The organism is Vibrio sp. 811 (assembly GCF_033339195.1).
In genome coordinates this window covers 1-113998 of the sequence record NZ_JAWOUB010000015.1, presented here as the reverse complement: position 1 = coordinate 113998, position 113998 = coordinate 1, and the positions used below count along the sequence as shown (strand labels likewise).

General features: G+C 44.6%; 102 protein-coding genes, 1 tRNA gene and 2 pseudogenes. 35 read left to right on the top strand and 70 right to left on the bottom strand.

What is annotated here, in order from left to right; genetic code table 11:
- On the bottom strand, positions 1-4068 hold a 4068-nt coding region (locus R7Q46_RS19170; protein ID WP_318077711.1), incomplete at its 3' end, for a retention module-containing protein.
- 861 nt (positions 4069-4929) lie between these two features.
- Between R7Q46_RS19170 and R7Q46_RS19165 the strand changes: the two genes are divergently transcribed.
- On the top strand, positions 4930-5181 hold the full coding sequence (locus R7Q46_RS19165) for a YgjV family protein (RefSeq protein WP_005376619.1): 252 nt from the start codon (positions 4930-4932) through the stop codon (positions 5179-5181).
- Positions 5182-5269: 88 nt separating this feature from the next.
- On the opposite strand, the gene R7Q46_RS19160 is transcribed toward R7Q46_RS19165, so the two are convergent.
- Both R7Q46_RS19160 and R7Q46_RS19155 read right to left on the bottom strand, forming a co-directional pair.
- Positions 5270-5551, bottom strand: a complete 282-nt coding sequence (locus R7Q46_RS19160) for a DUF2218 domain-containing protein (protein WP_033906471.1) — start codon at positions 5549-5551, stop codon at positions 5270-5272.
- 41 nt (positions 5552-5592) lie between these two features.
- Positions 5593-7599 (bottom strand): TonB-dependent siderophore receptor, encoded by a 2007-nt coding sequence (locus R7Q46_RS19155; protein WP_005382608.1) that lies wholly within the window; start codon positions 7597-7599, stop codon positions 5593-5595.
- 116 nt (positions 7600-7715) lie between these two features.
- On the opposite strand from R7Q46_RS19155, the gene R7Q46_RS19150 reads away from it, so the two are divergent.
- Both R7Q46_RS19150 and cueR read left to right on the top strand, forming a co-directional pair.
- A complete protein-coding gene (locus tag R7Q46_RS19150) occupies positions 7716-8684 on the top strand; it encodes a helix-turn-helix domain-containing protein (RefSeq protein WP_025767867.1) in 969 nt (322 codons plus the stop codon).
- Positions 8685-8771: 87 nt separating this feature from the next.
- Positions 8772-9158 (top strand): Cu(I)-responsive transcriptional regulator, encoded by a 387-nt coding sequence (cueR, locus tag R7Q46_RS19145; protein WP_005376627.1) that lies wholly within the window; start codon positions 8772-8774, stop codon positions 9156-9158.
- 42 nt (positions 9159-9200) lie between these two features.
- Here cueR and vctC read toward each other — a convergent pair whose 3' ends face one another.
- From vctC to rbsD, 14 genes are all read right to left on the bottom strand, one after another.
- Positions 9201-9956, bottom strand: a complete 756-nt coding sequence (vctC, locus tag R7Q46_RS19140) for an iron chelate ABC transporter ATP-binding protein VctC (RefSeq protein ID WP_017635379.1) — start codon at positions 9954-9956, stop codon at positions 9201-9203.
- Positions 9957-9958: 2 nt separating this feature from the next.
- Entirely contained in the window at positions 9959-10909 is a 951-nt protein-coding gene (vctG, locus tag R7Q46_RS19135; RefSeq protein ID WP_005376631.1) for an iron chelate uptake ABC transporter permease subunit VctG, read from the bottom strand.
- Positions 10902-11837: an iron chelate uptake ABC transporter permease subunit VctD gene (gene vctD, locus R7Q46_RS19130; RefSeq protein WP_017820306.1), complete on the bottom strand. Its 936-nt coding sequence runs from the start codon at positions 11835-11837 to the stop codon at positions 10902-10904. Before vctD ends, vctG begins: the two co-directional genes overlap by 8 nt.
- 22 nt (positions 11838-11859) lie before the next feature.
- On the bottom strand, positions 11860-12768 hold the full coding sequence (locus R7Q46_RS19125; protein ID WP_005376635.1) for a siderophore ABC transporter substrate-binding protein: 909 nt from the start codon (positions 12766-12768) through the stop codon (positions 11860-11862).
- Positions 12769-12931: 163 nt separating this feature from the next.
- Positions 12932-13612, bottom strand: coding sequence for a Crp/Fnr family transcriptional regulator (locus tag R7Q46_RS19120; protein WP_213872163.1), 681 nt, complete (start codon positions 13610-13612; stop codon positions 12932-12934).
- 134 nt (positions 13613-13746) lie between these two features.
- Complete coding sequence (locus tag R7Q46_RS19115) at positions 13747-14478, bottom strand: nucleoside phosphorylase (protein WP_154204300.1); 732 nt, start codon at positions 14476-14478, stop codon at positions 13747-13749.
- Positions 14479-14488: 10 nt separating this feature from the next.
- On the bottom strand, positions 14489-15220 hold the full coding sequence (pnuC, locus tag R7Q46_RS19110) for a nicotinamide riboside transporter PnuC (RefSeq protein ID WP_025767870.1): 732 nt from the start codon (positions 15218-15220) through the stop codon (positions 14489-14491).
- Positions 15221-15380: 160 nt separating this feature from the next.
- Positions 15381-15599, bottom strand: a complete 219-nt coding sequence (locus R7Q46_RS19105; RefSeq protein WP_005499106.1) for a hypothetical protein — start codon at positions 15597-15599, stop codon at positions 15381-15383.
- 230 nt (positions 15600-15829) lie between these two features.
- Complete coding sequence (locus R7Q46_RS19100; RefSeq protein ID WP_033906467.1) at positions 15830-16837, bottom strand: substrate-binding domain-containing protein; 1008 nt, start codon at positions 16835-16837, stop codon at positions 15830-15832.
- A 35-nt stretch (positions 16838-16872) separates the two neighbouring features.
- On the bottom strand, positions 16873-17790 hold the full coding sequence (gene rbsK, locus R7Q46_RS19095; protein WP_025767872.1) for a ribokinase: 918 nt from the start codon (positions 17788-17790) through the stop codon (positions 16873-16875).
- Between the two features lie 222 nt (positions 17791-18012).
- On the bottom strand, positions 18013-18891 hold the full coding sequence (gene rbsB / locus R7Q46_RS19090; protein WP_005373143.1) for a ribose ABC transporter substrate-binding protein RbsB: 879 nt from the start codon (positions 18889-18891) through the stop codon (positions 18013-18015).
- 87 nt (positions 18892-18978) lie between these two features.
- Positions 18979-19962, bottom strand: a complete 984-nt coding sequence (gene rbsC, locus R7Q46_RS19085) for a ribose ABC transporter permease (protein ID WP_005382618.1) — start codon at positions 19960-19962, stop codon at positions 18979-18981.
- A complete protein-coding gene (gene rbsA / locus R7Q46_RS19080) occupies positions 19959-21464 on the bottom strand; it encodes a ribose ABC transporter ATP-binding protein RbsA (RefSeq protein ID WP_213866756.1) in 1506 nt (501 codons plus the stop codon). Before rbsA ends, rbsC begins: the two co-directional genes overlap by 4 nt.
- Positions 21465-21487: 23 nt before the next feature.
- Positions 21488-21907, bottom strand: coding sequence for a D-ribose pyranase (rbsD, locus tag R7Q46_RS19075; RefSeq protein WP_005382620.1), 420 nt, complete (start codon positions 21905-21907; stop codon positions 21488-21490).
- A 473-nt stretch (positions 21908-22380) separates the two neighbouring features.
- Here rbsD and R7Q46_RS19070 point away from each other — a divergent pair, with 473 nt between their 5' ends.
- Positions 22381-24741: an EAL domain-containing protein gene (locus R7Q46_RS19070; protein WP_318077710.1), complete on the top strand. Its 2361-nt coding sequence runs from the start codon at positions 22381-22383 to the stop codon at positions 24739-24741.
- Positions 24742-24880: 139 nt separating this feature from the next.
- Here R7Q46_RS19070 and R7Q46_RS19065 read toward each other — a convergent pair whose 3' ends face one another.
- A complete protein-coding gene (locus R7Q46_RS19065) occupies positions 24881-25456 on the bottom strand; it encodes an imm11 family protein (RefSeq protein ID WP_017635389.1) in 576 nt (191 codons plus the stop codon).
- An 858-nt stretch (positions 25457-26314) separates the two neighbouring features.
- On the opposite strand from R7Q46_RS19065, the gene R7Q46_RS19060 reads away from it, so the two are divergent.
- The 3 genes from R7Q46_RS19060 to R7Q46_RS19050 all read left to right on the top strand — a co-directional run bounded on the left by R7Q46_RS19060 (position 26315) and on the right by R7Q46_RS19050 (position 28153).
- Positions 26315-26956 carry a murein L,D-transpeptidase catalytic domain family protein gene (locus R7Q46_RS19060; RefSeq protein ID WP_005373154.1) on the top strand — a complete coding sequence of 214 codons (642 nt, stop codon included), beginning with the start codon at positions 26315-26317 and terminating at the stop codon, positions 26954-26956.
- A 328-nt stretch (positions 26957-27284) separates the two neighbouring features.
- A complete protein-coding gene (locus R7Q46_RS19055) occupies positions 27285-27743 on the top strand; it encodes a hypothetical protein (protein ID WP_017633653.1) in 459 nt (152 codons plus the stop codon).
- Positions 27744-27829: 86 nt separating this feature from the next.
- The gene (locus tag R7Q46_RS19050; RefSeq protein ID WP_042522561.1) at positions 27830-28153 is read left to right on the top strand and encodes a hypothetical protein; all 324 of its coding nucleotides are present in this window, start codon (positions 27830-27832) and stop codon (positions 28151-28153) included.
- 124 nt (positions 28154-28277) lie between these two features.
- Here the strand turns inward: R7Q46_RS19050 and R7Q46_RS19045 are convergent, their stop codons facing one another.
- The 3 genes from R7Q46_RS19045 to R7Q46_RS19035 form a co-directional block, all read right to left on the bottom strand.
- Positions 28278-28958, bottom strand: coding sequence for a DedA family protein (locus R7Q46_RS19045; RefSeq protein ID WP_318077709.1), 681 nt, complete (start codon positions 28956-28958; stop codon positions 28278-28280).
- Between the two features lie 51 nt (positions 28959-29009).
- Positions 29010-29390 (bottom strand): hypothetical protein, encoded by a 381-nt coding sequence (locus R7Q46_RS19040; protein WP_242014579.1) that lies wholly within the window; start codon positions 29388-29390, stop codon positions 29010-29012.
- 144 nt (positions 29391-29534) lie between these two features.
- On the bottom strand, positions 29535-30053 hold the full coding sequence (locus R7Q46_RS19035; RefSeq protein WP_005373165.1) for a DUF4136 domain-containing protein: 519 nt from the start codon (positions 30051-30053) through the stop codon (positions 29535-29537).
- 371 nt (positions 30054-30424) lie between these two features.
- On the opposite strand from R7Q46_RS19035, the gene R7Q46_RS19030 reads away from it, so the two are divergent.
- Positions 30425-30499 (top strand) — tRNA-Gly (locus R7Q46_RS19030).
- Between the two features lie 16 nt (positions 30500-30515).
- On the opposite strand, the gene R7Q46_RS19025 is transcribed toward R7Q46_RS19030, so the two are convergent.
- Together R7Q46_RS19025 and R7Q46_RS19020 are read right to left on the bottom strand one after the other, a co-directional pair.
- On the bottom strand, positions 30516-31373 hold the full coding sequence (locus R7Q46_RS19025) for a sterol desaturase family protein (protein WP_005373167.1): 858 nt from the start codon (positions 31371-31373) through the stop codon (positions 30516-30518).
- Positions 31374-31380: 7 nt separating this feature from the next.
- Positions 31381-32391, bottom strand: a complete 1011-nt coding sequence (locus R7Q46_RS19020; RefSeq protein ID WP_206225659.1) for a DUF2804 domain-containing protein — start codon at positions 32389-32391, stop codon at positions 31381-31383.
- A gap of 305 nt (positions 32392-32696) precedes the next feature.
- Between R7Q46_RS19020 and gdhA the strand changes: the two genes are divergently transcribed.
- Positions 32697-34049, top strand: coding sequence for an NADP-specific glutamate dehydrogenase (gene gdhA, locus R7Q46_RS19015; RefSeq protein WP_318077708.1), 1353 nt, complete (start codon positions 32697-32699; stop codon positions 34047-34049).
- A gap of 76 nt (positions 34050-34125) precedes the next feature.
- On the opposite strand, the gene R7Q46_RS19010 is transcribed toward gdhA, so the two are convergent.
- The 3 genes from R7Q46_RS19010 to R7Q46_RS19000 all read right to left on the bottom strand — a co-directional run bounded on the left by R7Q46_RS19010 (position 34126) and on the right by R7Q46_RS19000 (position 38011).
- The gene (locus R7Q46_RS19010; RefSeq protein WP_025767882.1) at positions 34126-34593 is read right to left on the bottom strand and encodes an OsmC family protein; all 468 of its coding nucleotides are present in this window, start codon (positions 34591-34593) and stop codon (positions 34126-34128) included.
- A gap of 99 nt (positions 34594-34692) precedes the next feature.
- Positions 34693-37050 (bottom strand): ATP-binding protein, encoded by a 2358-nt coding sequence (locus tag R7Q46_RS19005; protein WP_213871374.1) that lies wholly within the window; start codon positions 37048-37050, stop codon positions 34693-34695.
- A complete protein-coding gene (locus R7Q46_RS19000) occupies positions 37043-38011 on the bottom strand; it encodes a cytochrome-c peroxidase (RefSeq protein WP_411978764.1) in 969 nt (322 codons plus the stop codon). Before R7Q46_RS19000 ends, R7Q46_RS19005 begins: the two co-directional genes overlap by 8 nt.
- A gap of 498 nt (positions 38012-38509) precedes the next feature.
- On the opposite strand from R7Q46_RS19000, the gene R7Q46_RS18995 reads away from it, so the two are divergent.
- Both R7Q46_RS18995 and R7Q46_RS18990 read left to right on the top strand, forming a co-directional pair.
- Positions 38510-39886, top strand: a complete 1377-nt coding sequence (locus tag R7Q46_RS18995; RefSeq protein ID WP_213968859.1) for an NfeD family protein — start codon at positions 38510-38512, stop codon at positions 39884-39886.
- Between the two features lie 10 nt (positions 39887-39896).
- The gene (locus R7Q46_RS18990; RefSeq protein WP_213968858.1) at positions 39897-40679 is read left to right on the top strand and encodes a slipin family protein; all 783 of its coding nucleotides are present in this window, start codon (positions 39897-39899) and stop codon (positions 40677-40679) included.
- A 41-nt stretch (positions 40680-40720) separates the two neighbouring features.
- Here R7Q46_RS18990 and R7Q46_RS18985 read toward each other — a convergent pair whose 3' ends face one another.
- Positions 40721-41155: a globin gene (locus R7Q46_RS18985; RefSeq protein WP_149192078.1), complete on the bottom strand. Its 435-nt coding sequence runs from the start codon at positions 41153-41155 to the stop codon at positions 40721-40723.
- Positions 41156-41398: 243 nt separating this feature from the next.
- Between R7Q46_RS18985 and R7Q46_RS18980 the strand changes: the two genes are divergently transcribed.
- Positions 41399-42055, top strand: coding sequence for an NAD(P)H-dependent oxidoreductase (locus R7Q46_RS18980; RefSeq protein WP_064354707.1), 657 nt, complete (start codon positions 41399-41401; stop codon positions 42053-42055).
- Positions 42056-42151: 96 nt separating this feature from the next.
- On the opposite strand, the gene choV is transcribed toward R7Q46_RS18980, so the two are convergent.
- The 14 genes from choV to R7Q46_RS18910 form a co-directional block, all read right to left on the bottom strand.
- Positions 42152-43330 carry a choline ABC transporter ATP-binding protein gene (choV, locus tag R7Q46_RS18975; protein ID WP_115386584.1) on the bottom strand — a complete coding sequence of 393 codons (1179 nt, stop codon included), beginning with the start codon at positions 43328-43330 and terminating at the stop codon, positions 42152-42154.
- Between the two features lie 2 nt (positions 43331-43332).
- Complete coding sequence (gene choW / locus R7Q46_RS18970) at positions 43333-44175, bottom strand: choline ABC transporter permease subunit (protein WP_005392552.1); 843 nt, start codon at positions 44173-44175, stop codon at positions 43333-43335.
- 75 nt (positions 44176-44250) lie between these two features.
- On the bottom strand, positions 44251-45189 hold the full coding sequence (locus tag R7Q46_RS18965) for a choline ABC transporter substrate-binding protein (protein ID WP_005382646.1): 939 nt from the start codon (positions 45187-45189) through the stop codon (positions 44251-44253).
- Positions 45190-45225: 36 nt separating this feature from the next.
- A complete protein-coding gene (gene betA, locus R7Q46_RS18960; protein WP_005373209.1) occupies positions 45226-46941 on the bottom strand; it encodes a choline dehydrogenase in 1716 nt (571 codons plus the stop codon).
- 180 nt (positions 46942-47121) lie between these two features.
- Positions 47122-48582 (bottom strand): betaine-aldehyde dehydrogenase, encoded by a 1461-nt coding sequence (gene betB / locus R7Q46_RS18955; RefSeq protein ID WP_167416100.1) that lies wholly within the window; start codon positions 48580-48582, stop codon positions 47122-47124.
- 18 nt (positions 48583-48600) lie between these two features.
- A complete protein-coding gene (betI, locus tag R7Q46_RS18950) occupies positions 48601-49200 on the bottom strand; it encodes a transcriptional regulator BetI (protein ID WP_017820329.1) in 600 nt (199 codons plus the stop codon).
- Between the two features lie 605 nt (positions 49201-49805).
- Entirely contained in the window at positions 49806-51854 is a 2049-nt protein-coding gene (locus R7Q46_RS18945; protein WP_318077707.1) for a diguanylate cyclase, read from the bottom strand.
- Between the two features lie 379 nt (positions 51855-52233).
- On the bottom strand, positions 52234-52992 hold the full coding sequence (locus tag R7Q46_RS18940) for an SDR family oxidoreductase (protein WP_151515661.1): 759 nt from the start codon (positions 52990-52992) through the stop codon (positions 52234-52236).
- 9 nt (positions 52993-53001) lie between these two features.
- The gene (mmsB, locus tag R7Q46_RS18935) at positions 53002-53898 is read right to left on the bottom strand and encodes a 3-hydroxyisobutyrate dehydrogenase (RefSeq protein WP_213871377.1); all 897 of its coding nucleotides are present in this window, start codon (positions 53896-53898) and stop codon (positions 53002-53004) included.
- A gap of 19 nt (positions 53899-53917) precedes the next feature.
- Positions 53918-55048, bottom strand: a complete 1131-nt coding sequence (locus R7Q46_RS18930; RefSeq protein WP_213871378.1) for an enoyl-CoA hydratase/isomerase family protein — start codon at positions 55046-55048, stop codon at positions 53918-53920.
- Between the two features lie 10 nt (positions 55049-55058).
- Positions 55059-55835: an enoyl-CoA hydratase gene (locus tag R7Q46_RS18925; RefSeq protein WP_017633670.1), complete on the bottom strand. Its 777-nt coding sequence runs from the start codon at positions 55833-55835 to the stop codon at positions 55059-55061.
- Positions 55836-55884: 49 nt separating this feature from the next.
- Positions 55885-57039 carry an acyl-CoA dehydrogenase family protein gene (locus R7Q46_RS18920; protein WP_006741037.1) on the bottom strand — a complete coding sequence of 385 codons (1155 nt, stop codon included), beginning with the start codon at positions 57037-57039 and terminating at the stop codon, positions 55885-55887.
- A 95-nt stretch (positions 57040-57134) separates the two neighbouring features.
- A complete protein-coding gene (locus R7Q46_RS18915) occupies positions 57135-58628 on the bottom strand; it encodes a CoA-acylating methylmalonate-semialdehyde dehydrogenase (protein ID WP_318077705.1) in 1494 nt (497 codons plus the stop codon).
- Between the two features lie 70 nt (positions 58629-58698).
- A complete protein-coding gene (locus R7Q46_RS18910) occupies positions 58699-59877 on the bottom strand; it encodes a thiolase family protein (RefSeq protein ID WP_149192084.1) in 1179 nt (392 codons plus the stop codon).
- A gap of 209 nt (positions 59878-60086) precedes the next feature.
- Here R7Q46_RS18910 and R7Q46_RS18905 point away from each other — a divergent pair, with 209 nt between their 5' ends.
- The 7 genes from R7Q46_RS18905 to R7Q46_RS18875 all read left to right on the top strand — a co-directional run bounded on the left by R7Q46_RS18905 (position 60087) and on the right by R7Q46_RS18875 (position 67744).
- Positions 60087-60473: a MerR family transcriptional regulator gene (locus R7Q46_RS18905; RefSeq protein ID WP_005373242.1), complete on the top strand. Its 387-nt coding sequence runs from the start codon at positions 60087-60089 to the stop codon at positions 60471-60473.
- Between the two features lie 45 nt (positions 60474-60518).
- Positions 60519-61688, top strand: coding sequence for an isovaleryl-CoA dehydrogenase (locus tag R7Q46_RS18900; RefSeq protein WP_042523583.1), 1170 nt, complete (start codon positions 60519-60521; stop codon positions 61686-61688).
- 115 nt (positions 61689-61803) lie between these two features.
- On the top strand, positions 61804-63411 hold the full coding sequence (locus R7Q46_RS18895; protein WP_318077703.1) for a carboxyl transferase domain-containing protein: 1608 nt from the start codon (positions 61804-61806) through the stop codon (positions 63409-63411).
- 105 nt (positions 63412-63516) lie between these two features.
- Positions 63517-64299 carry an enoyl-CoA hydratase-related protein gene (locus tag R7Q46_RS18890; protein WP_169628738.1) on the top strand — a complete coding sequence of 261 codons (783 nt, stop codon included), beginning with the start codon at positions 63517-63519 and terminating at the stop codon, positions 64297-64299.
- Positions 64292-66367, top strand: a complete 2076-nt coding sequence (locus R7Q46_RS18885; protein ID WP_213871379.1) for an acetyl/propionyl/methylcrotonyl-CoA carboxylase subunit alpha — start codon at positions 64292-64294, stop codon at positions 66365-66367. Before R7Q46_RS18890 ends, R7Q46_RS18885 begins: the two co-directional genes overlap by 8 nt.
- A complete protein-coding gene (locus R7Q46_RS18880; protein WP_213871380.1) occupies positions 66348-67250 on the top strand; it encodes a hydroxymethylglutaryl-CoA lyase in 903 nt (300 codons plus the stop codon). Before R7Q46_RS18885 ends, R7Q46_RS18880 begins: the two co-directional genes overlap by 20 nt.
- 173 nt (positions 67251-67423) lie before the next feature.
- The gene (locus R7Q46_RS18875; RefSeq protein WP_085569099.1) at positions 67424-67744 is read left to right on the top strand and encodes a DUF1840 domain-containing protein; all 321 of its coding nucleotides are present in this window, start codon (positions 67424-67426) and stop codon (positions 67742-67744) included.
- Between the two features lie 98 nt (positions 67745-67842).
- Here R7Q46_RS18875 and R7Q46_RS18870 read toward each other — a convergent pair whose 3' ends face one another.
- Positions 67843-68709, bottom strand: a complete 867-nt coding sequence (locus R7Q46_RS18870; RefSeq protein ID WP_318077701.1) for a mechanosensitive ion channel family protein — start codon at positions 68707-68709, stop codon at positions 67843-67845.
- 334 nt (positions 68710-69043) lie between these two features.
- On the opposite strand from R7Q46_RS18870, the gene R7Q46_RS18865 reads away from it, so the two are divergent.
- Positions 69044-69592, top strand: coding sequence for a sugar O-acetyltransferase (locus tag R7Q46_RS18865; protein WP_213871381.1), 549 nt, complete (start codon positions 69044-69046; stop codon positions 69590-69592).
- A 9-nt stretch (positions 69593-69601) separates the two neighbouring features.
- On the opposite strand, the gene R7Q46_RS18860 is transcribed toward R7Q46_RS18865, so the two are convergent.
- The gene (locus R7Q46_RS18860) at positions 69602-71035 is read right to left on the bottom strand and encodes a PLP-dependent aminotransferase family protein (RefSeq protein ID WP_005382689.1); all 1434 of its coding nucleotides are present in this window, start codon (positions 71033-71035) and stop codon (positions 69602-69604) included.
- Between the two features lie 137 nt (positions 71036-71172).
- Between R7Q46_RS18860 and R7Q46_RS18855 the strand changes: the two genes are divergently transcribed.
- Genes R7Q46_RS18855 through R7Q46_RS18845 form a run of 3 tightly spaced genes read left to right on the top strand, consistent with a single transcriptional unit; the run spans position 71173 to position 73722 of the window.
- Entirely contained in the window at positions 71173-72537 is a 1365-nt protein-coding gene (locus R7Q46_RS18855) for a cytochrome ubiquinol oxidase subunit I (RefSeq protein ID WP_318077700.1), read from the top strand.
- Between the two features lie 28 nt (positions 72538-72565).
- The gene (cydB, locus tag R7Q46_RS18850; protein ID WP_017820345.1) at positions 72566-73573 is read left to right on the top strand and encodes a cytochrome d ubiquinol oxidase subunit II; all 1008 of its coding nucleotides are present in this window, start codon (positions 72566-72568) and stop codon (positions 73571-73573) included.
- A 20-nt stretch (positions 73574-73593) separates the two neighbouring features.
- A complete protein-coding gene (locus R7Q46_RS18845; protein ID WP_005373267.1) occupies positions 73594-73722 on the top strand; it encodes a DUF2474 domain-containing protein in 129 nt (42 codons plus the stop codon).
- Positions 73723-73855: 133 nt separating this feature from the next.
- Here the strand turns inward: R7Q46_RS18845 and R7Q46_RS18840 are convergent, their stop codons facing one another.
- From R7Q46_RS18840 to R7Q46_RS18830, 3 genes are all read right to left on the bottom strand, one after another.
- Positions 73856-74278 carry a hypothetical protein gene (locus tag R7Q46_RS18840; protein ID WP_262645440.1) on the bottom strand — a complete coding sequence of 141 codons (423 nt, stop codon included), beginning with the start codon at positions 74276-74278 and terminating at the stop codon, positions 73856-73858.
- 76 nt (positions 74279-74354) lie between these two features.
- Entirely contained in the window at positions 74355-75080 is a 726-nt protein-coding gene (gene hxpB, locus R7Q46_RS18835; protein WP_053304716.1) for a hexitol phosphatase HxpB, read from the bottom strand.
- Between the two features lie 129 nt (positions 75081-75209).
- Positions 75210-76091 carry a LysR family transcriptional regulator gene (locus tag R7Q46_RS18830; RefSeq protein WP_151515670.1) on the bottom strand — a complete coding sequence of 294 codons (882 nt, stop codon included), beginning with the start codon at positions 76089-76091 and terminating at the stop codon, positions 75210-75212.
- Positions 76092-76188: 97 nt separating this feature from the next.
- Here R7Q46_RS18830 and budA point away from each other — a divergent pair, with 97 nt between their 5' ends.
- Genes budA through R7Q46_RS18815 form a run of 3 tightly spaced genes read left to right on the top strand, consistent with a single transcriptional unit; the run spans position 76189 to position 79462 of the window.
- Positions 76189-76974, top strand: a complete 786-nt coding sequence (budA, locus tag R7Q46_RS18825) for an acetolactate decarboxylase (protein WP_242013373.1) — start codon at positions 76189-76191, stop codon at positions 76972-76974.
- Between the two features lie 29 nt (positions 76975-77003).
- Positions 77004-78707, top strand: coding sequence for an acetolactate synthase AlsS (gene alsS / locus R7Q46_RS18820; protein ID WP_137282722.1), 1704 nt, complete (start codon positions 77004-77006; stop codon positions 78705-78707).
- Positions 78704-79462, top strand: a complete 759-nt coding sequence (locus tag R7Q46_RS18815) for an SDR family NAD(P)-dependent oxidoreductase (protein WP_151515672.1) — start codon at positions 78704-78706, stop codon at positions 79460-79462. Before alsS ends, R7Q46_RS18815 begins: the two co-directional genes overlap by 4 nt.
- A 91-nt stretch (positions 79463-79553) precedes the next feature.
- Here the strand turns inward: R7Q46_RS18815 and R7Q46_RS18810 are convergent, their stop codons facing one another.
- Both R7Q46_RS18810 and R7Q46_RS18805 read right to left on the bottom strand, forming a co-directional pair.
- The gene (locus tag R7Q46_RS18810; RefSeq protein WP_151515673.1) at positions 79554-81467 is read right to left on the bottom strand and encodes a BCCT family transporter; all 1914 of its coding nucleotides are present in this window, start codon (positions 81465-81467) and stop codon (positions 79554-79556) included.
- Between the two features lie 131 nt (positions 81468-81598).
- Positions 81599-81907, bottom strand: a complete 309-nt coding sequence (locus R7Q46_RS18805; RefSeq protein WP_226083206.1) for a TPMT family class I SAM-dependent methyltransferase — start codon at positions 81905-81907, stop codon at positions 81599-81601.
- On the opposite strand from R7Q46_RS18805, the pseudogene R7Q46_RS18800 reads away from it, so the two are divergent.
- The 3 genes and pseudogenes from R7Q46_RS18800 to R7Q46_RS18790 all read left to right on the top strand — a co-directional run.
- Positions 81892-82116: pseudogene (locus R7Q46_RS18800) on the top strand (molybdopterin containing oxidoreductase); the annotation flags it as partial. The gene R7Q46_RS18805 and the pseudogene R7Q46_RS18800 sit on opposite strands and share 16 nt — an antisense overlap.
- Before the next feature lie 76 nt (positions 82117-82192).
- Positions 82193-82812: pseudogene (locus R7Q46_RS18795) on the top strand (c-type cytochrome).
- Between the two features lie 117 nt (positions 82813-82929).
- Positions 82930-83406: a hypothetical protein gene (locus tag R7Q46_RS18790; RefSeq protein WP_151515674.1), complete on the top strand. Its 477-nt coding sequence runs from the start codon at positions 82930-82932 to the stop codon at positions 83404-83406.
- 3 nt (positions 83407-83409) lie between these two features.
- On the opposite strand, the gene R7Q46_RS18785 is transcribed toward R7Q46_RS18790, so the two are convergent.
- From R7Q46_RS18785 to R7Q46_RS18745, 9 genes are all read right to left on the bottom strand, one after another.
- On the bottom strand, positions 83410-84006 hold the full coding sequence (locus R7Q46_RS18785) for a methyltransferase domain-containing protein (RefSeq protein ID WP_151515675.1): 597 nt from the start codon (positions 84004-84006) through the stop codon (positions 83410-83412).
- Between the two features lie 136 nt (positions 84007-84142).
- Positions 84143-85345 carry a phenylacetate--CoA ligase family protein gene (locus tag R7Q46_RS18780; protein ID WP_151515676.1) on the bottom strand — a complete coding sequence of 401 codons (1203 nt, stop codon included), beginning with the start codon at positions 85343-85345 and terminating at the stop codon, positions 84143-84145.
- 9 nt (positions 85346-85354) lie between these two features.
- A complete protein-coding gene (locus tag R7Q46_RS18775; protein WP_318077698.1) occupies positions 85355-86176 on the bottom strand; it encodes an ABC transporter ATP-binding protein in 822 nt (273 codons plus the stop codon).
- Positions 86177-86256: 80 nt separating this feature from the next.
- Entirely contained in the window at positions 86257-87501 is a 1245-nt protein-coding gene (locus R7Q46_RS18770; RefSeq protein WP_132937151.1) for an ABC transporter substrate-binding protein, read from the bottom strand.
- Between the two features lie 45 nt (positions 87502-87546).
- On the bottom strand, positions 87547-88614 hold the full coding sequence (locus R7Q46_RS18765) for a branched-chain amino acid ABC transporter permease (protein ID WP_005382737.1): 1068 nt from the start codon (positions 88612-88614) through the stop codon (positions 87547-87549).
- 11 nt (positions 88615-88625) lie between these two features.
- Positions 88626-89519 (bottom strand): branched-chain amino acid ABC transporter permease, encoded by an 894-nt coding sequence (locus R7Q46_RS18760; protein WP_005373295.1) that lies wholly within the window; start codon positions 89517-89519, stop codon positions 88626-88628.
- On the bottom strand, positions 89519-91471 hold the full coding sequence (locus R7Q46_RS18755; RefSeq protein ID WP_151515677.1) for a long-chain fatty acid--CoA ligase: 1953 nt from the start codon (positions 91469-91471) through the stop codon (positions 89519-89521). Before R7Q46_RS18755 ends, R7Q46_RS18760 begins: the two co-directional genes overlap by 1 nt.
- Complete coding sequence (locus R7Q46_RS18750; protein ID WP_005373297.1) at positions 91471-92271, bottom strand: ABC transporter ATP-binding protein; 801 nt, start codon at positions 92269-92271, stop codon at positions 91471-91473. The genes R7Q46_RS18755 and R7Q46_RS18750 overlap by 1 nt, the downstream gene beginning before the upstream one ends.
- A gap of 242 nt (positions 92272-92513) precedes the next feature.
- Entirely contained in the window at positions 92514-94151 is a 1638-nt protein-coding gene (locus R7Q46_RS18745) for an electron transfer flavoprotein-ubiquinone oxidoreductase (protein ID WP_151515678.1), read from the bottom strand.
- 155 nt (positions 94152-94306) lie between these two features.
- Between R7Q46_RS18745 and R7Q46_RS18740 the strand changes: the two genes are divergently transcribed.
- The 3 genes from R7Q46_RS18740 to R7Q46_RS18730 all read left to right on the top strand — a co-directional run bounded on the left by R7Q46_RS18740 (position 94307) and on the right by R7Q46_RS18730 (position 98096).
- Positions 94307-95059, top strand: a complete 753-nt coding sequence (locus R7Q46_RS18740; RefSeq protein WP_017633698.1) for an electron transfer flavoprotein subunit beta/FixA family protein — start codon at positions 94307-94309, stop codon at positions 95057-95059.
- Positions 95056-95982, top strand: a complete 927-nt coding sequence (locus R7Q46_RS18735; RefSeq protein ID WP_017820355.1) for an electron transfer flavoprotein subunit alpha/FixB family protein — start codon at positions 95056-95058, stop codon at positions 95980-95982. Before R7Q46_RS18740 ends, R7Q46_RS18735 begins: the two co-directional genes overlap by 4 nt.
- Before the next feature lie 86 nt (positions 95983-96068).
- Positions 96069-98096, top strand: coding sequence for an acetoacetate--CoA ligase (locus R7Q46_RS18730; protein ID WP_262629873.1), 2028 nt, complete (start codon positions 96069-96071; stop codon positions 98094-98096).
- A gap of 176 nt (positions 98097-98272) precedes the next feature.
- Here R7Q46_RS18730 and R7Q46_RS18725 read toward each other — a convergent pair whose 3' ends face one another.
- Together R7Q46_RS18725 and R7Q46_RS18720 are read right to left on the bottom strand one after the other, a co-directional pair.
- The gene (locus tag R7Q46_RS18725; protein ID WP_017633701.1) at positions 98273-99823 is read right to left on the bottom strand and encodes an alpha-glucoside-specific PTS transporter subunit IIBC; all 1551 of its coding nucleotides are present in this window, start codon (positions 99821-99823) and stop codon (positions 98273-98275) included.
- Between the two features lie 55 nt (positions 99824-99878).
- Positions 99879-101207 (bottom strand): 6-phospho-alpha-glucosidase, encoded by a 1329-nt coding sequence (locus R7Q46_RS18720; RefSeq protein ID WP_005373308.1) that lies wholly within the window; start codon positions 101205-101207, stop codon positions 99879-99881.
- A gap of 180 nt (positions 101208-101387) precedes the next feature.
- On the opposite strand from R7Q46_RS18720, the gene R7Q46_RS18715 reads away from it, so the two are divergent.
- A complete protein-coding gene (locus R7Q46_RS18715) occupies positions 101388-102095 on the top strand; it encodes a GntR family transcriptional regulator (RefSeq protein ID WP_005373312.1) in 708 nt (235 codons plus the stop codon).
- 19 nt (positions 102096-102114) lie between these two features.
- On the opposite strand, the gene mnhG is transcribed toward R7Q46_RS18715, so the two are convergent.
- The 9 genes from mnhG to R7Q46_RS18670 all read right to left on the bottom strand — a co-directional run bounded on the left by mnhG (position 102115) and on the right by R7Q46_RS18670 (position 110180).
- On the bottom strand, positions 102115-102408 hold the full coding sequence (mnhG, locus tag R7Q46_RS18710; RefSeq protein WP_005373314.1) for a monovalent cation/H(+) antiporter subunit G: 294 nt from the start codon (positions 102406-102408) through the stop codon (positions 102115-102117).
- On the bottom strand, positions 102408-102686 hold the full coding sequence (locus tag R7Q46_RS18705; protein WP_005373317.1) for a cation:proton antiporter: 279 nt from the start codon (positions 102684-102686) through the stop codon (positions 102408-102410). Before R7Q46_RS18705 ends, mnhG begins: the two co-directional genes overlap by 1 nt.
- Positions 102679-103155, bottom strand: a complete 477-nt coding sequence (locus tag R7Q46_RS18700) for a Na+/H+ antiporter subunit E (protein ID WP_005373320.1) — start codon at positions 103153-103155, stop codon at positions 102679-102681. The genes R7Q46_RS18705 and R7Q46_RS18700 overlap by 8 nt, the downstream gene beginning before the upstream one ends.
- Positions 103152-104648, bottom strand: a complete 1497-nt coding sequence (locus R7Q46_RS18695; protein ID WP_318077695.1) for a Na+/H+ antiporter subunit D — start codon at positions 104646-104648, stop codon at positions 103152-103154. The genes R7Q46_RS18700 and R7Q46_RS18695 overlap by 4 nt, the downstream gene beginning before the upstream one ends.
- Complete coding sequence (locus R7Q46_RS18690) at positions 104645-104998, bottom strand: Na+/H+ antiporter subunit C (protein WP_064369328.1); 354 nt, start codon at positions 104996-104998, stop codon at positions 104645-104647. Before R7Q46_RS18690 ends, R7Q46_RS18695 begins: the two co-directional genes overlap by 4 nt.
- Complete coding sequence (gene mbhE, locus R7Q46_RS18685) at positions 104998-107667, bottom strand: hydrogen gas-evolving membrane-bound hydrogenase subunit E (RefSeq protein ID WP_318077694.1); 2670 nt, start codon at positions 107665-107667, stop codon at positions 104998-105000. The genes R7Q46_RS18690 and mbhE overlap by 1 nt, the downstream gene beginning before the upstream one ends.
- 164 nt (positions 107668-107831) lie before the next feature.
- Positions 107832-108023, bottom strand: a complete 192-nt coding sequence (locus R7Q46_RS18680) for a hypothetical protein (protein WP_005373328.1) — start codon at positions 108021-108023, stop codon at positions 107832-107834.
- A gap of 109 nt (positions 108024-108132) precedes the next feature.
- Positions 108133-109068, bottom strand: coding sequence for a universal stress protein (locus tag R7Q46_RS18675; RefSeq protein WP_054574676.1), 936 nt, complete (start codon positions 109066-109068; stop codon positions 108133-108135).
- A gap of 392 nt (positions 109069-109460) precedes the next feature.
- Positions 109461-110180, bottom strand: a complete 720-nt coding sequence (locus R7Q46_RS18670) for an SDR family oxidoreductase (RefSeq protein WP_186585406.1) — start codon at positions 110178-110180, stop codon at positions 109461-109463.
- 135 nt (positions 110181-110315) lie between these two features.
- Here R7Q46_RS18670 and R7Q46_RS18665 point away from each other — a divergent pair, with 135 nt between their 5' ends.
- Complete coding sequence (locus R7Q46_RS18665) at positions 110316-111224, top strand: LysR family transcriptional regulator (protein WP_005373334.1); 909 nt, start codon at positions 110316-110318, stop codon at positions 111222-111224.
- A gap of 90 nt (positions 111225-111314) precedes the next feature.
- Here R7Q46_RS18665 and R7Q46_RS18660 read toward each other — a convergent pair whose 3' ends face one another.
- Positions 111315-112088, bottom strand: coding sequence for an AraC family transcriptional regulator (locus R7Q46_RS18660; protein WP_137282732.1), 774 nt, complete (start codon positions 112086-112088; stop codon positions 111315-111317).
- Between the two features lie 99 nt (positions 112089-112187).
- Between R7Q46_RS18660 and R7Q46_RS18655 the strand changes: the two genes are divergently transcribed.
- Entirely contained in the window at positions 112188-113324 is a 1137-nt protein-coding gene (locus tag R7Q46_RS18655) for a multidrug effflux MFS transporter (RefSeq protein ID WP_318077691.1), read from the top strand.
- 114 nt (positions 113325-113438) lie between these two features.
- Here R7Q46_RS18655 and R7Q46_RS18650 read toward each other — a convergent pair whose 3' ends face one another.
- A complete protein-coding gene (locus R7Q46_RS18650) occupies positions 113439-113849 on the bottom strand; it encodes a hypothetical protein (protein WP_033906420.1) in 411 nt (136 codons plus the stop codon).
- Between the last annotated feature and the right edge of the window lie 149 nt (positions 113850-113998).

Here is a 113998-nt window from a genome sequence, read left to right as displayed (position 1 = left end):
ATCGATGATTGGTGCATCATCCGTGATCGTGACTGGAATGGTTGCCGTGGTCGTATCACCATCAAAATCGGTGGCAACAATTGGGAAATCAATCGTCAGGCTATCGCTGTTGGCGGCATGATCAATCGGGCCTTGCAGCGTAAAGTCGTACGTACCATCTGTTGCGACATTCAACGTGAAGACAGGATTACCGTCAGCGGTCGCAACATAGGTAAAGCTGCCGTCGCCATTCGCGGTTTCCACCAAGGTAATCGCCTCACCTTGAGAGGTTAGCCCCGCAACAGGATCAGCGGTTGAATCCAGTTGATAGCTCACCACTCGGTCAGAGCCTTGTGTGGTAGTAAACGCGCCTTCAACGAACAGATCGCCGCCAGGGTCGGAACCCACACCGGTAAGGTCATCTTCATCGACACTTAACGCATCCACCGCTGTGATGGTCGGTACATCATCAACAATCGTGACTGGAATGGTTTCCGTAACGGTATCGCCATCAAAGTCGGTTGCGATAATTGGGAAGTTCAGTGTCAGTTCGTCACTATCAACCGCGTGATCAATTGGCCCTTCAAGTGTGAAGTTGTAAGAGCCATCAGTATTCACTGTCAGCGTAAAGACCGCTTCAGAGCCCGCGGTTGCTTCGTAGGTAAAGCTGCCATCACCGTTTGCAGTTTCAGTTAATGTGACCGCCACACCTTGCGAGGTTAAACCGTCAACCGGTGTTGAAGAAGCATCTAACTGGTAGCTCACCACTCGGTCTGAACCTTGTGTGGTGGTGAAGTTACCATCAATAGAAATCGGGTTGCTTTGGTCTGAGCCAATTGACGCTAGATCATCTTCATCAACCGTAATGGAATCCACGTCAGTAATAACTGGCTTATCGTCTACGATCGTCACTGGGATAGTGGCATTTGTGGTGTCGCCATCAAAGTCGGTCGCGATGATTGGGAAGTTGAGTGTCAGCTCATCGCTATCTACCGCGTGGTCGATTGGACCTTCAAGCGTGAAGTTGTAAGAGCCATCGGTATTCACAGTTAACGTAAAGACCGCTTCAGAGCCCGCTGTCGCCTCGTAAGTAAAGCTGCCATCGCCATTTGCGGTTTCCGTCAGTGTGACTGCCACGCCTTGTGATGTAAGGCCGTCAACTGGTGTTGCAGACGCGTCAAGCTGATAGCTCACTACTCGGTCCGAGCCTTGTGTCGTGGTAAAGTTGCCATCGATTGAAATCGGGTCAGTTTGATCTGAGCCAATCGTGCCTAGGTCATCTTCATCAACGGTAATCGCATCGACATCGGTAATGGTCGGCTTATCATCCACAATAGTAACAGGCAATACGATTTGGCTTGTGTCACCATCGAAATCGGTAGCAATAACGCTAAAATCAAGGGTTAAGCTGTCGCTATTTGACGCATGGTCGATTGGACCTTGCAGCTCAAAACTGTACGAGCCATCAGTATTCAAAATTAATGTGAAAACTGCACTGCCATTTGCCGTTGCGCTGTAGGTGTAACTGCCGTCTGCATTTTGCGTTTCGGCAATGGAGACGGTTTGCCCTTGAGATTGCAGGCCATTTAAAGGATCAGCGTTTACATCCAACTGATACTGTACGACGCCATCAGAGCCCTGAGTCGTCGTGAACTGCCCTTCAACCAGTGTTGGTTGTGATTGGTCAGAGCCTACCGAACTTAAGTCATCTTCATCGACGGTAAGAGCGACAACGTCATTAATGGTTGGCACATCATCAGCAATGGTAACTGGTAGAACAAGTGAGCTGGTATCACCGTCAAAGTCCGTTGCGACAATAATGAAGTCTAGCGTTAAGCTATCGCTACCCACAGCATGATCGATTGGACCTTCAAGGGTAAATGAATAAGAACCGTCAGGGTTCACTTGTAAGGTGAAGATAGCGTCCCCTTCTGCCGTTGCAGAATAGGTAAAGCTGCCATCTGAGTTGGTTGTTTCCGTCAGAGAGATAGATCGACCCTGTGATTCTAACCCATTGAGTGGATCAGTGCCGCTCTCTAATTGATAACTTACAACACGGTCTGAGCCCTGAGTCGTCGTGAAGCTACCTTGCGCGAACACAGAGTCGCTTTGATCGGAGCCAATGCTTGATAAATCGTCTTCATCTACGGCTAGCGCATCAACGCCATCAATCGAAGGAACGTCATCTTGAACTTGAATGACAATTTGCGCAGCTTCTGGTGTGTTCGAACCTTCGGTAATAGAGGAGCGGTCACCATCCGCATCTACCGCGTAAACTGGCAGTGAGAAAGTGAGCGAGTCATCGTTAGCACCCGTATGGTCAAGTTGTTCATACAAGTTGAATTGGTATTCGCCCAATGCAGGTGCATCAATCGCCACATCAAATACGGTAATACGCATACCATCCAGCTCGATGAAGCCTTCGTAAGTACGTACGCCGTTACTCTCGGACGCTAGTTCTAGTTGAACAACCTGCCCTTGAGATTGGAGTTCTCCACCAACATTGAACTCTGTAGGTTCCAACTCATAGTGATCAATGATGTCACTTCCGACCGCTGTCGTGATCGACCCAGTACCACTTGTTACTGCCGCGCCTTCCTGTGAACCTTGGTCAACCCCCGCCTCGTCTAAAGACAAGCCCGTCACGTTCTCAATCACTGGATTATCGCCATCGAGGATGGTCATCGTAAAGGTGTTGCTTGCCGTATCTTGGTCGAAATCGACGATTGTGGTTGGCAAAGAGAGCTCAATCGTATCTTCACCGTTTGTTTGTTCTAACGGCTTAAATTGCTCAAATTGGTAGGTACCATCAGTATTCAAACTGATGGTTAAGACGGTTTCATTCGAGCCCGCAATGGACAAGGTGATAGTACTGCCGTCTTCAGAGAGTACCGCTTCTGTCGCCTGATTATCACTCAGTAGGCCATCGAACTGACTAAGTCCTTCTTGATTAAACGTGACCGTTGCCAATTGATCACTACCAATATCAACAAAAGTGCCAGTAATTGGTGTAGAAGAAGATTCAACGTTTTCAAAAGTAACGTTCTGCGGCGCAGGATCATCGCCATCAATAACGGTTGTCGTAAAATCGATAGGCGCTTGAATGCTATTACCACCAATATCTGCGCCTGTAATGTCAAAAGCGATATTGATTTGATCACCGACGATAGATACTTGGCCATCAGCGATGGACGCCACATGGTCAATACCCTGGCTAATCGTGGTAACGACCTCTAACTCTAAATCACGGCCTAAAGATGTCGCTTCGATCTCGATACGAAGCACTTCGTTACCACCTTGAGTGCCGATAATGGCATTTTGCGCTTCGTCGTAAACGAACGCTACTGGCTGACCACCAGAGGTAATGTCACTATTTAACTCGGTTAACAAAGACTCTAATGAGGACGTTTCAGGTACAAATGAAGCAGTATCAAGTGCGAGATCCCCTGCTTCAACCAGCACACTAGAAGAAATGGTTTGCGGGTAGCTAGATAGAGAAATTGAGCCTTCTGTTACGCTAGATTGCAGTGACTGCCCACCATCAGCAAAGATCGTGACATTCAAACCGTCATCTTCGTCGCGATCATCTTCTCCGCTGCGAGTCGCAGACGTTTCAAAAAAAGTAGACGCGAGTACTTCCGGGTTATTATATTCAACCGTCACGTAGCCAGCATTAGCCGAGCCTTCAGCACCTGCGCCAGCAGCTGTTGCTTCTAAGATAGCGGTAGGGTCAGCTCCGTCTAAAATAGCTTGCTGGATAGCGGCAATATCGTTGGCGTCGAAGTCAGCACTTCCAATAGCCGTTGGGTCAAAAGTCACCAAGCCATTAACTGGAGATTGTACCAATACTGGTTCTAGTGTTTCAGAAGAAGGCACAGGAAGACAAGCAACACAATTTGCATCGACCAGATAAAGCTCATTATTTATCTGTACGTCGAGAGAAGCATTATTTTCTGTGATAATAATCTCGCCAGGTCTTAACTCATCCCCCGCTTTTATGACCTTAACGTTTCCATCCAGGCCCAAAACCAAAACTTCACCTTTGACAGCATTTACAATCGCGCTCTGCGGTACCGTGTGCGTACTCATCTGACCTCCGCTAATGGCTTACGTTTCCCATTAACCTTTTTAGATAATTTCTTATTAATTTAGTGCGGCATACTGCACACCTTTATGCGATTAAACTAAGTATTGAATCATTAAACAATCGATAAATACCCTACTACCGAGCAACATAAGTAAAACTTACTCGTAGTCACAGAAATGTGACACATGTGCTGACGCGTAGATATCGAATAATTATATGAAATTGATACCTTATTCTAATTAAGTGTAGTTGTTTTAAGAAAAGAAGAAAGATGAAATCATTCAGCTAAACGCCAGACTGCCGGTTGCGATCAATGATGGAAGAAAAGCAATGAGAATATTGTATACACCGGAGCGTGATGACAGCTTAATCAATATCGGTGACGAAAAAAACGTAACGATTAAATATTGAACAACATAAATTGTAGGACAAAATGCAACGATAAAAATGTGGCTTACGATATGAATCCCCGCACACCACGAGTTCGGTTTTGTTCTGATATACAGCAAAAAAAACACGACCAAGCTAATAATAAAATACATAAACACAGCACTTGAAAATAATTATCATTTTCAATCATATGTAAATATTCCCTTACTTTCAATGGTGTTTGAGCTATTAATGTCATCGTTATTATCAATCAACACAATAAGTAAAATTATCAGTAATTCCAGTCCTAAACGTTTGCGTAATCGCTAACCTTCTCTTAACCTTGATTTGAGGCTTTTATCACGGTTTTTCCATTGATATAGTGCGTCCATACAACAAAAAAGACCATTCGAGGCATGGAGCTTCCTCATTAATCTCAAGATGAGAAGAATTGGTACCGACAAAATTCGGCAGATTTTAAGAGGGTCAAAAAAATGGACATGAATATGGTTGAGATTTTAGGTTATGCAGCTTCAATCATGGTCGCTATTTCGCTAACTATGAAAGATATTGTTAAGCTTCGTATCCTTAACTTTATTGGTTGTGCGCTATTTACTGCTTACGGACTAATGATTGATTCTTGGCCTGTAGTACTAACTAACGGTTTTATTGCTTGCGTTAACATCTACTTCCTAGCAAAAATGCAGCAGGAAAAAAAAAGCCTAGAGCCTGAGAAAGCGCAATAGCATTCAAACAATAAAAGCCCGCAAATCATAAGATTGCGGGCTTTTGCTTTTAATATTCCATTTCTATCACAGCATCCCTAAACGAGCGCTAACGAACCCAGCTAAGTGCTAATGTTTCTCGACGAGAAAACATATCCATATGCGATGAAATGATCGCCTTAACCGTATTCAGTTTCTCTTCTGAATCCGCCTCACAGGTTATAGTTAAGCTAGATGCACAAAGGTTAAACTCCGCTTTTCCCGTCGGAAATGTCACCAAACCGCTATTTTCATTCCAAGTAGCAGGAACTTTTCGTCCAAAATGCCGACAAAGCGTCACTAAGTATTTGTCAGCGTGTTCGCTATCTATTCGGGTGCTTTCTTTAATCATGAACTTACTCGTTACTTTGAAACGTCCTATGAAGAACCTTGTTAGAATTGATAAGCTGCAGAGAGCTTGAAGTTGCGACCCGGCTCGTAGTCATCAAGCGTGAAGCCACGTGCAGTACCCGAACGAGACGCATGAGAGCTGTACAACTCGTCAAATACATTATCAATACCAAAGGTCACCGACAGTCCATCAATATCAGACGGCACCCATTGAGCGTATAGATTATGTACATCATAACTTGCTTTCTTTGGCTGACCATCAAAGACGTTGTCTTCCTCTAGAACAAACATTGAGTTCCACCCGAAGATCGTTTCTAAAGCGTCTGACTGGTAATCCAAAGTTAGAGCAATGCTATCACCCATATCAATGCTACGCCCATTGCCCCCAGCAACAGGACCACCAGTATTCTTGTTTTTGGTGTCCGACTTAGAGTAAGAAAGTTTGCTGTTAAACTTGTCGTAACCATAAGAAGCACTTGCTTCAAAGCCTTTAATCTCAACATCACCTAAGTTGTAAATCAGGTAAGTTTGAGTCGCGTTTTGGTACTGGTCTGCAATGTAATCATCAATTTCCGTTTGGAATACCGTAATATTCGCCCCAAAGAAATGCTTATCAAAGGTTTTATCAAAACGAACACCACCCTGCGTGTTCAATCCCGTTTCTGGCTTTAGCCCATCCTCTAAAAATGCAACGTCTTGGTAAGCAATAAAGGTTTCCATTAGCTCTGGACCTTTAAATAGAGAGCGTGCACTCGCAAACAACGTCCAATCTTGAGTCACCGCCCATTCTGCTGCTAGAGCCCAAGTCACATCATCATAATTACTGGTTCCTGTCTCAGCTTTGCGTTTGTAATCATCAAAGCGCATACCTGCAGTAATAAAGAAGGCATCAGAGAAGAAGAACTGATCTTCTACAAACAGTGCAGTTGAAATCGCCGATTCGTCCATAAACTTACGACTACCGTAGTAACTCGAAGACGTTTTATCCATGTAGTCGAAGCCATAAGTGACTCGATTATCAAACTCACCTAACATAACATCTGACTGGAATTTGCCATTCAAACCAAAGTTTTGGTTTTTGGCGGTGTTCTTTGATAAACGGTTCGAGGGCCAACGAGGGGCCATCACCGTTTCGTCACGTTTAATTTCTGTCTCGGTATTATAAAGAGTGACGTTTCCTTGGTGTTGTTCGCCTCGCAACTCGTAACTCAAGGTAACGGTATCGCGGTCATAATCCGTAGGGATAAGTAACTTGCTCGACAGGCTATTATTTGCACTACCCGACATATCAGGACGCGGACTGTAATCTCCACTGTCTCGGTACATGTCATAAGAGAGCTCAAAACGATGGATGTCATTTAGTTCATACCCCAGCTTAGCCAGAATGTTGTAAACATCACCTGCAGCACCATAGGTTTTATTGCCATCACCATCTTCAAAATCATCACGCGTAACGTAATGGCCATAGACCATCGCATCAATGTTTTCGGACAAAAGTCCGTACAGTGTCAACGAACCTTGTTGGTTGTCGTTGGATGCATAGCCGCCATAAACACGAGCACCAAACTTTTCATCGTAACGAAGTAAGTCACGAGCGTCTTTCGTTTCAAAGTAGACCGAACCGCCTAACCCGTTTTGAGTCACAGAGTTATTACCTACCTGAATGTCCGCAGATTTGAGAATGTCAGGGTTCAACGTCAAGTTACCAATATGATGGAACATGCTCGCATGCTGAGAAGCACCGTCAAGACGAATGTCCAAATCAGTTTCGCTCAAACCACGAATCGTAATACGTTGATTCACAGAGTGTGTTCCACCAACATCCACACCGGGAATATCGCGCAGTAAATCAGACATATGATCCGCTTGCTTCAGTGACATGTCGTCCGCAAACATCGACTCAGTGTTGCTGGAAACTTTCGTTCCCCATACAACGACCTCTTCAAAATGTGACTCAGTATCTTGAGCTAAAACAGGGGTTGATAGCGCCATTCCCACTGCAAGGCAAAGGCTTGAAAGCTTGATAGGTGAACAAGCAGGGCTTTCCATAACTTCATTCCTAAATATTAATGATAATAATTCTCAGGTATAATAAGCATGAGTTTTATAAATACAAAGGCGATTTGGTTATGCGAAATCGCACAAGTGTTATGAGGAAGTGTCAAATGCAGGAAGTCACAACAAAACGAACTAAAATTGCCAAGATAGCTTTAACCCAAAGACTAGAGGCGACAGAGAAACAATGGATTGTCACGCAAGGCCAACCTTGTCAAACTCAACTGGCCGAAGGTAAGTTCCTATCATATCAGTACAATGATCAAATTTTTGTTCATGGCGGGCGTTGTCTAGAACTTATTGATTCGAATATTGTTTCTACTGCACACGCCTCACTGCTGGTCACTATTCTTTTAGAAGGTAGACTCTCGTTTGGCTACGACGATTTGCAATTTGATTTAGACGCGAGCGACGGCCCTAAGGGTGTAGTGGTGAACTTACTCAAACCTGCAAATTTTCGTCGTTCACTGCTCAAAGATAACCTCATTAATAAGATCAACATATTGGTTAAGCCCCAATGGCTAGAGGCCCGCCTTGAGCAAAATTGTAGTCATCGAGCCTTTTTTAACTCTCATCAGGCGTTTCAACAGTTGGAGCCTAACCAGACGCTATGCGAGCTGGCCGAAACGTTAACAAATAGAGAAACACCGCAAGAGTTCCAAGAAAAGCTAGAGGTCGAAAGCTTGATCTATCAAATATTACATCAAGCCACCAAGCAAATTCCTAAGAATTTCAGTGCTAAAAACAGCAATATTGAACGACACATTGATGGTCGAATTGAGGATATTGTCAGCTATATTGAAACTCACCTTGATCAAGAACTACGCTTGGAAAAGTTGGCGAGCCAATTCTCAATGAGTGTTTCAAACCTGCAGCGTCGATTTAAACAATCACTTAATATGACCATAAACGGCTACATTCGTTTTCGACGTCTTGAGATTGCTAGGCAACATTTGGAACGTGGCTTAGTGACGATAACAGAAGCCGCCTATGAAGCCGGATACCACCACCCTTCTAACTTCACTTATGCCTTCAAAAAGGCATTTGGTGTGCCACCACATGAAGTGATTAAAGAGTAAGGGGACTCTAGATAACTGACTGTTATTTAGGAGTGTCTTATCCACAACATCGGTATATACTCGCCTTAAACGTTATGGAGGTTAAACATGAATATTGGTGCTGTCGCGAAGCTCACAGGGCTTTCATCTAAGTCGATTCGATTATATGAAGACAAAGGGATCATATCTCCACCAGCGCGTAGCGACTCTGGCTATCGCGAATATTCAGATAATCATATTCAAGAGCTTAACTTGGTATCACGCGCAAAAAGCGCAGGCTTTTCGTTGCAAGAATGCAAAGAGTTCGTACAACTTGCTCATAACCCCAACCGCAAAAGTAGCGAAGTAAAAGCAAGAACCATGGACAAACTGAGAGAGGTTGAAGAAAAAATTGCACACCTCATGGAGATCAAAACGCAACTTGAAGGTTGGGTTTCTTCTTGTCCTGGAGATGCAGAGAGCCGATGCCCAATCATAGACGAGCTCACCAAGTAAGCCCGCCTATCTATTGATCTCGTTTAAAACGAACTAGCTCGCTTAATGATAGGTACACATGCGCTTACCGTTTAACTCTATGATGTTAAATGGCGTTTCGTAGATGTCCTCTAGCGTAGATGCTTGAATAACCTCTTCAACCGCACCACTCGCCACAACCTTGCCTTTCTTAAGCGCCAATATGACATCTGAGTAACACGCCGCGAAATTAATATCATGAATCACGACCACCATGGCTTTATTCATGTCATGGGCTAACTGCTGCACAACTTTCATGATCTGAAGAGAGTGTTTGATATCTAAGTTATTAAGAGGTTCATCAAGAAAGACATAATCTGTATCTTGTGCAATCACCATAGCAATAAATGCAAGCTGTCGCTGACCACCACTTAATTCATCCAAGTATTTGTCTTGAATATCTTGCAAATCTAAGTAGTCGATCGCTTGTTCTATGACCTCATGATCTTCTTTAGTCAGATTTCCTTTAGAGTATGGGAAACGACCAAAAGAGACTAACTCTTTTACGGTAAACCGCATTGTAATCGAGTTAGCTTGGCGAAGTACTGCCAGTTTTTTCGCTAGCTCTTTTGTGTCCCATTCCGCGATTTCCTTGCAATCAATGATAACACTACCGCCATCTCGCTCCGTTAAGCGCGAGGCCATAGATAACAGCGTGCTCTTTCCAGCGCCATTTGGACCGATAATCGATGTTACCTTGCCCTTTTCAAACTGAGTATTGGCCTCGTCTACGACTTTGTTTGAACCGAAAGCCTTCGTTAATTTGTCTATTACTATCATATTTATACAACTTTGTTTTTCAGCAGCAGGTATAAGAAATACGCACCGCCGATAAAGTTAATTACGACACTCAACGTCGTCTCAAAACTGAACACGTTTTCGATTATCCATTGCCCAGCAAGTAGTGAACTGATGGATAAAAACGAACATCCGACCAATAGCGTTTTATGTTGGTAACTTCGGAACATTTCTCGGCTTAAGTTGGTCACTAGTAAACCAAAGAACATGATTGGCCCTACCAAAGCCGTAGAAATAGCAATCAAAACCGCCGAGATAATAAACACATTTCTCGTCACTTTAGGTACATCAACACCCAAACTTTTCGCATTGTCTTGGTCGAGCCAAAACACATCTAAAGTGCGATGCATCCTAAACAACAACCAACATGCAAACATCAAAGCCGGAGCACTAAAGTAAACCAAGTTCACTTTGACATTATTGAAACTGGCGTACAGTTTCGACTGAACAATTGCATATGTGTTTGGGTCCATCAGCAAAGAAAAGAATGACGCCGCATTGGAAAATAGCTGACCAAAGATCAAGCCGACCAATAGCAACGTAATCAAGTTCTTGCTGCCTTTTGAAAAGTAAAACCCAAACAGCAGTAGCGAAAACGACACCATTACAATTACTGCAATCGCGAAATTTACGTACAAGTTAAGAACTAAGGTACTCAACCCACCAAAAATCAACACGATCAAAATTTGGGTTAACACATACAGCGCATCAAAACCCATGATACTTGGCGTTAAAATTCGGTTGTGCGTAATGGTTTGAAATACAAGTGAAGACTGAGCAATGGCCACACCCGCTAGCACTATCGCCAATACTTTAGGAACTCTACGAGACAAAAAATATTGGTAGTTGTCAGCCGTTAGCCCAATACCAATAAACAGACACGCGAAAAGAATCGCAATGCCACCTAGCAGCAGGATTTTCGTTGAATCACGCATGTTGCTTACCTCGCAACAACATTGCGATGAATACCACGCCACCCAATATGCTAATCACGATAGAGATTGGCATTTCATGAGGGAAAATAATTAAACGACTCACCAAGTCGCAACACAACACTAAAATGGCCCCATACATGGCCGTAAGCGGAATGTTCTTTTTGAGGTTATCGCCATAAAAGTGACTCACGAGATTAGGCACAATCAGCCCTAGGAATGGCAACTGGCCAACAATCATCACGACACTTGCTGACATGATGGACACCAATAGTACGCCAATCGTCACAACCTGCTGATAATTCAAACCCAAGTTAATCGCGAAATCTTTTCCGATACCTACGGCAGAGATCCTTGCGGCAAAAAGATAGCTGAGGATAACCATTGGTACCGCGATGTACAGCAGTTCAAAATCACCACGCAAGATGTTAGCGAAGTTTGCGACTGTCCAAGCATTCAGACTTTGAAGTGCATCATATTTGTAAGCGATAAACGTAGTCATGGATTGGATGACATTGCCGAAAATAATCCCGACAAGTGGCACAAAAACCACGCTCTTAAATTGAATGCGCTGAATAAAGAAAACAAACGCTAGCGTCCCAAATACCGAGATGCCAAATACGAGCCAAAGGTGATTATCATTACCAAAGAAAACCACGCTCAGTACGTAGCCCAACATGGCACATTCGATCGTACCAGTTGTAGAAGGTGCAGCAAATCGGTTCTGGCTGATTTGCTGCATGACAAGACCCGCAATACTCAAGCCAGCACCAGCAAGCAGTATGGCAAATAAACGTGGTATACGGCTGGTAAAGAAAAGCTCTAATGCTTTCTCATCACCTGAAAAGAGTTGTTGGGGCGTCATGTTTGCCACCCCAACAAATAACGAAACCGTGCTTAAAACCACAAGGGTTAGCAATAACTTCTTCAAAGTTAACCTCTGCTATCTTGGATTACAGTTCAACGGTTTGCTTTATCTCACTGACCATTTTTTCTGTTGCTGTCACACCAGACATCGACAAGTACCACGCGTCCACATCTAAATAAGTGATTTTATGATTTTTATATGCCGCAGTCGCTTTGACTAAGTCGTTATCCATGGATTTACGAATATCGTTATCCGGCGTACCTGTCAGAGAATTTCGGTCAACCACGAGAATATTTTTCGGGTTAGCTTCACGAATAAACTCATAAGAAATGACATCTCCGTGAGTGCCCGTTTTCACGTGCTCAACCGTTTCCAAGAAGCCAAAGTCGTTATAAATGACGCCAAATCGCGACTGGGCACCAAACGCGCTGATGTTGTCACCCATGCTCAAAATCGTTAATGCATCATTTTTGTTCGATTGGTTGTAGTCACGGATTGCTTTGAATTGAGCATCTAGCGCTTCAATTTTCTGCTCTACTTTTTCTTCGATATTGAAGATCTTACCAATATTGCGCCATTGCGCTTGCGTGCCTTCCCAATAGCCTTGGTTCTCTTTCGCCGCAAAAACAACTGTAGGGGCAATTTCACTCAGCTCTTCATATTTCGCAGACGCTCGCGGACCAACCAAAATCAAATCCGGTTTTTGCATGTAGATGGTTTCAAAATCAGGTTCAAACAAACTACCCGCAGAGGTGTAGTTATCTTTGCTGTATTTTGAAAGGTAACTAGGAAGATTAGAAGAGTTAGATACTGCAACAGGATCGATACCAAAGTTGTCCAACGCATCTAGCGGGCCAAAGCCAATCACAACCACACGCTCTGGGGATTGTTCTAGCTCTGTTTGACCCATGTAGTGGTCAATCACAACTTTAGCAGCGAAAGAAGGAGAAACAGTAAATAACGACAGCATAGCCGCACCAACGAATTTTTTCATTTTGTTAAGCCTTAATGAGATCTATTATCATACGCGTTCGCAATATAACGCTACTCTTTAATGCATTCAACAAAATTTAAGGTACTTTACATTAGTTACGTTTACTCAAGACTTAGATATATCAAAGACTTATAAAACCCATCAGTTCCAATACCTGGGCGTATCATTCATGCGCTTCAATAAACGCTTTGAGTGCCAGCTCATCAATAATCTCCAAACCGTTGTCCGTTTTTGTAATCAATCCCTTTTCAATCAAGTCCTTAACTGCACGTCGATAGACTCGGCCTGAGGTACCAAACCGCTCAGCCTCTTGGTTCACTTTATCAAAACCACCAAGCAACTTATCCGTCTGATTACGGACGAGAAGATCATAGGCAATGTTGTAAGTAATGGGATGCAACAAACGATTAGTGTAGATATCCATGGAGTCTTGATAATCCTCAGCCAATGCTGAAGCGAAGAACACCATCATTTGGGGATGATTTTGCAGTGCTTCGGTTAGTTTTTGGATACAGATAACATCAACCTGCATATGTTCATCTGCTATCACATTCCATTGACAAGGAGTCTGAGTGAAGAACTCCATTTCACCATAAATATGATAGTCGCAGTTAACTTCCCCTAATTGAAAACGTCGTCCATTTGCGGCCAATATGTTCATCGAGACTCGACCTACTGGCACAACATACAAGTACTGAAGTTGCTCACCTTGGCGGAGAATTGCTTCCCCAGCATCAAAGTAACGCGAATTTATTTGGCATTGATAAATCAAATCGCGAAAGGTGGCACTCTTTTCTTCAAGGTATGTTTTGAAGCGACCAGTCGGATAAGGGCTGATTTTCATTTTCTGCTCTCTCAGAAAAAGTTACGGACAACTATTTAAGGTGGATTGTACCCCGTAACTCCAAATAAAAAAGCGACAGTGACCTGTCGCTTTACATCTATTCTGTTTATGTGACTTACTGAGATAGAGACTGGCTAACGCTGAGCAACCAAGGCTTCTAATGCCGTAATCGCGGCACTCTTCTCACCTTGCATCATTACTTTGGCTTCATCAACGTACTGACCAACACCTTCTTTAACATCTTGTTGATACAGCACCACGTTGTTTAATATCGAAGCCACATGAAGGCCTCGTAGTCGACCGACCGTAAACAGCGCAGAGGTTTCCATATCGGCACCTAAGATGCCTTTCTTGTTCCAATGTTGGCATATTGCATCTTCGTCATCGGTATAGAAACTGTCGTGAGAACGCACCACACCAAAATGATAATGCACTTTTTGCATCGACAAGTAACGCTCAACTTCCTTTAACAGTGAAAAGCTTGCGTAGGCTGGATAAGACGAATCGACATACGCTTTAGAGCCGCCCTCATCTCTTACCGCGCCTTCGGCAATGATCAACTCGCCAATATGAATGCCTGATTGCATTGCCCCCGCCGATCCAACGCGTACCACATGAGTCACACCGCACTGTTTTAGCTCTTCCACTGCGATGATCATCGATGGCGCACCTATACCTGTACTACACACTGAAACAGGCTTGCCTTTGTAGTTGCCGGTAAACACACGATACTCGCGGTTTTCCGACACCATTTCTGCATCATCAAATAATGCCGCGATACGATTCGCTCGATCTGGCTCGCCGCATACAATAACGAGGGGAGCGATTTGTGTTTCATCCACTCCGATATGAGGTTGTTTGGCCATTTTTCGTTCCTTACGCAGCAGCGTGCGCTAAGGTTTTATCGCCATTGCGCTTAGCGCTACGAGCCCACTCACGCGTGCCATTGGCAGCGATGAACATAAGAATCGCGTACTGAACAGACATTGCGTAAACACCTTGCGTCGCGTAGATACCCACACTGATAATGTTAATCACAACCCATAGAATCCAGTTTTCGACGTATTTACGTGTCATCAGAATTTGTGCAACAACAGAAAGTACTGTCATGGTTGCATCCCAGAACGGGAACGCGTCAGGTTCAAGCACCGGTTCAGCCAAGCCAGCACCAAAGAGATTCAAGCTATCAACAGCAATGTTTGCTAGCGCAAAGAAAAATGGGTCGATATAGATCGTTAATAATGCGATACATGCAACGCTAATAGAGGCAGTAGTAATAAGTTTCTGTTTATTTAACCAGCGAACTTCCAGCGTTTCACCTTGTGCGTTTGGACGGGTCCACGCATACCAGCCGTAAATGTTCGCACAGAAGAAAAACAATTGAAGAAGCAATAATCCGTATAACTGAATTTGAAAAAAGATAACGGCAAAAAGCGTGACATTCAGCAAACCGAATAAGTAGTTGATGGTTTTTTCTTGGCTGGCAAACCAAATGCAAAGCAGTCCAAAAACGGTACCGAAAGCTTCGATCCAACTCATTGCGTAGCCGTCGCCGATCGGAATGTTAACGAGAGTATTATTAATATCGAGTAAGGCAAAGAGGTCCATAACATGTCCTTTATTATTTTGTTTGGAATACGCTTATATTAGAGCGTGATCCCCAACAAAAAGGAGGACATTTGTCCTCCTCTTGATGCACTCGATCATAATTCAGATTCATTACTTACTTGAAAGTACCTATTTATCTCAATTATTCATTCCAAATGAACTAGGACTCGTGTCCTAGGTAGCGCTTTTTGAACGTCGATGCTGACGCGAACAGTAAAGTCGAAGCAAATGTAAACACCACGCCAGCCAAGTATACATACTCTTCATTCGCAAGTAGTTCATAAACACTCACGACAAACACCGTTAATACTAGTGAAATATTGAAACGGTGAAACCACGGCCTCTTTACTGAATACTGTGCATATCTCTTAACTAACATAAAGATTTTCCATTCATCTCAATAATTTATAAATCTAATTACAGGCTTTATTAATAATAAGCTTTTTAAGCACTCTCGACACGAAATCTTTCGAGTTACTCGCAAAAAATCACACTTTTCAAATGTTGAGTTAATAAATTCGAACATCTGTTTTGCATGCTTATTTATTTTTTAGCCCATTTTTTATAAATTATATGCACTAAATTTGTTAACCATGCGTTTGTTTTTAATCAAGAGAAATTCGTCACACTGTTGCGTACAACCAATGTTGGTTCCAGTTGAACGACTTGAGCGTCGTTAGATTTGTCGTCCAGTCTTCGGACAAGAGTCTCAACGGCAGCCTGCCCCAAACGGTACTTAGGCTGATGAATGGTAGTTAGCGATGGCGACATAAATTTCGCGATATGGATGTCATCGTAACCAATAATGGACAGGTCGTCCGGCACTTTAATATCGAGCTCATTTGCGGCGTTAATCACCCCCATCGCCATCATATCGTTAGAGACGAAAATCGAGCTGGGTAATGCGCCACGCTGAGCCATTTTTTTGAACGCTTGATACCCACCCTCACATTCGAAGTCCGATTCAATGATCCAATTGGCATTAAATTCCAAGCCCGCTTCGTTCATTGCTCGCTTATAACCTTCGTATCGCATTTGCGCTTGGTGTTTAATCAAAGGGCCAGTGATGCACCCAATTTCGGTATGGCCGCAATCAATTAAGTATTTCGCCGCTAAGTAACCGCCACGAAGTGAGTTGTCTTGGATTTTATCGCTTGTAAATAGCATCGGCCCCCAGTCCATTACCACAACTGGGATATCTGGGTAACGCTCAAATACATCGATACGCTCTCCTTCTAGCGACGAGCACATCAAGATCAAACCATCGACACGCTTTTGCAATAGCGTATTAATGGATTGACGCATACGTTCGTTATCACCCTCGGTGTTACATAAAATGAGGCTGTAGCCTTTTTGGTAGCAGCTGCGTTCGACGCCTTTTACGACTTCGCCAAAGAATGGGTTGGTTGAGGTTGTCACGAGCATACCAATGGTTTTGGTACGATTGACTTTGAGGCTACGCGCCAACGCAGAGGGCGCGTAGTAGTTAAGCTCTTTTGCGGCATTGTTAACGCGTTCAGAGATCTCTTCGCTCACAAAACGCGTCTTGTTAATAACATGGCTCACTGTTGAAGTGGAAACCCCTGCCAGTTTTGCGATGTCTTTCATCGTCGCCATGTTACTACTCCTATTTTAATGAGGCGTTGTGCGCCTTATTGTTCAGCGAGAAACGCGTCCACCTCTTCGCGGGTTGGAATCGACGTTTGCGCGCCAAAGCGGGTCACAGAAATTGCAGCCGCCGCATGTGCAAACTTAATCGCTGATTCTAAAGGTAAACCTTCTAGGAGACCAGTGACGAATGCCCCATTAAATGTATCGCCCGCAGCGGTAGTATCCGTCGCTTCAACGCGGAAACCCGAGATGATTTCGCCTCGACCGTTTTGGCTTAGCCAAACGCCTTTTGCACCGAGTGTGATCATGACAATTTCTATACCTTTACCATGTAGCACATTCGCCGCTTCTTGCGCGCTTTCGTTGTCTGTTACAGTAATACCTGTCAGAACTTCAGCTTCCGTTTCATTTGGTGTAATCACGTCAATGCAAGACAGTAATTCATCTGACAGTTCGCGAGCTGGCGCTGGGTTCAGAATGACATTGGTTTTGGCATCTTTCGCTACACGCGCAGCTTTCTCAATGCCGCACATCGGCGTTTCTAGTTGCATTAACAAGTAATCAGCCTGACGAATGCGCTCTAGGTCAGGCTCAATCGCCTCTGCAGTCAGCTTTGCGTTGGCTTCTGCTGAGATACAAATGCTGTTCTCACCACTGTCCGACACTTGAATCATCGCGATACCTGTCGGGCAATTTGGCTGCATCTTCACACCAGTGATATCGATGCCGTCCATTTTGAAGTTTTCGCGAATGTTAATGCCGAATGAGTCGTCGCCCACACAAGCGATAAAACCGATGTCTGCATTTAATCGCGCCGCCGCGACGGCTTGGTTGGCACCTTTGCCACCTGGGATAACTTGATAGTTGCGACCATGCAGCGTCTCGCCTGGGCGAGGGAAAGAAGGCACTTGAAGAACATGGTCAGCGTTTACACTACCTAACACCACTAACTTATTCATACGGTTATCCTCGGTTCTGAATGAACCCTTTTTAAAAACTGTTTAGGAAAATACATTAGATGACTTTAACTTCTCTTCCTGACGAAGGAGTCTCGATAAAAAGCCAAAGGCATCTATACCCCACACTTTGCAGTATTTTGGGTAAGTTTGCCCTCACCTCCTAAACGACAGATATAAACGGAGGAGAGAGCAAAAATTAGGATGATTTATTGAACTAAAAACTTACTTAGTGACTACTTTTAGTGGTACTGGGATGTACTCTTCTACTTCTTCACCTTTCAAAACTTTGTCAGCCGTTTCAACACCTAAAGCACCGATAAGGTCTGGTTGCTGAGCAATAGTTGCCGCTAGTTTGCCACGGTTAACTGCTGCAATGCCGTCTTCCGTACCATCAAAACCAACGATAACGACATCTTTGCCAGAAGCTTGAACTGCGCGAAGTGCACCTAGCGCCATTTCATCATTCTGTGCAAATACCGCTTGTACATCCGGGTTAGCCGCTAGCAGGTTTTCCATTACGTTTAGACCTTTTGTGCGGTCAAAGTCAGCTGGTTGGCTAGCAAGAAGATCCATATCGCTGCCCTTCACGGCATTCATAAAGCCTTCACCGCGCTCACGCGCTGCCGATGTGCCCGCAATACCTTCAAGTTGAATGACTTTTGCTTTTTCGCCGACTTTTTCCATGATGTAGTGGCCTGCCATTTCACCACCAATTACGTTGTCCGACGCGATGTGACTCACAACTTCACCACGGCTTGCACCACGGTCTAATGTCAACACAGGGATCTTAGAACGGTTCGCCATACGAATTGCATTAGACACTGCATCAGAATCCGTTGGGTTGATAAGAATTGCTTTTACGCCGCGAATACTTAAATCCTCGATGTTCGACAGTTCTTTACTCGGGTCATTTTGCGAGTCCAGTACAATTAAGTCGTACCCCAATTCTTTCGCTTTTGCTTCCGCACCGTCTTTCATCGTTACGAAGAACGGGTTGTTTAGCGTCGAAACCACAATCGCCATGGTATCTTGAGCTTGCGCCGCTACCGATACGGTTGAAGAAAGAAGTGCAGCAGAGATAAGAGTTGCAAGTTTTTTCATCGTTCTAGTCCTTTGTGTAGGGTGAGCCAGTACACGTCCCCTGACTCGGTTTGTATTCACTGTTTTATATATACAGATTGTTATGAATTACTTGTTTTTGTTGTCTACCAATACCGCCAGCAAGATAACCACTGCTTTTGCAATCATTTGGTAGTAGGAAGAAACATCAAGTAGGTTAAGTGCATTGTTCAAGAAACCGATGATCAGCGCACCAATCAAGGTACCCATGATACGGCCTTTACCGCCCATCAAGCTGGTACCGCCAAGAACAACCGCTGCGATAGCGTCTAGCTCGTAGCCCATACCTGCTGTTGGCTGCGCCGAAGAAAGACGAGACGTTACAATAATGCCTGCAAGCGCTGCTAACATACCGCAGATGGCGTAGACACCAATCTTCACTCGGTCTACATTGATACCTGATAGGCGAGTCGCAGACTCATTGCCGCCTAGTGCGTAAACATAGCGACCAAAGCGCGTGTGGTTAAGTAAATACCAAGCCGCAGCGAACACAACCACCATTAACCAAACAGGAACTGGAATGCCTAGCGCGTAGCCAGTACCAAACCATGCGAACGCATCCGCGGTGTCAGTAAAGCCTGTCGAGATTGGACGACCTTCGGTGTACACCATGGTCACACCGCGTAGTAACGTCATGGTAACCAGCGTAGCGATAAATGCCTGCACCTTACCCTTCGCAATAATGATACCGCTGATCGCACCTAACGCTGCACCTGCGACTAAAGCAGTTGGAACCGCCACCAGCACCGGAACCTCAAGCGCAATCATGCTTGCCGCAAAGGCACCACACAATGCCAATACCGAACCAACACTTAAGTCTATGCCTGCTGTTAAAATAACTAATGTCATACCCACTGCGATAATGGCATTCACGGAGGTTTGACGAAGAATGTTGAGAATGTTGTCGACCGTAAAAAAGTTCGGGTTCAAAAATGACACAACAACGATCAGAAAGATCAAAGCTATCAGTGATTTTTGCTCAATCAGCCACTCTTTTGTGAACAACTTCTTGTTGCCAGTTTCGGTTGGTTTGCTCATGGTATTCGTACTCATGCTGCTTCCTCATTGATCTCTTTGCCTACGGCACAGGCGAGTAATTTTTCTTGATCGGCGTCTTTCGCATCAAATTCGCCAGTGATACGACCTTCATGCATCACTAAAATACGGTCGCTCATGCCGAGCACTTCAGGCATCTCGGAAGAAACCAAGATGATGCTCATGCCTTCGGCCTTAAACTTGTTGATGAGCTGATAAATCTCTTTTTTTGCTCCGACATCAACACCACGTGTCGGCTCATCCAGAATCAGAACTTTAGGTTTCGTCATTAACCCTTTCGCTATCGCAACTTTTTGCTGGTTACCACCAGATAAGTTGCCGATGATTTGATCTCGCGTTGGGGTTTTAATGTTGAATAACTTAATAAAATCTTCCACAGCAATCACTTCGTCGCTGTGTTGAATCTGGAAGCCTTTGGTCAGCTGGTTTAGCGAACAAAGTGACATGTTCTCCTTAACCGAAAGACCTAAAACCAAACCATCGCCTTTGCGATCTTCAGAGATGTAAGCGATACCATTTGCCAAGCCATCTTGCGGGCTAACCGGGTTAATAGTTTTGTTATCAAGATTGATAACACCATGCTCACTAGGTAATGCGCCGTAAATGACTTTCATGAGTTCAGTGCGGCCTGCGCCCATCAAGCCAGAAATTCCAAGAATCTCACCACGCTTGAGAGTAAAGCTCACATCCTGAACGCCAGACCCAGTCAAACCAATGACTTCAAGACAAGTTTCGCCATGTTGGACATCAATACGTGGATATTGCTCTTCTAATTTTCGGCCAACCATCATTTCAATTAGGCCATCTTCATCAGTGTCGGACACCTTGCACTCACCGATAAACTTACCATCACGAAGCACGGTAATGTCGTCACAGATTTCAAAGATTTCTTTAAGACGATGCGAAATGTATACGATGCCGCATCCTTGCTCGCGAAGCTCTTTAATCACTTTAAACAGTGATTCCGTTTCGGTATCGGTCAATGCGTCCGTTGGCTCATCCATAATGATGACTTTCGACTCAAACGAAAGTGCCTTTGCAATTTCCACCATTTGTTGTTCACCAAGGCTTAAATCGCCAAGCAATGTTTTTGATGAATGCTTTACATTCAGACGTTTTAAAAGCTTGTCAGCCTCGTCATACATTTTGCCCCACTGGATACGCCCTAAGGAGCCAGTGAACTCTCGTCCCAAGTAAATATTTTCGGCAATCGTCAGTTCAGGAATCAGGTTCAGCTCTTGGTGAATAATGCTAATACCAGCTTCCTGTGAATCGCGTGGACCTTTAAAGGCCGCCGGCTGACCTTGATATTGAATGCTCCCCGCATCCATGTGGTAAATGCCTGTCAACACCTTCATTAACGTTGACTTGCCTGCTCCATTTTCACCCATCAGCGCCATAACACGGCCTGGATAAACATTCAGGCTTGCTTTGTCGAGTGCTTTTACGCCCGGAAACGCCTTCTCAATTTCGCTTAGTTGTAGAATGGCTTGAGTCATAATCTGTCCTCAATATCTCTGGCTTAAAAAACCACGCCCGCTTGGAAAATAACGTTCGCATATGGCGAGCATTCGCCAGTTCTTACGATAGCGCGACTTTGGGCCGTGCGTGCTTTAAACGCTTCATGTGACACGTAGCTCACCTCAATAGATTTGCCCGTTTCTTCACTCTCTTTGCTCAGTTCGTTGAGCAACGCTTCATGCAAAACTGGGCTTGCATCAGAGAACTCTTCCGCAATGATGACCCCTTCGATTTGGGACTCAGATAGAATTACGCGAACAGTATCAAGAAAACTTGGTACCCCATGCGTTAGCGCCAAATCGATTCGCTGAACATGCTCTGGGATTGGTAGACCAGCATCACATATCGTGATCTCGTCGGTGTGGCCTAGCGTCGCCACCAAGTAAGAAATATCTGAGTTAATTAGGGTACTTTTTTTCATCTCATCGACCTTTCGGTTACACGTTCATACAACCATGAGCGCCTGTTTTAAAGTGTTTTCGTTATTAACAGAAAACTCATCGAAACGTTTCGATGAAATAATAATTCGTCATCGCAATTTGACCAGTGTGAGATCGATAAGGTGTGAGAATGATCTGTAATTCAATTGTCATTGAATAGGAAAAGTGCACTTGAGTCACACTTTACCATCGAAACGTTTCGATGACGGTATTTCCCTGTCATTACGGTTAGGTTTTATACAGGGAGGAAGGAAAAGAGACGTCCAACTACTGAGAAAACCTCTAGTTAATAAGCTCGAAACCTTTCACGTCATCACAATTCTTAGATAGCTGCCTGATTTTGGAGAACGCTCACCTTACAATCTGGTTACAATTTGCCAAAACACATCATCCGTTCAGTACCTTACCTGGTACGCGACGTTTGTAGGGACACAAACGGAAACTAAGAACCATAATGAAGTTAAGCAATAGAGTCATTTTGCTTGTCGCGCCAGTGATCTTATTAAGCGCGTTAGTATCTAGCTATATTATTTATAGCATTCAAAAAGTGACGCTCATCAAGCGGGAAGACAGCTATATTCAGTTGCAAATGGAAAAGCTCGCCGGGCAGTTTCGACAAGCGAATATTTTTCTTAATAGTTATGCCTATACGCTCAGTAAAAGTGATGTATTACAAGACTATTTGGTAAATCATAACAACCCCTATCGTGAACGAGTCTTGTTTAACCGATTAGACGAGACCGCTGAAGTATTGAGCCATGGTTATAAAGGCGATGCGAGCATGGCGATCCTCGACGGCAAACAAAACCTTCTCTACTACACAGAAAACAAATATTACGAATCATCGGGCGTGGTCGACCCAAAGGTGTTAGAGTACATATCACGAAGTTTCAATGAGAGAGAGGCTTTCAGTCACACTGGCTTTATTTATAACTCCAGTGGACAAAGCATTCTTCTTCAATATGAGGTCGTCGACAAAAGAACGGGGACTCACCCTTTGAGCTTTGACTCAAAAAATGTATTTTTTGTGGTAGTTTCCGTATCACTTGAAGCCTTTAATGAGATTAAGCATGACATCGAGTTTGACACGCACAGCGTGATTACTTTCGCCGACAAACCCATTTATCTTGATATTCCTCTCGCTCAAACCATTGAGCTGCTGCCGCACTTTTATGCCGTGCTTTCTCCTGCCGAATATTTGATGTGGAACAAAGTCGATAAAGTGTGGCTAGAACTTGCTTTCTCCTTTGGCGTAGCGGCGTTTTTCACTATCACATTAATCATTTTGGTGTTGTACCGCTATGTATTGCGTCCTGTTTCTCGCCTTGATAAGCAGCTGAACGAACTTGAATCTAATCAACGTGACAATATTGAAAAGCTAGAAACAAACGATGAAATAGGACGTCTCTCTGCACGCTTTTTTGATATGTATGAGGAACTTAATGTCATCTATAAAAAGACAAAACGCCTAGCTGAAACGGATCACCTGACGCAACTTGCCAATCGCCATCGTTTTCATGAACTTGCCACTCGTGAACTTATCTCCCCTTCGCAGTTTTTGTGGGTTGTTTACGTCGATCTTGATAACTTTAAATACGTGAATGATAAATACGGGCATGAATTGGGAGATAACTTATTAAAAGTGTTCTCATCACACATCAAGAATGCCTGTCAAAAGTTCTCGCACGATTACAACAGTCCCTGCTTTGCCGCCAGGTTATCTGGTGACGAATTTGCAATTTTGCTGAGCTCAAATCAAGAGGTAAAACGCTTGCCTGATTTGCTTGCATCAGAGTTACTAAAACCGATTAGTAATCTCAGTTCATCTTGGAGTAATTCATTTCCCGTTAGGGCAAGCGTAGGTATTGCACAATATCCTCAAGACGGTACTGACATCGCGAAGTTACTCTCCAGTGCCGATGCGGCTATGTATCAAGCAAAACGGGCAGGGAAAAATCAATACGCCTATTATTCAGCCGCTCTCAATATTGAGTCTCAAAGACGAAGTCAGCTTGAACGTGCGCTCCGAAAAAGCAATGTAGAGGAAGAATTCCACCTTGTTTTTCAACCCTATATGAACAATCGAAGCAACGAAATTGAGGGGTTAGAAGTCTTGTTGCGCTGGGAAGCCGAAGGTATCGGCCCTATCCCCCCAAAGGAGTTTATTCCAATTGCAGAGCAAGCCGGATTATTTGATAAAATTGACCGCTGGGTTTTCGCCAATGCAACGGCGGAATACCATCAATTAAGGAATATTTTCGGTAAGGATATTGTTCTTTCGGTCAATCTTTCATCAGCAGAGCTAAACTCGATAGAAATGGCAAACTACATCCATGTACAAGCGACACTGCACAGTGTTAAACCAGAATGTATTGAAATAGAGATAACTGAAACCTTTGCCGCAGAACAACAAGGCACGGCCCTACTTGATGAGCTATCAAAGCGTGGCTACCGTCTTGCAATTGATGACTTTGGTTCTGGTTACACATCGTTAACTCAGCTCGTTCAGTATCCGGTTCAAAAAATCAAATTTGATCGAGAGTTCCTCGTTACATTGATGAACACCAACAACGGCCATGTGATCAAACCTATTATTGAGCTTTGCCATGCCCAGAATAAAACGGTTACAGCAGAAGGTATTGAACACAATATGATGCATGAATGGCTATCGGCATACCGCTGCGACTATATGCAAGGCTATTTATTTGGCAAACCAATGACTAAAGAACAATTGAGCTTGTGGTGGCAATCGGCAAATGACGACAGTCGATTTGATGCGTCCATGGTCAGCTCAATTAGGGTTTCAAGAACATAAGTTAAGGGGAGAAGTACAGCAGTCACAACTGTGACGGCTGTATTTAGCTGTATATGAGCTTCATTGATAGATGCTCAGCTTTTGTTCCCCCATACCTATATCTATGACTTTAGTTGAGTAAATTACTATTTATTCGTTTTTAAACCAGCACTTCCTTGAAATCCAAACCGGTCAAATTCAGCGCTTTGACGCTATCGTACAAGCCACCTTTTTTGTCCGTGCAAAACGTTCTGAGCCCAGCACCTTTTACTCTGAACAAGTCAGACTCATTAACGGCTTCTCTATTCAAAACGAGTTTCTTAAACGGTCTAGCACGACTTAGCTTACCATGACGAAGATTATACTCGGTAGCAGAGGTATCAATGGCATCAATTTGAGTGACAATGTTTAATGCTCGCCAAGGCTTTCCTTGTAGATTTAATGGTAAAAATTCGACATTCTCGCTCAACACATCGAGCTTATCCGCAATAGAAGCGGATACAGCAAGAGTAAAAGATCCCCATGCTGCAATATCAGGCCTGGGCAATGGCTTTTCACCCATAACGTCTAACCATTCAATATCAATACTTTTCCAACTGGCTTTAACAGACTCTCCATAGAGTTGGATAGGTTTGCTTGCCGTTACTTGAAGAGACATTTCCAATGGCGACTCTTGCAACATTGCAAAATCATTAACATTGGGAGTGACAATAAACACTTTATTAAATGCTGTCATAACCGTCCTTAAATAAATTTGAGCGCTTTTCTTAATGAGACGAGCGCTTTCACACCAAACCAAACCAAACCAAACATAATGGATAGAGTTTACTTTCATGTTCAAAAATTTAATGAATTAATATCTGGCGTTCTTATCTTTTAATTTCTAAGTTTTATTATTTATATATTTTAATCCACACGATAGAATTATTTTTTCAATTTTTACTATGTACCCTTCCTTATGTAATCGAATAAGTTAGAGAATAAACAATAGCACGCATCACTTCACTTTTGTCGAGCTCATCACTCTCACTTAAACGATACATTCACAAGTTCAATTTTTGTACGACTTAGACTTAGCTTTGTCAATCGTGAATTAAAAACAACCGATTCACCGCTGTTTTACTGCCTTTTCTTACCACCCTGTTGTTTATTCATACATTATAAATGCATTTATACACATAACGATTCGGCGTTACGATTTGTTACGAGTTAAATCACAAACTTTTGAGGTATTGGATAAAGCGTAGAAAAAGAAAAAACATTGAAATAAAAAGAGTTTCTAAAGTACGAAAAATAAAACGCCGTTTTTATAAATTAGCAACTTCACAAATATCCTTAAACACAGTTTTATTAATTACATATATCAGATATTATTTACGCCGAAGTTTATAGAAATCATCGTTAAACTTCATATTTTTTATAAGTTTCAATTAGTTAGTTTTTAACTCGAAAACTTATCGTCAACCCAATATCAAGCACCTAAGCGTGCAATAAGAAACATTGGGAATAGAATTATATTGATGTGCATGTTGTTTTAACGAATGCATGAAGCAATCGGTAAATTTGTAACACCATAGAGTTTTATTTAGCCAAGATGAAAAAGTTAATTTTATTATTTACATGTGCGCTGTTGTCTGTCTCACCTTTTGCTTTTGCAAAACAATCAGATAACGAACCCAGGGATCATTTACGACCAAAGCAAGTTGAACATGTGTTTAAACAAGCCAAGCTAGATGGCATAGTAGACTTTAAGTTGTTCAGTGACGCTTACATCGCTTATCAGAAGACACCCGATAGAAAGAAGTCGGTACTAACGATCATCGACTATAGTAAACCATCAACTGAAAAGCGTTTTTATGTGGTTGATTTAGATAAAAAGAAGCTAATCTACAATACGTATGTTTCTCACGGCGTGAACAGCGGAAAGAAAACAGCGACACAGTTTTCAAATGTCGTGAACTCGCGAAAAACATCATTGGGCACTTTTTTGACTGATACCACTTACTACGGCTCAAATGGCTATTCACTTCGATTAGATGGGCTAAGCTCTGGATTAAACGACAAAGCTCGCGAGCGTTACATTGTCGTGCACGGTGCCGATTACGCAAACCCTTCCTTCATCAAGAAGAATGGATACCTCGGACGCAGTTGGGGTTGCCCTGCTTTGCCAGAGAAGTTGTCTCGCGAGATCATTGACACTATAAAAGGCGGCAGCGTTATTTACGCAAGCGCGTAATACCGATGCGACACATATGGGGAAGAAAAAAGAAGATTCTATTTCTTCCCCAGTAATAATCCTGTTAGCTTAATCGTCCTTGTGCAACGACTCTCTTTCCATTTTCGCTTACTCGAAAGCGAAAACTATTGTGTTATTCGCTAATATACCTAAGTGCGATCAGAAAACTCTGTTCATCCCCCTTCCATCTCGTTAGTATACGCTGAGTTCATCAGACACTGGCTTTCATCGTTATCATAGTTCCACTAAGATTCCTTAATCATGGTGGGTAACTGTGGCTTTATATGTTTAGGGTTACTTCTTGCGTTATCTACACCGTATATTATTGATGCTTTCTTTGTCCCTGCTCTCAGGGCTCATCACAGCTTCATATGCGCATGAGTGGCACCACACCAAACATTACACTTCCGAGCGCCTACTTAAACTCTCTCAACAAGACGATTTTGAGCTAGCACACACTGATTTTCATGCCTCAGCTTCTCTGAGCTCTTGGGGTTCAGAAAGTTACTACCTACATATAAAGCGCGAGTTGTTCGGGCTTGTCTCCTGTCGCCGAACATCAGCTACTGATGGCGTTTTATCATCAGATTTTACTCCTGATTATTTTTTACTTATTGCTTTCTCTTCTCCACCACTACTGGAGTTGGCAAAACAAGCATCTCGCTTACCTCTAGACAGTTATGGCGGACTCATGAGTCAACGCTCTCTTTATCGCCTCTCAGGAAGAAAGGAAGCGAACTTAATGTACGTCTTTACTCATGGTCGCAACGCCTTCTCTGTTGTTTAACTTTTTATGACATACAGAGAACACGAAAATGTAACGATAAGAGCCAATATGCTCATTGTTACTAGAACCAATTTGAGGTCCATATAATGACAAGAATCGCTACAACCATCGCACTAGCATTACTATTTTCAGCGGGCTCAACCTTTGCAAACACAGAAACTAAGCCAGAAGAAATGAGTAACGACACTCTGTTAGAGTGTGCCAACGTTTCTAACGCACGTATTGCAGTTCCGGAACACAGAGCGATGTTCAGACACTACTTAATGTCTGAGAGAGACTACAGCTTTGACCAGCTATCGTCTGCCGAACTTGAATTTAAAGCAGCAGATAAGAATGAGTCTGAAGTAGAGAACATCTACAAGTCTCAGTGCAAAGAAGTTGGCGAATACCTATATAGCATTGGCTATTAAATTCGAAACCCTAACGACACTCAAAAAGAAAGGCGCATACATTGCGCCTTTCTTTTTACTGACAAAAACCTGTCGATTAGATGTCTAATCTGCATACAAGCTTAAAAGTGCAAATCAAGTAAACTTACTGAGAAAACTCAGACACATCCTTGGGTTTACAGAACGCTCGACGTGCTTTAACAAACAAGAAACTAAGCACTCCAATCACAAGAGTAATTATTGGTGCCGCCATTAATAGCATTGTGATTGCTTTGCTCATATTTTCCGGTAGCAAAGGAAGTAATGAACCAAAACCGCATAATATCAGCGTCCATAAAATCGCACTCAGCCACGCAAAGTAATGGAATTTACTAATACGTTTCACTCGCAACCCCATCATTAATGGCAATAGGGAACGAACAACCGGAATAAACCGCGCGCACAAAAGCGCAATCAATCCATGTTTACTGAGTAATACGTCGACTTGTTCCAAACGCTTTTGAGGAACCGCACTCACCCAGCCTTGGACCTTAGGTAAGTGATTTAGCCACTTGCCTTGTAAATAAGCCGCCCAACTTCCCAACCCCGCACTAACAGCTATCACCAACATGATCATAATTGGGTCAAGGACGCCAACCGCCGCCAGCGTACCGGATAATACGACGACACTGTCGCATGGGAAAGGTGCAGCAGGAATAAAACCACTTTCCAAAAAGATAATCACTGCAACAACAAAATAAACCAAACCTGCACTGCCTGGCGCCATTAACGCCGTGAAATCTTGATGCCAAAAAGCACTCAAGACCTGAATGATCGAATCAAACATAAACCGCTCCTAAGCATAATTAACCAAAAAGTTGCAAAAACATGGAATGTGTTAGCGAGCATGTATAAAGCGGTATATGAAATTCGATTCTTTTCTCACTCCGATTCTGTATTTAAAGTGAGTAAAAATACTTTCAATACAACAACCTAAAGCCTCATTGCCGATGCGTTTTAGCCGCTTCATCGAGTAAATTGCCGAACGATGCGCCCACCATGCTACATCAAGCATTTCAAACCATTCGGGTTCTACATCGTCGTTCGAGCTCATTTCCTTAGCATGGCTAACCCTCAATACATTCCGGCTGTTTAAACTCGGATAGTCTTGTTGTATTGGAGAGATAGGATGTTCTGAAAAGTGCTTCGACTTAGCGTCAACAGCAATATTCTGGTTATGAAAGGAAAGAAAATTTGGGTGTGAGTGCGCCAGGCTCATGCTCGGAGCCAACAAGCAGAAAAGTAGTCCGAGTAAAGCAATCAGGGTCGTACGCACAAAGGTAACCAAAACCAAAATAATAAGTTCTTTTAACCCTGTGCGTAACTATTGGCAATTAGTATTCTTAATCGTTAAGAATACTAATTATTTTTCACCGTAAGGGTAGCTTTCAAACATCTTCGCGATTTCTTCTTGGATGAGAGATTCTCTTTTCTCAGAGCTCATTGACTCAGACAGTTTACGACTTGAAACGCCTTTCCAAACGACTTGATTAGCCTTTGCATCAACCAGTTCAACCACCAACTTCCCATACTTACGTTCTTTATATCTTTCTGGGCTTGAAGTGATCACACCAAAGCTATTCCAGCCATAGCCAAAGCTCACCGACGATCCTGAAGAAACAAGCTCGGATTCTTCTACGATATCATGATGTACGTAAAGGTCACCGCCACTATTTACCTTAATTAAACCCTTACTCTCAAGCTGTTCAGCAAGCCCTTGCTCAATACGTCGACCATCAATACTGGTAGGAGCTTCCGCCTGAGCACCGAAGTCAAACGTTCTGTAAGCTGAAAAGTCGGCTTGTTTATCTACATCGGTTGTAACGGTAGTACAAGCAGATACCAGCATCACCACCAGCCCTAATATCAAACCTCTCATCATGTTAAATCTCCTTTGGTTAAGCTGACTGTTTCAGCAGAATTACCCTGTGTTATACATACGCATCAACAGTAAAAAGTAATCATTTCAATATCTAGTCTTGACCATGAAACGTGACTGTTCAATAAACGAGATTAACCTTTACACAGAAAATCTTGAATATCATCAACATCTAAACACCTAAGAATTCGGTGTTTACGACCTAATTGGAAGCCCCTAGGCTTAGTAGCGGAATCGCGAGTGCCACAAAAAACCAGAGACAATGAACGCTTTAACATCAGTCCGCTACTTTTTTAGGCAACTGACAAACATTTGATGAGAAAAGACTTTTCTTTTTCGTCCAGTGTGGCATATTAACTGAGTCCTATCGATGCGCGGGCATCGTATAATGGCTATTACCTCAGCCTTCCAAGCTGATGATGCGGGTTCGATTCCCGCTGCCCGCTCCAATCTCTTTATCTCAATTTACTCATAAAAATCCGATGGCGGAGCGAACAAACGGCGGCAGCGTTGTTTCCATGATAAGTTTGGTCGAGTTACGTCATAAAACATGTCTTTCCATTCTGCAAACGTCACGCGGATGGGATTAAAGCTGTTTACAGGTTTAGAAACCCCATACCGAACCGTTTCCACCTCTGGTTCAAACGTTCCGAACATTCGATCCCAAATAATTAATACACCCGCATAATTTTTGTCGATGTACTGACGGTTCACACCATGATGAACGCGATGATGAGACGGCGTGTTAAATACCCACTCTAGTGGCCCGAGCGAACGAATTGATTGGGTGTGAACAAAAAACTGTAAGCCCAGATTAAACAACACAACGAAGACAACCCATTTTGGCTCAAAACCAATAATCACCAAGGGCAACCAAAAAATCCACATCCCCGCTAGCGGATACATTAAACTTTGACGAAATGCGGTACTGAAGTTCATTCTTTCCGAACTGTGATGAACAACGTGCGCGGCCCACATCCAACGAATACGATGGCTAGCCCGATGAAACCAGTAATAGAAAAAATCTTGCAGGACAACAAGTAAAAGAAAAGCTGAGACGCTCATTTCGATATCAAACAAACGCCAATCAAACCACCACAAATACAACTGAGCAATCAGTAAACCCGTGAGTATGTCTGTCGCTTGGTGTAAGCCCGCAAGAACAAAATTACACGCTACTTCAGGGAAGTAATACGTCGCGCTTTCAGGCAAGCGTCCCCTTCTTTGTCCGAACCAATATTCGGCAAGCATGCAGAAAAAGAAAACTGGAGCCAGAATCATCAGAAGTAATTCTGGGCGGTCCATCAATTGCGTCCAATCCATTGTGTTTCTACCATTTTGCATAGTGATCTTCAGTAAGACCCATAACTTCTTCTAACTGATGTTTGATGCCATTTCCATCGATAAGATAGCCAGAGAAATAACCGATGTACTGACGAAAGTTACTTTTGAGAAGCCAAAAATTTTTCTTCTCTGAGCGTCGATTCAAAGGCGTGAACTGTAAGTTAACTCGTTTATCTTCCGACGTAATATGCCACTTTTGCCCTTCATCACTTCGTGAAAACTGAAACTGCACAGGCTGCAAAAAGTGACGCTGACCATTAATCCACAATACATTTTCGCAATAGCCAGTTTCATTAACGCCAGCTGCCAAGTTCAACCCCAGACGCCTGTCATCCTCAAAGCAATTGATACTCGCCCAGCGCCAACTTGTTTCTCGCCGCATGTACCCAGCGGAAAAATCGTAACCAGCAGCCACCTCTGAAAGATCTTGCTCTTTTCCTAATATGAACAAGTTACCGTCTACTGCTAACGCATTGTGCTTCTGAGTATATGTCCAACCCGCATAACCTGTTGGCGTACACAACATTAATGGCAAACTCATATTTTCTGGACGTAAATAGAGATCCGCATTGACTGACTCTGTCACAAAGTGGACGTGCCAAATACCATCCTTAATAGAAAACTGAACTCTTTTGTTAGCAAGATGGGCAAGACTGCACCAACTGGAAGGCTGAGTTTGATAACCTATATTAAAAGGTTTCAACCATTGTTGCTCAATCAACTTATTCTTTTTAATATCAAACAGGTAGCAAAAGCCGGATGCTAAATACCGTATATCAGCAATCGCTACTCCAATGACGTAATTAGGTGTGACCAAATTGACGAACTGAAACTGCTTATAATCGCGGTAACGGCGCCACTTAGACACCGGCTTATCCATCTCATCGAGGTAGGTAAATTTATCTAGCTGTAACGATGTTGGAATTCCATCAAGGTGGCCAAACGCTGGTAGGCCATTCTGCTGAATAAACGAGTTCAGAACCTTAAGCTCATCCATATAGTTGTCTTTTCACAAGTTATCACACACAAAAACTTTAACATGACGTTAACATAAACAATTTGCGTAACTGCACAACAACATCGACTAAAGTGATTTCTGCTTGTTATATGTGAAACTGATCACTCAACCACCCGCTTACTTAGCTCGCCCTACCTATCTCAACCAACACAGCCTGGGTTAGAAGCTGCACATTCTCATCCGCAGGAAAGACCACTACAACCATTGAATCTTGGTCAAAATCACTATTTAATGGAAATACATTCATATAAACTGATTGCTTATTCACATCAAGGAAGAAATCTATGTCACACATACACGATACTATTGTTGCGTTGCAACACAGTAGCCCTGCGCAAAAAGAATTTTACCAAGCGGTAGAAGAAGTATTAACTTCTCTCGCGCCGGTAATAGAAGGCAATAATAAATATAAGGAACAAGCGATTATCCAGAGGATCGTCGAGCCAGAACGTCAAATCATGTTTCGAGTTCCTTGGGTTGATGATGCTGGAAATGTACAAGTAAACAAAGGTTATCGAGTTGAATTCAACTCTGCTTTGGGGCCGTACAAAGGAGGATTGAGATTCCATCACTCAGTCAATGCGAGCATCATAAAATTTCTCGGCTTTGAGCAAATTTTTAAAAACGCACTGACTGGCCTTCCTATCGGTGGCGGCAAAGGCGGTTCAAACTTCGATCCTAAAGGAAAATCCGACGGCGAGATCATGCGATTTTGCCAATCATTTATGAACGAGTTGTACCGTCACATCGGTCCTACCACCGATGTGCCCGCAGGCGATATCGGTGTCGGGGCGCGCGAAATTGGCTATATGTTTGGTCAATACAAACGATTGACGGGCCGCTACGAAGGTGTGCTTACAGGCAAGAGTCTGCTTTGGGGTGGCTCACTCGCCAGAAAAGAAGCGACAGGATATGGCGCCGTCTATTTTGCAGAATGCATGCTCAACGACCGCAACGATTCATTGAAAGGGAAAACTTGCCTCGTTTCTGGTGCTGGCAACGTGGCTATCTACGCCATTGAAAAACTGTACCATATGGGAGCAACGCCAGTCACATGCAGCGACTCTCGAGGTACGATCTATCATGAGCACGGTATTGATCTTAAGCTCCTAAAACAACTAAAAGAAGTGAAAAGAGCAAGCTTAGAAGAATATTTGGAAACTTATCCTGAAGCAGAATACACACCAGAGGGCGACTATCCTAATGAAGGACATGCTGTTTGGCGATATCAGGCTGATGCTGCCTTCCCTTGTGCGACTCAAAATGAATTAACGTCAGACGACGCACTGGCTCTTATCGAAAACGGATGTATTTTGATTAGTGAAGGGGCGAACATGCCAACCACCCGTGATGCTGCCAATATTATCGTGGACTCAGACATAGCTTATGGGCCTGCAAAAGCAGCCAATGCAGGCGGCGTTGCAACCAGTCAACTTGAAATGGCGCAAAACGCCAGCATGCAAAACTGGACGTTTGAACAAGTGGATAGTCAGTTGCAAACCATCATGAAAAATATTTTCATCAATGCAAACGAAACCAGTAAAGAGTTTGGCCAACCTGGAAATTTAGTTTTAGGCGCCAACATTGCAGGCTTTAGAAAAGTCGCTGATGCAATGATTGAGCAAGGTGTCGTCTAGATGAACGAGCCAGCAGGATGACTGCTGGCTTAATATAACTCCGCAATAGGCCGCGCTTTTTGATAAAGAGCTCCACTTAATTCGCAATAAGCGTTGTCACTTCTGTTTTAACGGAGTTGGCGATAAAGCAATTCTCATGGGCCATGTGGTGCAGTTTTTCTAATTGAGATGGTGTCGGTTGTTTTTCACCTGAAAATGTTATCTTAGGGTTTAACGTTACCTTTGATACCCACTCTTTTCCGTTTTCGCCTTTTTCAAGCTCCCCTACCGCTTCATCGAAGTAACTGTCCACAACGTAACGCCGCTTTGCTGCAATAGACAGGAAAACGAGCATATGACAACTAGAAAGTGCCGCGACAAACGCTTCTTCTGGATCAACGTTTTCTTCTACGGATAGTGGTAATGGTACTACGTGGGGAGATGGAGATGCTGGGACTTGCAACCCTCCATCAAATTGCCAAATGTGTGCCCTACTATACTTATTATCCTTAAACTCTTCGCCAGCTTTACGATGCCATTTGATTAAAGCGGAATGCTTACTCATTCTAACTCCCTGATTTTCCGACGACGAATCAACACTATCCGTCCTTGCCACAGTAAACCACAACAAAATGAGTTAAGGAAAGCATCGCACTCACAGGGACTATAAAATCTGTTGAGGATCGGCATTGTTCTTCTGGATATCATCCAAAAGTCTATGAGACTGATGGATGTTGACCTGTAACCGATTGATCAGCATCTGCAACTGCTCAATCTCGGGACTTTGGTTGGCTTTAAGTTGAGTTTCCAGGGCCTCCGTTTGGCTCGCCAAAATAGGTAAACTTAGGTTCAGTGCCATCCCTTTCGTTTTGTGCAACGTCAGCTCTAATGAAGCAAAGTCTTCAGCCATAAAGTATTCAATAAGCTCATCAACAGATGTCTCAAAATCGACAATAATGCTTTTTAGCAGCTCGTCGAGCGCTTCTGGCTCATCTCGTAAAGAAGCAAACATGCCTGAGCGGGAGAGTTCTTCCTCTGTTAACCTTAAGTTCTCGATTGGCTTACGTTGCAACTGAAGCACATTGCTGTCACTCGTTAGTGGCGGATTCTGTTTCGGTTCGAGTCTGGCTGCAAACTGTTTGAGAGCGTCTGAAAAGCTCTCATGCTGTAGCGGTTTTGTAAGCACATGGTCTGCTCCTGCTTCAATAAAGCTATCATGGGCTTCACGAAATACGTCTGCCGTGTACGCAAAGAGTAATGTCTTGATACCTAACTCTTGTCGGATAACGCGTGTCGCCTCAACACCATTCATCTCGGGCATATGGTTGTCCATCAAGATCAGGTCATACTCGTTCTCTTTCGCCTTTTTAACCGCGATTAACCCATTCTCTGCTACATCCACTTCATGCCCGAGCTTTTCGCAAAACCCTTTTGCCACAATGGCATTCACACGGTTATCATCAGCAAGTAGTATCTTTAAATGGTGTGATTTTGCGCGAGGTTTCGGTGCTTCTTGCTGCTTTTTCGGAGCAGATTCTACCCAAGGAATCGGCAACTCAACGATAAATTGACTTCCAACGCCTTCTATACTCTTGAGAGTAATATGGCCACCCATCAAATCGGTTAGTTTTTTGACGATGGCTAACCCAAGCCCTGTTCCGCCGAACCTTCGAGTCGTTGATGAGTCTGCTTGCTCAAACGAGTTAAAAATATGCTCGTGCTTGTCTGGCGCAATACCAATACCGGTGTCGCTCACGCGCATGACCAACAACTGATTCGATTCATCTAACTCGGTTCTAACCAGCACATGCCCTTCATTGGTAAACTTCACCGCGTTACCGGCGAGATTAAATAAGATCTGTCGTAAACGCGCACAATCCCCAGTAAATTCAGTATATTCAGAAACCTCGTTTTCCAAGATTAACTCGATATTTTTTTCATCAACAAGTGGTTTTATTGCGCTACACACCGGAGAAAGCACTTGATCGAGCTTAAACTTAGCTTGCTCAAATTCCAGTTTGTTTTCTTCAACTTTAGAAAAATCCAAAATATCGTTGAGGATAGTCATCAGATGCTGGCCAGAGTCAAGAATAACCCTAATGTGCTCTTTCGTCGTCGGCTCTTTGGTCTCTTCTGCAATCATTTGAGAAAGCCCTAGTACACCATTCATCGGCGTCCTTAGTTCGTGACTCATTGCAGCGAGAAAATTTGATTTCGCTTTTGCCGCTCGCTCGGCTTTGTTTCTCGCCTCTTCAATTTCAAGATTCAACTGTTTTAAGTTATGCATTCGGTGATGTGACTGATAAACAAACGCGCTAACTAGAAACATCACCGCAATAAATACAAACAACCACGTAAAACGCGCCTCACTTTGAGCAATATTGAGTAACCGATGCTCTGAGCTTTCGACAAACTCAATATAAGTGTGATCAAGCAGTTCATTCGTCAGCAATTCAATTCTTTTATCACTCGTTTGAAGCCGTTTAAGGAAGTTCGCTTCCTTTTCACTCTCAACTTCAGTTTGTGTTAGAAGCAACTGGTTGAGAAATTCAAAATAACGACTGCCACCCAATGATTGGCCGCGCTCGGTAGAAACATCTTGCTGATATAAATTGAACAACATGAGTAATGCATACCGATTTTCTACCTGAACACCAATTAACATATCAAGCTTCAACGTTGTTTGAAGCACTCGCTCCTTAAACTGTTCAAGCGTATCCCTAACTTTTATACGATTGGGTGTCACGGGAAACCAAACTGATGCCTTTGATGATTCCAACAGTGCCTGTGCTGCGATTTCTATCTCTACTAAAGATGTTGTTAACTCATAGTTTTTCCTATCTTCAACGGCATATCGGTTCACGATAACATCACGCTCTTCAATCAACTCATGTCCGATATTCATTAGCCCTGCATGAAATTCTTGAGCGTTTTTTGAATTCATATACGACATATACGCCAGTGTGCAGCACGTCAGTATCCCAATAAAAAAGCAAAAGTTGATCAGTTTGAATTTATTCATTTTCCAACACCTCTAAAATTATGGGTCTAGGTGCTGTCAACGACTGCAAGAATGCTTCAATGTCCGCGACATTCTCATCGTTCATCGTTATACCGAGCTGGGTTTTAGCCATGATTTGTATCGCGTCGGATAACTTATCGACTTGCCCATTATGAAAATAAGGACTCGTTAGCGCGACATTGCGTAAACTGGCTACTCTAAAATAGAATCGCTCTTCATCTTCTATCGTAACGAGTTGCCTGCCCGAGTCCTCTACTACTGGCTTATCCTTGAAATAGGCGAACCTTTGGATCATCGCTCCGCCGATATTTTTGCCCTGATGACACTGCACACAACCTGAAGTCTGAAATGTTTTCCAACCTCTGATTTGCTGTTCACTCAGTACATGCGTGTAACCCAATAAGTAAGCATCGAATGGTGCGCCAGGCGTCTGCAGCCCTTCAACAAACTCCACAATAGCGGACTTGATATTATGAACGTTAATCGGCAATTCACCGTCACGATTAAATAGAGCTTGATAATGTTCACTCTCTTTTACATATTGCTGTATTGTTTGCCAGTTTGAGTCCATTTCCATTGGATTATGGATTGGACCATCAATCTGAGCCATCAAGGTGTTTTCCGTACCATCCCATAAAAAACGATAATTTAACGCTGCATTAAACACTGTTATAGAATTTCTAATTCCATCACCTTTCACCCCCGTAGAGACTGGTGTATTTTCAGCGCCATTGGTTTGCAGATTGTGGCATGTCGCGCAGCTGACATTACCATTTGACGATAATTGAGGATCGCGGAAGAGATGCCAGCCAATTCTCGCTAGCTTAATATCTACATTAGGATCACCCTGTATGGGCTGAACTAGAGAGATATCACCTAACATCTTCGCGTTTCTTGCGATTGTTGTTTGGCTCAAAATGAGTATTACAACAGCTAGTGCGATTGCGCTGAATTGCCTCATCAACTACATACCTTAAACTTGTCATTGATATGAATTTAGTTGCATTTTGGCATTTTTTCCACCGACAGGAAGTTGAAAAACCGAGTTAAGTATTGCTTTGTTTAAGGCTTTGGTTGAAGAGAGAGTAATAAGGCGAATAGGAAGAAATCGATCGCCTTATGAGTAGCTAACGTATTGAAGTCTGAGTTTAGTGTAGAAAAGCCAAAAACCGTTGAAACCAAGTCACCTCTCCATAGGAGATCAGATCGAAAATAGTAAAGAAAACGGCACAGATAACGGCCAACTTAATCAAACGCAGAACAATAAACATAAACATCACAATTACCAATAATTTGCTTTAGTTTACTATCTCACACAGCGTTTATATATAAAAATGTAGTCTCCTAATTAGCCTCGGGAACTTATTCATTAGAACCTATACTCAAGCATCTCTAAGTTATTTGGATATACTTGAATTAGGATTTCAAAAAGTCCCTGTGACCACACAAGGAGGACTGCATGAAACGACTATGGATATGGTTCTTACCTTTACTCTTGATTGCCAGTCAAGCACTGGCGAATACTGTTTGGATTGTTCCTGTCAAAGGCGCTATAGGGCCTGCTACTAGCGACTATTTATCTCGTGAAATAGAAGAAGCTCAACTAAACGGTGTCAGTTTAGTGATCTTAGAGATGGACACACCAGGCGGCTTAGATAGCGCAATGCGAGATATTATTCACGCGATAACAACCTCCTCGACTCCCATTGCAACTTGGGTCGGCCCATCTGGCTCTAGAGCTGCCAGTGCAGGAACATACATCTTGCTCGCTAGTCACGTAGCCGCCATGGCTGAAGCGACAAACCTCGGAGCTGCAACGCCCGTCGCGTTAGGTGGTGCGCCTCAACCTCCTTCATCGGATGATGGCAAAGATCAAAACGCGGAAGAAACGCCAGAAGGAACCAACGAAAGCTCAGAGAAAGTTCCCGCTAAAACCGCAATGGAGAAAAAGGTAATTAACGACGCCAAAGCCTACATTAAAGGCTTAGCAAAACTTCATGGACGAAATGCAGAATGGGCAGAGAAAGCAGTAAGCGAGGCGGCGAGCTTGGATGCAACAGAAGCATTAGAGTTAAACGTGATCGATTACATCGCCAATTCGCCAGAGGACTTAGTCAAAGCCATAGATGGGCAAACTGTTAAAGTAAACAATCGCACTGTGACATTGTCACTTAAAAATCCAACATGGGTTGAAAGAACGCCAGATTGGCGAGCAGAAATGTTAGCCGTTATCACCAATCCAAACGTTGCCTACATTCTAATGCTCATCGGCATCTACGGTTTACTTCTTGAATTTTACAACCCAGGAATTGGCTTACCCGGTGTGCTAGGTGGGATTTGTCTGCTTCTTGCCATGTACGCACTACAAATGATGCCCGTCAACTACGCAGGTCTTGGTCTGCTGTTACTCGGTATTGCACTAATGATAGCGGAAGCATTCAGTCCGAGCTTTGGTATTTTGGGCTTAGGCGGCGTTGTCGCCTTTGTACTCGGTTCGATATTTCTCATGGACAGTGAGTTACCAGGATTCCAGATCGCCCTTCCTTTGATTTTTGGTATTGCCATATTTTCCGTGGCTCTAATCGTGCTGACCGTCGGCCTGCTGCTCAAAATTCGTCGCCGGCGTGTAACGACGGGTTTAGAGACTTACCCTGGGAAGGTCGCCGTGGTAAGCGATGACTTTATCGATGGCGAAGGACGCGTTCAACTCAACGGTGCGTTATGGCGAGCTAAAGCCAAAGACCATCAACAATTCAAACAAGGTGATCACGTCACCATTGTTAATGTTAAAGGGCTGACCTTAACTGTGATGCCTGATGACCGCCAAAATAAATAGGAGGCGCTTTATGATGCTCTATACCGTTGCGGTGATCGTGGTGCTGCTGTTCGCACTAGCGACCCAAATGTTCAAGGTTTTGAGAGAATACGAACGTGGGGTTGTGTTCTTTCTTGGTCGATTTCAAGAAGTCAAAGGACCTGGTTTGATCATCCTTATCCCATTTATTCAGCAAATGGTGAGGGTTGATTTACGTACTGTCGTTTTGGATGTGCCGACACAAGATTTAATTACCAAAGATAACGTTTCTGTGCGTGTCAACGCGGTCGTTTATTTTCGCGTAGTCGATCCTCAAATGGCGATTAACAATATTGAAAGCTACAGCGATGCTACCAGTCAGCTAGCACAAACCACGCTGCGCTCGGTATTGGGTCAGCATGAACTCGATGAATTGCTATCAGAACGAGAACGCCTCAATAAGGATTTACAATCCATTCTCGATCAACAGACTGATGACTGGGGAATCAAGATTGCTACGGTTGAAGTCAAACATGTTGATTTAAATGACAGCATGGTCAGAGCCCTAGCCCGTCAGGCAGAAGCAGAACGTAACCGTAGGGCGAAGATCATTCACGCTACTGGTGAGTTAGAGGCTTCAAATAAATTAAAAGAAGCAGCGCAAATGCTCAACGAAGCACCGAATGCACTGCAATTACGTTACATGCAGACACTCACTGAAATCACTACAGACAAGACATCCACTATTATTTTTCCAATGCCGATCAATCTTGTCGAAGCTGTCAGTGATATCGCCGAAGCGGTGAAAAAGAATAAAGAGACACAACATAAGTAAGATTCTGCCCCTAGGAAGTAACGACCACTCACGTTACTTCCTTATTTGGTACTCGCTTTAAGGATGTGCCTATCTTCTTTATCACATTCTTGTTTCATTACTTCTAAGCCCGTTTTAAAGCATGTTCGCCAAGCGGTTTCAACATCGGCATCATACCCGGAATCACACTGTCGAACCGTTTCTAACAAACTCTCAAGCCAAACATCAAAATCCTGCGGCTCTATACCAATATCTGCACTTGCATGCTTTTTCCCATACTTTTCCACCATTTTGTGCGCTTCGGTCGAGGTATCTGCCATCATAAAAAATACAATAGACCCTCTAAGCATTCTCACTTGTTGGTGCATGTCTATACCGTCAAACTTCTGTCTAAAGTTGGCACTTTTCGACCATAAATTTTTGTAGAACAAGTCGAAAAACTCCTGATCTGAAGTACAACGTTCATAGCTATCATTAAAAACTTCAATCACGTTCATGTTGCTTTCCCCTACGCCTCAATATGAGTTTAATTTAATATCAAATAAAAGCTTCCAAATAAGGACTTTTAAGTTTCAAATCGATCAACTCACATCGATTTTCAACAAAAAGTAAAAAGTGATTTAAATAAACACCCTCTTATCAATGAAAAAATATCCATTATCATGAACCCATATTCGAGGTACGCATGGTTGTCGATGCTAGTGCATCCTCATCTGTCATAACATAAAGAGGATATAAACGTGTCCCATCAAATCATTACCGATCTAAATAGCCGTTACACTGCAAAAAAATATGATGAAACCAAGCGCGTTTCTCAAGAAGACATGGCGATAATCAAAGAAGCACTGCGTTTGTCGGCGTCTTCTATCAACTCACAACCATGGAAATTCATCGTTATTGAAAGTGATGAAGCGAAGCAACGTTTCCACAATACGTTTGCAAATATGCATCAGTTTAACCAACCACACGCGAAAGCCGCATCACATACGATTCTGTTTGCTTACGATCCTAAATTTACTAAAGAGAAATTTGCGAAGCGTGTGGATGCAGAAGTAACATCTGGCCACTTGCCAGCGGAGATGTACAACAACTTTATGGGTGCTTACGCTTTTGCCGATGCAAATACGGACGAAAATGGCTTCAACGGAAACTGGACAAAAGCACAAGTCTATTTGGCACTAGGCAACCTACTACACACATTGGCACGACTAGGCATTGATTCAACACCGATGGAAGGTGTCGATCCGGCTCTGATTGGAGAAGAGTTTAAAGAAGAGCTCGAGGGCCATATTTGTGAAGTTGCGCTGGCAATTGGCTACCATAAAGATGGGGAAGATTATAATCATGGTCTTCCAAAAGCACGCCTTGCAATGGATGACGTAATTACGACTCTATAGTCGACCATTGTCTTAGCTTAGCGACTTAAATCATTGTTTAAACTAAAAAGAGCCGCATTAATGTGCGGCTCTTTTTTACTTGGTTCTGCGTCAACTTTACGCAACTTGCTCTGACTTAAAATTACCAAGCAATGCATCGTAAAGCTCATTGTCGCTTAACACACCAACCAGCTTATTATCTTCAACCATAAGCAGAGGCTGATTGCTACGCTGTTTAAGTTCAATCGCTTCTCGCATACTGATTTCTGGGCTAACCTGAACCAGAGAGTTTTCATTAACTTCGTCAAGGTTCGAAGAGTCGCTCTTCCATTGAATCAACGATTTATCTTTATCCGCTAAACTTAACCCCTTGCTCTCTTGTATCACCCAAATATCTTTATCAGGGCAAATCAGAACACGCGTATCTTCGCGAACCAAATCGTCACGCATTAAGGAGCGTCCCTTCAGCACATTTAATGGATTAGTGTGAGCAACAAAGTCCGCCACATAATCGTTTTCTGGAGCAAGAATGATCTGTTCTGGCTTGCCATGTTGAATCAGCTTTCCTGATTCCATAATGGCGATGTTGTTGCCGATTTTAAGCGCCTCATCCAAGTCGTGACTCACAAAAAGAATGGTTTTGTTTAGCTTTTCTTGAAGCAGAATCAATTCATCTTGAAGCTGAGCACGAATCAATGGGTCAAGCGCTGAAAACGGCTCATCCATTAACAAGATATCTGTGTCCATCGCGAACGCTCGCGCTAGGCCAACACGCTGCTGCATACCACCAGAGAGCTCGTGCGGGAATTTCGTTTCCCACTCAGACAAACCGACCATTTCGAGCTGTTCACGCGCTTTTTTACGGCGCTCTGCTTTGCCAATGCCTTGCATTTCTAGACCAAACGCAACGTTATCTAATACCGTTAACCATGGCATCAATGCAAACTTCTGAAACACCATGGATACGCGGTGAGTACGAAGGTGGCGCAACTTCTGTTCGTCACAGTTAGAGAGCTCAACCATGTCGTCGCCGTCTTTAATTTTCAGAGAGCCACGAGAAATTTCGTTCAACCCGTTAACTGTTCGCAGCAAACTTGATTTACCCGAGCCTGAAAGCCCCATCAAAACACAGATCTCACCCTGTTTCACGTTCAGCGAAACATTATCAACCCCAACCACTTGGCCAGTTTCATCAATGATTTCTTGTCGAGACTTCCCTTGATCTAGTAGTGCTAGCGCCTGTGCTTGTTGCTGACCAAAAACGACATCAAGATTTTTAATAGTAATAGCGTCCATGATTATGCCTCCTTCTGGTTTGGTGCTTTACACAAGCGATCAAGAATGATGGCAACGAGTACAATCGCTAAACCAGCTTCAAAACCTTGCGAGATGTTTACCGTATTCAGTGCGCGTACGACTGGTTTACCAAGTCCATCAGCACCAACAAGCGCCGCAATGACCACCATAGACAGAGACAACATAATGCACTGCGTAACGCCAGCCATAATACTTGGCAATGCCGCAGGTAACTCCACCTTAAACAGTAGCTTCATGCGGCTGGCACCAAATGCTTTACCCGCTTCAAGTAGCTCCTCCGGCACTTTAATAATGCCGAGGTACGTCAATCGAATTGGCGCAGCGATAGCGAAAATGATGGTCGAGATTAGACCAGGGACAATACCTAAGCCAAACAGAACCAAGGTTGGAATTAGGTAAACGAATGTCGGTACGGTCTGCATCAAATCGAGTATTGGCCGCAACAAGGTGTATAACCAAGGACGGTGCGCCGCCATAATGCCCAACGGCACGCCAATTAATACGGAAATCGTTGTCGCTGCAAACACAAGGACAAAGGTTTCCAGCATTTCTTGCCAGTAACCAAGGTTGAGAATTGCGAGTAAGGCCAACACGATAAATACGACAAGAGGAATGCTGCGATGTAAGAACCAAGCAATTGCCGCCGTCATAATGATTGGCGCTGCAGGTGGCATCCATTTAAAAATGTCCACCACGAAAAGAATGATCGTTTCAAGTGTAATAGAGATTGCATCGAAAAAACCCGATGCATTGATGGTTAACCAATCGACGCCAGTTTCCATCCATTGGCCCAACGGTAGTTTGTTGTCCGTAATAAAATTCAAAATAAAACCTTTGTGTTAATGAAGCGGGCAAAACTGCCCACTTTCTTTTAAAAAAACGAGCTCAAATACTGCTTATTAAGCGTTTGTTTTTAAGTAGTTTGTAATAGCTGTTAGCGCATCTTGGCCATCCACCGTTTTCACGCCCTCTAGCCACGCTTCAATTTGCTCTTGGTTTGCATTCAACCATGCTTGCGCTGCTTTTGATGGCTTCTGTTTCTGGTTAAGAATCGCTTCCATCAGTTCATTTTCCATTTCTAGGTTAAACTCTAGATTTTTCACTAGCTGACCTACATTTGGACACTCAGCGAGGTAATTTTTACGTACGTTTGTGTAGACGTTCGCGCCGCCGTAGTTAGGACCGAAGAAGTCATCACCACCCGCTAGATATTCCATTTCAACGTTACTATTCATTGGGTGCGGCGCCCAACCTAGGTACACAATCCATTGATTGCGGCGTGCGGCACGTGATACTTGAGACACCATGCCAGCTTCACTGGACTCAACTAGGCTGAAATCTTTTAGGCCGAATGCGTTACTATCAATCATTGACTGAATTAAGCGGTTGCCATCGTTTCCTGGTTCAATGCCGTAAATGCGGTCTTTAAATTTGTCGGCATGTTTTACTAGGTCAGCGAAGTTGGTCACGCCTGCGTCATAAACGTATTTTGGAACCGCTAGCGTGTATTTTGCGCCAACGAGGTTCGCGCGTACGGTTTCAACGGTACCTGCATCACGGTATTTCGCGATATCACCTTCCATCGTTGGCATCCAGTTACCTAAGAAAATGTCGATATCGCCATTAGCCATAGAGGAGTAAGTTACAGGCACAGACAGAAGATCAGTCTTCGTTTTGTACCCCAACCCTTTAAGTAACTCTGATGTAACGGCAGTGGTCGCAGTGATGTCAGTCCAACCTACATCTGCGAAACGAACCGTTTCACATTGGTTGGCGTAAGCGCCTGTTGCTAAAGTACTTAGTGCAATTGTTGAGAAGATTTTTGTCATCTTAGACATGTTAAATTCCTTGTAATGATTACTGACTTTTTCATTTTATGAGATCGAATCGAGATCTCTTTTTGGCGGATGCATTCGTTGCATCTCTTGCCAGTCCGGTGCAATCCAAACTGGTACGTTGTTCGACGTTTCTAGGGCGTTATCCAAAATCATATCCGCGGCGCGTTCTGCCACCATAATCGTTGGCGCATTTAAATTACCGTTCGGAATGGTTGGGAAAATAGAAGAGTCCACCACACGCAAGCCTTGAATACCGCGTACTTGGCATCGCTCATTTAAGACGGCTAATGGGTCATTATCTGCGCCCATTTTGCAGGTACAAGATGGATGGTAAGCACTCTCGACGTTTTGCTTCACCCATTCATCAATCTGTTCATCCGTTGTGATGTTCAGACCGGGTTGGATCTCGTCCCCACGAAACTCATCCATGGCTGGCTGATTGAGGATCTCGCGAGTAAGGCGAATACAATCACGCCAATCCTGCTTATCTTGTTCAGTGGAAATGTAGTTAAACTCAATCTTCGGCTTATCATTCGGATTCGCAGAGACAACTTCGACCGACCCGCGACTTTCTGGCTTGTTAGGTCCGACGTGCACTTGGAAACCATGACCATCAAAAGCAGCTTGCCCGTCATAGCGCATTGCCGCTGGCAAGAAGTGATATTGAATATTTGGCCACTTTAGTCCTTCACGAGAGCGGATAAACGCACACGATTCAAAGTGGTTAGTAGCACCAAGGCCTTTGCGAGTTAATATCCACTCAGTGCCAATCAAGCCCTTGCTCACCAACCCTAATTTGCTGTTGAGCGTGATAGGTTGTTTACAGTGATATTGGAAGTACACTTCTAAGTGATCTTGCAGGTTTTTACCTACTCCCTCCAACGAGTGTTTCACCTCAATGCCCGCTTTTTCTAATACTGCCTTAGGGCCAATGCCTGAAAGCTGCAACAGCTGAACGGAGCCAACCGAACCCGCACTCGAAATCACTTCATTATTCGCAAAACATTGCTGAATTGAACCTGACTTTTCAAATTCAACGCCTACCGCTTTCTTGCCTTCTGCACCAGTTTCTTCTAATAAAACTCGATGAACCGTCACCCTCTTCATTAGGGTGAAGTTTTTGCGTTTTTTAGCACGGCTTAAGTATGCGTTAGAGGTTGAAGCGCGTACGCCTTTGTCGACGGTCATATGCATTGGGCCAAAGCCCTCTTGTTGATAACCGTTGTAATCTTTTGTTTCTGGGTAGCCCGCTTCTTTGCCTGCATCAATAAAAGCTTGGTACAGTGGATTGAGCTTCATATCGTTGCCGTTACATGTGCCGACTGGCCCGTGATCGCCCCGATATTCATCAGCACCACCAATCCAAGACTCTGCTTTACGGAAATAAGGCAAACACGACTGATAATTCCAGCCTTTCGCTCCTTCCTCTTCCCACTGGTCAAAGTCACAAGCGTGTCCGCGAACGTAAACCATGCCGTTGATAGATGAGCTACCGCCCAGAACTTTTCCGCGAGGACAATGAAGTTGGCGACCATCCAACCCTTGCTCTTCAACCGTCTCAAACTGCCACGCGTATTTTTCAGTGTTCATCGGGTAAGAAAGCGCTGTTGGCATTTGGATAAAAATACTTTTATCCGACCCACCCGCTTCGAGTAATAGAACCGAATTTTGACCACTTTCACTTAAGCGATCCGCTAACACACAGCCGGCCGAACCCGCACCGACGATGATGTAATCGTAGTGTTGTTGCATTTTTATTCTCCTAGGAGTTAATACGAATCACCGTAGATAAGTGAACGAAATTAGCGTAGGAAAAATGCTTGAGAACAAGGCGGAAATTTTGATAAGTAGTTAACCTACAATCAAAATTGACAACGTAGTTATCGAGCATTTTAACAAGCTAAAGCGGTCAGTTATCTACTATGAGTAGTATCATTTGTAAGGGCTTTCGAAGTCGCTTAGCTGAACCAGAACACTCTTCGTTTGTGTGTAATGTTTAAGGGTTTCGACTCCGTTTTCACGGCCAACACCTGATTGCTTGTAGCCGCCAACTGGCATTTCTGCAGGTGAGTCACCCCATGTGTTCACCCAACAAATACCCGCTTGAATTTGATGGATAACACGGTGCGCACGAGATAGGTTTTGAGTAAATACACCTGCCGCTAAGCCATAATCGGTGTCATTTGCACGCGCAATCACTTCCGACTCATCGCGGAATTTCAGAACTGACATTACCGGGCCAAAGATTTCTTGTTGAACGTGGCTCATGTCATCATCGCAATCGACAAATACGGTTGGAGCAACAAAGTTACCATTAGCTAGGCCATTGTCTGTTACTTTGTAGCCGCCAGTCAGTAACGTCGCGCCACTCGCTTTCGCGGCTTCAATCGCTCCTAGAACTTTCGATTCATGATCTTTAGAGATTAGCGCGCCAATTTGCGTGTTCTCATCAAGCGGATCGCCGACGACTAACAACTCGGTTCGGGCTTTAAGCTGTGCGATAAAGTCGTCATAAATACCTTCATGGACAAATACACGTGTACCGTGCGTACAAACCTCACCTTGGGTGTAGAAGTTCGCCACCATGGCCGCAGAAACGGCATCGTTTAACTTCGCATCATCAAAAATAATCAGTGGAGACTTACCACCAAGCTCCATCGTTACTTGTTTTAGTGTCTTAGCGCTGTCACTCATGACGACTTTACCGGTGCCTGACTCACCCGTGAATGACACTTTTGCGATATCAGGATGCGCCGTTAGCATCTGTCCTACTCGGTAATCCCCTTGCACGACATTAAATACGCCATCTGGCATGCCCGCTTCTGAATAAATTTCGGCGAGCTTAAGCGCCGTTAATGGTGTTTCTTCTGATGGCTTGAAGATCATTGCGTTGCCCGCAGCCAGTGCTGGCGCCGATTTCCACATCGCAATTTGAATTGGATAATTCCAAGCGCCAATACCCGCGCAAATGCCCAATGGCTCACGACGTGTATAGAAAAACTGATCGTCGCTGAGTGGCTGCTGTTCACCTTGTAGACTTGGAGCAAGGCCAGCGTAGTACTCAAGAACATCGGCACCTGTTGTGACATCAACCGCGATAGCTTCTTGAATGGGCTTACCAGTATCTGCCACTTCCAATGCAGCCAACTCGTCATTACGCTCACGTAAAATGGCAACGGCTTTGTGTAAAATACGGCTGCGCTCAATCGCAGTCATCGCCGACCATGCAGCAAAACCTTTCTTTGCCGATTCAATCGCTGCTTGAAGATCGTCTTGGTTCGCTTGTTTAATGTTGGCCAATGGCTCACCATTCGCCGGATTGTAAGTGGTGAAGTGTTCATCTGAACACCCGTCGTACATCGCACCATTGATATAGTGTGCTTTCATTTCCATTTTGAAGACCTGTAACTTTTATATTTTTTCAGAATAAAACGTAAGTTGTTTTTCGAGATAATCGTTGATGATGATTCTCGCTCTTTCTGCATCAATGCCTTGCGGGTTGAGCGTTCCGCGCAGCCAAATTCCATCAATAAGTGATGCAATCCCATGAGCAACCAATTCAGCCTGCTCTGCATTTAATAATGCTTTGAGTTCTTTTCTTAGGTGGGACAATAGACGTCGTTCGTTGACACGCTGCAAACGCTTGAGCTGCTCGTCATGCATTGAGTACGACCAAAACGCCAGCCAAGTCTTAGCAACTTGGTTTTCTGCCTGATAGCCGACAAAGTTACCATCAATGATGGCGTTAATTCTTTGGTGATGAGCATCACTTGGCAGCTCACGTAACTTCTGTGTGATAGTGGACGAAAGCTGACGCAAGATTTCGCGCATCGTTTCCTCCAGCAATCCGTGCTTACCACCGAAATAGTGGTTGATAATCCCCGTTGATACACCGGCTTCTTTGCTGATTAACGAAATACTCGCCGCGTGTAAACCGACTCTATCAATCACTGACATTGTCGCTTTCACAAGCTGCGGTTTTCTGATTTCAGGCATCCCCACCTTTGGCATTTTGCGTCCCTGTTATTTTTAATTGAACGGTTAGTTAAATATAAAATGCCTGAAAATTAATTCGAACTCAAATTATTTTTAAAGAAAAATGTTAGTAAAAAAGGATGAAAAGTTGAGGGTGTACGAAAAATTGCTCAGCAAGAACTTGTCGGGATAACTAGATTTTAGTTTAAGAACAAACAAATAAGATAAACAAAATCAAACATTTAACTCTTAATCTATTTTTAAAACGATGATGAACGAGTTGATTTTTGAACAACAAAAATCTGTGCCACAAAAAATTTATATCGACCACTAATCATTTCACCTGTACACGGTTTATTTGTACAAAGAATAGACACACTAGTTTGTTATAGTTTTGTAGACACAAGTGGCATTCGCACTTTGAAGGTGAAGGAGGCAAAAAGAGAGGTTATGTTGAACGCCATGAATATGCGATTCGATATCCTTAAGCCATTTTTAAGTAATATCGCCAAGTGACTTTAAGATGCTAGATTCAGCGTTTTATATTCGAAGCAAGGATCTCAAAGTCACTTGGCTATCAAAGTAAATGGGAGGGATAAGTTCAGATTCATCGTGCGATGAGCCTGAACTCTTGATTTCTGTTACGCTAGCGAGCGACCTTTCACGCAGTTGCGTCCGTTCGCTTTCGCTTGATAAAGCAATTTATCGGCCTGATCGCAAAGTGATTTAAAGCTCATCTCATTATCTTCAGTGGTAACGACTCCAAAACTACAGGTCACTCTCACTTCTTCTTTCTGTTCCGTAACAAAGCCATGTAGGGATAAAGCGCTACGTAAACGTTCGGCAGTAATAAGAGCGTTTTCATGGTCTGTATTGGGCATAACAACAACAAACTCTTCACCACCAAAGCGAGCAACAATGTCGTTCTCACGTACAGTTTCCTCCAACACTTTGGCAACGCCCGTTAGTACGGTATCTCCAAACACATGCCCATAGGTATCATTTACCTGCTTGAAATAATCCACATCGATTAACGCTAAAGTTACTGGCCCCGATTGTGGTTTATTTGGCACCATTTTCTGTTTATCGAGTTTGCTATCTACCCATTTATTTAAAGCTAGATAACCGTACTTGACTTGCTCGACTTGCTCAAAAACAAAGTGTTGTATCTTTTCTTGCTTAGATTGAGGTACCGGTTTCTCTTTTCGCTCACGCCTCACTTCTACTGGCTTAGTGAACCAGTCCTCTAAAAAACGGCGATTGAACAACCCTGTCAATGTGTCTGTCTTTGCGAGGCGACGCATTCTCAAACGCGAGCGATTGACGACGAGAAATACTACCGCCATCAAAAATAGAACACCGATGAGCGCAAGTAGCGCTTCACCCAATAAGTAAAAAGTACGACGGTTATTTTCTAGCTCCATACGCTGCAACACATTGTTCCAATTGAGATCTTCGTTCTCATATTCAAGTCGTTCCAACTCAAATAACGTCTGCTGGCGCTCAAGATTTTCAACTTCTCTTTGATTGCTAAATTGGATAAATTTATCGTGATAGTTACCGTAAGTTTCGAATGCTAGTTTAAAGTCATTGCTTCCCGCATAGGCCATAGCGGCGACTTTTAGTAGCTCCATTTGCTGTTGCTTGACGTATCGACTCTCTATAATCTCCGGCAGCATTGGCGCGATCATCGCTAAAAGTATTTCAAATTGCTGCTGCTCTAACATATATTCGGCTTGTAACAACTTAAATGTTGCCAAATACGCGCTAGACGTTTCTCTGTACTGTAAATTCTCCGCCAGCTTCAATTGGTTAACCATCTTCTTTTCTTGATTCGTCTCGCGATATAAAGCTGCAAGTTCAAGGTTAACTCGAAATCTAAAGCGTCCATCACCGATAATTTGAGCCAGCTTTAACGCTCGCTGATATGACGCTATCGCCTCTTCGTATTGGAACTGTGCTTTATGAAGTTTCGCTATCGTCAAAACGCTCAACAACTCATTGAACGACATACGCCTATCCCTAAAATAGCGATATGCTTGTTCCAAAAGCGCCTCAGATCGGTCGTAACCCTGAATTTTGACAAGTACGTCACCTAGCTCTAGTGCTGCACGTTCGACCAGCCCGTGAACACCTGAAGATTCAGCCGCATCCATGGACGACATAAGTGCAGCATAGGATTTTTTAAACTCACCTTGCTCATCGTAATAGCGTCCTTTTAGCAACAGGATTTCTGATTCAAGTTGCTTATCACCATTCTCACGCGATGTTTCCAACAAGCTATCCAACGCAGAAAGCGCGGTATCGATATCGCTCTTTCCAACCATAGTTCGCATCTGAATCAACTTAAACAGGAGATACTCATGGCTCTGTGGACGTACAAGCTCCAATCCTTTTTGAACGACACTCTGACTCTCTTCTACGCGCCCTAGCAGCTCTAAAACCGTGGCCTTGGCAAGCCAGTAACGCACCAACAGCGCTGTTGGTTGGTTTTGTAGTAAAGACTCTTCTTCTAACGCTTCAATCAAAGCTAAAGAACTCTGAGGTAATGCGTAAATTTGATTTTCGATGCCTTCTAACGACTGTAAAAACTTACCTTCCTGTTCCACCTTTTCTGTGGAGGCCTGAACAGAAAAACACAAACACCCCAATAATAGCGGTATCGTCCTAAGCGAATGAAATAGTGACATTATTGCTCTTCCCTAATGGGTAGTTACTTCAGTGTAATTGAGAATTCTGATTATTTATTATTAAGACAACTGAAGGTTATTCAGTCAGCCTCATATTCCCATGTATTTTGCGCTGAATAATAAATCACCATCTTTAGATGCCGAAATAGTTTTCGGTTGCAATATGACCAATAAGAGTGTTTTTTACACACCAAGAATAATGATCTCGTTAGTGAGACAAAAGATCGTCTTAGTATAGAATCAATTTTTATACCGTTCGATGAGATAGCAGTCGACCATGCATCCAATACATTTTTCAGATAGAAGCAATAAAAGAAAGGAGAAAGTGGAAGGAAGCGGACAATCAAACTCGCTCCCCTTTTTTATGTTGCAGAGGGGGTTACATTCGCATTCCGCCATCAACTTCGAACACTCGTCCGGTCACGAATTCGTTGGTTAACACGTATTTTATGGTCGATGAAATTTCATCCGCCAAACCTAAACGTCCAACCGGAATCATTCCGATTAAACGTTCCATCGCTTCAGGTTTTATTTGGTCTGTCATGGCAGTTTTGATGACACCCGGAGCAATCGCCACTGAGCGAATTCCGAAACGCCCTAACTCTTTCGCCCACACCGTTGCCATGGTGGCTACCGCCGCTTTAGATGCTGAATAGTTGGTTTGACCAATATTCCCGGCACGCGCAACGCTGGATATGTTGATCAGAACCCCTTTGCTATCGGTGTTCAGCATTACCTTGCTCGCTTCACGGCCACACAGGAAAGTGCCTGTTACATTCACATCTAGAACAGACTGAAATTGTTCCAGCGACATCGTGTTAACCTGACCATCTTTGACTTTAATGAACATACCATCACGCATAATACCTGCGTTATTGATAACGCCGTTGAGCTGCTTGAAATCTACCTCAATTTGCTCAAAAGCAGTGCACACCTGCTGTTCGTCAGTCACGTTCGTCACATAAAAGCGAGCGGTAACGCCGAGAGATTCACATTCCGCTTTCGTTTCAGCCAGTTGCTCTGAATTGAGGTCGATAAGCGCAAGATGAACGCCATTTTCCGCCAGTGACAGTGCCATTTGTTTACCCAGCCCCTGACCAGCCCCCGTGATCGCAATAACCTTATTTGCTAGATCCATACGCACTCCTTAGGCCTGATTTTGCTTTTGGTAGAACTCAAACAAGCTTGAGAAATCTTTATGCCCGTTGCCCTGACCGTTGTGAAAATTAAACAGGTTACGAGCCAAGCTACCCATTGGCGTCGATGTTTGACTGGCAACTGCCGCTTCCATCGCAAGACCCAGATCTTTAGCCATTAACTGGCTCATAAAGCCGCCTTGATAACCATTGCTTGCAGGCGTATTTTCCATCACACCTGGACAAGGGTTATAAAGCTCTAGCGCCCAGTTACGTCCTGAACTTTGCAACATGATGTCGGAAAGCACTTTGGGATCGAGTCCGTTTTCCATCCCTAAATTGAGTGCTTCACAGGTGCCGCTCATCAAAATGCCCAACATCATGTTATTGCAGATCTTCGCCACCTGACCAGCTCCAGCATCGCCCGCATGGAAGATGTTTTTACCCATGTGGCTAAGCACCGCTTTGGCTTGAACAAAGTTCTCTTGTGAGCCGCCAACAATGAAAGTTAACGTACCTGCTGCTGCGCCCGCAACGCCACCAGATACTGGTGCATCAACAAAACTGATACCAAGTTGCGATGCTTTTTCGCCAACCAAACGAGCAGTCGCAGGATCGATGGTGGATGAATCAATCAGCAAGGTGCCTGATTCGACGCTATCTAATATGCCATCTTGACCAAGATAAACGCTTTGAACGTGTTGGCTCGCTGGCAGCATAGTGACAACCACGTCAACACCTTGTACTGCCTGCTGAACGGAATCGGCACTTGAAGCGCCCAATGCGGTCAACTCCTCAACTGCGCTTGGGTTCAAATCAAATACTTCGACGTTCAAGCCCGCTTTAAGTAGATTCTTAGCCATAGGCGCACCCATGTTACCAAGGCCAATAAATGCAATTTTGTCCATATCGTATTTCTTCCTTGTACTAAAGTGCCGCTATAGCTACCGACGATGCGGTCAGTGGGTATTCTGCTGAGTCAATTGGCGAGAAGAAGCGCTCCAAAACTTGTGGCGTTACGTCAGAAACCGTGCGATGTTGCCAAGTCGGTTGATTGGTTTTATCAATAATCAGCGCACGAACCCCTTCTCTAAAATCACCTTCTAAGCCACAACGTAGTGTTAGGTTAAATTCCATATCAAAACACGCTTTCAAAGAGAGGTTTTGATACTGCGTTAACTGCTGATAAGTGATACTGAGCGACAACGGACTGCCATAGTTCAGTGACTTCTGCGCATTGACGAACCACTTGTTATCAACGTTAGCACGGCTGATTGCATCAACAATTGACGCTAAGTCACCCGAACATAACTGCTCAATCAATTCCGCATAGGGCATCAACATCCCTTCGGTTGGCTCGTCCACGTGTACCGAACGCAGCGTAGTGGCGATTTTTTCGTTGATGTTCGCTTCACCTTTCCAACTTACCGATGCAAGCAGATCCAGCAGCACTTGCTTGTTTTCTGGCTGTGCAATCCATTGGCTTAACCCCAACGCTTTCATATCTGTTGCGTTAATTTGGCAAGCCGTCAAACTTAAGAACACTGCCAAATGTTTTGGCAACTGGTTCAGGAAGTACGTCGCGCCTACATCTGGGTAAAGGCCAATTTTAATCTCTGGCATTGCAAAGCGTGTGGTGGTTTCTGCTACGCGATGGCTGGCACCCATAAACAGGCCAACTCCCCCGCCCATCAAATAACCATGTCCCCACGCGATGATCGGTTTTGGATAAGTATGAATAAGATGGTCACAGCGATATTCGAGGTCAAAGAAGGTTTCCATGGCTGAAAACGCAGAATCAAAGTCTTGCTCTTTGTTTTCAAGTGCACGGTAGATCGCTTGAATATCACCACCAGCACAAAACGCTTTTTCACCTTGAGCATGCAAGAATACCGCGACGACGCTGTCGTCCGTTTGCCATTCATTAAGCTGTTTGTACAACTTCTCAATCATCACGTAACTCAACGCGTTGAGAGCTGCTGGGTTATCAAGCTCTAGCACACCAATAACAGAGCCATCTGCGCACTCAAGTTTTGAAACATTTACTGTACCTGTCATTTGGCCTCCGCTAGCTGTTTGTCCATTGTGGCTTGCGCTTTTGCAAAAACGCATTCACACCCTCAGTCTGATCTTGTGTATTGAACAGCTGTAAAAACAGTTCACGCTCCAAAACCAATCCAGCTGCATGAGTTTGGCTGCGTCGACCTTGAATGAGCGTTTTGCACGCAGACACAGATTTCGGTGATTGACCTGCAACACGCTGTGCTAGCTCCATAGCCGCTTCGAGTGCTTGACCTTTCGCCACCACCTCTTCGACTAACCCAATTTTTTCCGCTCGCTCGGCCGTCACACGCTCGCCACACAGGATCATACGCTTCGCCCAACCTTCACCTACCAACGCGGTCAGGTTTTGCGTCCCACCCGCACACGGCAACAAACCTACCGATGCTTCAGGAAGTGCCATTTGTACTTGTTCTTCTGCGATACGAATGTCACACGCCATCGCCACTTCCAGACCGCCGCCCATCGCATAGCCATTAATCGCTGCGATAGAAACCCCATCGAATGCAGAAAGCGCTTCAAACGCTTCACCAAATGCGAACGCCATGTTTGCTGCTTGTGATTTATCACCCGATGCAAAGTTATTAAGATCTGCTCCAGCAGAAAAGAATTTCTCGCCTTCGCCTGTTAAAACCAACGCATAAATAGAGCGATCATTACTAAGTTCAATTGCCAACTCTTTTAGCTGATTCAAAGACTCAAGCGTCCAAGTGTTCGCTGGCGGATTACTAATCGTGAGCTTGGCAATATGCGCTTCGCGCTCTAATTTGATTTGTGCCGTCATAATCTTTCAGTCCTTTTTAATTTCTTTAGGTAAGGCTGTGTCTCGCTGACTAAAGCAGCTCAACGCCTTCCGTTAGTAATCGTCTTGCGACGATCAGACGCATGATTTCGTTGGTACCTTCAAGAATTTGGTGAACACGAACGTCTCGGAAATGGCGCTCGACTGGATATTCTTTTATGTAACCATAGCCACCGTGAATTTGCAGCGCCTGATCGCAGACTTTAAAGCCCACATCAGTAGCAAAGCGTTTTGCCATGGCACAGTACGCACTTTTTTCTGCGTGCTGGGCATCGAGTTTAGCGGCAGCGAGTCGCACCATTTGACGCGCAGCGACCAGCTCAGTCGCCATATCAGCAAGCTTGAACTGCAACGCTTGAAATTGCGCCAGTGAACGGCCGAACTGTTTGCGTTCGTTCATATATTGCTTGGCTTCGTTCAGTGCTTGTTGCGCAGTACCGACGGAACAAGTGGCGATATTGATTCGGCCGCCATCCAGACCAAGCATGGCGAACTTAAAGCCTTCTCCCTCTTCACCCAACAGATAGTCAGCCGGAATACGAACATTTTCGAAGGTAATCATGCGAGTTGGCTGGCAGTTCCAACCCATTTTGGCTTCTTTTTTACCGTAGCTAATGCCTTCGCAATCAGCAGGAACAACGAATGCAGAAACGCCACTCGCTCCTTCACCACACGAACGCGCCATCACGACTAATACATCTGTATCACCGGCACCCGAGATAAACACTTTTGCGCCATTGAGAACAAACTCATCGCCATCACGCACTGCGCTAGTCGTTAGAGAAGCGGCGTCAGAGCCGGCATTAGGTTCGGTTAAACAGTAGGAAGCGAGCTTTTCACCCGAAATTAGATCCGCGCTAAATTGCTGCGCCACTTCGGCTTTGGCAAAGCTGGTGATCATCCACGTCGCCATGTTGTGAATGGTCATAAACGCAGTAGTCGCGGTACAACCCATAGCCAACTGCTCGAAAATGATCGCCGCATCCAAACGAGATAACCCCAAGCCACCGTGCTCTGGTGGCGTGTAGATACTCAAAAAGCCCAGCTCACCCGCCTGACGCAGTACATCTTTAGGGAAGTGATGGTTTTCATCCCACTCGGCCGCGTGCGGCGCTAACATTTGGTCTGCAAACTGCTTTGCTACTTCGGCAAACGCGAGTTGATCTTCGTTTAATTCAAAATCCATCTTGAAGTCCTAAGGTCTAATTCGTTGCATTTGTATCCGAGCCAAGCCCTCTAAAAGGATGAAGGGCTTGGCTAGAGGTGTCGCTAATCCAGTAATTAGCTAAGTTGAATAGTCATGTTTGGACCGCTTGGAATGTCATCTTCAAACCAACGCGCGGTGACAGTTTTCGTCTCGGTGTAGAAGCGAACCGCTTGTTTACCGTAAGCATGCAGGTCGCCGTAGAAGCTGCCTTTCCACCCAGTAAACGAAAAGAACGGCAATGGCACCGGAATCGGTACGTTGATTCCTACGTTACCTACTTCGATATTGTGTTGATACTTTCTCGCGGCAGCGCCGTTCGCCGTGAAAATAGACGTACCATTACCAAAGCGGTTTGCATTGATCAGTTCAATCGCTTCATCTAGGTCATCCACTTCCATAGTTAACAGTACAGGCCCGAAAATTTCTTCCTGATAAATCGACATGTCTGTGGTCACGTTGGTAAACAGTGTTGGCCCCACCCAGTTACCGTTCGGGAAGCCAGGTACTTGGCAGTCTGTCCCGTCCAGAACACAATTCGCGCCTGACGCTTTGCCTTCATTAATCAGATTCACCACTCGCTGCTTCGCTTGAGGGCTAATCAGTGGACCATAACCGGCGGTTTCATCATCCCACGCGCCAGGCTGAACCTGAGCTAACGCCTCTTTAAGCTCTGGCATCCATTCTTTGGTTTCGCCGACAAATACGGCAACCGAAATCGCCATACAGCGTTGGCCTGCAGCACCAACTGACGCGCCAACTAGGTTATTGATGACTTGCTGTTTGTTTGCATCCGGCATGATGACCATGTGGTTCTTAGCACCTGCAAATGACTGCACGCGTTTCAGGTTGTCTGTACCTGTTTTGTAGATGTACTCACCAACGGGCACAGAGCCAACAAAAGAGATCGCACGAACAACTGGATCAGTCAGAATGCGGTCGACTTGCTCTTTGGTCCCGTGAACAACTTGCAATACACCTTTTGGTGCACCAGCTTGTTCAAATAGCTCTGCCAATTTCATTGCAGTCAGCGGAACTTGTTCCGAAGGTTTTAGAATAAAGGTGTTGCCACAAGCGATCGCCATCGGGAACATCCACAATGGGATCATCGCAGGGAAGTTAAAGGGTGTGATGCCAGCACAAACACCGAGCGGTTGAATGTAAGAGTAACCATCAATATTGGTCGCGACGTTTTCCACCGTTTCGCCCATCATTGAGCTACAAATGTTCGCCGCTTGTTCTACGACTTCAATCCCACGCCAAATGTCACCCTTTGCATCCGCGAGGGTTTTGCCTGTCTCACTTGAAAGCAGTATCGCCAACTCATCGTGTTGCTCTTTTAGCAGATGTTGGTAACGCAACATCAATCTAGCACGCTCCGGCGCTGCAACTTCTTTCCAGCGTTTGAACGTTTCTGTTGCGCTGGCAATCGCCGCATTCATTTCCGATTCCGTGGCACAAGGTACTTGTGCAATCACTTCGTTGGTTGCCGGGTTGGTTACATCTAGCCATTGTTTTGAATCGGAGATGGCAAATTCACCACCGATATACTGCTTTACTTGTTCTGTCATGATGACATCCTTGTATTTTTCAGCTTGTTACTGACTACTGTTATGTAAGTGAAACTTTGTTGAGAGTGATTTAGCAGATTTCAATCGCGATAGCGGTAGCCTCGCCACCACCAATACAAAGCGATGCAACGCCACGCTTACCACCAGTTTGTTTTAGCGCATGAATCAAAGTGACAAGGATTCGATTGCCACTTGCGCCTATTGGATGCCCCAGCGCACAAGCCCCTCCGCGCGGGTTCACTTTGCTCTCGTCCAGTTCGAGTGCTTTCACCGCGTATTGAGTCACGACAGCAAAAGCTTCATTGATTTCCCAAAGGTCCACGTCCGATTTTTCCCAGCCCGTTTTTTCCAGCAGCGATTCAATCGCGAAGACTGGTGCGATGGTGAACTCATCAGGCTGTCTTGCATGCGTGCTGTACGCGACAATTTTGGCTAGAGGTTGAAGGTTTTCCTGACGACCAAACTCACTATCGACTAAGATCATTGCCGACGCACCATCCGAAATGGAACTAGAGTTTGCTGCGGTTACGCCGCCATCTTTGGCAAACGCAGGGCGTAAGGTAGGAATTTTAGTGACGTCGAGTTTGCTCGGTTGCTCATCATCTACAACCAAGGTTTCGCCGCGCCGACTTTTTACGTTAACAGGCACGATCTCTTCTTTGAACAAGCCTTGTTCGATTGCTTGCTGCGCACGAGTCACCGACTGCTGCGCCCAGGCATCCATACTTTCACGGCTAAACTGATACTTTTGCGCCGTCTGTTCTGCAAAGACACCCATCAGCTCGCCTTGGTAGGCATCCTGCAAACCGTCATAAAACATGTGATCAAGCACTTGCTCGTGACCTAAACGGAAACCATCACGCGCTTTCTTTAATAGATAAGGAGAAGACGACATGTTTTCCATGCCACCAGCGATGACAGCATGCGCATTACCAGATTGAATAAGGTCATATGCCAGCATGACGGTTTTCATACCCGATCCACAAACTTTGTTCAGTGTCGTACAACCAATCGATTGTGGCATTTCAGCTTTAAGACTTGCTTGTCTTGCAGGCGCTTGCCCCACACCGGCGGGTAAAACGCATCCCATCAACACTTCGTCTATTTTGTGCACATCGAGTTGGCTTTCGGCTAGCGCCCCTTGAATGGCTTTCGCACCAAGTTCCGTGACATCTGTTGAAGCTAATGCACCTTGAAAAGAGCCGATAGGCGTTCGCTTAGCGGCAACAATCCATGTTTCATTTTTCATTCCATTAACCTTTTGTTGACGTTTACGTCATAACTATACTAACATTTACGTTAACGTCAAGTTTGAGGTTATTGTTTGTTCGAGTGATTCTTTGATTTCGAGTAAATGCGAGTGATATCAAGGCTCAAGAGTGGATGTTGTTTGTTTACTTTAACGTTAACGAATTGTATATTCATGTAAATGTTATACGAAAGTCGTAAGGTTAAGGAATGAACACATTTAAGATCAGCGAGCTCGCGAAAGAGTTCGACATTACTACTCGAAGCATTCGCTTCTACGAAGATTTAGGTCTCCTAACTCCAGAACGTAAAGGCAACACTCGAATCTACAATGGTCGTGATCGAATTCGACTGAAACTGATTTTGCGAGGTAAGCGATTGGGCTTTTCTCTTGCAGATATCAAAGAGTTATTTGAACTCTACGATACCGATCAAAGTACTGAGCAGTTGAACTATATGATTCGGTTGATCGAAGAGAAGAAGGCAGCATTGCAACAGCAAGCAAACGACATTCAAGCGGTAATGATGGAGTTAAATGCTGCGCAGTTGCGATGCCAAAACACACTGAGATCCATGAAAGGCGAAAAAGTCACCTAACACCTCAACTCTGGGATGTAGGTGACGTAAAGGCAAGGACACGCAATGAAATCTACCTACTCTTCCCTGAACTTTGTTTATGACGAAAATACCGATTTGCTTCGCGAGCAAATCAATAGTTTTGCTGCAAGAGAAATTGCGCCGCTAGCGCAATCTATCGACCAAACTAACGACTTTCCAAACCATCTTTGGTCCAAATTAGGTGACATGGGTCTTTTAGGTGTGACCACCAGCGAAGAGTTTGGTGGTGCAGGCATGGGCTATCTCGCCCACGTTATCGCTATGGAAGAAATCAGCCGAGCATCCGCTTCGGTTGCGTTAAGTTACGGCGCTCACTCCAACCTTTGCGTCAACCAAATCCACCGTAACGGTACACAAGCGCAAAAAGAGAAATACCTACCTAAACTCATCTCCGGTGAACATATCGGCGCCCTTGCAATGAGTGAACCCGGCGCCGGCTCTGATGTGGTCTCTATGCAGCTTAAAGCCGAACGTAAAGGCGATATTTTCCTGCTAAACGGCAACAAAATGTGGATCACCAACGGCCCTGATGCACACACCTATGTTGTCTACGCAAAAACCGACCCAAGCCAGCACTCCAAAGGCATCACGGCGTTTATTGTGGAACGCGGATTCCCTGGATTTACTCAAGCACAAAAACTCGACAAGTTGGGCATGCGCGGCTCGAATACGTGTGAGCTGGTCTTCCAAAACTGCGAAGTCCCTGCGGAGAATATTCTCGGCGAAGAAAACCAAGGCGTGAAAGTATTGATGAGCGGCCTCGACTACGAACGTGTGGTGCTTGCAGGCGGCCCACTTGGCATCATGCAGGCGTGTATGGATATCGTTGTGCCTTACATTCACGACCGTAAACAGTTCGGTAAATCCATCGGTGAATTCCAGCTAGTTCAAGCAAAAATCGCGGATATGTACACACAAATGAATGCCGCTAAAGCGTATGTTTACGCCGTCGCTGCCGCTTGTGATCGCGGTGAAACCACACGTAAAGATTCTGCTGGCGCGATCCTCTACGGCGCAGAGCTGGCAACCAAGATGGCACTGGATGCGATTCAACTACTTGGCGGTAACGGCTACATCAACGAGTTTGATACGGGCCGTTTGTTGCGAGATGCCAAGCTGTATGAAATCGGTGCGGGCACGTCAGAAATTCGCCGCATGCTTATTGGTCGCGAATTGTTTAACGAAAGCGCCTAATCATCATACCTAGGCGGTTCGAACTCGAAACAACTTCCTTATTCAATCTAAATCTTATTCAACCTAAATAAAGACGGGTGGTGACACCCGTCTACCGAATGGAGATCGGCTATTTATGGCTTGTTTGACGACCAATATTAATACCCATTCAGAGCAGTATCAGGAAAACTACCGCTCTATGGCGTCACTTGTAGATCAACTTTATACCGTGACTGCGCAAATCGAAGATGGTGGCGGTGAGAAAGCCCGCGAGCATCAGCAGAAGAAAGGCAAACTTCCGGTACGTGAGCGCATTCTTGCCCTACTCGACCCTGGTTCGTCCTTTCTAGAAATTGGTCAATTTGCTGGCTGGGATGTGTATCCAGATTACGTTCCATGTGCTGGAGTGGTTGCCGGTGTGGGTGTAATTGACGGCACCGAGTGTATGATCGTTGCCAACGACGTGACGGTAAAAGGCGGCAGTTACTACCCACTCACCGTGAAAAAGCACTTAAGAGCACAAGAAATTGCAGAAAAATGCCAACTGCCGTGTGTTTACTTAGTCGACTCTGGCGGCGCTAACCTACCCCGCCAAGATGAGGTATTCCCAGATAAAGACCATTTTGGCCGTATTTTCTACAACCAAGCCCGTATGTCGGCCAAAGGCATTCCACAAATTGCGGTGGTGATGGGGCTGTGTACCGCTGGCGGTGCTTATGTTCCTGCCATGTGCGATGTTTCCATCATTGTAAAAGAACAAGGCACGATCTTCTTAGCGGGCCCTCCTCTGGTAAAAGCAGCAACAGGCGAAGAAGTCAGTGCGGAAGATCTTGGCGGCGCAGACGTTCACTGCCGTACATCTGGTGTGGCGGACTATTACGCAGAAAACGACCACCATGCATTAGAGCTGGCAAGACAAGCGGTTTCACAAATCAACCACTTGAAACCCGTCCAACTCAAGCAAAAAACGCCACAGGAACCACGCTTTCCTGCGCGAGAGCTGTACGGCATCGTCGGAACCGATCTTAAAAAGCCGTTTGATGTAAAAGAAGTGATTGCCAGAATTGTTGATGATTCACAATTTGATGAATTTAAAGCCTTGTTCGGTGAAACCTTAGTCTGTGGCTTTGCCCATATTCACGGTATGCCGATTGGCATTGTCGCTAACAACGGCATTCTATTTTCAGAATCCGCACAAAAAGGCGCGCATTTTATTGAGCTGTGCGCACAGCGCAAAATTCCTCTGCTTTTCTTGCAGAACATCACTGGCTTTATGGTCGGTCAGAAGTACGAAGCCGAAGGCATCGCCAAACATGGCGCGAAAATGGTAACTGCTGTTGCGTGTGCAGACGTGCCGAAGTTTACCGTAGTGATTGGTGGATCGTATGGCGCAGGAAACTACGGCATGTGTGGCCGCGCTTATGATCCAACCATGATGTGGATGTGGCCAAACGCGCGCATCTCCGTCATGGGTGGAGAGCAAGCGGCTAGCGTGATGGCGCAAGTGACCCGCGATATCAAAACTCGCAAAGGTGAAAGCTGGAGCGTAGAGGAAGAAGAAGCGTTCAAACGTCCAATTGCGGAGCAATATCAGACTCAAAGCCATGCATACTACGCCAGTGCTCGTTTGTGGGACGACGGCATTATTGATCCCGCCAAAACCCGTGATGTTGTCGGCATTGCTCTGTCTGCTGCGCTTAATGCGCCAATAGCAGACAGTAAATTTGGCATCTTCCGCATGTAGTCGGATGCAAGGCAAGCCTTAACTCCTCGCGAATACCGATGTTTATACAAGTAACGGTTAGCGAGTATTGGAATACAGACTGAAATGTCAGACAAAGGAAGTCACATGACCGGACTACTGCTCGAAAAAGACAACAATGGCGTTGCTTGGTTGAGCCTCAATCGACCAGAGAAACACAACGCGTTTAATGATGAATTAATTGCTTCACTTATCGAAATCTTGGAAAAACTTGATAGAGACGACTCTCTACGTGCATTGGTACTAACGGCGCAAGGTAAACACTTTTCTGCGGGTGCGGATCTTGGCTGGATGCAGTCAATGGCCACCAAAACCGAGGGTGAAAACCTGCAAGATGCACAGCAACTAGCAAAACTTTTGCATACGCTGGATACCTTTAGCACACCGACTATTGCTATGGTGCATGGCGCTGCATTTGGCGGCGCACTTGGGCTTATCTGCTGTTGCGATATCGCTATCGGTACACCTGAAAGTCGCTTCTGTTTGAGTGAAGTGAAGCTCGGTTTGTTACCCGCCACCATCGGACCTTACGTAATCCGAGCGATTGGACAAAGACAGAGCCGACGCTACTTTTTAACCGCGGAACTGATTGATGCCGAAACCGCGCTATCGATGAGTATTCTTCATCAGATAGACGCTCAACCACGTGAAGCCGTCAATCGCACCATTGATCACCTGCTCAACAACGGTCCACAAGCCATGCAGGCAGCAAAAACGCTCTGCTTACGTTGTGACAATCAACCTATCGAGCATTCATTAATTGAATACACCAGCCAAGCTATTGCAACCGCCCGCGTGTCCGCAGAAGGACAAGAAGGACTGAGTGCATTTTTTGAAAAGCGCGCCGCCAATTGGAGGAATCATGTTTAAAAGAATACTGATCGCAAACCGCGGTGAAATTGCCTGCCGAATCATTAAAACCGCAAAAAGCATGGCTATAGAGACGGTTGCCGTCTATTCCGAAGCGGATCGCAGCAGCTTACATGTTAAACAAGCGGATTTCGCTGAATGCATTGGCCCCGCTCCGGCGAGTGAATCGTATCTCGATATCGATGCGATTATCGGCGCTGCGAAAAAATGGCAGGCCGATGCTATCCACCCTGGGTATGGTTTTCTTTCCGAGAACCCGAAACTGGCGAAAGCGTGCAGCGAAAATGGCATTGTTTTTATTGGCCCTTCCACCAGCGCAATTGAAGCAATGGGTTCGAAGTCGCAAGCCAAAGCCATCATGTCTGAGGCGAACGTGCCCTTGGTTCCCGGCTATCACGGCACAGACAACAGCGTAGAGCACTTATTAGCGGAAGCTGAAAAAATCGGTTACCCAGTGATGCTTAAAGCAACACAAGGTGGCGGCGGCAAAGGCATGCGAGTGGTCAACAGCGCAGCCGAAATGCCGCTGGCTATCGACGGAGCGCAGCGTGAAGCACTGTCAAGCTTTGGCGATAAGCAGCTTCTAATCGAAAAATGCATATTGCAGCCTCGCCACGTGGAAGTTCAGGTATTCGCTGACCAGCGTGGCAACTGTGTCTATCTTTCTGATCGCGATTGTTCCATTCAGCGTCGTCACCAAAAAGTAGTCGAAGAAGCACCAGCTCCCGGTCTTAGTGATGAACTGCGTAAACAAATGGGTGAAGCTGCGGTTCAGGCCGCTCAAGCGATCGACTATGTTGGCGCTGGCACGGTGGAGTTCTTACTCGATAGCCGAGGTCAATTCTACTTCATGGAGATGAATACCCGTCTGCAAGTTGAACACCCTGTCACTGAATTGATCACCAGCGTTGATTTGGTGGAGTGGCAATTCAAAGTTGCAGCTGGCGAGCATTTACCTATTTCGCAATCGGAAATCACCCACAACGGTCATTCAATTGAGCTGCGAATTTACGCAGAAGATACAGACAATGACTTTATGCCGTCGACTGGCCGCATTGATTACTTAAAAGAACCCGTATCAGACAGTAGTGCGCGCCTAGCGTGCGTACGCGTTGATAGTGGTGTTACCCAAGGCGATAGCATCAGCGAATATTACGATCCAATGATCAGCAAGCTGATCGTCTGGGGGCAAACTCGTGATATCGCTCTAAAGCAGCTTAAGCAGGCGTTAACTCAATATCACGTACGTGGCGTAACGACAAACATTGGTTATCTGCACAGCATTATTTCGCAGCCAGCCTTTGCAGAGATTGAGCTTGATACAGGTTTCCTCGTCACACATCAACAAGGCATAAATGAGCAGCAAGACGTGTCGGATTCAATCTGGCTTACATTGGCGGCGGTTGCTCGCTGGAATGATCTGATTTCAAAATCAGACAGCTCAACGTTACCCGCGCCAACCAAACGAGGTTTTAGACTGTCGGTTGACAACGTTTACCGATTTAACTTCGCGGATGCCAATACCAATCATCAAGTACGTTTGCATCATTCGTCTCAAGAGTATTCGTCTCAGCAATCATGCACTCAACATTCCGAGTCCTTCACTATCGAATGTGGCGAAGAACGACATCAGGTGACACTGATTGAAAGTGACAACCAGTTTATCGTCGATATTGATAATGTGCGTTACACCTTTAATGCACTTAGCAACGAACAAAAGACAACACTATTTTATCTTGGTCAGCAGCGCACGTTCGCTCATCAACCTAACTTTGACTCTGCAAAAGATGTAGATGATGAACTAAGTCCAACCGCACCACTCAACGGCATAATTTCAGCAGTTATGGTGGCTAAAGGTGACGAAGTGGCGGCGGGCGATCCGCTTTTGGTACTCGAAGCAATGAAAATGGAATACACCATCACGGCTCCGGTAGCAGCAAAAGTCGACGAATTGTTTTATCAGCACGGGGACCAAGTACAGCACGGTTCCATCCTGCTGAATTTGTCTTTGATATCGGATAACGTCAGTGAAGATAAGGAGCGCGAATATGCTACCAGCGAAGGTTAATATCGTCGAAGTCGGCGCTCGTGATGGTCTGCAAAATGAAACGGCAGTGACGCTGGTTGATAAAATCCGTTTGATTAACCAACTAAGCAGCAGTGGCTTAAAGCATATTGAGGCTGGATCTTTCGTCTCTCCAAGGTGGGTGCCTCAAATGGCCGATTCCGATCAGGTGTTTGCTGGTATCTCAAAAAAGCCTGAAGTGGTTTATAGCGCGCTCACACCAAATCTCGCAGGGTTAGAACGTGCGCTGGAAAGCGGTGTAAAGCGAATTGCGGTGTTTGGCTCCGCTTCAGAAACGTTCAGCCAGAAGAACATCAACTGCAGCATTACCGAAAGTCTCGCTCGATTTGAACCCGTTATCGAATTGGCGAACCAGCACAACATTCCTGTACGCGGGTACTTGTCTTGTACCATGGTGTGTCCATATGAGGGAGTAATCAAGCCAGAGCAAACTACCAAGGTCGCCAATACGTTGTTTGATATGGGATGTTATGAGATTTCGCTCGGTGATACTGTCGGTAAAGCAACGCCTAATCGCGTTATCGCCATGCTGGATTCGTTGTTAACGCTACTGCCAAAAGACGCGCTCGCAGTACATTTTCATGACACTTATGGACAAGCATTAGCCAATATCTACCAAGCCTTGTTAATGGGCATCAACACCATTGATAGCGCAGTAGCGGGGCTCGGCGGCTGCCCTTACGCGAAAGGAGCCAGTGGCAATGTTGCAACGGAAGATGTACTTTATCTGTGTGATCAACTTGGGATTGAAACAGGCGTTGACCTTGGCGTCATCAATGAAGCGGGTTGGCAAATTTGCCGTGCGTTAGGAAAGTCTCCTGCTTCTAGGGTCGCATTAGCTCTGGGCGATCCGTATAGCTTGTAAATCATCAACAACCAATCAGGTAATGTATTTCAACGGGCATGCAGACGTACGTGCCCGTTTTTTGTTGTTACTCATAAAAACCTTAACGCTCAACGGTCTTCATCACATTAATTAGTATCTGATTTCAGCTACAATTTAGTTTCAAACCGAACATATAAAACAGGATCAGGTAAATGCTCATAACATTTCGTTGTCGAAGCCACTCAAACGTCACAATGTTTGGTGATATTGCATTAGATATGCTCAAAATGATGGGTCACAGCGGCACGGTGCCGGGATCAATTTCCGCTCAAGATGTTCCTGACGCGCTATCAAAATTAACTTCTGCTCTATCTGCGAAAAATGCAGCTGAAGAAAACCTCCCTACTGATGTAGACGAAGAGGAAGAACAAGCAGAGCCCTCGGTAAGCCTAGGACGCAGAGCGTTTCCACTGATTGAGTTGCTAAAATCAGCAATCAAAGAAGAATGCGAAGTCATGTGGGACAACCAATAACGCCTTCAAACTGGTTTCTAGCGAGGTGAATCCGTGTTGTGACCGCCTCGCTATGGTTACTCGACACCAAGATAAGAACACCAATACCGCTTATCGCCCTATCCGTTTCTCTCCCTAAACAACTTGATTTGCCCATCAATGTGCACATCTCGTTGTGGAAACGCGATTTCAATGCCGTGCTTTTCGAAAGCTTCGTAGATTTCAAAACGCATGGCACTTGCGACCGAGCGAATACCGCCCTCAACCGTTGAGTTAATCCAAAAATAAGATTCGAAGATCAAAGCATTGTCACCAAAGTCTTGAAAAAACACATCTGGCGCTGGCGAACTCAGAACTTGCGCTTGCTGCGAAGTCACTTCCGCCATTAAGGCGGCAACCTGTTTGACATCGCTCCCATACGCGACGCCGACGACGACCGAGCCACGAACTAATCTGTCGCATAACGTCCAGTTGATCACCACGTTCTCAATCAATTGACTGTTGGGAATGAGCATGTGAACGCCATCGGTTCGCCTGATTCGCGTTGAACGTGTATTTATTTGCTCGACAGTGCCTTTGGCGCCCTCAACCTCTAAAAAGTCCCCAATTCGGATTGGCTTTTCACCAATCAAAATCCAGCCACTTATGAAGTTGTTAATGATGTTTTGCGCACCAAAACCGAAGCCGATAGCGATGGCACCAGACAGAAAGGCAAACGCGGTAATTGGCACATTGATCATCGAAAGTGTGGTCATAAAAATAATGGCGAGAGCGATGACAAATAATATCCGTTTAACCAAATGAATAACGTTTGGATCTTTCCCCGATGAGGACATTCTTGACGTAACGGTTTTGATTAAAATTTTGGACAACCATAAAGCGACAATCACCCATGTCGGCACCATCAATATCGCCCACAACGTGATAGGTTGTTCGTTAAAGGTAAACAGCGTTGTTTCTAAAAATGAAATGACCCGTTCGAACATAAAGTGCTCACTCTTGATTCATCGTTGCCAGCAAGCCAGAGCGCCTAAGTCTTAAATTTTTAGGTCAATCGATAGCGCAAGCGGCTCAACTAAGTTCTTCTTATTAACTATATTGTAATCTACGTAAAACGCTTCGAGTGGTTTCCCACTTTGGCTTCAACCGATTAAGCCATTTAGGGAGCACGTCTTTGTGAACTAAACGAGCCAATCAACCAACTGGATACGCAAGGCAAATCAGTGATAACTTTCTGATTTTTAAGCATCAAATTTTCACTTCGAATCACTCTCACTTATTATGCACCTTATTGCGAATAACATTGATGGAATGATTGTTATGTCAGAACTGACTCGGATGCGCTCTGGAGAAACCTATAATTGTCTGGATGAAGAACTAAAGCTAATGCGCGCCAAAACCGCGCAGCTTGTCTTCCAATTTAACCACGAGCCAAACCCAGATATACGTAGACAACTATTGGCAGAAATGGACGTCCAATTAGAAAACAGCGCCTGTATAGAGCCACCGCTTCAACTTACCTACGGTTGTCACTTGTCCATCGGAGAAAACACCTACATCAACTGGGATGCCATTATTCTGGACAATGGGCAGGTTGAGGTTGGCGCGAACGTCATGATTGGGCCTAGAGTGCAAATTTGCACAGCCGCTCATTCACTCGATACACAAAGACGCTTATCCGGAGACGAGATCGCCAAACCGGTAAAAATCGGCAATAACGTTTGGATTGGTGGGGGCGCTATCATACTGCCAGGAGTGACCATTGGCGATGAGGCCGTCGTTGGCGCTGGCTCTGTCGTAACCAAAGACGTTGCGCCGGGCGATCGAGTCGTTGGAAATCCGGCGCGCTCCATTAAACCCAAAAACTGAAGAAAGTGGCTATTTCGCCAAATGATCGCGAATAATATTGGCAAGCAGATTGAGAGCATGAACGTATTTGTCATTGAGCTCAAAAGAAGCGTTAAGACGAATACAGTGATCGTATTGTTCTGTCAGGCTGAACATCTTTCCCGGTGCGATGCTGATATTACCTTTTAGTGCTTCTCGATATATCGGCAAAGCATCAATATGCTTGGGGAGCTCTAACCAAATAAAGTACCCGCCGCTTTGGCTTAACACGTTGACTGCTTCAGGTAACAGCTCACTAAGCAGATCCGTCATCTTACTTTTACGTTCAAACAGCTTTTTCCGTAACTGCTTCAAATGCGATTCATAATTGCGGCTTGTTAAATAGTGCACCAATGTCATTTGCACTGGTGCACTCGTCGCTAATGTACTCATTAACTGTAACTTTTGTACCTCTAGCGCCCGCTTTCCTGCCGCAACCCAACCAATACGTAGCCCTGCGATTAATGATTTTGAAAACGAGGAGCACAACATGGTATTGCCCGTGTCATCAAACATTCTTAGTGGGTAAACCGAGTCATTCTCGGCATGCAGTTCGCTGTACACATCATCTTCAATCACTGGTACGTTATATCGCTGTGTCAGCTCAATCAGCTTTTGTTTTTTTTCGTTAGAAAGCGTAAAACCCAGAGGATTCTGGAAGTTCGACATCAGCCAGCACGCTTTCACATCGTGTGTTTGCAGCGCTCGTTCCAATGAGTCTAGGTCAATGCCCGTGACTGGGTCTGTTCTTACTGAGAGCGCTTTCAAACCTAACCGCTCTAAGGATTGCAATGCACCATAAAATGCAGGCGACTCCACAACCACCCAATCTCCCGGTCTTGTGCAGGCTTGCAAACTGAGCGTTAACGCCTCCAGCGCGCCTGCCGTAATGACAATTTCATCGGGTGAAATTTCAATGCCTTTCGCAGCATAACGCTTCGCGATGATGGTGCGTAATTGCTCGTTTCCCGGCGGTAAGTTATCAAAGGTGGTGGAAATCGGCATATTGCGAGCGGCTGCGCTCATCGCCCGATTCACGTGATATCGTGGGTACAAACTTGGGTCTGGATAGGCAAAGCCAAAATTGATCATGGATGGATTTTTACTCGCCTGCAGAACATCAAAGATAAACTCATTGATGTCTACCTGCTCAGTCCACGAAACCGCGGCTGGCGCTTGGGGTTCATTTGAGCTCTTAATATTGGGCGCGACTCGATAACCAGATCGCGGCTGTGACGTTACCCAGCCTTGAGATTCCAGAATTTGATAGGCATGCAACACCGTCATCAAGCTTAAACCCGAGTGTTCAGATTGGCGACGCAGAGAAGGCAGCTTGTCACCCGGATGCCATATCCCCGATTTTATCTGCCTTTTAAGCTGTTCCACTAACTCTTGATACTTCGCCAAACGCAAATCCCCCTCCATAAAGCTGAATTCAATATAATAACACTTCAATATTTAATCTGTTATAGGTTTATAGTCACTGTCTGTACCTACTTCCCCTAATCCACTCCTTTTAAAATAGCCCTTTCATCAAACTTAAAAAGATCAAAGGAAGTTTAATGTTTGGCCTCGACGCATTTATGCTTGCGCGGATACAGTTCGCCTTTACGGTATCCTTTCATATTATTTTCCCCGCTATCACCATAGGTTTGGCCACCTATCTCGCCGTGCTGGAAGGCTTATGGCTAAAAACACGTAATCCCGATTACCAAAAGCTCTATCACTTCTGGTCGAAAATTTTTGCGGTTAACTTTGGGATGGGCGTTGTATCTGGCCTTGTCATGGCCTATCAATTCGGCACCAACTGGAGTGGTTTCTCCGACGTCGCTGGTTCTATCACTGGCCCATTACTGACTTATGAAGTGTTAACGGCATTCTTTCTCGAAGCCGGATTTCTTGGCGTGATGCTGTTTGGTTGGCGTCGCGTCGGCGAAAAGCTGCACTTTTTTGCAACCTCGATGGTGGCGTTAGGCACGATCATTTCGACCTTCTGGATTCTCGCCTCCAACAGTTGGATGCAAACGCCACAAGGCTATGAAATTGTCGACGGACGCGTGGTACCAACCGACTGGTTTGCTATCGTTTTTAATCCTTCATTTCCTTATCGTTTGGCGCACATGAGCGTCGCGGCTTTTGTCAGTTCAGCACTCTTTGTAGGCGCGGCAGCCGCTTGGCATTTATTGAGAGGCAATCAATCGACTGCGGTAAAAACGATGTTTTCAATGTCGCTCGGGATCTTAGTGTTCCTTGCGCCACTCCAAGCCGTGATTGGCGATATGCACGGGTTAAACACCTTGGAATACCAGCCCGCCAAAATCGCCGCCATCGAAGGACATTGGGATAACAGCGATGGCAAACCAACCCCATTGATTTTGTTCGGCATGCCAAACATGGAACAAGAACGCACAGACTATGCCTTAGAAATTCCTGTTCTAGGAAGTTTGATCCTACGCCACAGTTTAACTGAGCCAATCCCGGCGCTGAAAGACTTCCCGAAAGAGGAACGACCGAACTCACCTATCGTATTTTGGTCATTTCGAATCATGGTCGGGCTAGGACTTCTGATGATTTTACAGAGCTTCTACAGCATATGGTTACGAAAAAAGAACACGCTTTATACCTCGCGTTGGTTCCTCAAGTTTTCATTGTTTATGGGGCCATCTGGTCTTATCGCAATACTCGCTGGCTGGTTTACGACAGAGGTTGGTCGGCAACCTTGGGTCGTTTATGGCGTACAAAAAACGCGTGATGCGGTTTCTGCACACGGAGACCTACAAATGAGCATCAGCCTGCTGTGTTTCCTTGTTGTATACAGCTTGGTATTTGGTTTTGGTTATTACTACATGATCCACCAAATCAAGAAAGGCCCCGATGCAATCGAACACGATGAGCACGACATGACGACCGTTTCAGGTCGCATTTAGAATTTGTCACAAAGTGAAGGTAGAAAATATGCATTTTGATTTATCCGTGATTTGGTTCGCGATCATCGTTTTTGCCACTTTGATGTACATCATCATGGATGGCTTCGATTTGGGTATTGGAATACTGATGCCCTTCATCAAGGATGAAAAACAAAAAGACGTCATGGTCAACAGTGTCGCGCCAGTTTGGGACGGCAACGAAACTTGGATTGTGCTTGGAGGCGCATCTCTATTTGGCGCTTTTCCGATGGCTTACGCGGTGATTATTGAAGCGCTAACCATCCCTTTAACGTTGATGTTGATTGCTTTGATCTTTCGTGGCGTCGCGTTTGAGTTTCGCTTTAAAGCATTGGAAAGCCACTTAAAGTTCTGGGATCGCTCTTTTATGGTCGGCTCGATTTTAACCACGTTTTTCCAAGGCATCGTTGTTGGCGCGGTAATTCAAGGCTTTGCGGTGGAAAACCGCGTCTTCGTAGGTAGCCAACTCGACTGGCTCAGCCCTTTTCCCATCTTTTGTGGTTTGGGTTTAGTCGCAACGTACGCGCTGCTTGGTAGCACATGGCTCATCATGAAGACGGAAGGTGAACTGCAAAACACGATGTACCGCTTCACTAACAAAACACTACTGGCAATGATCTCCGCATTAGTCATTGTGAGCGCTTGGACTCCACTTGCTTACCCTGCCATTGCGGAAAGATGGTTTTCTCTGCCTAATTTGTTCTACTTACTGCCCGTACCTGTCATTACTGGGCTGGTATGTTTGAAGATTGCCGACTCCGTTAAAAAGCGTAAAGAGCGCAGCCCTTTCGTGATGGCATTGGTGATCGTGATTCTCGGGTTCGCTGGGCTTGGCATCAGTATCTGGCCAAATATCATTCCTCCTAGCATATCAATATGGGAAGCAGCGGCTCCTGCAAGCAGTCAGCGCTTTATGCTCGTTGGAGCAGTGATCATCATCCCGATCATTCTGGCTTACACCTTTTGGAGTTACTACGTCTTCTCCGGAAAAGTGAAAGAAGACGAAGCGTACCATTAACAAGTTGATAAGGAGTGAGTATGAAAATCAAAAATTGGTGCCGCCAATGGGCTTGGATGGTTGGAATTTGGGTCGTTAGCGTCGCTGCATTAGGGTTAGTGTCTATGTTATTTCGCGTCATGATGACCGCTGCCGGGTTAAAATCTTAGCTCGGCACTTTTAAGTCAATACAAAATGGATGCCTCTAGATCTTGTGTAAGAGCTAGAGGCGTTGAACCTAATACTCAATCTTAATGAAAAAGCCAAGCGTTAAGAATCTACTCAAAACATTCTTTCATAAGTCTACATTGCCTGAAGTCGTTCATGCATGCTTACGAGATCAAAAGGTTCAAGCTTTTTCGCAATGCTCAGTAATGCTTCCTTTTTATCTTGCGGTAAACTTTGAAACTTCGACTCTAAACGTAAATCCACTTTGCTAAAAAGTAGCTTTCTAATTTGACTAGCTTTTGCCTTTGATAATTGCAATCCATCATTATCGGAGGTTTCAATTATCATGATAATTCTTGCTAAATCACTGAATTCATCATCAGAGCATAAATAAAGTGATTGTTTGTATAAATAGCCAACCGAAATTTCAAAATCAATATTAAGCGCTTGAATCTTATCGACAATGTTTTCACTCACATCATTTTGAGAAGAAGAGTTGATACAATCATCAAATCGCCTTTCAAATGTAACAAATCGATTATTGAGCTCGTCCAACATAGTCGTATCTTTTGCGAATGATTCTATAGGTAAAACCAATAAGAACATTGGCAGTAGGTATTTTTTCAGCGACCGACTATTCACAATCAAGTCCTTCTTCTAAAAAACTTTCATGCGGTGTTGGTGCAATTGTTGCTTTCAAATTCAAGTCCATTAAACTCGCCAAATGGCTTTCATTAAACTCTGATAGCTTTTGCAGCTTTAGGCTGGCTTCATTAAACTCTTGGTAGAACTTATCAGGTTGAGGTATCACGACTGTTTTTATGTTTGCCCGTGTTGCCGCAAGCATACCCGAATAAGAGTCTTCAAAGGCAATACAGTTACTTGAATCTACACCTAGTTTATTGATTGTTAAAAGGTAGACATCTGGCTCTGGCTTACCCTGCTCTACATCGTCTGACGATGATATCGCGTCAAAGTAACTGGCAATACCGAGTTTGTTCAAAATGATGGGAATGAGTTGATAAGGTGAATTAGTAGACAACCCTATCTTAAACCCTTTTTCCTTAAGCAATTTGAGTGTTTCTGTAACACCCTCTAATTCGCATCCTTTTTCAATTATTAATGCCTCCACTTTATCCACAACAGCATTCTCTACTTCCTCTAGGCTCTTTTCTTGCCAAGGATTACGTTCATACCAAAACCTTGTTACTTCACCTGTCGTCATAGTTGCAGTCTGCTTTGACAGCACTTCGGTCACTTGGACACCAACTGATGAAAACACCTGCTTTTCCGCTTCCTTCCACAAAGGTTCTGAATCAATCAGCAACCCGTCCATATCAAAGACCGCAGCGTATATCATTGGTACATCCTCAGTAAGTTCTATTCGTTGAGTAAGATTTGTCTATTCAACCAAAGCATAGCTTTGCATATAACGAGTGAGAGTATCACATTTGCCTGTGGCTATCAGAGCCAATTCGATGACTCATCTTTAAGCCTCAACATGACCGATGTGCATGGCTACTTTTAGCGCTTGTTTATTGAGATTAGATGCCTCCCAAGCAACAACAACACGACTAATGAGAGGGATATTATCAATCTCAGCGACTGTCGCGGAATCATCGAGATGTTCAGCCAGTGAGCGCGGAACGAGAGCAATACCTAACCCGGCCTGCGCCATGGCAATCGTCGTACGAAGTTGCGGTGCTGCGAACTGTGGTTCGAGCCTTACTCCTGCGTCGGCAAAAAGTGTGCTCATGCCATCAAACAATGCGGGTCCAGTCTCTCGTGGAAACAGTAAAATTTTATGGCCTCTCAACTGTTTCATCTGGATACAGGGATATTTTGCCAGTTCATGCCCCGCCGGAATCACCGCGACAAACGGGTCGTTAAACAACACCTTGTGCTCAAAAGGCTCACTGGCGTAACAGGGTAGCCGCATGATTGCGAGATCAAGTTGTTTGCTTTTTAACTGAGTGGCAAGCTCTGGCATTGACTGTTCCGCCGTCTGTAAATGAACCCCATTATCTTGAATACGCCCAATCCTCTCCAATACCTTAATGCAGGTTGATGTTGACGTCGCGAACCCAATTTTAACCTGCGTATTTTCACCACGAGCAATCTGACGAGCTTTTGCTTTAGCGCGTTCCACATCAGCAAGAATATTTACCGCATCCGTATAAAAGACTTGCCCTGCATGGGTCAGCTCTACTCCTCTAGACAAGCGCTTAAATAGGTCCACACCAAGCTCATGCTCTAACTTTTTGATTTGTTGACTTAAAGGAGGTTGCGCAATCCCTAGCTGTTCAGCTGCTCGGGTAAAGTGACGAGTCTCGGCGACCGCGACAAAATACTTCAGGTAGCGAAATTCCATATATTTTCCATATCAAAATAAATCTTTTTTATATTGGATTTAGCACCGTGTAGAAGTCAATCTAAATATACTCTTCATTGCATAAATGGTCTTACTCATGCGTGGATTTTATAACCCTCTATGTGCTTGTTCGCTTGAAGTAGCGAAAGAATTTTCTGAATACCATCACGTTACCGGAGATGGTGAGATTTATCAGACTTCGTTAATGAGTGCTTTGATAGCTGGTGTTTACGAAGGCTCAACAACCATAAAAGAACTGCTGAAACATGGGGATTTTGGTTTAGGTACGTTCAATGAATTGGATGGTGAGTTGATTGCTTTTGATAAGGAAGTTTTTCAACTCAAGTCGGATGGCTCCGCAAACCCGGCAGACCTAGCGCAAAAAACGCCCTTTGCTGTCATGACTTTTTTTAAGCCTGATATCGAGCTGCCATTGACATCGCGCATGTCACGTCATGAAGTCCATAGCCTCATAGACGACCTGGTTCCAAGCGATAACCTATTTTGCGCAGTGCGCATTGATGGTGTTTTCGATTCAGTTCGTACTCGTACCGTACCTAAACAAACACGCCCTTATCGACCAATGCTTGAAGTGGTCAAAGAACAACCAACATTCCGCTTCACGCATAAGCAAGGCGTGGTCGCCGGCTTTCGCAGTCCTAAATATACGACTGGCATCAATGTACCCGGCTATCACGAACATTTTATTACCGATGACCGCCAAGGAGGTGGTCATATCCAGGATTACAGCATTTCGTCAGGATTTCTCCAGATTGGCAAAGTCTCACGGCTAGTGATTGATACCCCAGTATCGACAGACTTTCTCAGCGCCAATTTGGCTCCGGAAGATATAAATACCGCCATAGAAAAGGCGGAAAAGTAACAAAGTCAGGCAAATAATAAGGACAACAAATGCAATCCAAACCTTCAAATAAAAATGGAGCTCAGTTGATCGCTCAACAGCTAGAGTCTCTCGGCATTAAGTACATATTCGGTATTCCCGGTGCAAAAATCGATCGACTGTTCGATGCGATTGAAGACACTAACATCCAAATGATTCCTGTACGTCACGAGGCTAACGGCGCATTTATGGCGGGCGTTATGGGAAGACTAACCGGCAAAGCAGGCGTCACGATGGTTACGTCAGGCCCTGGCTGTGGAAATCTAGTTACGGGGGTGGCAACAGCAAACTCCGAAGGCGATCCGCTGATTGCTATCGGTGGTGCGGTGAAACGAACTGACCAGCAAAAACAAACACACCAGAGCATGGATACCGTCAGTATTTTTCGCTCTATAACCAAGTTCAGTGCTGAAGTGCAGCATGTGGACGCCGCAAGCGAGATCATGGCGAACGCATTTCGTATCGCAGAGTCAGGTCGTCCTGGGGCTTGCTTTTTGAGTCTCCCCCAAGATGTTTTATCCGAGCAAACCCAAACGGACATTATTGTCCCCTCGCCTTACACACAGCCTGGTTGCGCAGACATCGCAGCAATCGAAGAAGCGGTCAATCGAATCAGTAAAGCAAAGCGCTGTGTGGTTTTACTTGGCCTTCACGCGAGCCGCAGTCAAAACGCTGCTGCTATCGCCCGATTTCTTCAAAATACGCAGCTACCCGTTGTCGGCACTTACCAGGCCGCCGGCACGGTAGACATCAATTACTATCATCACTTTGCTGGGCGTGTCGGTTTGTTTAATAACCAACCTGGCGATGTTTTACTGCGGGACGCCGATTTAATTCTCACCATCGGCTTTAGCCCAATAGAGTATGACCCTGAGCTTTGGAACAGCCACCGCAACCCAGTGATTCACCTCGATATTGAACCAGCAGAATACCAACTTAATTATCAGCCTTGTGTTGAAATCGTCGGAAACATTGCGCAGTCATTAGACAAGATGGGCAGCTATATCTCTGAATATGCCCGCCTTTCCCCAACGGCACTTTCAGTACTGGAAGAGGTAGCCCTGCAACGGCAAGTGATCAAAACCTATCCCAATGTCTATCACAAGCAAGGATTTCATCCACTGGCACTGATTAAAGCCATGCAATCTATCATCACACCAGATACCACGCTATGTCTTGATATGGGGAGCTTCCACATCTGGATCGCTCGTTACTTAAGTTGTTTTCGAGCTCGCCAAATGCTGGTGTCTAACGGCCAACAAACAATGGGCGTTGCACTACCATGGGCCATTGGTGCCAGCCTACTAAAACCTGGTAGCAAAGTGGTATCGATATCGGGAGACGGCGGTTTTATGCAATCGAGCATGGAGTTAGAAACCGCGGTTAGACTGAACTGCAATATCGTCCATATTGTGTGGGTTGATAACGCCTACAACATGGTAGAAATGCAAGAAATCAACAAATATCAGCGCTGCTCTGGTGTGAAATTTGGACCAATTGATTTCAAGGCGTACGCCGAATCATTTGGCGCGAAAGGCTTCGCAGTGACTAGTCAACACGAATTGCTACCGACATTGAATAAAGCCATGGACGTTGAAGGACCAGCAGTGGTGGCTATCCCCGTAGATTACAGCGACAACGACAAACTGATGTTGCCGCGCACAGAGAAAAATCAAGATCCCGTTTTTGTAAGTTTCGAAGGAGAAATCGCATGAGAGGATTAAAAAATAAAGTCGCACTCGTCACTGGTTCTGCCAATGGTATTGGTTTGGCCATCGCAAAACGTTTGTATGAAGAAGGCGCAAACGTCGCTCTTGCCGATTGGAATGAAGAGCAGTTGGCAAACGCCGTTGAGGGCTTTGATAAACAGCGTGTGTCTGCGCATTCCATTGATGTTTCTGAACCAGAAAAAGTCGCAGCACTGATTTCTGATGTTGTTACCCGTTTCGGTAAACTGGATATTTTAGTAAACAATGCTGGCGTACATGTCCCTGGTTCCGTGATTGAAGGTAGTGTGAAAGACTGGAAGAAGATCTCTGGTGTAAACATTGATGGTGTTGTTTATTGCGCGAAGTTTGCTTTGCCTGAACTCTTAAAAACGAAAGGTTGTATGGTAAATACCGCGTCCGTTTCCGGTTTGGGTGGTGACTGGGGTGCCGCATTCTATTGCGCGAGTAAAGGCGCAGTGGTGAACCTTACCCGAGCGATGGCATTGGACCATGGTGCGGATGGGGTAAGAATTAACGCAGTATGCCCAAGCTTAGTAAAAACCAACATGACGAACGGCTGGCCGCAGGAAATCCGCGATAAATTCAATGAGCGCATTGCGCTTGGCCGAGCAGCCGAACCTGAAGAAATTGCGTCTGTCGTGACTTTCTTGGCAAGTGATGACGCATCTTTCATTAATGGCGTAAACCTACCTGTAGACGGCGGTGCCACCGCATCAGATGGTCAACCTAAAATAGTATAAGCATTAACACTGACTGAGCAGAATTTTTAACTGTAAGGTATCCACGCAAAAAAAAGAGCCGAGTTTGTACTCGGCTCTTGTGTGTCTATTCTTAAGCCTGCGACGTTGCTAAACCTGCCGACGCGCCGCCTAATAACACATGATTAAATTCCATTCGAGATTCTTGGGCTTGCTCAGACAGTTCTTGTTTCTTCTGTTGAGCCAACTCAAGCGCTTCGGTTAGTTGCTGTAGCTCTGTTTGCATATCTTCTGGTAAATGATGGTCCGAAAACCCAGATTCACAGCTGTGTTCTAAGGCAAATGCGCGAATTCTCTTACGCATGCTCATCAGGGCCGCCATTGCTTCGCGCTCTTCTTCAGCCGCCTGTTGAGCTAAGTCTTTAAAGCGCTCAAATTTCGCCAAGGCCATTCCCTCTGTTGACCAAGGGTCAATTTCCGGCAGTTCTTCAATGTTAATGGTTGGCTCTTCGTATTCTGCTTGATGTTTAATATCTAGGCTCGCCGCGCGAACAAAGGACACCATCAACATCACCGAGATAACTAGCAATGGTAAACCTCCCACGATCGCAGCGGTTTGTAATGTCGATAAACCTCCCATGAACATTAGGACGGTTGGCAGAAAAGACAAAGTAAACGCCCAGAACAAACGGTTCCAGCGCATCGGTTCTTCCGTCACATCATTTTGAACCACAGACGCAAGAATGTACGAGATAGAGTCAAACGAAGTCGCCGTAAAAATGATACACAATAGTGTAAAAACACCAATAACGATTGGCCCTAACGGTAATGTGTCTAACATTGCAAAAATAGCCGCTGGTGCGCCTGATTCGTTGAGGATTGCGATGACATCAAGCTCACCCGTCAATTGCAACGATAAACCATAGTTACCTAAAACAATGAAGAATAAGAAACAACCTAAAGAACCGTAAAATATAGAACCTACGACCATCTGTTTGATCGTTCTTCCACGCGAGATACGCGCAACAAACAATCCCATACAAGGAGCAAAGACCAACCACCATGCCCAGTAGAAAATAGTCCAGTCTTGCGGGAAGTGTGTATCTGTAAACTCACCATAACCACCAAACGGCTCCGCCCAGGTAGCCATAACAAAGAAGTTTGACAACATACGACCAATAGAATCTAAGCCCGTTTCTAACATGAACACGGTTGGCCCAACGGTAAGTACAAAGAGTAACAAGCCCATCGCCCCCCAGAAGTTAATGTTACTAAGGAATTTGATCCCCTTCTCAAGCCCTGCATACGCGGAGTAACCAAAAATAGCAGTACAGAGAAGTAATACAGCCACTTGGCTGAAGGTATTGTTTGGAAGACCGAAGATATGATGTAGACCACCGTTGATAAGAGGCGCTGCTAAGCCAAGTGTAGTCGCCGCGCCACCCAACATACCAAAAATAAACAACACATCAATAAACTTGCCAATACCACCATTTGCACGCTTTTCTCCTAATACAGGCATTAACGCACTAGAGATTTTCAAAACAGGTTGTTTGCGTACATAAAAGAAGTAAGCGATAGGCAGAGCAGGAATAAGGTAAATTGACCAAGCAATCGGTCCCCAGTGAAACAGACCATAAGTCGCGGCCCAGCGAATGGCTTCTTCACTGCCTGCTTCCAACTGAAATGGTGGTGATTGATAGTAGTATGCCCACTCGATACACCCCCAATACAGAATACTTGCGCCAATACCTCCACAAAATAGCATTGCAGCCCATGAGGCGTTACCAAATTCTGGTTGCTCGTCGGCTTCACCAAGTTTGATTTGGCCAAGATCGCTGAACACGGTGTAAATCATAAAACACATTGCTGCGATACCCAGTGCGAGGTATAACACACCAAGCTTATCGGTCATGAAAAATTTGGCCGAAGCTATCCAATCCGCACCTTGTGTGGGAAATAAAATTAAGGGTATAACGACGCTGAGTAAAAGAAAGAGTGAGCCTAAGAAGGTAGGCTTATCGATGAGAGAAAATGATTTGTCCATATTATATATCCTTATATTTTCAAAGGACATGATCCACATTTCTCGCAACTTCGCCAATTCACAACACTTATCGTTACCACAAGAATAATTGTCTTTAAAAGATGCATTATGTGACGCTGATTTTGTATTCATTATTTGATGCCATAGCGTTTAAATACGGCAACTTTTCTGCCACACCATCCAGCGCTCCTACCTTTAAAAACCTCAACACTGTTTGCCACCACTGAGGATTCCACAAGCTTAAACGTCGGTTCTAGATAACCCTCCAACTCCCCACTTCGCAAACAAAATGGAGGGAAGCGAGAGTGGTAATCATCATCTATAACGAAACAACCAATTAACAAACCGTCTCTTGTCAGCAATTTATCCACCATAGCAAAGTAATCTGGCCACTGGTCTCTCGGTAGTGCAGCGAGAAAGGATTGATTTTGGCGCAACATGTATGGATGCCGAACTCGCAGCCCCAGCCAATGACAGCGCTTGGCAGACGTTCAACGCCAAAGTGACATTCCCCCAAGCGGGCTACTACGAAGTTGGGGCAAAGGCGACTGATGACCAAGAGGTGGGCCAACCTTTTGCTATCACATGGAACCCGAAAGGTTACCTCAACAACACCTTCCACCGAATCGCGCTGATTGTTAAGGGTTAAACATGAAGGGGGAATAACAGTGAAAGCAACATCCTTAAATAAGCGGGTTTTCCCGCTCTCGTTTACTTTTCTCGCGCTGTTAAGTTACTCAGCCTTAGCAAACAATGACGAGTTGATAGCCGCAGGCGAACAGCAAGCGATGGTGTGTAAAGCTTGTCACCAGTTTGAAGAATGGAGGAAGTGCTTGTGGGGCTGCCTCTTTGGGGCTTAGCAGAGCGTGATATTGCCGGCTTTACAGGCTTCAATTACAGCGAAGCCATCAAACAGCATCAAGGTCAATGGGACGCAGAAAAACTGGATGCTTTTTTTGGCGTCACCACCGGAGTTTGCTCCGGGCACAAACATGGTCTTTCCCGGCGTAAAAGACCCGGGTGCGCGAGCCGCAATCATTGCATGGCTAGCAACCCAAAACCCTACACGCCACCAGATTGGAATACTGCTTCATCTGAAGTGGAGGTCAAATCAGCTGGTGATGGGATATTAGCGCCAGGAGAGAATATGGAACTCGTCGCGGCAGTCTGCTCAGACTGTCATTCGTTACACATGGTCACACAACAATGACTAAGCCGCCAACGATGAGATGAAACCTTAGACTGGATGATTGAAGAGCAAGGGATGGATGAACTGCCGGGTGATAATCGCGAAGCCATTCTGAAATACCTTTCGACCTATTATGGGGGTAACTCCCGCCTTTAAAACTAACGCTTATTGATATTTTACATACGTATTCTTTCTGTGTGAGTATCCCCTCAACAGGAATAGAGTGAAGTAACCTCTGTTATTTCACAGTATGTATCGATGAGGTTTAAAAGATTGAAGGCAGAAGAGTTTTTTGACAACCATTACCTTTCTATTTGGGTTTTTCTTGTTGGCGTGGCAGTCATTACCTTGATTATGATGGGAGGCGGCATGGCAGTAACGTTGCTGGCAATATTGATTGACCAGTCGTCTGAGCACTTAACTACTGATACTTTCTTGGCTCTAAACTTTTCTTTTGCTGGGGTCATGACTCTACTGCTTGTTATCCCAAACATGATGATTGTTAGAGGCAAACCTAAAGCGGCAGAAATCAACTTAATCAATATTTACTTTCAGTTCCTTGTTTACGCTCTTGGCCTATTCCTTCTTGAAGATGAACATAAACTTTTTTTTGTTAGTTTTGTACTTTTTCCTATTATCGCTCTCTGGCTCATGGCATCGACCAAATATCATACATTTGTGACTTACTTTTCAGCGATTAAAAAAGAACCAGACAGTTTCCGCGAATACTTTCTAAAGAAGTCTCAGTGACGACTAACACTTCTGCCACACCATCCATTGCTCTCTGCCTTTAAAAACCTCAACACTGTTTGCCACCACTGAGGATTCCACAAGCTTAAACGCCGGTTCTAGATAACCCTCCAACTCCCCACTTCGCAAACAAAATGGTGGGAAGCGAGAGTGGTAATCATCATCTATAACGAAATAACCAATTAACAAACCGTCTCTTGGCAGCAATTTATCCACCATAGCAAAGTATTCTGACCACATGTCTCTCGGTAGTGCTGCGAGAAAGGCCCGCTCGTAAATGACATCAAACGATTGAGAAAAATCGGCATTAAATACATCACCCAATACGACTTTGTCTTTGTAGTTACCTAACGCTGATTGCGCCATTTTTACCGCTTCTTGGCTGTAATCCATGGCGATCACGTCATGCCCATATTGAATAAAAGTGCTCAGTTCATAAGCGGCACCACACCCAGGAATAAACACTGACTGGCCTACATGAAGTGAATTGTCGAGATAATCCTTGAGTTCTTGAGGTGTCGATTGGGCATCCCAAGGTATAGTGCCTCGGATAAACAAATCATCCCAGAATTGTGTGTTAATCATTGGTGCCTGTTTCATTTACCCGCTCCCTGATTGCGGTAGTAAAAAATAAAGGGATACGCAGCGCAATGTGGTATCCCTTTTCTAGCCTTTTGTCTGACGTTGTTAGTTTTTTATGACAACCACTTTCTACTGCACTTATGCCACCAATGAGTTAACTGCGAAGATCATTGATTAACGGCTGCTCCGCTTGGTTCGGTACAAACTGGACATTGCCTTTCAGTTTAGTGACAGACTGGAGTGTTGCTTGAATGTCCTCTGCTGATACATGCACATCATGACAACAGAAAGTAATGGTATCGTTGAAGCCATCGCGCTCAATTTTCAAGGAGCCTTTAATATCGTGGCGACGACAGACTTCTTGGATCTGATGCGGATAAACAAACAGCCCTTTTACTTTCACCGCGGAGTCTGCTCGTCCCATCCAGCCCTTAATTCGTGCGTTCGTGCGTGAAGAATCAGAACTAATCTCTAGATATGCCGATAAATCTCCCGTTGCGTAGCGAATCAGCGGGAACTTCTCATCGAGCGACGTTACAACGACTTCACCGACTTCTCCCGGTTGTACAGGAACACCATCAGGATCAACGATTTCAACAATAATATCTTCGGCAATCACTAATCCTTGTTCACCAGACACTTGATAAGCAATCAAACCAAGTTCTGCGCTTGCGTAGGCTTGAAAGACTGCAATGCCTTTTTCCTCAAACATCTGTTGCATGTCTGCTGTAACCGCTTCACCAGAGACCAGAGCTTTCTCAAAGCTAGGCTGCTCATCGTATTTCTCTTGGTACTTTTGTAGCAACGTCAGCAAATACGAAGGTGTACCAGTGTAACCATTAGGTTGAAGCTGTTTAATTGCCTCTATTTGCGCTTCGGTATTGCCTACTCCAGCCGGAAATACCGCACAGCCACAAGCCCTTGCGCCACCATCCATAATAAATCCGCCAGGAGAGAAATGGTAAGAGAGCGTGTTATGCACTAAATCACCCGCACAGAACCCAGCAGCGTGAAACGCGCGCCCCATACGCCAGAAATCGGCCTCATCCGTTTGAGCCTCATATAAAGGCCCAGGAGACTGAAAAACACGCGCCATTTGACCAATGGCAACGCTATTTAAGCCACCAAACGGCGGTTTAAGTTGCTGCTGATTAGGTACATTGAACTTACGTGTAATCGGGAACTGAGCAAGCCCTTCACGATTGTTTGCCAATGTAGGATCTAACTCAGAAAAATGCGCTGCGTAATGTTCGCTATTGGCTTTCGAATTTTCAATCAGCGCAGGCAAACGTTGAAACAGCGACTCTTCTCGCGCCTGTAGAGACAACGATTCTTTCGCATCAAATAGTTCGTTCATCCTTGCTCCTTACAACCAACGCTTACGACGTTTGTAAGATTTCAGATTCTTAAAGCTCTTGCGATCTTCATCGCCGCCGCCAAGGTAGAATTCTTTTACGTCTTCATTGTTTAGCAATTCGTGCTTGCTGCCATCTAGTACGATTTTGCCTGATTCCATGATGTAACCGTAATCGGCCGCTTGAAGAGCGAAGTTGGCATTCTGTTCAACCAAAAGCATGGTAATACCTTGCTCTTTGTTGATCTTGTTAATAATGCTGAATACTTCTTTAACTAGCAGTGGAGAAAGCCCCATAGACGGTTCGTCCAACAAAATCATCTTCGGTCGAGCCATTAACGCTCGGCCAATCGCTAACATTTGTTGCTCACCGCCAGACAAATAGCCCGCCAGGCCAGTGCGCTCTTTGAGTCGCGGGAAATAGTCAAACACCATTTCGATGTCTTGTTCAACTTCGTTGTCAGAGCGTGTATAAGCGCCTAAGCGAAGATTTTCTATTACCGTCATATCTTCAACAATTCGGCGCCCTTCCATAACTTGGAAGATGCCCGAACGGACGATCTCTTCCGGGCTTTTGTTGTCTATACGCTCGCCCATGAAGTTGATTTCGCCGCGCGTCACTTCACCATCTTCGGTTTTCAATAAACCAGAAATGGCTTTCAACGTTGTGGATTTACCCGCACCGTTGGCGCCCAGTAAGGTCACAATCTGCCCTTTTGGAACTTCTAAACTCACACCGCGAAGTACTAGTATTACTTCGTCGTAGACGACTTCAATGTTGTTCACTGAAAGCAGTATTTCTGTCGGTTCGATATTCGTTGCTAATTCAGCCATCAAGCTACTCCTTGCTAGGGTGAGAGTGTTCTCTCACCCATCCTTATTTTCAGTAAGCTTTGTTATTAATAAGTCGTAGATTAGTAACCTAGCCAATCGTCACGACGTGACAATGTCACCTGAGATACTTTCTTAATATCAACTGAGCCGCCATCGTTGTTGCCCATAAAGACGTTCACGGTTGTTGTGCCTCGGTGATCTTCCGGTTTCCAGTTCGCAGGGACACAAACACCTTCTAAGCCTTGTGGTACCCAGTTGTCATGGACATACATGCCCTTCTTGATGTTTTCACCTGTGATACCACCGTTGTCTTTCGCCCACTCCATTGCTTCTTTCATATAGAACGCAGAACAAATACCGCGAATGTAATGGTGAGTTCTGAATTCGCCCGGCTCTGATTCAGACTGCTTAGAAATCTCACGAACCAGCTTCATGCCCTCATTATCATCTCCCCAAAACGCCGTCATACCCGGGAAAACGTAATCTTTAAGGCCATCGCCTGCTGCTTCAAGCACTGGCTTGTCGCCGCCCCAAATGTTTGCCATGTACTGGAACTCTGTCCCAACCGTGTTACAAGACTTCACTAGTGAGATAACCGAGCTACCGATATTAGCAATGTAACCATAGTTGGTGCCTGACTCTTTCAGCGACAAACATTGCGCTTTGAAGTCCCCTGGTTTTAGTGACACAACGACTGGGTTTTGCACATCAAAACCAAGCTCTTTAGCGTACTCTGCACACGCTTCTTTTGGCGCATTCGGGAATGGATGGTTATCGCCAATGTGCGTAAATTTCGGCGCACCTTGATTGCCCTTAGATTCCCAATCTTCTTTCGCCCACTTAACTAGCGCACGGCACGCATCTGAGTACGACGCACCATAAAAGAAGTTATAAGGCGCTGGTTTCGCGGTTTTTGGGTTTTTACCGGTTGGGTCAGTTAAGTGACCAGAGTAAGAAGCAGAGAACACCGGCACTTTGTCTTTGGTGACAAACGAAATAAGTGCTTCGGTATCCGCCGTACCCCAACCTTGCAGCGCAACCATGTCTTTACGCGCCACCCAACGTTTATAGTTAGAAATCGCCACTGGTACTTTGTACGCCATGTCTACTGTTTCAAATTCGAGCTCGGTACCGTTAATGCCACCGTTTTGGTTAATCCAACGCAATGCGTCTCGTACGCCAGAACCATAAGGCTTGCTCACATAGGCAGTTGGTCCAGAAAAGTCGACTAATTGCCCGACAAACACAGAATCTTTTGCCCAAGTTGCGGTAGTAAACAGTGCAGATGACAGCACCAACGTTGTCGCTAAATGTCCTTTATTCATAACTCGTTGTCCTTGTTATTGAGGTATATTCCACTTAATTCCACGTTAATATGAGAACGGATAGTGTTTCCAATATGCTCGAATCTGTTGCCAGCGATGCGATAATCCTTGAGGTTCGAAAATGAGGAACAGCATGATGACTAAACCAATCGCCATTTCTTTGAAGTAAGCCAGACCATCAGTGAAAGCGGTGGTATCACCAAACGCTGAAAGCCCCGTTACGCCAAACTCCAAAACTTCAGGCAGCAATACGATAAATATCGTCCCCATCAATGTGCCTTTGACTGAACCCAAGCCACCAATGATGATCATTGCCAAGAACTGGATAGACATCATGATGGTGAAGCCTTCTGCTGATACAAACCCTAGATAATGTCCGTAGAGTGCACCCCCGATGCCCGCATAGAATGCACACACTCCAAATGAGAGCAGACGATACTTGGTTAGGTTGATGCCCATGATCTCTGCTGACAGATAGTGATCTCGTACTGAGACAAACGCGCGACCGTCACGAGAACGGATTAAGTTTGATGCCCACATATACATGAAGATCAGCGCAAACAGAGCGATGTAGAAGAAGCTTTCGTCAGTCGTAAACTCAAAGCCAAACAAATTAATTGGGTTCGCGCTTGCACCGTATGAGCCGCCACTGAACCAATCTGCGCGAGCAAAGAAGTCCTCTAAAATAAACTGCGCCGCCAACGTTGCGATAGCTAGATATAAACCTTTAATTCGAGCCGCTGGCAGACCAAACAGCATCCCCACAATCATGGTTAAGTAACCCGCAAGCGGAATCGCAAACACGACTGGAATGTTAAACTGGTTATTTAACCAAGCCGATGCAAAGGCGCCAAAACCAAAGAACGCACCGTGACCTAGCGAGATTTGTCCGGTAAAACCAACCAGAATGTTTAAGCCCAATGCCGCGATACCGAGGTATGCAATCTGAATAAACAGGTTTAGGAAGTAAATATCCAAGACCAGCGGTGCTGCCAGCATGGCGATGACACCTGCAATCGCAAGGCTTCTGATGGTTTTGGTTTCAAAAATTGGCGTATCGCTTTTATATGTGGTTCGAAAATCCCCACATGGGCGCATGCTAAGTTGAGCCATGTTATTTCTCCTTAAATACGCTCAATATCTTTGGTACCAAACAGGCCATATGGCTTGAAGGCAAGAATGATTAACAGCACATAGAATGGTGCGATGTTGTATAAGTTACCCACTTGCAGGTATTGGCTATCAAAAAACTCAGCCAAGTTTTCTAGCACCCCGATGGTAATACCACCGACAATTGCGCCGACTACCGAATCTAAGCCACCTAAAATAACGGCTGGGAAAACTTTGATACCAATAATGGATAGCGCGTCAGATACGCCGTTAACGATACCGATAACAATCCCTGCGGTTGCAGATACCATTGCCGAAATGGCCCAACTGATGGCGAACACTTTCTTGATGGAAATGCCAAGACTCTGGGCTACTTGCTGGTTAAATGCCGTTGCGCGCATTGCCAGACCCATTTTGCTGAATTTGAAGAACCAGTAGAACGCACCCATGATGAGCATTGAGAAGATCAAGCTCAGAATGTAAGCAAACTCAACATTCAAACCTCCGATATTAACCACGTTGGTTTCGAACACTTGCGGGTACGAAACAGCAGAGACACCGAATATCCACTTCATCAGCGCTTGGAAGAACATCGATAGACCGATGGTCACCATGATCACAGAGATAATCGGTTCACCAATCAACGGTCTGAGCACAATGGTTTGCACGGCGATACCAAAAATCATCATGAACGCGAGCGTGAGTAAAAAGCCAATAAAAAACGGTAACTGTAGGTGCACCAATGCCGCCCAACATACCCATGCGCCAATCAACAAGAACTCACCCTGAGCAAAGTTGACCACCTGGGTCGATTTGTAAATCAATACAAAGCACATGGCGACAACGCCATACAACATGCCAACGATCACGCCATTAATGACGAGTTGCAGTAATAAATCCGTATTCACTATGCGATCCTCCGTTGTTCGCTATCCACTAGTGTTGGCTCATGCTCAATAAGCGTTTCAATAACTAGCGACGTTTGAATGCGTGTTTTAGTGCCATCTTGATAAGTGATCACTGTATCGACATCGACTTTTGGATCGTCGCTGTAGATGGTTTCGATGATGTCTCCGTATTTCTCTGCAACCACACCACGACGCACTTTACGCGTACGAGTTAACTCGCCATCGTCGGCATCCAACTCTTTGTAAAGTAGAATGAATTTGCTGATTTTCTGTGCATCCGGTAGGGATTCGTTCACTTTTTGAACTTCTTCACGAATCGCTTGGTACACTTCTGGTTGAGCAGATAAGTTGGTGTAGTTGGTAAATGCCAAGCCGCGTTGCTCTGCCCACTTCGCGACGATCGCATAGCGAATACAGATGATGGCAGACAGCCAAGGTCGACCTTTACCTACCACCACGGCTTCTGCAATAAACGGCGAGAACTTGAGTTTGTTTTCGATAAACTGTGGCGAATAACGGTCGCCATGGCTGGTTTCCGACATATCTTTCAGACGATCAATCACCACCAAGTGACCGGAATCTTTAAAATAGCCCGCATCGCCTGTGTGCATCCAACCATCTTGAACATCTTCATCATATGCTGCTTGGTTGTTTAAGTAGCCAGTAAACATGCCTGTACTTTTCGCGATGATTTCACCAACGCCATTGCTGTCCGGGTTGATGACTTTCACTTCTGCATTATCAAACGCAACACCAACGGAATCGTAATCCACATCATCCGCTTGGTGCACGGTGTATGCGCCACACATTTCGGTCTGACCATAAAGCTGCTTAAGTGGCACACCAATAGCTTGTAGGTAACGGAAAGTATCCGGTCCCATCGCCGCACCGCCGGTTGCCGCAGATGTCAGGTTCGAAAAGCCTAAACGGTCACGCAGAGCACGCAGAAGAATCCATTCAGCCAACTTAGAGCGTTTACCCTGCTCCAGCGCTTTGTTGGCTAAGCTCATGCCCAGTTTGTACATCTTTTGCTTAAACGGTGTCGAATCCATCATTCGTGCAGACACGTCTGCCACAATGTTTTCCCACACACGTGGCGCTAACAGCACAAAGTTTGGACCGATTTCACGCAAGTCGGACATCATGGTTTCTTGTTCTTCCACAAAGTTAACGATTTGACGAGAAATCAACGCCTGACCAACCACGTAAACCTGCTCCATGATCCAAGGCAAAGGCAGAACAGAAACGTAGTTGTCGCCTGGGGAACGAGGGTCTGCACGCAAGTAAGCCGCACAGTGATCCAAGAACGTGCCACTGTGTAGCAGAGCCAATTTTGGTTTAGAAGTCGTACCCGACGTTGTACAAAGAATTGAAAGATCGCTGCCTTTGGTTTCAACAACCATATTGAGATATTTGTCTGGGTCCGCTTTATCAATCAGCTGACCTTTTTTGTAGACCTGTTCAACATCAATCAATCTTGGATCATCGTATTTACGCATTCCACGAGGATCGCAGTAAATAATGTATTCAACGCTAGGAATTTCATCACCAAGCTCAAGCAGCTTGTCGCATTGCTCTTCATCTTCGGCAATCACGACTTTTGCTTTGGCATAGTTGATAAGGTACGCCACCTCTTCGTGCATAGAATCTTGATAGATGCCCAGCGAGAAACCTTTGATCGCATGTGCCGCTAACTCGCCCCATACCCATTCAGGACGGTTATCACCTAGCAAACCAACGACATCTTGTTCGCCAATACCTAAATCTTGTAGTGCCAGTGCCATCCACTTGACGCGGTTTTCATAATCCTTCCAAGTGAACTCTCGCCATATACCAAACTCCTTTTCACGCATTGCGACTTGTTCGGGCCAGTTCTTGGCATTGTGTTGCAACACTTTTGGAAAGGTATCTAAGCGGGTTATATCTGCCCAATCATTATGTTGCTGTGCCATTATGCACTCTCCTCTAATGTCGGTAGCTCTTCGCCTAAGTACGCTTGTTTCACATGTGGGTTGGCCATCACTTCTTCAGGCTCACCCGTAGCAATGTGTTTCCCGAAATCCAAAACCAAAACGCGATTAGAGATGTCCATGACCACGCCCATGTCGTGCTCAATCATGATGATCGTGATATCTAATTCTTCATTCAGATCCATGATGTAACGTGCCATGTCTTCCTTTTCTTCCAAGTTCATTCCTGCCATTGGTTCATCAAGCAGCAATAACTTAGGTTTTAAGGCAATGGCACGAGCAAGCTCTACACGCTTACGTAAGCCGTAAGATAGCGTGCCTGCAGTCGCTTTTCGGATGTGCTGGATTTCTAGAAAATCGATCACGTCTTCCACATATTTGCGGTGCGCCATCTCTTCTTTCTGCGCATTAGAGAACCAATAGAGTGGCCCCGTGACGAAGTTGTTTTTTAGTAGGTGGTGTCGGCCAACCATGATGTTGTCCAGTACCGACATGTGAGAAAAGAGCGCTAAGTTTTGGAAGGTTCTTCCCAACCCTAACTCAGCTCGTTGGCTAGGTGTCCGTTTAGTTACATCATCTCCAGCGAAGATTACAGAGCCTTTGTTTGGTGTGTATCGACCAGAGATGCAATTGAGCATTGAGGTTTTACCTGCACCGTTTGGACCAATGATTGAAAAAATTTCCTTTTCATTCACATGGAAGCTCACGTCAGTTAAAGCTTTCACCCCACCAAAAGCCAATGAAATATCGTTTACCTGCAACAGAGGCGATTCCGATACCATAGTTGATCTCCCTTTCGTTATTTTAAGTGCGTTCCATTGAGCACTATTTGATCAAACCTAACTTTGATACTGGTAACCGCTTTTACACCTATGCATCAACTTTGTATTCAGTTTACGTAAACGTCAATTTAAAATCAGAATAGTGCCTGAAAGATTAAGTTGCAATCGAGTTCATCGAGAAAGATTTGAACTAACGCAAACTTTAAGTAAATAAATTGTTAATAAAAATTATTCTCAAACGCTTACATATTTGGATAGTTCGGACCACCACCACCTTCTGGCGGAGTCCAGGTAATATTTTGACTTGGATCTTTGATGTCGCAGGTCTTACAGTGGATACAGTTGGCCGCATTTATTTGCAGCTCTGGCTGCTGCTCCCCCTGTACGATTTCATACACGCCAGCCGGACAATAGCGCTGTGCTGGCTCTGCATATAATTCAAGGTTCTGCTCAATAGGGATCCGCTGGTTCTCCAGTCGTAAGTGGCATGGTTGATCTTCCTCATGGAAGATATTGGATAGATAAACGGAAGAGAGGCGATCGAAACTTAACACGCCATCAGGCTTCGGATAGACAATTTCATTGCTGTTTTCCGCCAATAACAGAGACTGATGATCAGGCTTATCACAGCGGATATGCCACTTAGCTTTACCTTTTAACACGTTATGTTCCAGCAGCGCTAAACCACCGCCCAGCCACGATCCAAAGCGGTGGATTCCACTTGAGAAGTTACGTGCTTGATAAAGCTCTTCATACAGCCAAGACTGTTTGAAGTGTTTTTGATAGTCAGCGGTAATCACCTGATTATCAAGGGCTTCAACGACAGCTTCGGCGGCAAGCATGCCAGATTTCATTGCGGTGTGCGTGCCTTTGATTTTGGCTCCATTTAGTGTTCCAGCATCGCATCCAATTAATAAACCACCAGCAAATTGCTGAGTGGGAAGCGAATGAAAGCCACCCTTAGTGATCGCCCTTGCACCATAACTAATTCGTTTACCATTTTTGAGGTATTGCTCAATCATCGGGTGATGTTTAAAACGCTGAAATTCATCGAATGGACTCAAGTACGGATTCTTATAGTTCAAGTCAACAATCAACCCGACGGCAACTTGGTTTCCCTCTAAATGGTAGAGGTAGCTGCCACCTGTGGCTTCGTTTGATAACGGCCAGCCTAATCCGTGCACTACTAAACCTTGCTGATGCTGCTCTGATGGGATTTCCCACAGCTCTTTAAAACCGATAGCGTAATGTTGAGGAGTTTTCTCTTCAGCAAGATTAAATCGGTTAATCAACTGCTTACCAATATGCCCCCGTGCGCCTTCAGCAAATAAAGTAAACTTCGCTCGCAGTTCAATACCAGGTTCGAAATTTCCTTTTTGTTCACCATTTTTATCTAATCCCATATCGCCCGTGATCACGCCACAAACACGACTATCTTCATCGATGATCGCTTGACTGGCGGTAAAACCTGGGTAGACCTCCACCCCCAAGTTCTCAGCCTGCAACGCCATCCATCGGCATAGACTGCCCAAACTTATGATGTAATTACCTTTGTTATGTAACGTATTAGGCATCGCCCAAGAAGGCAGTTCATGACCATTGATTTCATTGCCTAGATAGTAGGTTTTATCTTGGTTTACTTTGGTATTGAGCGGAGCGCCTTTCTCTTCCCAGTCGGGAAAAAGCTCATCCAAACTTCGCGTTTCAAACACCGCGCCCGATAAAATATGCGCTCCAACTTCAGAGCCTTTTTCTACCACGCAAACAGAGAGGTCTTGTTCTTTTTCTGCTGCTAATTGTTTGATTCGGCATGCCGCAGACAAACCTGCGGGACCAGCGCCTACAATCAGAACATCAAATTCCATGCAGTCTCTTTCCATGATTGCATTCCTTTTTCTTTGCATGTTGCCAACTTGTTAATCAACAATATATTTAAAGTTGACGCAAACGTAAAGGTAAATTAACATCATTTTAAAGACGTCATCACATCGTCTTCACTGTAAACACATAGTCTTCACTGTAAAAGGAATCTAACGTGAAAATACTAGTGCCAATCAAAAGGGTCATTGATCCCTACGTTAAAGTTCGCGTGAAAGCGGACCATAGCGATGTTGAAACCAATAACGTCAAGATGACGATTAATCCATTTTGCGAAATAGCCGTTGAAGAAGCCGTACGACTAAAGGAGCAAGGTATTGCAGATGAAGTCATCGTTGTCAGTGCCGGCGGTAGCCAGTGTCAGGAGCAACTACGTACTGCGCTTGCGTTAGGTGCCGATCGCGCTATTCATATCGATACTGAAGACAAAATAGAGCCATTGGTCGTCGCTAAGCTGCTCAAAGCTCTGGTTGAGCAAGAACAAGCACAGCTTGTGATTACGGGTAAACAATCCATTGATACTGACAACAACCAAGTGGCTCAGATGCTGGCCGCCCTACTTGACTGGCCTCAAGCAACTTTCGCTTCCGACGTGAAGATTGAAGATCAAAAAGTTCAGGTCGTGAGAGAAGTGGACGGCGGCTTGATGACGGTCGCGATGAACTTACCTGCGGTGATCAGTACTGACTTACGCCTGAATGAACCGCGTTTTGCCTCTTTGCCTAATATCATGAAAGCTAAGCGCAAGCCGTTAGATACCATCACACCTGACAGTCTGGGTGTTGAAGTGGTATTTAGCCAAACCATTCAAGAAGTCACACCGCCAGCGCAAAGAAAAGGTGGCATCAAGGTTGAATCTGTCTCAGAGCTTCTCGATAAGCTGCGTAACGAAGCGAAGGTGATTTCATGAAGAACTTAATCATAGCAGAACATGACAATAACCAATTGCATGCGGACACACTCAAAGTGGTTAATGCAGCAAAACAAGTCAGCCAAGACAATGTTTTGATCGTAGTGGGCCACCAGTGTGAAGAAGTCGCTCAGCAAGCTTGTCGCGTTGATGGTATATCAAACGTAATTTGTGTCGATGATGAACAACTTAAGCATCAATTTGCCGAGAGTATCGCACCTATTGTAGTGAGTATTGCTGAAGGCTTTGACGCAATCTGGGCTAGCTCATCATCAAAAGGGAAAGACCTTGCACCGCGAGTAGCAGCGAAGTTCGGCGTTGGGCAAATTTCCGATATTGTCCAAGTTATCGATGAAAACACTTTTATCCGCCCTATTTATGCAGGAAACGCATTTGCCAAAGTGACCACCAGCGACAAGGTTCGCGTCATCACCGTGCGCGCGTCTGCGTTTGAGCCGGTTACTTGTCACAACCAAGCTGATATTAAGCATCAGCAGGTCACTATCTCAGCTCCAATGGTTGAATTGGTTTCTGTCGATAAAACCGTGTCAGAACGTCCTGAATTAAGCGCGGCAGAGGTGGTTGTGTCAGGTGGACGCGGGGTCGGTAGCAAAGAGAACTTCGCGTTGATCGAACAAGTTGCCGATAAACTAGGTGCTGCCATTGGCGCTTCTCGCGCGGCGGTTGATGCCGGGTTTGTTGCCAACGACTTACAAGTGGGTCAAACCGGTAAAATCGTTGCACCTAAGCTTTATATAGCGGTTGGGATTTCCGGTGCCATCCAGCATCTTGCAGGAATGAAGGAATCCAAAGTGATTGTCGCGATCAACAAAGATCCAGAATCTCCTATCTTTGAAGTTGCCGACTATGGATTGGTTGGTGATTTATTCGAGGTACTACCTCAGCTTGCCGAACAACTTTAAACTATCAGATAAGGGGCGAACACTGCTATGTTCGCCCCTTTATTTTGTTTTGGTCATATTCAAAAGAATTGAAATTAGAGGGACCTATGCCAAAATCTGCACCTATTTGGTCACCATCTGCTGAGCGCGTCAGCAATAGCAACTTATTACGGTTCATCGAAAAGGTTAATAAAGACAAAGCCGAAGGTACCGTAATCAACAATTACACGTCTCTACACCAGTGGTCCATTGAGCACAATGATGAATTTTGGCGACATACTTGGCAGTTTTGCAACGTAATCGGAGATATGGGTTCGCAAATCAAGAGCCTTGGCAGTCCCAAATGGACACAAACAGGTTCTAATCATCACCATGTAAATAGAGACACAGTATGGTTTGCTGACGCCACGCTGAACTACGCAGAGAACCTCCTATCTCAGGCTGAACAATCACCAGAGCGTGAGTTTATTGTTTTTAGCAATGAAAGCGGTGAACACCGACAACTCACCGGTAAACAGTTGCTTGAACAAGTTTCCGCCATTCAACAATGGCTACTCAATTGTGGTGTCGGTAAAGGCGATGTCGTTGCGGGTTATTTGCCCTACCTTCCTGAAACCGTTATTGCCATGCTGGCCACCACCAGTCTTGGTGCCATTTGGACTTCAACCTCTCCTGATTTTGGTATCGATAGCGTCGTAGAGCGTTTTGGTCAGGTCAAGCCGAAAGTTCTTTTTTGCTGTGATGGCTACCAGTTCGGAGGCAAAGCTTTCGATATGACGGACAAGAACACCACTCTTAGTAGTAAGTTAAGCAGTGCCTCCGAAGAGACTACTATTAGCGTATGCCAAATCGAATATTTACAAAACGCTGAGAGTGCTAGCACTTCTGAGTTTGTTTCTTGGTCCGATATTACTCACCACTTTTCTCCACAATCAATTCAATATCAACCAACGCTGTTTAATGACCCGTTATTCATTTTGTATTCTTCTGGTACAACAGGTCAACCTAAGTGTATTGTCCATTCCGCAGGCGGTACCTTGCTCAATCACCTCAAAGAACATCAACTGCATTGCGACATCAAATCGCAAGACAAGGTTTTCTACTACACAACATGTGGTTGGATGATGTGGAACTGGCATGTTTCCGCTCTTGCGAGTGGTGCAGCCTTAGTGATTTACGACGGTAGTCCGGTTTACCCTGATCACTCCGTCTTATGGCGATTAGCTGAAGAACATAACGTGTCGCTGTTTGGTACTTCAGCGAAATACTTAGAGGCACTGGAGCAGGCAAACTGCTCTCCAAAACTAGAACATAACCTGAAGTCACTCAAAACTCTGTGCTCAACTGGTTCGGTGCTTTACCCAGAACAATTTAATTATGTCTATCAGCACATCAAGCAGGACTTGCATCTCGCTTCTATCGCTGGCGGCACAGATATTTGCGGATGCTTTGTACTTGGAAACCCTATTTCACCAGTTTACAAAGGTGAATGCCAAGGCGCAGGGCTAGGAATCGACGCACGTGTTCTAGAGGATGGTGGACATGCTATTACGCAAAAACGCGGCGAACTGACTTGTAATAACTCGCTACCTAACTTCCCTATTGGCTTCTGGAACGACAACGGCGAACGTTATCACAACGCTTATTGGAGCAAGTTTACCGATATCTGGCACCATGGCGACGATGTGATGCAAACCGAACATGGCGGCTTTATTTTTTATGGCCGTAGTGACGCAACCTTAAATCCAGGCGGCGTACGAATCGGTACCGCTGAAATCTACCAACAAGTGAACGCGTTACCCGAGGTTGAAGACTCCATCGCTGTCGGCAAGTTAAACCAGCAGTCTGAAGAAATCTGGTTATTAGTAAAACTCGCTCACAACGTCGAGTTAACCCAACAACTCACCGATTCAATTCGCCAAACATTGAAAACAAAATGTTCACCGCGCCATGTCCCACGACAAATTTTTGCTATCAGTGATATTCCTAAAACGCGCTCAGGCAAATTGGTTGAGCTAGCAGTGAAACAATTGGTAAACGGACAAGCTGTAAAAAACATTGGTGCTATTGCTAACCCAGAAGTGCTGGAAGAAATTAAAACGCTTTTCAACATAGAAGGCGCCACAGTCACTTAGAGACTCAACAAGTCTTCCAACAATACAGACGGGTATAACCTAACTATATTTTAGCTCGCTCGGTAACTCCTCCCCACTTTCGTGGAAACTGAGCGAAATATGCTTCATGTACACAAAAAAGGTGAGATAATTCTATCTCACCTTTGAGCCATATGAGCGGGAGCATTAGTTGGGGGTTAAGCTTTTATCAGTTGGCTCATATCTTCGCGAACTTGTGGCACCGTTAAACCAACGATGATTTGAAGGCTCTCTTGATTTCTAACAATATTCACCGCTCCGTGCTGTGTGAAAAATGCGTTCTCCTTTACAAGAGAGACATCTTTAACTTTAACACGCAGACGCGTCGCGCAATTAGTTAACAATTCAATGTTTTCTTTTCCACCCAAACCTTCAATAAAGGCACTAGCTTGTGACGGACTTGCGCTACTGTTATGGACCGCTTTCGCTTCTTTGTAGTCAGCTTTTGAATACAACTTACTATCTGCACCTTCACGTCCCGGAGTAAGTATGTTGTATTTTAAAATAAGCGCGCGAAACGTAACAAAGTAAACACCAGTAAACATGAGACCAATAATAATCTGAATCACGTATGTTCCCGCATGGTTACCAGCCAAAGGCAACCAGTTTTGGAAAATGAAGTCTATCAAGCCAGTCTGAAAGTTACCGGAAACACCAAACATAAAGGCGATCGTTGCCATTGTCGCAGATAACAACGCATGCAAAGCAAACAGCGCAGGTGCGATAAATAAGAATGTAAACTCTATTGGTTCGGTGATCCCTGTAAGAATTGCTGTGATTGCGGCTCCGAGCACTAACCCCATCACCATCTTTTTATTTTCTTTTTTCGCAACTGAATAGAGTGCTAGTGCGATACCCGTACAACCAAACACTTTACCCATTCCCGTCAACATCAAACCACCCTGAGGAAATTGTGTCGTTAAACTTTCCGAGCTCTGGGCGAATGTCTGTATATTTTGAATCCAATAGGCAACCGTTCCGCCATCGACTGCAACTGGCCCATAAAAAACGGGACCATATACGAAATGATGCAACCCCGTTGGTATCATGATTCGCTCTAAAAACGTAAATAGCCATACCCCTAACGATCCAGCAGAAACCAAAAATGATTGCAGATTGTTAATACCATGCTGAATACTTGGCCAAGTCAAACAAGTTAGAATTGCCATCACGACCATAATGGGGAAACTAATGATCACAACCAATGGCGTTCCGCCAAATACAGCCGCCCAATCCGGTAGCTTTTTATCAAAGAATCGGTTGTGAACCCAAACAGAGAGACTTGCAATTAAAATGGCACCTAGTAAGTTGGTATCAAGCGTTAGAATGCCACCAACTTCAGTCAAACCTCGCTCACCTTCCGTATAGTTCACGCCCAGTTCTGGTCCCCAAAATTGAAGGATTCCACCAATAACGTAGTTAAACGTAATGTAGGAAACGAGTGTTGCAAGTACAGCGCGACCAGATGCTTTTTTAGCTAAAGCGATAGGTAACCCAACGGCAAAAATAAGTGCCATATTTTTAAATACAGCGAGAGATGCCTGTAAAATGATCGTCGAGACTTTAACCCAAGCACTCCCCTCTAGTGCCCAAGGAAACACTTCTTGATTTAACAGCACAACAGAGAAACCCAATAACATGCCCGCTGCTGGAAATAATAGAACGGGAACAAACATCGCGGCTCCGAACCTTTGAATAATGTCTTTCATATAAACCTCTTGTTTCATTCACGGAGCCTACAAGTAGGCCCCGAACGTCCAGTTGTTATTGAAAAAATTGAGGAAGGTAGGCTTTATTTTCTTCTAGTAATTGTTTTGTTATTTCTTTAGCTTTTGGCACATTAACCACGGTACGGTTAAGTGTGAGTGCATTAATCAGCTTTTGCTGACTTCCTTCGTACCAAGCATCCACGACTAATTTCTCGTAACCAAGTTGGCTCTCAATCATTGCTTTTTGGAAGGTTGGGATTTTTCCTACAGTAAAAGCTTTCGGTCCATCACTAGTTAGCGCAGCTGGAACTTCTACCATGGCGTCATTTTGTAAATTTGTAATAGCACCATTATTCGGTACGATGACGAGATACACATCGCTCAAGTTGTAGGCTAGCGAAGCCGCGACTCTCACCATGTATCGACCATGGATATCGGCATGCAGTGTTTCGTGCTTCGTGGTGCCCGCTTCAATTATTCTTGCGTTCAATTCGAACACTCGTTTCTCACGGCCGTTAATTACCTGCCTTGCGCGAGTATTATTGATATCCTCTTTCGCCACCATTTTTTCAGGGTACAAATAGTATTGAAGATACGTATTCGGCAAAAACTCTGGATTATCAGCAAGCATTGTTCTCATGTTTTTGAATGTGGCTTGCCACGATGGGTCATCCGCTATTTCCGCATCAACCGCACTGATCCCTTCTTTTAGGATGATATTTTTAATTTTGTCCGTTAAGTCTTCACCCTGTTTGTTACGAATTTTGGTAAACCAGCCATAGTGATTAAGCCCAAAATATTCAGGAACGAAGTCCCAGATTTCACATCCTAACAATTGCGCATAGCTGACCATAATCGCTGCTGGCATATCGCAGATATTTAGAATTCGCTTATCATGCGGAAATTCACGATTTAAAGCTTCAGCGACAATTGCCGCCGGGTTGGTGTAATTAAGAATCCACGCATCTGGACACGTTTGTCGGATCTCGTTCACTAGCTGGATCATGTCGCCGATAGAGCGAAGTCCATATGCCATTCCTCCCGCGCCACATGTCTCTTGCCCAACACAAGAGTTGGATAGCGGGATTTGTTCATCGCGCTCGCGCATGGCCAACCCACCAGTGCGGATCTGGATAAAGAAAAAGTCCGAATCTGCGAATGCGACAGATTTATCCGTTGTATAAACAAACTCTTCAACTTCTGGATAGTGTTCTCGCAATAGAATTTCAGTAGCTAATGCATTCGATTCTTGGCGTTTCTCATCTATGTCGTAAAACACGACTTTTGCGAGTGGAAAGTTATCTTTTTCGGCAATAAGGCTGTTCATCATACCAAGTGTGTATGTACTGCCAGCACCAACAATCGTTAATTTTTGACGTTTCATTTCGCTACCTCAAATGTTTATCCTGAAAATGTATAAAATAAGTATTAATACTTTTATGATACATTTAAAGTGTAAGCACAAAGATACGAGATAAAAATCACACAAAGATTCTAAGGAAAAGTATTAACTACATCTCAGATCACATTCTTGCTATCATGATCCAAGACTTAGCGAGGTATTATGAAACCCAAATACATAGACATTGCGGAACGATTAGAAAAAAAGATCAAAGATGGGGAACTACAACCTAAATCGATGCTTCCAAAAGAGAGTGATTTGCAAGAAGAGTTTTCCGTAAGCCGCGTAACCATCAGAAAAAGCTTACAAATTCTGGTCGACAATAATTTAATTAGTCGGACAAGAGGTAGTGGAACTTATGTAAACGATCTAAAAGCCCAACATGATGCCTTACATTTGCTGGGTTTTATCGAGGAAGTCAGTAAACAGGGGAAAACGCCTAGCTCTCAAGTCATAAAGTTCGAACTTAAAAAGCCGAATGAGCAGGTTGCTAAGCAGTTAAATCTCTCGCCCAATGATGATACATATGAAATACATAGACTCAGATGTATTAATGATGAGCCTGAAATTTACGAAGTCACTCATATGCCAGCAGTGTTATTTCCAGACTTGAGCATAGCCATAATGAATGGTTCTAAATATGAGTACATTGAAAATAGCAAAGGATTGAAAATTGCGAAAAGCAGTCAGTCTGTCAAACCGTATTTGTTAGATGCAGAGACGGCCTCATACCTGAATGAATCAGAAGCTTCCCCTATTCTAAAAGTTGAGTCCACTGGTTACCTAGAAGATGGTCGTGCATTTGAATATACCGTCAATTACTTCCGACTTCATCAATACAGCTTCGAGTTTATTTCAACTAGGACGTAGTACTATTCGACGCTAATGGTTAATCATTGCGCCAAATCTTATATCCGACCTCTCGCATTGCTCTGCCGAGCAGGTGGGAGGCGACTGGCGCAGTGAGAACGATAAACAACATCGTACCGATAACCCGAGAGATCACGGTAACTTCAGGGAGTGAGAAAGCGACCGCTAATAACAAGCAGCTCACTCCGACAGTTCCAGCTTTGGTCGCTGCATGCATTCGGGTATACAAATCAGGAAGCCTCAGGACACCTAGACTTGCAACCAAGGTCAACAATGTTCCTAAGCATAAAAATAGTCCAATCAACACGTCCATTATTCTTTCTCCTTTCTTTTAACGATCAAACGTGCAAATGCGATCGTGCCGAGAAATGCGACCAAACCTAATGTAATGGCGATGTCTAACAGAGCGTCCTCACCGCTGTCTAAGGTGTAAACCGTAATAAATCCGATAGTGATAAATGAAATCAGATCTAACGCCACAACTCGATCAGCTAGCGTTGGTCCTAGAATTAAACGAGCAAAAGCCATAACAAAGCTGAGTAGTAGCCCAGAATAGGCAAAAGTGACCGTTATTTGCAGCCAACTATCCACGCGTCACCTCCAAAATTCGATGCTCTAACCCATCTTTAATTCCGCGAATAACCTCTTCATGTTCAGGTGCAAACATGGCATGAACGATAAGATACTTTTTATCAGCCGTAACATCCAAACTAAGCGTGCCCGGTGTTAAAGAAACCATGTTCGCCAGTAATGTGATTTCTAGATCAGAATCGACCTCCAGAGGGACATAAACGATATCAGGCTGACTCAAATGAGTAGGTGTCACGACGTCCCACACCACTTTCGCAACCGATATAACCATTTCATAAGCGAAGTACACCAATAACTTCAATGCAGATGCAAAACGTTGAAAATAGCTCGTTTTCAATCCAAATGGTTGACTCAACCTTAAAGCAAAAAAACCGACCGTAAATCCGACGACAAAATTCAGACTCGAATAGCTGCCATTAAGCATCATCCACGCTAACGCTAAGAAAAAATTGAGGAATAGATAGATCATGTATTTCCTCCTAACACCACTCTGATGTATTCAGTCGGATTTAACAGTTGTTCTGCAGCTTGAACGGAAAATTGATAAAAAGGCTCCGCCACTAAGCCAATGATTAGCGTCAACGTTGTCAATACAATAATTGGAACGCAGTACAACCAATGTACTTTGGCCTGCAGAGTCTGTTCTGGCTTCTCTCTAAATGGCTTTTTCCAAAATGCCTCACTCCAAATTTTCGTCATCGAGTAGACAGTAAGCAACCCCACCAATAACGCGGTACCTGCTAACCAGTAATATTCAGCCTGTATGCTCGACTTGATGACCAATAGCTTTCCCCAGAAACCCGATAGCGGTGGAAAACCGGCCAGAGAAAACGCAGGCACAAGAAACAAGAACGCCAACCAAGGCATAGCTTTATATACCCCACCCAAATGTTCAAGTTGACTAGAGCCATATTTGCGCTCGATGAATCCACCTATTAAGAACAAATTCGCTTTTACAATGATGTGATGAACAATGTAGAAAATGGCACCGGCTAAAGCTAAGGGAGTGTAAATAGCCAACCCCATGATCATATAGCCTATTTGGCTAATAATATGAAAAGAAAGAATTTTCTTAATGTCGAATTGGCTAGCCGCTCCTAAAACGCCCGTTAACATGGTTAGCCCTGCGACCCAAATTAACGTCGGTTGCCAGCCACTCTCGGCGAGCGGAAATACTAAGGTGAAGACTCTTATCAACGCGTATACACCGACTTTAGTAAGCAACGCGGCAAACAGTGCCACCACACCGCTTGGCAACGTGTGATAAGAAGCGGGCAACCAAGCAAATAAAGGAAAGAGTGCCGCTTTAATAGAGAAGGCAAACAAAAATAGCGCGGACAGCATCATGTTGATGCTCAATTCATTTTCCGCAACTTTGGTGTAGAGATCGGCCAAGTTCAAGGTGCCCGTTGCGCCATACAATAAACCGATAGCAAGTAAAAATACCAGCGTCGAAATCAGGTTCAACATCACGTACTTTACTGCACCATCAACTTGAGTTTTCGTTGCATCTAACACCATTAAACCAAATGATGAAATGAGCATGACCTCAAACCAAACATACAGATTAAAAATATCTCCAGTCAGGAAAGCGCCATAAACGCCAGCAAGCAACACGTGCATTAGCGCATGGTAATTGCTATAGGAGGGCTTTCGGTGAAGGTCCGCCATCGCGTAGAAAACACATATCGCACCAATCACCGCCGTTATCATCACCATAGCAACGCTGAGGTAATCTGCGACAAACACGATACCAAATGGCGCACTCCACTGACCAAAAGCAACGGCTTGAATATCATTATTTATGATGTTTTCTGTGAGAAAGCCCGCAACGAAAAGGTTCGAAATCGCACTTACACCGCTCAACCACTCAACACTTTTTGTTGAGCGACGGACGAAGAAGATAGTCAACGCCGTACTCAGCGATAGAACAACCGGTAACGTAAGCAAAATCGAACTCATTGACCCTCCTCAGAACGTTGCATTTCATCGACGTTTGCAGTTCCAGTGTCTTTATAAGCTCGATAGAACAGCATTAAAGCAAAAATAAGTAGTCCAAAACCGATGACTATCGCAGTTAAGATAAGCGCTTGAGGTAAAGGATTTGCCGCGCTATCTGGTGGTAAAAGAGCATTATCGCCAATCAATGGCGGCTCTCCGGGCGTCAGCCTTCCAGCGGTAAAAATAGCAAGGTTAACCGCACTACTGAGTAACATGATGCCGAACAAAAGGCGCAAGATATGCTTTTCAAGCATTAAATAAACACCTGCTGCGACAAATACTCCAACGACAACACTCCAAACTACTTCCATCACTCTAGCTCCTCATTAATACGAAGCAGCATACCCATCACGCCACCTATAACGGCAAGGTAAACACCAACATCAAAAACCAATGGCGTCCCTAGTGGTATCACGTCTTTCCACCACAGTCCGGTCAAAAACGGTTTATCAAACGCAAAGCTCAAAGCACCAGAAACTAAGCTCAATGCGATGCCAGATAACGCAATGAGAAATGGTTTGAAATACAACCTAGAACGAACGTATTTCGGTGATTCCGCGAACATGAGAAGTGATAAGCCAATAACGGCAATCAACGCACCAATAAAGCCACCACCCGGTTCATTATGACCACGTAACAATAGATACACTGAAAATACGAGCATGAGTGCCGAAACGATGTGTGCCGTGGTTGCAAAAATTAATGATTGGATACGATTTTGCTTTTTCGCTCTTGTCTTAAGCAAACTCACTGCCGCAATCCCAGCAATAACAACGACGACAACTTCTCCCAATGTATCAAATGCGCGAAAGTCGACCAGAATAACGTTAACAATGTTTCGCCCATGTCCACCCGGGACACTGTTTTCTGCAAAGAAATCTGACACCGAAGAGTCCATCGGCTGAGACGTGATTCCTAACAAAAGTAAAGTAACCGAAACTCCTATCACACCTGCTATGCAAATATTCGCTACTTTACGTTTTATTGAATGCTTGGGCACGGTGGTTAGACGCGGCATATGACGCATTAACAATGCAAGAAAGACCACCATTAATGTTTCCACTAACAGTAAAGTCTTCGCAACGTCCGGGGCGCTATAAATCATAAAAACAAGCGTAGTCATGAAGCCAATCATACCAAGCGCAGAAATCACAAGAAGTCTTGCGTGGGACAACGTACATACGAGCGCAGCACCAATCAACAATAAGGCAATACCAATCTCATAGAAAGTGACACTTGAAAGTTCGCCAACCAAAGGCAGAGGAATAAGCGCTACCTGACTCAGTAACGCAACGGCAAGTACCGTGAAAAATAATAGGACATAGCGACTCAATTTCTTTTGCTGTAACCGCGCCGTTTGCCACTTCGCCACTGTCATCATGCCATCTAATAGTCGTTCAAAAATATTCTCCGCTTTGGGGACGAATAGATGTAACCGCTGAAAAAATGCAGACACAGTAGGATAAACACGGTACACCACATACCCCAACGCTAGCGTAATAACGCTTAACACTAACGGTACATTCACGCCATGCCATAGTGATGTCTCTTTAAGAGCTGCTGTGGGCAGAATGTCAGCAGAGCCCGGAAAAATAATATTGCGATCTAACCAATTTAAACCGAATAACGGGACCAGGAGACTGCCAAGAGCCAGGAGCAAAGGCGAGATCCACATGGTTTTTTTTGTCTCAACTGGCTTAGTTTCAATCGGCACGAGACCACGGCGAGCAAAGAATGGTCTCGCAATAAGCATAATGGTTAGCGCGACCATCAGTATATTCACGATTAAAAGTACAAAGGCGATCCAGCTATTGAGCTCTACTGCGGACTTGTACATGTATTCTTTGCTCAAAAAGCCTAACAACGGCGGGAACCCCGCTTTAGACAATGCAGCTAAACTCCCCGCAACCATGCTGATGACGAGAACTGACTTCAGACCGTACAATTGATCAATATCTCGTGTTCCTGTCGCTTTGTCGATATTACCCACCACCATAAACAGCGCAGCTTTATAGAAAGAGTGAGCGAGAATAAACATCAATACTGCACTAACGGCCAAATCTGTGCCCATACCTAGTAATAATGTTAATTTACCCAAAGCAACATTCGTGCTGTAGGCTAGCATCAGCTTCAAGTCAGTTTGTTTTAATGCGACAAATGTGCACCAAATGGCCGTGATACTCCCAGTGATGACTAAAGCATAAAACCAGATCTCGCTGTGGGCATAAACTGGCGATAAACGTGCTAATAGGTAAATGCCTGCCTTTACCATTGTTGCCGAGTGTAAATACGCACTGACCGGAGTGGGAGCTGCCATCGCGTTAGGTAGCCAAAAATGAAACGGGAATTGCGCAGATTTAGTAAATGCACCGAGTAGTATGAGCACTAGAGATGGGATAAACCATTCATGCTGCGCAATAGTGTCTGCCTGCTCGATAATGGTATTTAGCTCATAACTCCCTGCCATTGCTCCCAGCAAGATAAGACCAGCTAGCAACGCTAGTCCACCAGCACCGGTAACAATCAGCGACTGCAAGGCGTTTTTCCGAGACGTTTTATTTTCGTGATTAAACCCGATCAGTAAGTAAGAAGTGATGGTGGTGAGTTCCCAGAAAACAAATAACAACAGAATGTTATCGCTCATCACAATCCCTAGCATGGCAAGCATGAATAGGGTTAGATACAAATGAAAGGAAAACCGGCTATCACTTTCTCGTAAATAAGCCAACGCGTAGATTTGAATCAGTGCGCCAATCCCACTGATCAGTCCCGCAAAAAGAAATGAAAGACCATCTAATCTAAAGCTAAGGTTGATATCGAGGCTTGGTATCCATTCCGCATTCCAGCTCACGCCTGCAGGAGTATAGATATAGAAGAGAAAAGAGAAGATTAAAACTGGCAGCGCAGGGAAAATCAGTAAGACCAACTGATTATCTAGGTTTTTCGGCAGGTTTTCTTTACCCGTTATGTTATTCAACATCGCAGCCCATTCGTTATTATAAGAAGATACGCCCTATCCGGCGCAAATGACAAACTCCACTGTATTGTTTTAGCCCAAGCGCTTCAAAAACGATCATGAAACCAAGGGAAAAGTAGCAAACAGTAATCACTGAGTGCTACTTAGAGGAACGCCGATACAAACCGCTATTTGCTGTCTGCTACGGCATAAGAACGTAGGTCACTACTTACGTGTTCTTGGCTGAATGTATATGGATTATCGTCATCAGCTAACTCGAATGCATCGTAGGTGCAGTCACCGATATCATTTCTCGGACAAACATAAACATTCGAACGTTCTATCATTTCTGTGTGGCATTTCGGGCATAGGTTTTTCATGTCACTCTCCTCTGATAACTTATTGATACATTGATAATTCCATGTTCTAGAGATCCATCTCCCTCCTTTACCTAAAACATCACTTAAACCCAACTTTGTTACACCCCAATTACTGAATCGGTGAGACAAAACCATCGGGCTTAAGAGCGACCAAACTACAGTTAATCGATTGCAAAATATTTTCAGCCGTATTACCAATGACATAGCCAGATATACCAGTTCTCGCTAAGGTTCCCATTACCAGCACGTCTACCTCAATACTCTCTACGTAATCTGGAATCTTTTCGTCGGGTTTTCCATGCAGGTGGTGAATCACAATTTCACCTGTAATCCCAGACTCCTCCAACAGCTGTTGCAGAGCTTGTTTATGATCGGCTTTTGCTTTGTCGAGTTCATGTTTCAACTCAGCATCATCGACTTGAATCCAAGCGTTACCATTAAGGTAGTTTTCTAAGTAATACTCCCAGCAAGAAATCACGTGTAAACGACTATCGCAGGTGTCGGCTATCGAACGCGATAATTCGAGTAAACGCACGGCTAATGAGTGCTGTTCATCGCTTGCCGTTAATGGGTCGATAGCCACAGCAACACGGCGCTTATCTCTTGGCTTATCAATTGGTCGGTGCAACCAAAGCGGACAAGGGCATTTTCGTAACAGAGTCATATCAATAGCTTTGAAACCCTCAGCACCTTCACCGAGCGGTTCAGCTTCTTTGATGATGAGATCTTTGTTATCAGCTAATGCTTCTTGAATAATACAGACAGCGGGCTTTTCACTGCTTTTCACAGTAAGAGGAAATGCGAGATCCTCTTCAGTGAGTCCCAGCTTCTGTCTGTATTCGTGAATACTTTGTTTGAGGGAGTCTTGCAGCGATTGCTCATAACTTTGCTGATACTGGATCATGTCTGTTGGGAAATCAGGACACGCTATTAGCCCTGAGACAGGCACTTTGTTGCTAGATGCAATCCTCATCGCTTGTTCGAGGGCGTCACTATGGCCTGGCAATCCTTGTGTTGCAAAAAGTATGTTTGCGAATCGTTTCATACACACCTCCTTGTTTGGTTAAATATTAACCACCCACAAAGTATAATACCTAACGGATAATTGTAACGGCTTGTGACGTTGATGAAATCAATTCTCATTAAGAGACGGATATTGCTTCATTTTGTTTTACGTCACACTCTCCTTTCTTCACAACTATCGCCTTCGACCTAAATAAATTCCGCTACCTAAAGTTGAGACCAAATAAAAACCCAAATTACTCAAAGTTTTTTCTCACCTTGAGTAACTTGGGTATAAGCAATAACACACTTAGTGTCCGGATTTAAATGGATGGCCTAAATTTTCACGCAACTTAGTTTAAAGATGCCATCTCAATCACGAATCGGTATAAAAAATTTACGGCTTTAGCGACCTAAAATCGCCGTAACTCAATGTTAAGGTTGTTGTTTTGTCGGTGCCAAAGCAATTTCACGAACACATACTCCTTGCGGTTGCTGATAAGCAAACAGCACTGCTCGTGCGATGTCATCTGCGGCCAACACGCCGCCCATATCCACCTTCCAGGCGTCATAGCCATCTTTAATATCTTGAGACGTTGTATGTGAAAGTAATTCCGTTTCCACTGCACCAGGTGCAATCGTCGTAACGCGAACATTCGATGATGCAACTTCTTCACGTACGTTTTCAGAAACCGCATGAACCGCAAATTTGGTACCGCAGTAAGCGGCATGATCAGGGAATGTTTTCTTGCCCGCAATAGAGCTGATGTTAATGATCGTACCACTGTTACGTGCTTTCATAGGTGCTAGGACGGACTGCATGCCATTGAGTAAGCCAATTACGTTCACATCAAACATGCGCTTCCACTCCGATGGTTCCTGAGTATCTATCTGACCGAGAAGCATAACGCCTGCGTTATTTACAAGTGCATCGACCGGACCATACAACGCTTCAGCTTTCTCAATTGCAGCCTCAAAAGAAGCTTTGTCGGTCACATCTACCTTTTCACAAAGCGTATTTGGTAAGTTTAATGCTTCCAAACGTTCTACACGTCTTGCTAACAAAAGAAGAGCATGGCCCTGCTCACTGAAGTGACGTGCAATCGCTTCACCAATGCCTGAACTAGCGCCTGTAATAACAATTAACTTTTTCATTTTGAATCCTTAATCGAACGGTTTACATCAGTGGCGGTAAGTTTAAGAAAACTTTGTTTGTTGATATATACCGACCTAGTTGAAACACTGTTGTTATACTGCAACAATACTTTTTTGAATTATGAAGAAGTCATCATGCAAACACACATCAACCTTGCGGATATTCGCTCCTTCGTCCTAATCGCTCAACTAGGAAACTTCACGAAAGCAGCAGAGCAACTTGGCGTTTCTCGCTCACACGTTTCACGTCAAATAACAAATCTGGAGCAACAGATTGGTGTCACTTTGCTACAAAGGACCACTCGAACACTGAACCTCACCGAAGCAGGCAAGGTTCTGTATAAACAGTGTGAAACTGCCCTTCACAATATTGATCAAGCTGTTATGGCAGTGGTTGATGATGTAGAAGACTTAAGAGGTGACATTCGTATCAACTGTGTGGGGGGCTATTTAGGAGAAGACGTTGTCGCAGATATCGTTGCTCAATTTCTAATCCAACACCCACAAGTGAGCATTAACTTAGATTTTAGTAGCCATCGTGTCGATTTAATCGCGGATGAATTCGATATCGCTTTTCGAATGGGAAAGTTAGACGACTCCAACTTTATCGCTCGCAAACTGATCGATGTGGAAATGGGGACATACGCAAGCCCAAACTATTTAGAAACATATGGCTATCCTTCGCATCCAAAGGACTTAGAAAAACACGTTTGTTTGACAGGTAGTGTGACACGGTGGGCATTTGAGAACACGAATACAAAGCAGTCAACGGAACACCAGATACGTGGACAGTTACGATGTAAGAGTGGCAGAGTAATGATAAAAGCAGCCTTGGCGGGAAATGGCATCATCCGTGTGCCAGCACTTTATTGTCAACAAGAACTCCAGACAGGCAAGCTAAAAGAAGTGTTTACCAATTGGAGCATTCCGAGTGTGGAATTTTCACTCCTTTATCATCACGACCGACATCAACCAAAACGCATCCGAGCCTTTGTTGATTTTACCACGCAATACTTTCGCAAACTGCAGAGTAAAGACAAGTAACCTGCACGTTGGTACCTGTCTATGTATGCTTTATAGGCTGAGCCTGTGAACCTGGGGTTTGTTCTAGAAAGAGTGTGAGCATTTTGACGCTTAAGGTTTGGTTTTCATAAACGTCAGAGGTGTTTGTCCAGTTTGCTTTTTGAAAAATGCAATAAAAGCACTGTCTGACGAAAACTCCAGCCAATCGGCAGCTGCGCTGACTGGCATGCCCGTTGATAACAATTCAACTGCTTTTAAAAGCCTCCACTGTTGCCGCCAATCTTGATAATTCATTCCCGTTTCCGACTTAAATAATCGTGTTACCGTCTTGGTGCTTGCCCCAACTTTGCTTGCAAGAGTAGTAAGCGAAGGAGCTAGAAATGAAGGTTCAACCAACTCTCGACGAAACGTTGTTAAGCGCCGATGCGATGGCAAAGGCAACTGAAACGAATAACGTTTCGCAGCATAAAACTCCTCCCAAAAAAGTGCCGTCGTATTTACCATCTCGCTGCTAGGCTTATCCCACTCCCAAAATGACATTTTATCAATAAGAGCTTGGAGTAAATTATTCACTTCTATCATCGTGATCTTACTCGGACAGGCAAACTCCTCACAATCAAAATACAAAGATCGGTACGCCACCACATTCGTCATTAGTGCGCGATGCGGCGTATTAGGTGGGATCCAAACCGCCTTTGTCGGTGGCAAAATACAAATCGAGTCTTCCAGAGCAAAACTCATACAACCTTGAGGTGCGTACAATAACTGCCCTTTCTTGTGCATATGCATACCTGAGTCGTGCTTTCCAATATCCGCAGCAATTCCCACTACACAATTAGAAATTTTGTCTGCATCAAATTGTGTTTTTTCGTTAATAAGCGCCATTTTGTCCGAATGTTGATGTATTTGGTTTTTATGTTGTTATTAGATCAATCATAGCCTCATTTATACTGCCCGCCAACTTCATTAACGATGGGTAACAATATGAATACTAAGCCCTCTTTATGGCTCATGCTGGTCATGTTGATGTTTCCGCAAATTGTAGAAACCATCTATAGCCCAGCGTTGAGCTCAATCGCTCTATCATTTGATGTAAACCACGCACAAGCAGCCCAAACATTGTCGATTTACTTCCTAGCTTTTGCCATTGGCGTTGTAGTTTGGGGAGTTCTCGCAGATAAACTGGGAAGAAGGCCCACCATGCTTATTGGGCTCTTTATCTATGGTTGCGCATCTTTACTCGCAACTCAAACCGAAAGCTTTGCTGTTGTCATGACCGCGCGAGCCCTAAGCGCATTTGGTATCGCGGTAGGATCCGTTGTCACACAGACCATGCTTCGTGACGCGTTTGACGGTCAAGAACTGAGTAAAGTCTTTAGCTTAATGGGGATGGGTATATCAATCAGCCCGGTAGTTGGCATGCTATTAGGCGGGCAGCTTACAGCGCTTGGTGGATACCGTTATGTGTTTTTTGCCTTGTTTTTAATCGCGTTAGTATTGCTCGCTTACAACGTTGTTAAGCTTCCTGAAACACAGAAGGAACAGACACCAGTACGGTTGCATCAACTTAGCTGGAAAATGGTAAGAGACGCGCGAATTTGGCGCTCAGGATTACTGGTTGCTTTGTATAACATTGCTCTATTTTCTTATTACCAGCTTGGCGCATTTACTTTCTCAGTACTTGGGTATAACTCCGAACAATTTGGATACAGTGGCATGGTACTGGGGTTAGGCACTCTGCTTGGAAGTTATTTAAACAAATCCCTAGTGTCCAAAAATGTTCGAAAAAGCCAGCTACTTTGGTTCTCAGCAATATTGATTAGCGTTGGATCAGTCGGTGTGTTGATTCTGAACCAATCAATCTGGTTTGTTGCTCCAATGGTGTTAGTCGTCATGTCTTATGGGATTGCGATACCCAACATACTCAGTGATGCACTCGTTAATTATAAACAACAGGTTGGCAGCGCAGGCGCTTTATTTGGGCTCATGTACTACATCATGATCGGGACGGGATTAGCGATGGCTGGAACAGTACAAAACTTAGGTGTCGTTCTATTATCATGTAGCTGTTTAGCGATTTTATTAGCGTTTTCTAAAAGGCAAGTTCATACCAACTTGTGACCAGATACTACGCATTGCTTGCCTAATCTTCCGAAGATTGGTCTACATCTTTTCTAACGGTTAACTAAAACGTAAATAAAAAGCGCCTGTCGGCGCTTTAATTATCCATAGATCTTATTGCCATGTTGGCTCGCCAAACTCTTCACAACGTTGCTTGTCGTAATTTTCAATGCGCCCGCGTTTACCTACAAACTGAACCTGAACAACCATTCCAGCTTCAACATATTCACTGAAATAATCGCAAGAAACACGAAAACTAGTATCGCGTATCACAATTGGTACCCATTCATAGCCGCCGCTGCGTGGTAAGTAAGACTTGAAGGTAATGACCCCGTCATCTGAAACGTTGATTTCTTCATCATATTCATTCAACTTATAAAAACGTTGTCCATCAAACTCTGCCTTTGCTTTTTCAATTATTTCCTTCGTTGCTGTCGATTGCATCGGCGTATTTGACACCAGTTGACACCCAACAATAGATGTCAATACGGACAAAGCCAAAGCGAGTTTAGTTATTTTATTCATTTACCTAACCACTGTTGAATTATTCAACACTTACCACTTTAAAAGGAGGGAGACCATACTTTATTTTAAAGAAAGTAAATTACCACCTTCTAAAGAAGGTGGCTTTGTGTGAGCCCCCTAAAAGGGGGCCTTTGTTTAGTCCAGCGCCA

Coding starts and splice junctions, on each gene's coding strand:
- R7Q46_RS18775 (WP_318077698.1), bottom strand. CDS start 86,176: ATGGCTGAATTAGCAACGAATATCGAACCGACAGAAATACTGCTTTCA.
- R7Q46_RS18865 (WP_213871381.1), top strand. CDS start 69,044: ATGTCAGAACTGACTCGGATGCGCTCTGGAGAAACCTATAATTGTCTG.
- rbsB (WP_005373143.1), bottom strand. CDS start 18,891: ATGAAAAAACTTGCAACTCTTATCTCTGCTGCACTTCTTTCTTCAACC.
- R7Q46_RS18930 (WP_213871378.1), bottom strand. CDS start 55,048: ATGACAGGTACAGTAAATGTTTCAAAACTTGAGTGCGCAGATGGCTCT.
- rbsC (WP_005382618.1), bottom strand. CDS start 19,962: ATGAGTACGAATACCATGAGCAAACCAACCGAAACTGGCAACAAGAAG.
- R7Q46_RS18940 (WP_151515661.1), bottom strand. CDS start 52,992: ATGGATCTAGCAAATAAGGTTATTGCGATCACGGGGGCTGGTCAGGGG.
- R7Q46_RS18995 (WP_213968859.1), top strand. CDS start 38,510: ATGAAACGACTATGGATATGGTTCTTACCTTTACTCTTGATTGCCAGT.
- R7Q46_RS18925 (WP_017633670.1), bottom strand. CDS start 55,835: ATGACGGCACAAATCAAATTAGAGCGCGAAGCGCATATTGCCAAGCTC.
- R7Q46_RS18655 (WP_318077691.1), top strand. CDS start 112,188: ATGAATACTAAGCCCTCTTTATGGCTCATGCTGGTCATGTTGATGTTT.
- R7Q46_RS18665 (WP_005373334.1), top strand. CDS start 110,316: ATGCAAACACACATCAACCTTGCGGATATTCGCTCCTTCGTCCTAATC.
- R7Q46_RS18985 (WP_149192078.1), bottom strand. CDS start 41,155: ATGAACGTGATTGAAGTTTTTAATGATAGCTATGAACGTTGTACTTCA.
- R7Q46_RS18700 (WP_005373320.1), bottom strand. CDS start 103,155: ATGATCTATCTATTCCTCAATTTTTTCTTAGCGTTAGCGTGGATGATG.
- R7Q46_RS18855 (WP_318077700.1), top strand. CDS start 71,173: ATGTTTGGCCTCGACGCATTTATGCTTGCGCGGATACAGTTCGCCTTT.
- R7Q46_RS18695 (WP_318077695.1), bottom strand. CDS start 104,648: ATGAGTTCGATTTTGCTTACGTTACCGGTTGTTCTATCGCTGAGTACG.
- R7Q46_RS18880 (WP_213871380.1), top strand. CDS start 66,348: ATGCTACCAGCGAAGGTTAATATCGTCGAAGTCGGCGCTCGTGATGGT.
- betB (WP_167416100.1), bottom strand. CDS start 48,582: ATGGAAATGAAAGCACACTATATCAATGGTGCGATGTACGACGGGTGT.
- R7Q46_RS19000 (WP_411978764.1), bottom strand. CDS start 38,011: ATGAGGCAATTCAGCGCAATCGCACTAGCTGTTGTAATACTCATTTTG.
- R7Q46_RS18945 (WP_318077707.1), bottom strand. CDS start 51,854: ATGTCACTATTTCATTCGCTTAGGACGATACCGCTATTATTGGGGTGT.
- R7Q46_RS19060 (WP_005373154.1), top strand. CDS start 26,315: ATGAAAAAGTTAATTTTATTATTTACATGTGCGCTGTTGTCTGTCTCA.
- R7Q46_RS18890 (WP_169628738.1), top strand. CDS start 63,517: ATGACCGGACTACTGCTCGAAAAAGACAACAATGGCGTTGCTTGGTTG.
- R7Q46_RS19035 (WP_005373165.1), bottom strand. CDS start 30,053: ATGATGAGAGGTTTGATATTAGGGCTGGTGGTGATGCTGGTATCTGCT.
- R7Q46_RS19155 (WP_005382608.1), bottom strand. CDS start 7,599: ATGGAAAGCCCTGCTTGTTCACCTATCAAGCTTTCAAGCCTTTGCCTT.
- R7Q46_RS19045 (WP_318077709.1), bottom strand. CDS start 28,958: ATGTTTGATTCGATCATTCAGGTCTTGAGTGCTTTTTGGCATCAAGAT.
- R7Q46_RS18875 (WP_085569099.1), top strand. CDS start 67,424: ATGCTCATAACATTTCGTTGTCGAAGCCACTCAAACGTCACAATGTTT.
- rbsK (WP_025767872.1), bottom strand. CDS start 17,790: ATGAATAAGTTAGTGGTGTTAGGTAGTGTAAACGCTGACCATGTTCTT.
- R7Q46_RS18650 (WP_033906420.1), bottom strand. CDS start 113,849: ATGAATAAAATAACTAAACTCGCTTTGGCTTTGTCCGTATTGACATCT.
- R7Q46_RS19125 (WP_005376635.1), bottom strand. CDS start 12,768: ATGAAAAAATTCGTTGGTGCGGCTATGCTGTCGTTATTTACTGTTTCT.
- R7Q46_RS18915 (WP_318077705.1), bottom strand. CDS start 58,628: ATGACAGAACAAGTAAAGCAGTATATCGGTGGTGAATTTGCCATCTCC.
- cydB (WP_017820345.1), top strand. CDS start 72,566: ATGCATTTTGATTTATCCGTGATTTGGTTCGCGATCATCGTTTTTGCC.
- R7Q46_RS18815 (WP_151515672.1), top strand. CDS start 78,704: ATGAGAGGATTAAAAAATAAAGTCGCACTCGTCACTGGTTCTGCCAAT.
- R7Q46_RS18810 (WP_151515673.1), bottom strand. CDS start 81,467: ATGGACAAATCATTTTCTCTCATCGATAAGCCTACCTTCTTAGGCTCA.
- R7Q46_RS18770 (WP_132937151.1), bottom strand. CDS start 87,501: ATGAATAAAGGACATTTAGCGACAACGTTGGTGCTGTCATCTGCACTG.
- mbhE (WP_318077694.1), bottom strand. CDS start 107,667: ATGTTGAATAACATAACGGGTAAAGAAAACCTGCCGAAAAACCTAGAT.
- R7Q46_RS19055 (WP_017633653.1), top strand. CDS start 27,285: ATGCTTTCTTTGTCCCTGCTCTCAGGGCTCATCACAGCTTCATATGCG.
- R7Q46_RS18675 (WP_054574676.1), bottom strand. CDS start 109,068: ATGAAACGATTCGCAAACATACTTTTTGCAACACAAGGATTGCCAGGC.
- R7Q46_RS18730 (WP_262629873.1), top strand. CDS start 96,069: ATGCCAAAATCTGCACCTATTTGGTCACCATCTGCTGAGCGCGTCAGC.
- R7Q46_RS18750 (WP_005373297.1), bottom strand. CDS start 92,271: ATGGTATCGGAATCGCCTCTGTTGCAGGTAAACGATATTTCATTGGCT.
- choV (WP_115386584.1), bottom strand. CDS start 43,330: ATGGACGCTATTACTATTAAAAATCTTGATGTCGTTTTTGGTCAGCAA.
- R7Q46_RS19065 (WP_017635389.1), bottom strand. CDS start 25,456: ATGACAGCATTTAATAAAGTGTTTATTGTCACTCCCAATGTTAATGAT.
- R7Q46_RS18845 (WP_005373267.1), top strand. CDS start 73,594: ATGAAAATCAAAAATTGGTGCCGCCAATGGGCTTGGATGGTTGGAATT.
- R7Q46_RS19010 (WP_025767882.1), bottom strand. CDS start 34,593: ATGAGTAAGCATTCCGCTTTAATCAAATGGCATCGTAAAGCTGGCGAA.
- R7Q46_RS19040 (WP_242014579.1), bottom strand. CDS start 29,390: ATGAGCCTGGCGCACTCACACCCAAATTTTCTTTCCTTTCATAACCAG.
- R7Q46_RS18885 (WP_213871379.1), top strand. CDS start 64,292: ATGTTTAAAAGAATACTGATCGCAAACCGCGGTGAAATTGCCTGCCGA.
- R7Q46_RS18910 (WP_149192084.1), bottom strand. CDS start 59,877: ATGAAAAATGAAACATGGATTGTTGCCGCTAAGCGAACGCCTATCGGC.
- vctC (WP_017635379.1), bottom strand. CDS start 9,956: ATGATAGTAATAGACAAATTAACGAAGGCTTTCGGTTCAAACAAAGTC.
- R7Q46_RS19150 (WP_025767867.1), top strand. CDS start 7,716: ATGCAGGAAGTCACAACAAAACGAACTAAAATTGCCAAGATAGCTTTA.
- gdhA (WP_318077708.1), top strand. CDS start 32,697: ATGTCACACATACACGATACTATTGTTGCGTTGCAACACAGTAGCCCT.
- R7Q46_RS18755 (WP_151515677.1), bottom strand. CDS start 91,471: ATGGCACAGCAACATAATGATTGGGCAGATATAACCCGCTTAGATACC.
- R7Q46_RS19005 (WP_213871374.1), bottom strand. CDS start 37,050: ATGAATAAATTCAAACTGATCAACTTTTGCTTTTTTATTGGGATACTG.
- budA (WP_242013373.1), top strand. CDS start 76,189: ATGCGTGGATTTTATAACCCTCTATGTGCTTGTTCGCTTGAAGTAGCG.
- R7Q46_RS18805 (WP_226083206.1), bottom strand. CDS start 81,907: ATGTTGCGCCAAAATCAATCCTTTCTCGCTGCACTACCGAGAGACCAG.
- R7Q46_RS18840 (WP_262645440.1), bottom strand. CDS start 74,278: ATGTTGGACGAGCTCAATAATCGATTTGTTACATTTGAAAGGCGATTT.
- R7Q46_RS19025 (WP_005373167.1), bottom strand. CDS start 31,373: ATGGATTGGACGCAATTGATGGACCGCCCAGAATTACTTCTGATGATT.
- vctG (WP_005376631.1), bottom strand. CDS start 10,909: ATGCGTGATTCAACGAAAATCCTGCTGCTAGGTGGCATTGCGATTCTT.
- betI (WP_017820329.1), bottom strand. CDS start 49,200: ATGCCAAAGGTGGGGATGCCTGAAATCAGAAAACCGCAGCTTGTGAAA.
- R7Q46_RS18895 (WP_318077703.1), top strand. CDS start 61,804: ATGGCTTGTTTGACGACCAATATTAATACCCATTCAGAGCAGTATCAG.
- R7Q46_RS19160 (WP_033906471.1), bottom strand. CDS start 5,551: ATGATTAAAGAAAGCACCCGAATAGATAGCGAACACGCTGACAAATAC.
- R7Q46_RS19115 (WP_154204300.1), bottom strand. CDS start 14,478: ATGGCCAAACAACCTCATATCGGAGTGGATGAAACACAAATCGCTCCC.
- R7Q46_RS18900 (WP_042523583.1), top strand. CDS start 60,519: ATGAAATCTACCTACTCTTCCCTGAACTTTGTTTATGACGAAAATACC.
- cueR (WP_005376627.1), top strand. CDS start 8,772: ATGAATATTGGTGCTGTCGCGAAGCTCACAGGGCTTTCATCTAAGTCG.
- mnhG (WP_005373314.1), bottom strand. CDS start 102,408: ATGGACGTGTTGATTGGACTATTTTTATGCTTAGGAACATTGTTGACC.
- R7Q46_RS19165 (WP_005376619.1), top strand. CDS start 4,930: ATGGACATGAATATGGTTGAGATTTTAGGTTATGCAGCTTCAATCATG.
- R7Q46_RS18785 (WP_151515675.1), bottom strand. CDS start 84,006: ATGAAACAGGCACCAATGATTAACACACAATTCTGGGATGATTTGTTT.
- R7Q46_RS18715 (WP_005373312.1), top strand. CDS start 101,388: ATGAAACCCAAATACATAGACATTGCGGAACGATTAGAAAAAAAGATC.
- betA (WP_005373209.1), bottom strand. CDS start 46,941: ATGCAACAACACTACGATTACATCATCGTCGGTGCGGGTTCGGCCGGC.
- R7Q46_RS18725 (WP_017633701.1), bottom strand. CDS start 99,823: ATGAAAGACATTATTCAAAGGTTCGGAGCCGCGATGTTTGTTCCCGTT.
- R7Q46_RS19050 (WP_042522561.1), top strand. CDS start 27,830: ATGACAAGAATCGCTACAACCATCGCACTAGCATTACTATTTTCAGCG.
- R7Q46_RS18765 (WP_005382737.1), bottom strand. CDS start 88,614: ATGGCTCAACTTAGCATGCGCCCATGTGGGGATTTTCGAACCACATAT.
- R7Q46_RS18670 (WP_186585406.1), bottom strand. CDS start 110,180: ATGAAAAAGTTAATTGTTATTACAGGCGCTAGTTCAGGCATTGGTGAA.
- rbsD (WP_005382620.1), bottom strand. CDS start 21,907: ATGAAAAAAAGTACCCTAATTAACTCAGATATTTCTTACTTGGTGGCG.
- R7Q46_RS18870 (WP_318077701.1), bottom strand. CDS start 68,709: ATGTTCGAACGGGTCATTTCATTTTTAGAAACAACGCTGTTTACCTTT.
- R7Q46_RS19100 (WP_033906467.1), bottom strand. CDS start 16,837: ATGGCGACGATGAAAGACATCGCAAAACTGGCAGGGGTTTCCACTTCA.
- R7Q46_RS18990 (WP_213968858.1), top strand. CDS start 39,897: ATGATGCTCTATACCGTTGCGGTGATCGTGGTGCTGCTGTTCGCACTA.
- R7Q46_RS19070 (WP_318077710.1), top strand. CDS start 22,381: ATGAAGTTAAGCAATAGAGTCATTTTGCTTGTCGCGCCAGTGATCTTA.
- R7Q46_RS18745 (WP_151515678.1), bottom strand. CDS start 94,151: ATGGAAAGAGACTGCATGGAATTTGATGTTCTGATTGTAGGCGCTGGT.
- R7Q46_RS18780 (WP_151515676.1), bottom strand. CDS start 85,345: ATGAACGAACTATTTGATGCGAAAGAATCGTTGTCTCTACAGGCGCGA.
- alsS (WP_137282722.1), top strand. CDS start 77,004: ATGCAATCCAAACCTTCAAATAAAAATGGAGCTCAGTTGATCGCTCAA.
- R7Q46_RS18690 (WP_064369328.1), bottom strand. CDS start 104,998: ATGGAAGTAGTTTGGAGTGTTGTCGTTGGAGTATTTGTCGCAGCAGGT.
- mmsB (WP_213871377.1), bottom strand. CDS start 53,898: ATGGACAAAATTGCATTTATTGGCCTTGGTAACATGGGTGCGCCTATG.
- R7Q46_RS19105 (WP_005499106.1), bottom strand. CDS start 15,599: ATGTTAGTTAAGAGATATGCACAGTATTCAGTAAAGAGGCCGTGGTTT.
- R7Q46_RS18680 (WP_005373328.1), bottom strand. CDS start 108,023: ATGAAAAACCTATGCCCGAAATGCCACACAGAAATGATAGAACGTTCG.
- R7Q46_RS18920 (WP_006741037.1), bottom strand. CDS start 57,039: ATGGATTTTGAATTAAACGAAGATCAACTCGCGTTTGCCGAAGTAGCA.
- R7Q46_RS18860 (WP_005382689.1), bottom strand. CDS start 71,035: ATGGAGGGGGATTTGCGTTTGGCGAAGTATCAAGAGTTAGTGGAACAG.
- R7Q46_RS18735 (WP_017820355.1), top strand. CDS start 95,056: ATGAAGAACTTAATCATAGCAGAACATGACAATAACCAATTGCATGCG.
- R7Q46_RS18830 (WP_151515670.1), bottom strand. CDS start 76,091: ATGGAATTTCGCTACCTGAAGTATTTTGTCGCGGTCGCCGAGACTCGT.
- R7Q46_RS18660 (WP_137282732.1), bottom strand. CDS start 112,088: ATGGCGCTTATTAACGAAAAAACACAATTTGATGCAGACAAAATTTCT.
- R7Q46_RS18965 (WP_005382646.1), bottom strand. CDS start 45,189: ATGTCTAAGATGACAAAAATCTTCTCAACAATTGCACTAAGTACTTTA.
- rbsA (WP_213866756.1), bottom strand. CDS start 21,464: ATGACTCAAGCCATTCTACAACTAAGCGAAATTGAGAAGGCGTTTCCG.
- hxpB (WP_053304716.1), bottom strand. CDS start 75,080: ATGATATACGCTGCGGTCTTTGATATGGACGGGTTGCTGATTGATTCA.
- R7Q46_RS18720 (WP_005373308.1), bottom strand. CDS start 101,207: ATGAAACGTCAAAAATTAACGATTGTTGGTGCTGGCAGTACATACACA.
- R7Q46_RS18905 (WP_005373242.1), top strand. CDS start 60,087: ATGAACACATTTAAGATCAGCGAGCTCGCGAAAGAGTTCGACATTACT.
- pnuC (WP_025767870.1), bottom strand. CDS start 15,220: ATGGACCTCTTTGCCTTACTCGATATTAATAATACTCTCGTTAACATT.
- R7Q46_RS19120 (WP_213872163.1), bottom strand. CDS start 13,612: ATGAAAATCAGCCCTTATCCGACTGGTCGCTTCAAAACATACCTTGAA.
- R7Q46_RS19020 (WP_206225659.1), bottom strand. CDS start 32,391: ATGGATGAGCTTAAGGTTCTGAACTCGTTTATTCAGCAGAATGGCCTA.